Here is a 115,343-nt window from a genome sequence, read left to right as displayed (position 1 = left end):
CGCGGTGGTGGGGCTGGTCGAACCCGGCGACGACCGGGCGGCCGACCGGCTGCGGGCGCTCGGTGTCGCGCACGTGCTCCCCGCCGACACCGAGCCCGACGAGATCGCCCGCGCGCTGCGCGAGGCGGTGAGCGGCGGGCTCCCGGCCGGCCGCGACATCGCCGATCCGCGTGCCGCGCTGCCGGCGACGAGCCCGCCGGAGGAGCCGACGGGTAGGGCGGCCGGCCGGGGACGCGTCGTCGCGGTGTGGGGGCCCACGGGCGCTCCGGGCCGGACGACGGTCGCGGTGGGTCTCGCCGACGAGGCGGCCCGCCTCGACGTCCAGACCCTCCTCGCCGACGCCGACGTGTACGGCGGCGTGGTCGCCCAGGTGCTCGGGCTGCTCGACGAGTCGCCCGGCCTCGCCGGCGCGGCGCGCCACGCGGTCGCCGGCACGCTCGACGAGGCCGCCCTGGCCCGGTTGGCCTGGGCGGTGCGCCCGCACCTGCGCGTCCTGACCGGCCTGGCCCGCGCCGACCGCTGGCCCGAGCTGCGTCCCCACGGCGTCGCGGCCGTGCTCGAGGAGGCCCGCGGGCGGCCGACCTGGTCGTCGTGGACTGCGCGTTCAGCCTGGAGGAGGACGAGGAGCTCTCCTTCGACACCGCCGCGCCGCGCCGCAACGGCGTGACGCTGACCGTGCTCGAGGCCGCGGACACCGTGCTGTGCGTCAGCGGGGCCGATCCGGTGGCCCTGCAGCGCAGCATCCGGGCGCTGGGCGACCTGCGCGACGTCCTGCCCGACGTCGACCCGGTGGTCGTGGTCAACCAGGTCCGCCGGGGACCGGTGCCGGGGGACCCGCGTCGCGAGATCGCCGAGGCTCTCGAGCGCTTCGCCGGGCACGAGGTGGCGTTCTTCCTTCCGGCCGACCGGAGGGCGACCGACGCGGCGCTGGCGGCCGGTCGCACGCTGGCCGAGGTGGCCACCGCCTCGCCGCTGCGCAGCGAGCTCCGCGCCCTCGCCGCGGCGGTCGCCGGCGTGCCCGCGCCGCTCGACGCCCGCCGGCCCCGGCTCCGCCGCCGGGCCGGCTGACGTGGCCGGGACCGCGAGGCGGGCGTTGCGGGGGCGGGCCCGGGCCCCTTCGGGAGTGCCCGCAGCGCCGGTGGCCGGTGGCCACAGGCACGTCGTAGCGTGAGCTCCCGACCAGGAGGAGATCGATCGTGGAGCGCCTGACCACCCTGGACGCCTCGTTCCTCTACCTGGAGAGACCGGACAGCCCCATGCACGTCGCCGGCGTGCTGGTGCTCGAGCCTCCGCAGGGCGGGCTGGAGGCCCTCGCTTCCCTGGTCGAGGCACGCCTGCCGCTGGTGCCGCGGTACCGGCAGCGGGTCCTGGAGGTCCCCGGGCACCTGGCCAACCCGGTCTGGGCCGACGACCCCGACTTCGACGTCGAGTACCACGTGCGCCGGTCGGCGGTGCCGCGCCCGGGCACGGAGGCGCAGCTGCTGGACCTGGTCTCCCGGGTCACCGCACGGCCGCTGGACCGCGGCCGCCCCCTGTGGGAGGTCTACCTCGTGGAGGGGCTGGCCGGCGGCCGTGTCGCGGTCATCACCAAGACCCATCCGGCGCTGGTCGACGGGCTGGGCACGGTCGACATCGGCCAGGTGCTCCTGGACACCTCCCCGGACGCCGAGCTGCCGGTGCCCGGACCGTGGCGGCCGCGGCGCCTGCCGAGCGGGGTGCGGCTGGTCCGCGAGGCGGTCGGCGAGTACGTGCAGCGGCCGACCGCGGTCGTCGACACCGCCCGGCAGGCGGTCGGCGACGTGCGCGCCACGGGCGTGCGCCTCGGCAGCGCGGCACGGGGCGTGGCCCGCACCGCCCGCTCCGCCCTCCTCCCGGCGCCGCACAGCCCGCTGAACGCCACCAGCGGCAGCCAGCGCCGGGTCGCGGTCGCGCGCGCGGCGCTCGACGACGTGAAGCGGGTCCGCAAGGCCCACGGCGGCACCGTCAACGACGTCCTGCTGGCGGTGGTCGCCGGCGCGCTGCGGGACTGGCTCCTCTCGCGCGGGCAGGCCGTGGTCGGCTCGACCTCGGTGCGCGCGCTGGTCCCGGTGTCCGTGCAGGGCGAGGGGGAGGAGGAGCCGGGCAGCAGGGTCTCCAGCTACCTCGTCGACCTCCCCGTCGGCGAACCCAACCCGCGGGTCCGGCTCGCCCGGCTCAGCTACGCCATGCGCGGGGTGAGCCAACAGGGCCGCTCCGTGGGCGCGGAGACGTTGATCGCCCTCACCGGCTTCGCCCCGCCGACCCTGCACGCGCTGGGTGCCCGTGCCGCGCGGGGCCTGACCCGGCGGATGTCCAACCTGGTGATCACCAACGTGCCCGGCCCCCAGCTGCCGCTGTACGCGGCCGGCGGCCGGATGCGCGAGGTCTTCCCCGTCGTCCCGCTCGCTCCCGGGCAGGGGTTGTCGGTGGGCATCACCAGCTACGACGGCCGCCTCTTCTTCGGGCTGAACGCCGATCGCGACAGCGTCGGCGACGTCGACGTCCTCGCCGACCTCATCGAGCAGGAGATCGGCGTGCTGGTGGAGACCGCCGGCTGACCCTGGGGGCGAGGGTCGACCTCCCCGCCGGGATACGGTCGCGCTGTCCACCAGCGAGGAGGAGCCAGCCCGGTGCGCGTGTACCTGCCTGCGACGACGAGCGTCCTGAGGACCCTGGTGGACGACGGTCGCCTGGCCGGCCCGCACACCGCCTTCGCCGTCTCCCCGCGGCTGCGCGAGTTCTACGCGGTCAGCGACGCGGAGGCCGACCTGGAGGAGCTGGAGTACGCCGCGCTCCTCGGCGCTGCCCGCGCGAGCCTGCGACTGATCGACGTCGACCCCACTGCGGCCCGGCGCCGCGTCGTGGTCGCCGCGGACGTCCCCGACGGCGCGGTCTCCGAGGTCGATGACCCGGACGCCGACCCCGGAGCGGTCCGGGTGACCGGCGACATCGCCCTCCGCGACGTCGCGAGCGTCCACATCGACGGCGCCGACGCCGAGGACGACGTGCGCGCGGCCGTCAACGTCGTCCTCGAGGCGGACCTGGGCAGCGAGGACGCGCAGTTCGTCGTGGACCAGGCGGAGGGCCACGAGCTGGCCTGGTACGCCAGCCAGGAGATCGGGATGGTGCTGGAGCTGCTCTGACGCGGCTCCAGGGCGCCGGCTCACGCCGCCGCTCCGACCACCGCGCGGTCCGGTGACGCGGTTGGGGCCGCGGGGCGGTGCCGGGCCACCTGGACCCGCTGTGGCACCCCGGCGGTGACCAGCCACCCCGAGCCCGGCCGCTGAGGGACCGGCGTCCGGGGGAGTCGGATGCCCAGCAGGTCGGCGTCCCCCGGGGCGGGGCAGAGCAGCAGGCCGCTGCGGCGGCGGCGCAGCGCCGGGAGCGGCCCCCGGTAGACGGCCGACAGCTCCGCGGCCGTCCCCCCGACGAGCGGCACGACCTGGTCGGCCCCGGTGTCGGCGATCGCGGCCAGCACGGGGGACTCGGCCACCGCGCCGTGGTCGTCGACGACGACCGCTCCCCGCGCTCCGTCGAGCGCGGCGAGCCAGGACCGCCACCCCGCGACGTCCGAGCTCCCGAGGCGGGTGTCCCCGTCCGCCTCGGCGTGCGGGAGGTCGGCTGCGCCACGGGCCACCCGGAGCACCGGGACGCCGGTGGCGGCCAGGTGGCGGGCGAACGCATCGAGCGCGCTGCTGCGGCCGCTGCCGGGCGGGCCGGCCACGAGCAGCCCGCCGGCGCGGGCGAGGTCGACCTCGAGGACGGCGCCCTCGTCCCCGCCCGGTCCCACCGGCAGCCGCAGGCCCACCCCGCCGTCCGCGCGCAGGGCTGCCGGGAGCACCGGGTCGGCCGGCAGTGCGGGCACCGACAGCGGTCGGCGGGCGCCCGCGGGGGCCTGGTACAGCGCCGGAGCCGGCAGGTCGCGGGGCAGCGCGAGCTGGCACTCCACGGCGTCCTCGCCCAGCAGTGCCCGACCGGGCGGGCGACAGCTGGGCACGGCGCGGGCCGGGATGCCGGCGACGGCGTAGTCGGCGCGGTCGGGCAGGGGGAGGACCAGCCGGGTGCCGACCGCGCCGGCCAGCCGGCCGCCCGGCACGGCCCGGTCGGCGGTGAGCAGGCAGGTCAGTCCCACGGCGGCGCCGTCGCGCAGCAACCGGAGCAGGGGCGTGGCGCCGCGCCCGGGCTCGGCCTCGTCCAGTTGGGCGCTGAGCGCCTCGATGCCGTCGACGAGCAGCAGCAGGCGCGGTCGCGGCGCCGGCGACGTCCCGGCGCGCCGAGCGGCGACCTCCAGACCGAGCCGGTCGAGCAGGCGGACGGTCCGCAGCGCGTCCTCGCCGCCGACCGTCGTCCCGGTGTGCGGCAGGCCCGCGGCGGCGGCCGCGAGGGCTCCGCCCTCGTGGTCGAGGACGTGGACGTGCAGCTCGTCGGGTGGCAGGGCCGTGACCGCCTCCGCGAGGGCGGTGCGGAGGAACGTCGTCCGGCCGCTGCGCGCGCCGCCCACCGCCAACCAGCTCCCGCCGCGGCCGAGGTCGAGGACGAGCGCGTCCTGCACCTGGCGCTCCGGGCGGTCGAGCAGGCCGATCCGCAGCCGGGACCGCTCGGCCGCCTCGTCGGGCCCGGTGTCGGCGCAGCCCGACGGCAGGTCCTCGGCCCGGACGATCTCGGGCAGCGCGGGGCACCACGGCCGGTACGGGAGGGGGATCCCCGCCTCCTGCGCGTGCCGGGACAGCGCCGTGGCGAGCCGGGCCAGACCCGACGGGCCGCTCGGCGGGACCTCCTCGGCCGGTGCCGCTCCCGGGGACGGCCAGCGCCAGGGCCGCACGCGGGGACCGTGCGGCCGCGCGTCCGTCGTCGGACCCGAGGTGCGCGCGGCCTGGAAGAGCACCGGTGCGCCCCCACCGGTGCGCAACAGCCCTCGCCCGGGGACGTCGACCGGCAGTCCGGCCGCCGCGGGCGTCCCGAGCACGTCCCTGGAGTCGGCCTCGTCCGTCGTCCGCAGGCAGATGCGCAGGGTGCAGTTGGCCCTGATCTCCGGGGACACGACGCCGCCGGGCCGCTGGGTGGCCAGCACCAGGTGGACGCCGAGAGAGCGACCGCGCTGGGCGATGCCGACGAGACCGGAGACGAACGACGGCAGCTCCTCGGCGAGCCCGGCGAACTCGTCGATCACGATCAGCAGCCGCGCCAGGTCCACGGAGTTCGGCAGGGCGGCGAGGTCCGCCGCGCCGTGCGTGGCCAGGAGGATCTCGCGGCGGGTCAGCTCGGCGCTCAGCGACCGCAGCGCCCGGGCGGTCGACGCGCCGTCGAGGTCGGTCAGCAGCCCGACGGTGTGCGGCAGGGAGCCGGCGTCGGCGAACGCCGCGCCGCCCTTGTAGTCAATCAGGAGGAACGAGCAGCGGTCCGGCGGGTGGGCGAGCGCCAGACTGCTGATCAGGGTCTGCAGCAGCTCGGACTTCCCCGCTCCGGTGGTACCGGCGACCAACGCGTGCGGACCGGCCCGGCAGAGGTCGACCGAGGCGGCTCCGGTGGCCGTGCGGCCCAGCGTGGCGATCAGTGAGTCGCGGGACCGTGACCACTCGCCGCGCAGGACGCCGCCATCGACGTCGAGGCCCGGGCGAGGCAGGTCGAGCAGGGACACCTGGCGGGGGAGGGCAGCCTCGGCGGGCGCCGGGGTGAGGCCGGCGAGGTCACGCGCCAGGGCGGCGGCGACCGGTGCGGGCAGGTGGTCGACGGTCACCGCGGCCGGGCGGGCGCTCCCGGCCCGGTGCAGGAGCGCGCTCGTGCCCGTCTCCCCGGCGAGCTCCAGGACGGCGTCGACGGCGACCGGCAGTCGCTGCCGGGACGGCCCGGCCGCCAGGACGACGACTCCGGCCGATCGGGCGGCGCGCAGGGCCGCGGCCAGCCGGGGACCGACCGGTCGGTCGACCACGACCACCGTCCATCGGGGCGGCGCGGGGTGCGCCTCGGGAGCAGTGGCGCGCACGGCCGGCCGGCCGGGCGCCACCGCCGCGGCCAGCCACCGCAACGGCGGGCCCTCGTCGTCCCCGCCCGCCGCGGGCCTGCAGACCTGCACATCCTCGTCAGCGAGGTGGGGCAGCCAGCGCGTCCACTTCCAGGCGGGGAGCCGGTCCTCGGAGGTGAGCAGGGCCAGGCCCAGGTCGCTCGGGGAGTGCAGGGCCGCCAGTTGCGCGGCCACGCCGGCGAGCACACCGAGGACGCGAGACCGCGGTCCGCTGACACCCAGCCCGCCGGTCGCCGCGAGCTCGACGACGACGGGGAGGTGCTCCGCGGTCACGGGTTCCCGGGTGCCGTCGGCGTGCACGCGGGTCACGGCGGTCGGGCCCTCGCCCGTGCCGACGCGGACGGTCAGCGCGTCGGCGTCGTCCCGAGCCCGCGGCCAGAGCGCGGTGGTGCGGCGCCGCGCCGCGGTGGCGAGGGTGGCGAGGTCCGGATGGGCCGCGCCGACCGCGAGCACGTCGGCGCGCACGGCCTCGGCGACCCGTTGCTCGGCCGCCCGCAGTTCCACGGCGTGCGCGGCCGTCACGCGGCCTCCGCTGCGCCGTCCCGTCCACCGGTCGGAGATCCAGGTGCCGACCGCGACGACGGGGCCCAACGCGGTGAACACCAGGAGGTGGGGAGTGGAGAGCGCCCAGGCGAGCACGATCCCGGCCACGACGGGTAGGGCGACGGCCGCCCAGGCCAGCGGTCGCCGCGGCGCGCGGACCGGCGGTGCGGGGAGGCGGACCTCGACCTGTTGCCGCGGCGTCGCGAGGCGCGGCGAGGAGCGCAGCCGGAGCCGTCCGCCGGGTGCCGGCTGGAGGGCGGCGGGCGTGTCCGTGGGGACCGCCGGGACCAGCGCGCTCGCACCGATCCGCAGGACGGCGCCGCCGGTCCAGGGCTGCGGCCGGACGCCCAGTGCCTCGTCGCCGAGCCTGCTGCCGTTGGTGGACCCCAGGTCGGCGACCGTGAGACCGCCGGTCCCGACGTCGACCAGGGCGTGCCGCCGGGAGACGTCCGGGTCGTCCAGCCCGACCGTGGCCTCCCCGCCGCGGCCCACGACGTGCCGACCGCGGGCCAGGGGAACGGTCGTCCCCGCCTCGGGGCCGCCCACGACGTGCAGCTCGAGAGCGCTGGACCGCTCCGCGGACCCCCCACGGGGACCGGGACGGCCCAGGCCGAGCAGCGCGCCGTGCGCCAGCGCGGGGGAGGTCAGCGGGACGTCGTGCCCGAGTCTCACCGAGCCGGCCCACAGCTGCGCGGCGGGCAACCGCAGGACCTCGGCGAGCTCGGGCAGCACGGCACCCAGGCGCTCGTCGTCCGCCGCGGTGACCTCGACGTCCACGGTGGCGTCGGCGGTCAGGAGCGACCAACGACGGGACGCGGGCGGGGAGGGCTCGGAGCGGAGACGCACGCGTCGACCCTCGCCCCGGGCGCGCCGGGAGCGAGCCGAGGCTGGCCATCTGTGGACCGGCACCGCGCCTGTGGACGACCGAGGCCGGGCCGCCCGGCCGGCGCCCTACCGTTCGCCGCGACCGGGACGGGCCCGGGTCGAGGAGGAACAGTGAAGGTCGACATCGCCACCCTGCAGTCGATGGCCGCGCAGTGCCGGTCCGAGGCCGCGGAGAGCGCAGCGCGTTCCGCCACCTTGTCGAGCAGCGTCAACGCGTCGGTCCTCGACGGCTGGACCGACAGCCAGGCCGCGGTGCGTTTCAGCGAGCTCTACGAGCAGTGGCGGCTGAGCGCGCAGGGGGTCAGCGATGCGCTCACCGGGATGGGTGGGCTGCTCGACAGCGTGGCGGCCTCGTACCAGCAGCACGAGGCGGAGGTGGCCGCGCGGATCAGCGCACTGCTGTGACAGGCACAGGGGCGTCTGCGCTCAGCCTGCGGGAGCGGCGTCCGCGGAGGCCGTGGCCGGTCGGCCGCGGGCGATCCGTGCGCGCAGCCGCCGTGCCGCGTCGGGCAGCCGCTCCCACGGGAGGATCGACAGGATCGCCACGCAGTGCGGCAGGAAGATGATCTTCACGCTGGCGAAGACGGCGACGTGGAAGCCGAGCAGGAAGACGACCAGCGCCACCCGTGCGCGGTCGGACCGGACCAGCAGCATGAGCGGGGCGAGGAACTCGAGGACGAGCATCGCCCACTGCGCGGCCACCAGCAGGCCGGGGACCTGGAGCGTCCAGTCCGACAGGCCCGTGCCGCGGCGCACGATCGCCCGGGCCAGCGTCGAGCCGGTGGCCCAGTCCCACCCGCCGAAGCGCATCTTCGCCCAGGCCGCCAGGAAGTAGGTGAGCATGACCGTGACGAAGACCGCGGCCATCGCGAAGCCGGCCGCCTCCGAGGAGCGGCGGTCGCGCCAGCGCACCCGCCCGATGGTCGGCAGCACCGCGAGCGCGACGAGGTAGGCGATCCGGTCGTGGTCCACCTTCCCGTAGCTCATCGCGATGACCATCCACTCGAAGTAGAGGAGGAACACCGTGGTGCCCAGGAGGCGGGGCGCCCGCCCGGTGGCCGCCGCCAGCGCCGCGGCCACCAGGGCCCACTGGACGACGTGCACCACCGTGGCGGTGGGGACCGGCAGCGGCAGCAGCTGCCCGATCGTGAGGGGCTGGTAGTACTCGGTCGGGACGGCGGCGTGCGCGCGCACCCAGGCCGTCGTGAGGAAGACGTCGACCGGGACGAACAGGTAGGCGATGGTCCGGAAGACCGCGATCCGGGCCAGCGGCACGGGCCGGAACCACCAGCCGTACCGGCGGCGGGCCGCCGCCACGCCGCCGTCCGCCGCCACGACGCCGGCCGGCTCGGGGCGGGGTGCCGAGGTCGCGCTCACGGGGTGCCCTCCAGGTCCTGGGCGACGAGGACGCTGTCGGTGACCTCGCCGGTCTGCCGGCCGTCCTCGAGCTGGTAGCGCCGCTGCACCACCCGCACCTCGACCAGCGGTTCGGCATCCGGGTGGTGTTCGACGTAGGTGTCGGCCAGCAGGGTCAACAGCCCCGGTTCGTCCACCAGCCGCGGCAGCTGCCCCTCGAACTCGGCCCGGCGCAGTCCCACCTCGCCACCGGAGAGGCGGACCTCCGTACCGTCGGCGGTCAGCCCGACCACGCGGGTGGAGACGACGGGACGGTCGGGGTCGGCGCGGGTCGAGTACATCTTGAACGGGCCGAAGGGGAACGAGGCGTCACTGCCCCAGACGGAACCGGCCAGCAGCACGAGCAGGACGGCGACGGTGGCCGAGAGCCGGACCAGCCGGCCGGCGGGGGACAGCGTCACGACCCCCGCCTCCTCGGGGTCGCGAACGGGAGGAGCCGGTGGCACCGGGGCATCGTAGGATCGGCGCCCGTCCAGATGGGTCACCGACGCGGCGTCGTGGGCAACTGGCCCCTGCTCGCGGAGGGCCTCCCGTCGTCGTCCGTGCCCCGCCGTCAGCGTCGACACCGGAGGACGTCCATGCAGTTCGGTCGGTACTACGAGGAGTTCGAGGTCGGGGCTGTCTACAAGCACTGGCCCGGCAAGACCGTCACCGAGTACGACGACCACCTGTTCTGCCTGATCACGATGAACCACCACCCGCTGCACCTGGACAGCCACTACGCGGCGGAGACCACCGACTTCGGCAGGAACGTCGTGGTGGGGAACTACGTCTACTCGCTGCTGCTGGGGATGAGCGTCCCCGACGTCTCGGGCAAGGCCATCGCCAACCTGGAGATCGAGTCGCTGCGGCACGTGGCCCCGACCTTCCACGGCGACACGATCTACGGCGAGACGCGCGTGCTGGACAAGACGGAGTCGCGGTCGAAGGACGACCGCGGCGTCGTGCACGTCGAGACCATCGGCTACAAGCAGGACAGCACCGTCGTCTGCACCTTCCGGCGCAAGGTCATGGTGCCCAAGCGCTCCTACGGCGAGGCCCGCGGCGGCGAGCAGCCCGGGCGCCCGGAGCCGACGCCCCGCGACTGAGGCGCGCGGTCAGGTGGGCAGCACGCCCCAGCCGCGCAGGGTCTCGACCAGCCGCGGGGTGCACCGCATCGCCTCCAGGTCGGCGGCGCCGGCGAAGGTGACCGCGTCCGCGTCGTCCCCGGCCACCGGCGCGGCGTCGGGGTCGACCAGGGTGCAGGAGAAGTCGACGACGTCGTAGACGACGTCCGCGCCCGCGATCCGCACGCGGCCGACCGGCGCTCCCACGTGCACCCGCAGTCCGGTCTCCTCGAGCACCTCGCGCTGCACGGCGGCCTCCGGCGTCTCCCCGGGCTCGACCCGCCCGCCGGGGACCGACCACAGTCCCCGGCTGGGCTCGTGCCCGCGGCGGATGAGCAGCAGCCGGCCCGTGGCGTCGTGCACCACGGCCCCGACACACGCCACCACCGGCGGTGCGGGATCGTTCCGGCGGGACACGCCCCGCACGGTACGCAGCGCCGTCGCTGTCAGCGCTTGACGAACCTCTCCGGCCACAGGACGGTGATGCCCGATGACTGCCACCACGGTCTGTCCCCGGTGCGGCGAACGACTGGTCGTCCGCCCGGGGAACTCCGGCCAGGCCTGGTGCCACGTGCACGGCGCGGTGACGCCCCTGCACCACACGCTGCTGGTCGCGCACGACGCCATCGCCGCGGTCACCGCCGATGCCCGGGTGCCGGCCTGGGTGCCCGACCCCATGCCGACGGGCTGGTCGGTCACGGGGCTGGCGTGGGGCGGGGAGCCGGGGGCCCGCGCGATCGTCGTGGACTGCGCCGGACCGGCGCCGCTGGGTGGTTCGGCCGAGCTGGTGCTCATCGCCGAGGAGCCGGGTACCGGGGTGGGCTGCGGCTATGCCGGACTGCCCGGTCCCGACCCCGGCGACGTCATCGCCGGCCCTTCCTCGGCCGACGTCAAGGCCGCCGGCCAGCACGCCCCGCTCTGGGCCGTGCCCACCTCCGACGACCGGGCGGCCTTCGTCGGGGAGGCGTTCGGGGTCTGGTTGTGGCTGGTCATGTGGCCGATGTCGGCCGCCTGGCTGCTGGCCGAGCAGCTGGAACTGCTGGACCTGCGCGAGCGGCTCTATCCCGACCTGCCCCTCGGCCCGCCGAGCGAGCACCTGCTGCCGGGGCAGTGACGGACCGGACCGCATCGGCCCACGTGCCGGGCGGCGTGTCCCAGGAGGGAGCCGTGAGGCGTGTGTTACCCATGGTGGTCGCCGCCGGGGCGCACCCGTCCCGGCCATCCCACAGCACACCCGCGGAGGTGACGGTGAGCCTCAAGAAGGTCCTCACCTGGCTGGTCGTCGCCTTCATCCTCTTCTACGTCATCCAGGCCCCCGAGAGCTCCGCCGAGTTCGTGCGCACCGTCGGTCAGTTCCTCGGCGAAGCGGCGTCCTCCCTGGCCGACTTCGTCGGGTCGCTGACCTAGCCGGCCCATGACCGGCCCGGCACCGCAGCCCGCGAACGGCCGCCGGCCCCGCTGGAGCAAGGACGCCGAGAAGTTCACGCTCCCGCGCGAACGCCCGCCGGTGGTGGCCACGCGGCGGCACTGGGCGGTGCTCGTCGAGCCGAGCGTCAAGGCGCTGCCGGCACTGGTCGTGGGCGGCTGGCTCCTGCTGTGGGGCGCCGGCCACGTCGGCACCGCGAACGTCGAGCAGGACAACGAGGTCGCCACCACGATCGGCTTCCTCGTGCTCCTCGGCGCGCTGGTCTTCCTCGGCCTGCGGGTGGGCGAGTGGTGGATGCGGCACTTCATCGTCACCAACCGGCGGGTGCTGCTGACCAGCGGGATCGTCGTCCGCACGGTCGCCCTGCTGCCGCTGCGGCGGATCACCGACCTCACGTACAAGGAGACCCTCGTCGGCCAGGTGCTGGGCTACGGCACGTTCCGTTTCGAGTCGGCCGGCCAGCAGCAGGCGCTGGAGGAGATCACCTACCTGCCGCACGCCGACCAGCTGTACCGCAAGGTCAGCGACCTGCTCTTCGGCGGCGGCGGCGCGGCGTCCCTCGGCAACGACGAGGGCGACCCCGAGCCGCCGTCGTCCCCGCCCCCGCCCGAGCCGAGGGGCCCCCGCGTCGCCCCCGAGGCCGGACGGCGCGACACCGAGCCGATCCCGCGGGTCCGCCCCTCGCGCCGCCGGGTGGCCGGACGCCGGGTGCGGCAGGCTGACCGGTGATGCGGATCGACCTCCACACCCACTCGTCGGTCTCCGACGGCACCGAGAGCCCCGCCGAACTCCTCGCCACCGCGCACGCCGCGGGCCTGGACGTCGTCGCGCTCACCGACCACGACACGACCGGCGGCTGGGCCGAGGCCGAGGCCGCGCGTCCCGCCGGGATGACGGTCGTCCCGGGCATGGAGCTGTCCTGCCGGTGGTTCCCCGCCGGGGCGCCGCCGATCAGCGTCCACCTGCTGGCCTACCTGTTCGACCCGCAGCACCCCGGGCTGGCCCAGGAGCGGGCGCGGCTGCGCACCGAGCGGCTCGGCCGCGGCGAGCGCATCGTCACCGCCCTCGCCGACGCCGGCTTCCCGGTGGTCTGGACCGAGATCGTCGAGCGCTCCGGGGGAGGGGTCGTCGGCCGTCCGCACGTGGCGCGGGCGCTGGTCGACGCCGGCGTCGTCGAGTCGGTCGACCACGCCTTCGCCACGCTGCTGCACCACCGCAGCCCCTACTACGTGGCCAAGGCCGACACCGACGTCCTCGACGGCATCACCCTGGTGCGGGCCGCCGGCGGGGTGCCGGTCTTCGCGCACGGCCTGGCCACCAAGCGGGGGCGGGTGGTCGGCGACGAGGCGATCGCGACGATGGTGGCGGCCGGGTTGATGGGCCTGGAGGTCGACCACCCCGACCACGACCCCGACGAGCGCGCGCACCTGCGCGGCCTGGCCGGCGAGCTCGGCCTGGTGGTCACCGGCTCCAGCGACTACCACGGGACCAACAAGACGACGCCGATCGCCGCGTGCACCACCGCGCCGGAGCAGCTGGAGGCGATCCTGGCCGCCGGCACCGGCGTCACGCCGTACCGGGACTGACGCCGCCGTCCGCACCGGGCCGACGCGGCCCGTTCGTCCCCGGGGCCGACGCGGCGGTCCCCGGGACGGACGCCGTGGATCCGTCGGGGCGCCCGGCTAGCGTGGAGGGCATGCAGGGGGCGCAGCTGGAGATGCCCGGCATGCCGCGGCGGCTGTTCCCGGCCACGCCGAGCAAGCTGGCGACCTTCGCCGACTGCCCGCGCCGCTACCGGTACGCCTACGTCGACCGGCCGACCCCGCAGAAGGGTCCGGCGTGGGCGCACAACTCGGTGGGGTCCGCGGTGCACGCGGCGCTGCGCTCGTGGTGGGACCTGCCGCTGTCCAAGCGCACGGCGGTCTCGATCCGGCAGCTGCTGTACTCGGTCTGGTCGCCGGCCGGCTTCCGCGACGGCGAGCAGGCCGACCGCTGGCGGGCGCGGGCGGCCACCTGGCTGACCGACTACGTCGGTGGGCTGGACCCGGGCGACGAGCCGGTCGGCCTGGAGCGCCAGGTGGCCACCACCACCGAGCGGCTCGCCCTCTCCGGGCGCGTCGACCGGATCGACCAGCGGGGCGACGAGCTGGTGGTCGTCGACTACAAGACCGGGCGGGTGCCCAGCACCGACGACGACGCCCGCGGGTCACCCGCGCTGGCCGCCTACGTGCTCGGGGTGCGCCGCACCCTGCGCCGGCCGTGCCGCCGCGTGGAGCTGCACCACCTCCCCAGCGGGACGGTCGCCACCTTCGAGCACACCGACCGGTCGCTGGCCAACCACGTCCGCCGCGCGGAGGACGTCGCCGCCGACATCGGTACGGCCACCGCGGCGCTGGAGGCCGGCGAGGACCCTGACGCCGCCTTCCCGCCTGCGCCCGGCCGGCAGTGCGGCTGGTGCGACTTCCGGCCCAGCTGCCCGGTCGGCCAGGCCGCCACCCCCGCACGGGAGACGTGGAGCTTCCTCGCCGAGGAGAGCGGCTGAGGCGAACCCCGGCGGGTCCCTCAGCCGCCCTGGGCGCCGCGCACGGCCAGGGAGACCGCCAGCGCGACCATGACGAGGGCGATGCCCGCGTCCAGCACCCGCCAGGCGGCCGGCCGGGCGAACACCGGCCGCAGCAGCCGGGCCCCGAAGCCGAGGCCGGTGAACCAGACGGCGCTGCCCGCCGCGGCCCCGCCGGCGAACCACCACCGCAGGTCGTCCCAGGTGCCGGCCAGTGCCCCGAGCAGCACGACGGTGTCGAGGTAGACGTGCGGGTTCAGCCAGGTCAGCGCCAGGCAGGTGGTCACGGTGACCGCCAGCCCGGCCCGGCGGCCGGCGGCGTCGGTGACCAGGGCGGCGGGGCGCGCCACCCGGCGGGCGGCCATCAGCCCGTAGGCGAGCAGGAAGGCCGCCCCGGCGAAGCAGACGACCGTCAGCACCTGCGGTGCCCGGGTGACCAGCGCACCGGCGCCCGCGGTGCCGGCGACGATCAGTACGACGTCGGAGACCAGGCAGACGGCGACGACGGCGGCCACGTGCTCGGCCCGCAGCCCCTGGCGGAGCACGAAGGCGTTCTGCGCGCCGATCGCGACGATGAGCGACAGGCCGAGGCCGAGGCCGGACACGGCGGCGAGCAGGGCGGTGGGCACGGCCAGGACGCTAGGCCGTGCGCCGGCGACAGCGCAGCGCGACTTCCTGCAGGACCTGAAGCGCTTCTAATGGCAGCGTGGACCTCGACCTCGGCCAGCTGAGAGCCCTCGACGCGACCGTCACCGCGGGCACCCTCGACGGCGCCGCCCGGACCCTGCACGTCACGCCGAGCGCGGTCAGCCAACGGCTCAAGGCGCTGGAGGCGGCGACCGGGCGGGTGCTGCTCGTGCGCAGCAAGCCGGTGCGGGTCACCGAGTCCGGGCAGGCGGTGCTGCGGCTGGCGCGGCAGGTCGCGCTGCTCACCGCCGACGCGACCCGGGAACTGGCCGACGACGGGACGAGCCGGCCCGTGTCCCTGCCCGTCGCGGTCAACGCCGACTCGCTGGCCACCTGGGTGCTGCCGGCCCTCGCCCCGCTCGCCGGCGAGCTCGCCTTCGACCTGCACCGGGAGGACCAGGAGCACACCGCCGCCCTGCTGCGGGAGGGCCGGGTGATGGCCGCGGTCACCGCCGACCCCGACCCCGTGCCGGGGTGCACCGTGACCCGCCTGGGCGGCATGCGCTACCGCCCGATGGCCACCGCGGCGTTCGCCCAGCGGTGGTTCCCCGACGGGGTCACCGAGCAGTCGCTGTGCCGGGCGCCGGTGGTGGTCTTCGACCGCGACGACGACCTGCAGTACCGCTACCTGCGCGGCCGGGGCGTCGACGCGGCCGCGCCCCCGGTGCACCTCGTGCCCGCGTCGGCGGACTACGTCACCGCGGTCCGGCTGGGGTTCGGGTGGGGGATGGTGCCGGTGCAGCAGGAGCCGGCCGGGGAGCTGGTCGGGCTCGATCCGGACGGCGCGGTCGACGTCGTCCTCCACTGGCAGCAGTGGAAGCTGCGCTCGCCGTCCCTGGACCGCGTCGCCGCCGCGGTCCTCGCCGCGGCGCGGCGCGCGCTCGACCACGAGCCGGCCTGACCGTGCCCCTCGACATGGCCCCGTCCAGAGGCTCGCCGCCAGCTTGCGAGCGGTGAGGAGACGGGGTCCTCTGTCAGGCGCTGACCGGCACCGCCTGCGCGACCCGCTCGAACCCGGCCCAGACGATCGGGGAGCGCCGCACGCGCTGCGGCAGCCGCAGCATCCCCAGCCGGAACGCCCGCAGGGCGGCCGTCGCGGCGGGGTCGGTCACCCCCAGCCCGGGCAGCGAGTACATCCGGCGCGCCCACTGGGGCAGGGTGGCCACCGCGAGCGAGGCCAGCGAGCCCCACGCCGGGCGGGCGGGGGTCAGGAACCGCACCCACGGCGGCATCGGCGGGGCGAGCACCAGCCGCATCGCGTCGCGGGCCGCCGGGGTCAGCGCCAGCACCGGGCGGACGTCGGCGAAGTAGCCGGCCAGCCCGGCGGCCGTCCGCGGCACGTCGTCCTCGGTGCACCCGACCAGGACGGCGGCGGTCACCTGCTCGGCGACGTAGCGGTCGGCGTCGACGTCCCCGGTCACCACCCCGGCCCGGCGGGCGACGTCGAGCAGCGAGTCGACCTCGCAGCAGTGCACCCACAGCAGCAGGTCGGGGTCATCGACCCGGTAGGCGCGGCCGTCGACGTCCCCGCCGAGCCGGCGGTGGATGCCCCGGACCCGCCGCACCGCCCGCATCGCCTCCTGCCGGGTGCCGAAGGTGAGCGTGTCGACGTAGGCGGCGGTGCGGACCAGCCGCGGCCACGGGTCGTCGCGGAAGACCGAGTTGCTGGCCACGCCGGCCATCGCCACGGGGTGCAGCGCCTGCAGCACGAGCGCGCGGAGCCCACCGACGGAGAACACCGGGTCGGCGTGGACCCGCCAGGTCACGCTGTCGGGACCGAAGAACCCGAGCAGGTCCTCCTCCGGCGTCCAGTCGCGGGCCGAGACCGTCACGACGGCGCGCCCGACCGGGCGGCCACCGAGGCCCAGAACTTGAGGAAGACCTCCAGCGTCCGGGCGGGGTTCTCGATGGCGGGGGAGTGGATGGCGCCGGAGACCACCGCGTAGCGGGCGCCCAGCCGCCGGGCCATGTCCTCCTGCGCGGCCGGCGACCAGGCGTCGTCCGCGGCGCCGTGTGCCACCAGCAGCGGCACGCCGGTGGCGGCCAGCTCGGCGACCCGGTCGGGCTCGGTGGTCATCGCGTCGGCCATGCCGCGCAGCCCGGCGGCGCTGTTGGCGAGGAACCGGCGGGCCAGGAACGCCCGGGTGGGCGCCGGCACCGCCTGGGCCCGGGGATCGGTCATGGCCAGCTGCTCGAGCGTCTCGTGCACCAGCGGGACGCCGCCGGCGTCCAGCAGCGGGGAGAGGTGGTCGAGCAGGTCGGCCCGCGGCCCGACCAGCCGCGCGGGCCCCGAGCCGAGCAGGGTCAGCGAGGCGAACAGCGACGGGTCGGCCAGGACGGCGGCCCGGCCGACCAGCCCGCCGAAGCTGTGCCCGACCAGGTGCAGCCCGGCGCCGGCCCCGTCCGCCAGTGCCCGGCCCACGGCGAGGACGTCGCCGGCCAGCTCCGCCACGGTGTACCGCGCCGGGTCGTCGGGACCGGGCGACTCGAACTGCCCGCGCTGGTCCAGGGCGACGACCCGGTAGCCCTCGGCGCACAGCGGCCGCAGGAGTGGCGCGAAGTCCTCCTTGCTCCCGGTGTACCCGGCCACCATCAGCACGGTGCCCCGCTCGCCGTCGCCGCCGGTGTCGAGGGCGGTCAGCGGACCGGCGCCGCCCGGGAAGGTGCGGTGGTCCGCGTCGTGGTCGGCCAGCTGGCGGAGGTCGTCCGGGGCGATGGAGAGGGGAGCGCTGTCGTCGGGGCCGGCGGGCATCACCATGGACCAGTCATACCCCGGTGGGAGCCGGTGCGGGGTCCAGGGTCAGCGGGAGCCGACCACGGAGTCGGTCAGCTGGAGGACGACGACGGGGCCCGCGACCGTGGCGACCCCGCCCGCGGGCAGGTCGTCCAGAGTGGCCCGGCTCACCTCGGCGCCGGTGGCCGGGTCGCGCAGGACGACGGCGCCGTCCTCGGGGACCGGCAGCGGGGCGGCGACACCCAGCTGCTTGCCGTCGGCGGGACCGCTCGGCAGCCCGGTCGCGGGGGCGGACCAGCGCACCGCCCCGGTGTCCTGCTCGACCGCGGAGAGCGTGCCGCCGGCGAGGACGAGCAGCGCGTCGCCGACGCCGCGGACCAGCACCGGGCCGCCGCCGGGGACGGGCGAGCCCAGCGGGACGCCGTCCGCAGCGGCGAACAGCTGCACGCCCTCGGCCCCGGCCACGGCCACGGTCCGGTCGACGCCGGCCAGCGTGGCGGTGGTGTCGGGGACGTCGCGGGTCCACACCGCGGTGCCGTCGTAGCCGTCGAAGAGCCGCAGCTGCAGCGCGGCGGTCTCGGCGCACCGCTGCAGGACGACGACCCCGGCCTCCCCGACGTCGGCCCCCAGCAGGCGGCAGCCCGGGGTGGCCGCCTCGCGCCAGCGGATGTTGTCGCCGACCGGGTCCAGGGTGACCACCCCGGTCGGCGAGGCGGCCAGCACGATGCCGTCGGTGCTGCGCAGCACCATGTCGGTGCGCAGGTTGGCGTTGCGGGTCCACGTCCGCGCGCCGGTGTCGGCCGACAGCGCGACCGCCTCGTCGCAGCGGTCCTCGGTGCGGAACACCGCGACCACCACGCTGCCGACGGCCGTCCAGTCGCACAGCTGGGCGTTGGCCCGCGTGTAGTGCCACCCCTCGGTGCCGGTGGCGACGTCGAGCGCCCGGACGCCGTGCGCGTCGGCGACGAGCACCCGGCCGCCGTGCACCGTCGCGTGCGGCACGGTACCGCTCGTCCGGGTCGGTGCGGTCCAGGCGGTGGAGACGGCGCCGGCCGGCGTCCCGTCGGGGACGCCGGCCGGTGCGGCCGTGGTGCTGTCGGTGGCCGCCGCGTCCGAGCCGCGCCACAGCAGCGCGGCGACGACGACGAGGGCCAGCGTGGCCGCGGTCCAGCCCCACACCCGCAGCGGCGGGCGGCGCAGTGGGGGCACGGCCGAAGAGACTAGGCCGCCGGCTCGGCGGAGCCGCGGTTGGCGGCCCCGCGGCGGCGACGGCGACGGCGCGGCGTGGGCGCAGCGCCCTCAATGGCAGCGCCCTCGGCCGTGGGCTCGGTCGCCGGGGCCTCCTCGGAGCCCGCGGCCGGCGCAGCGGCCCCCGCGGCGGCGCCGCCACCGCGGGTGCGCCGGCGGGAACGGCTCTTGCGGGCACCGGCCGGCTTCTCGCCGTCCCCACGGGCGGGACCGCGCGCGCCGGACCGGGTGAGCTTGCCGGTCTCGCCGAGGTCCTCGACGGCCTCGGCGTCCAGGCCCTCCCGGGTGCGCTGGGCCTTCGGCAGCCGGCCGGTCGAGCCCTCGGGCACGTCCAGGTCGGTGTAGACCCACGGCGAGGTGGAGTAGGTCTCGGCCGGCTCGTCGAAGTCCAGGTCGAGCGCCTTGTTGATCAGCTGCCAGCGAGGGATGTCGTCCCAGTCGACCAGCGTCACCGCGACACCGGTCTGCCCGGCGCGGCCGGTGCGGCCGATCCGGTGCACGTAGGTCTTCTCGTCCTCTGGGCACTGGTAGTTCACGACGTGGCTGACGCCGGAGACGTCGATGCCGCGGGCGGCGACGTCGGTGGCGACCAGCACGTCGACCTTGCCGCTGCGGAACGCGCGCAGCGCCTGCTCGCGGGCGCCCTGGCCGAGGTCGCCGTGCACCGCGGCGGCGGCGAACCCGCGCTCGACGAGCTCGTCGGCGACCTTCTGCGCCGTGCGCTTGGTGCGGCAGAAGACCATCACCAGGCCGCGGCCGCGGGCCTGCAGCACGCGGGCGAGCAGCTCGGGCTTGTCGAGGTTGTGGGCGCGGTAGACGAACTGCGTCGTCTGCGGGACGGTCGAGCCCTCGTCGTTGCCGTGCGCGCGGATGTGCGTCGGCTGGGTCATGAACGCCCGCGCCAGGTTCACGATCGGGCCGGGCATCGTCGCCGAGAACAGCATCGTCTGCCGCTTGGCCGGGACCATGCCGAGGATCCGCTCGATGTCGGGCAGGAAGCCCAGGTCCAGCATCTCGTCGGCCTCGTCGAGGACCAGCACGCGGACCTTGCCCAGGATCAGGTGGCCCTGCTCGGCCAGGTCCAGCAGCCGCCCCGGCGTGCCGACGACGACGTCGACGCCGGCCTGCAGCGCCTGCACCTGCGGCTCGTAGGCGCGCCCGCCGTAGATGGCCTGCACGCGGATGCCACGCCGGGAGCCGGCGGTGGAGAGGTCGCGGGCGACCTGCACGCACAGCTCACGGGTGGGGACGACGACCAGCGCCTGCGGGACGCCGTCCCCGCCCTCGGCCGCCGGGACGACCCGCTGCAGCAGCGGGACGCCGAAGCCGAGGGTCTTGCCGGTGCCGGTGCGCGCCTGCCCGATGAGGTCGTTGCCGGCGAGCGCCAGCGGGAGGGTCAGCTCCTGGATGGCGAAGGTGCGGGTGATGCCCACCTCGGCCAGCGCGGCGACCACGTCGGGGTGGACGTCGAAGTCGCTGAACAGCGGCGCGTCCTCGGCGACGGGGGCGCCGCCGAGCTCCTCGGCGGCCTGCTCGAGCTGCTCGGGCGCGGGCGCGCCGGTCTCGGCGTGCTCGAGGTCGGCGGGGATGGTGTTGTCGATGGAGGTCAGTGCTCTCGCCTCTGGTCTGCTGGGGGACCGGCTCCAGCGGCGGGGAGGCCGCGTCACACCTGTCCCGTCGGTTGTCGCGGGATCAGTTCCAGCGCCGACGCGGCCAGCAGACCGGGCGACGGATCGGCCCGGGAGACATCCCCGGGGGGCGTCGTCCAGCGGTCGTCAGCGCACAGATACACAAGCGAGCCACGCGGCTCGCCGATTCCCATCGTAGCGCGCGCAACGGTTAGCCTCTCCGCGCCGCGCTGCCCGGGAGCCCCGGGTCTCACCCGACCGGGGCACGCGCGGGCCGAGCCACCGAGCACAGGAGCCGCCCGTGACCGCGGTCGACCAGCGCGCCGTCGTCGACCTGCTGGGAGTGCTGGCCTACGCCGAGCTCACCGCCTTCGACCGGCTCGCCGAGGACGCCCGTCTGGCGCCCACCCTCGCCGGCCGGGCCGCCCTCGCCCGGATGGCGGCCGCGGAGATCGGCCACCACGGCCGGCTCACCGCCCGGCTCACCGAGCTCGGCGCGGACCCGACGGCGGCGATGACGCCCTTCGTCGCCGCGCTGGACGCCTTCCACGAGTCCACCCGGCCGCGCACCTGGCTGGAGGGCCTGGTCAAGGCCTACGTGGGCGACGGGCTCGCGGCCGACTTCTACCGGGAGATCGCCACCTTCCTGCCCGACCCCGACCGGGCGCTGATCCTCGAGGTGCTCGCCGACACCGGCCACGCCGACTTCGCCGTCCGCGAGGTGCGGGCGGCCATCGCGGCGCACCGGACCGTCGCCGGCCGGCTCGCGCTGTGGGGACGGCGGCTGGTGGGCGAGGCGATCACCCAGTCGCAGGCGGTGATCGCCGAGCGCGACCAGCTGGCCCGGCTGATCATGGCGGGCACCGGTGACCTGACCGGGCTCGGGCGGCTCGTCGAGCGGATCACCGCCGCGCACACCGAGCGGATGCGCACCCTCGGGCTGAACCCCTGACGCTGCGGTCTCCGGACCGCACCGTGGCCAGGTGCCGTTCCCGACCGCCGTCGAGCCGCTGCCCGTGTCCCGATCGGGGGGCCTCCGACCCGCGATCGGTCCACCCCGGCGGAGTGCCGTACCCGAGTGGGTGCCTCCGTTCCGACGAGGTGTTCCCCGAACAGCCGACGGGGCGCCCCCGCGATGCGGAGGCGCCCCGTCGGACGAGGTCTCAGCTGCCGGCGATGAAGCCGACCCGGCGCTGGTCGGCCTGGGCGATCTCCACGTAGGCGATCCGGTCGACCGGCACCAGGACCCGCCGGCCCCGGTCGTCGACCAGCGTCAGCAGCCCGTCCTTCGTGGCGCCGGACATGGCCTTGGCCACCTCGGCAGCGATCTCGTCGGGGGTGTTGGGGCTGTCGATGACCAGCTCCCGGGGGGAGTGTTGGACACCGATCTTGACTTCCACGAGTGATGCCTCCTCGAGTTGCGCGGCTGTTCTCCACGCTAGTGCAGGCGGCAGGGCCCGACCTGCGGCGCAGCTGCGCCGTCAGCGAACGGACGCGCTCAGTGCTCGCCCTCGACGAGGGGCCACCCGGAGATGCCGCGCCACGACAGCGCGGTCATCAGCGACACCGCCTCGTCACGGGACACCGTGCCCTTGCGAGGGAGCCACCAGCGGGCGCTGGTCTCGGCCAGCCCGGTCATCCCGGAGGCCAGCAGCAGCGAGCGCTCCCGGTCCAGACCGGTGTCGGCCGCGATCACCTCGGCGATCGCCTCCACGCACGCCAGGTGCCCGCGGTCGGCCAGCGCCCGGACGTCGTCGTCGTTGCGCAGGTCGGACTCGAACACGAGCCGGAAGGCGGCGCCCTCGGCGTTGACGAAGTCGAAGTAGGCCCCGACGGCGCCGTTCACGCGGGTGCGGTTGTCGTCGGTGCCCTCCATCGCCTCGCGCACCCGGTCGGTGAGCGACGTGACCTGCTGCTCCAGCAGCGCCAGGTACAGCTCCCGCTTGCCCGGGAAGTGCTGGTAGAGGACGGGCTTGCTGACTCCGGCCCGGTCGGCGATGTCGTCCATCGCCGCGGCGTGGTAGCCCTGCGCGACGAACACCTCCTGCGCCGCCTGCAACAGCTGCAGCCGCCGGGCCCCGCGCGGCAGGCGGGACGAACGGCGGACGGACTCGGGTGCAGGTCGGGGGAGTGACATGACGTCGGGATGTTACCGGCGGGTCACCGGAGAGCGCGCTGCGCGGAACGCTGACCTACCTTCGGGAGGTGACCCCGTCGTCCCGTCCCGCTCCCGACCCCGCCCAGCAGGCCCGCCTGTCCACCGCCCGGCTGCCGCGTACCGACGAGCTGCCTGCGTCGTGGCCGGGCGAGCCGGTGGCGGTGCGCGGCGGAGAGGTCTTCGTCCGGCGGACGCCGTGGTCGGGGCCGGTCGACGGTCCGCGGGACGGCGCCCCGCGGGAGCGCGCGCTGTACGTGCACGGCCTCGGTGGGGCGTCGACGAACTGGACCGACCTCGCGGCGCTGCTCGCCGTCCGCTTCGACGGCTGGGCGGTGGACCTGCCCGGCTTCGGTCGCTCGCACCCGCCGGCCCGCAGCTCGTACTCGATCCGCGGGCACGTGCGAGCCGTCGTCGACGTGCTGGAGCGGATCGTCGCCGAACCGGGGGAGGCGCAGGGCCGGCCGGTGCACCTGCTGGGCAACTCCCTCGGCGGCCTCGTGTCGGTGATCGTGGCCGCCCGCCGGCCGGACCTCGTCGCCACCCTCACGCTGGTGTCCCCGGCGATGCCGGTCTACCGGGTGCCGCCGGCGTTCAGCCGCACGCTCCTGCTGCTCCTGGTGCCCGGTGTCCCGTCGGTGGCCGAGCGTCGGCTCGCGGGGGTGACCCCCGAGCAGCAGGTCCGCGGGATGGTGCAGATGTGCTTCGGCGACCCCTCCCGGGTGCCGCGGGCTCGGCTGCAGCAGGCGCTGGCGGAGATGCGTGAGCGCGCCGAGCAGCCCTGGGCGGTGCAGGCGCTGACCCGCAGCATGCGGGGGCTGCTCACCTCCTACCTGAGGGTGGGGGCGGCCAACGCCTGGCGCATGGCCCGGTCGCTGCGCCCGCCGACGCTCGTGGTGTGGGGCGACCGCGACCGGCTGGTGGACCCCGGGCTGGCGCCGCGGCTGGCCACCGCCGTCCCCGACGGGCGGCTGCTCCTGCTCGAGGGCGTGGGGCACGTGGCGATGATGGAGTCGGCCGAGCCGACCGCCCGCGCCGTCCTGGCCCTCGCCGAGGACGTCGCCGGCCGGGCAGCCGACGCCGTCCCCGAGGCGTACGCCTCCTGAGGTCGTCACCGAGACGACTCCGTCCGGTACACACCGTGACGAGAATGTCTCCACAAGGCCTGCCCGTCGTGAGAGCCTGGCCGGGTGAGCCCCGCGGACGCCTCTCCCGGCCGCGGGCCGGGACGGCGTCCCGGACCTCCGTTCCCGCCTCCGTCGGGTCCTGGCCGGGATCCTGCGCGCGAGTCGCAGCGCGGCCTGCCCCGGGTGCCCGCGCCGGCCGGCCGCGGGAGCGGACCCCGCGTCGCGGCCCCCGACCCCCGGCCCCGACCGCGCCCCGCTCCCGGCGCCCCGCCCGCGGTGCGCCGGACACCGCCCGACGACCGCCCGTCCGCGCCCGCCCGGCAGGACCGCGGTCGCTCCGCTCGCGGCCGCCACGGCGGCCGGCTGCGCCGCTTCGTGACCCGGTGGGGCTGGCGGGCCTACGCCGTCCCGCTGCTCGCGATCGCCACCGTGCTGACCCTCGTGGACCTGGTCGTGGCCGGCGCCGGGACGACGTCTGAGACGGCCGGTCCGGCGGCGTCGTCCGCCGCGGCCGTCTCCAGCCCCGCGGCGGACGAGCCGGCCGCCGAGGCGAGCGAGGACGCCGAGCGGACGGAGGAGGCCGAGGCGGCGGCCGGGCCGACGGCCGAGGCGGAGGGCGACGTCGGCCCGACGGAGGCGGCGGCACCGGCCACCGGCTTCGTGCAGAAGGGGGCGGGCACGGTCACCGTGGTGCCCGGCACCTCGCGGGTCTACGGCACCGGGCCGCTGGAGCGGTTCGTGGTCGAGGTCGAGGACGGGATCGGCGTGGACGGCGCCGCCTTCGCCGCCGCGGTCGAGGCCACCCTCGGCGACCCCCGCTCGTGGGGCGCCGGCGGCCGGATGTCGTTCCAGCGGGTCGGGCCCGAGGAGGCCGCGGCCGACGCCTACGACTTCAAGGTCACGCTGATCAGTCCCGGCAACATGGAGACCTACTGCCCGGGGGTGGGCACCGGCGGCTACACCTCCTGCCGGTACGGCGACCGGGCGGTGATCAACCTGGCCCGGTGGGAGACCGCCGTCCCGGACTACGAGGGCGACGTCGCGACCTACCGCCAGTACGTCGTCAACCACGAGGTCGGCCACGCGCTCGGCAACGGTCACCAGCAGTGCCCCGGCCCGGGCCGGCCCGCGCCGGTCATGCAGCAGCAGACCCTCGGGCTGCAGGGCTGCGCCAGGAACGCCTGGCCGTATCCCTGACCGGGTGCCCGGTCACAGGGGCGCGGTGAGCTCCACCGCGATGCCGTCGGGGTCGAACGCGGCCAGGAAGGCCAGCCCCATCCCGGGCAGTTCCCGGACGGGGCCGTGCGCCACGCCGCGCTCGTCGAACCGCGCCGCGGCCGCATCGAGGTCGGCGCGGCCGGGGACCGCGAAGCTCACGTGGTCCAGCCCCACGCGGAACGGGTCGAACCGGTCACCGGCCCGCCCGGGGTCCGCCGGTCGCAGGCCCAGGAGCGTCCCCGCGGCGCTGGCCAGGATGACCCCGCCCTGCAGGGCGTCGGCGACCGCAGCTCCGGGGTCCTCGGGGGGCGGCCCGTCGAGAACGACCTGGAAGCCGAGCACCTCGGTGTAGAACGCCCGCGACCGGGCGACGTCGGTGACGGTCAGTCGGAGGTGGTGCACGGGCCCCACCGGGAGGGGTGCGCTCATGGGGGACGACGCTAGGGGCGACAGGGCCGCCGGTGACAGTGGGAACAGCCCTCCGTGTCACGCTGTTGTCCCGACGAACGCCGGCCCCCGCAGGCCGCTGTCGAGTGACTGAGGAGCAACCCGTGTCCCTGCCACCCCTGGTGGAGCCCGCCGAGGACCTGTCGATCGACGAGGTCCGCCGGTACAGCCGGCACCTGATCATCCCCGACGTCGGCATGGACGGTCAGAAGCGGCTGAAGAACGCCAAGGTGCTCGCCGTGGGCGCCGGAGGTCTCGGCTCGCCGGTGCTCATGTACCTCGCCGCGGCTGGTGTCGGCACGCTCGGCATCGTGGAGTTCGACGTCGTCGACGAGTCGAACCTGCAGCGGCAGATCATCCACGGCAAGTCCGACGTCGGCCGGTCCAAGGCCGAGAGCGCGCGGGACACGATCGAGGAGATCAACCCGTACGTCGACGTCCGCCTGCACGAGACGCGGCTGGACAGCGACAACGTGATGGAGATCTTCAGCCAGTACGACCTCATCGTCGACGGCACGGACAACTTCGCCACGCGCTACCTCGTCAACGACGCCTGCGTGCTGCTGGGCAAGCCGTACGTGTGGGGCTCGATTTACCGCTTCGACGGCCAGGTGTCGGTGTTCTGGAACGAGCACGGCCCGAACTACCGCGACCTCTACCCGGTGCCTCCGCCGCCCGGCATGGTGCCCTCCTGCGCCGAGGGCGGCGTGCTCGGCGTCCTGTGCGCGACCATCGGCGCCATCCAGGCGACTGAGGCGGTCAAGCTGATCACCGGCATCGGCGAGACGCTGCTCGGCCGGCTCATGGTGTACGACGCCCTGGAGATGACCTTCCGCACGATCAAGGTGCGCAAGGACCCCGAGGCCGAGCCGATCACCGGCCTGATCGACTACGAGAGCTTCTGCGGCGTCGTCTCGACCGAGGCCCAGGAGGCCGCGGCCGGCGCGACGATCACCGTCGACGAGCTCAAGGACATGATGGACGCCGGCAAGGACTTCGAGCTGATCGACGTCCGTGAGCCCAACGAGTACGAGATCGTCTCGATCCCGGGCGCGAAGCTGATCCCCAAGGACGAGATCCTCTCCGGCCGGGCGCTGTCCCAGCTGCCGCAGGACAGGCCGATCGTGCTGCACTGCAAGACCGGAGTCCGCTCGGCCGAGGTGCTCGCCGCGGTGAAGAACGCCGGCTTCTCCGATGCCGTGCACGTCCAGGGCGGCGTGACCGCCTGGGCGACGCGGATCGACAAGACGCTGCCCACCTACTGAGAGGACCCCTGTCCTCCCCACCCTTCGCAGGCTCAGGGCGGGCCCCTGGGCAGGGGCCGACCCTTCCCTCACGCCTCGCACGCTCGGCGTGGGCCCCTGAGGGGTGGCCGCCCCGGCATCGGCACGGGGCCGTTCCAGAACGTCACGAGGGCCCGGATCGCCCCCCGCGGGGGCGGCCCGGGCCCTCGAGGCGTCTACTGACGACGTGTCCGAGATCTCTCCCGCCGAACTGCTCGAGCTCTTCCAGCGGGCGCAGGCATCGTTCACCGATCGGGTCGACGCGGTGGAGCCCGACCAGTGGGAGGACCCGGCGCTGCCGGGGTGGACCGTCGCCGACCTCGTGGCCCACCTGGTCACCGAGGCGCTGTGCGCGCCGCCGCTGCTCGCCGGGGAGCCGTACGACCTCCTCGACGGCCGGTTCCCCGACGCGACGCCGGACCTCCTGGGCGACGACCCGCTGACCGGCTGGGAGACCGCGGCCGACGCCGCCCTGTCCGCCTTCGCCGACGACCACGCGCTGCTGCGCACGGTGCACCTGGTCCGCGGCCCCCTGCTCGCGGCGCACTACATCGAGGAGATGACCGCCGACCTGACGGTGCACTCCTGGGACCTCGCCCGTGCCACCGGCGGGGACGTCGAGCTGGACCCGGTGCTGGTCACCGCCGGTCTCGTGGTCGCCGACCGGCTGCCGGAGGACGGCGTCCCCGGGCTGATCGACCCGCCGCTCGACGTGCCGCCCACCGCCCCGCCGCAGGCCCGGCTGCTGGCACGGTTCGGCCGGCGGGGGTGACGCGCACAGGGGGCCGATGAGCGTCTCCGCCGATCGGGTGGCCTCTAAGCTGCGGGCGCTCTCGATCCACCAGGAGGTCACCCCATGAGTACGCCGCCGCCGGGTCAGGGTCCCTACGGCCCGCCCGGTCCTCAGCAGCCCGGCCAGGGAGGCTGGGGGCAACCCCAGGGCGGTCCCGGTGGTCAGGGCGGTGCGCCACAGGGCCCGCAGCCGGGCCAGCCGGGGCCCTACGGCCAGCCCGGCCAGTACGGCCAACCCGGGCAGCCCGGCCCCTACGGACAGCCGGGGCAGCCGGGGCAGTACGGGCAGCCTGGTCAGCCGGGGCCCTACGGGCAGCCGGGTCAGTACGGCCAACCCGGACAGCCCGGCCCCTACGGGCAGCCGGGGCAGTACGGCCAGCCGGGTCCCTACGGTCAGCCCGGTCAGCCGGGACAGGGGAAGGGCCGGCGCGGCCTGGTGATCGGCCTGGTCGCCGGGATCGTGGCCCTCGTCGCCCTCGCCGCGATCCTGTTCTTCACGCTGCGCGACGGCGAAGAGCCGGCCCCGGCCGCCGAGAGCACCAGCGCCGCGACCACCTCGTCGTCGAGCAGCTCGTCGAGCTCGAGCCCCCGCTCGACGAGCAGCAGCTCCTCCAGCGCGCCGGCGCCGGGCGGCGGCGGGGACCTCCTCGCGATCCTCCCGGTCGACTTCACCGACTGCACCGAGGCCGAGCCGGCCGGCGACGGCGACGTCGCCCACGCGGCCTGCGGCGCCAGCACCACCCAGCCGGGTCCGCAGCAGGCGGAGTTCTTCCTCTACCCGGACCAGGAGACCCTCGACTCGGTCTTCGAGAACGACTCGTCGTCCCAGGGCCTCGCGCAGATCCCCGAGGGACAGACCTGCGCCGAGACCACCGGCGTGGGGCAGTGGACGTCGGCGGACAACGCCGGATCCGTGGGGTGCTACATCGACGCGGACAACGGCGCCGTGATCATCGTGTGGACCGACGACAACGCGCTCGTCGAGGGCGTCGTCGCCGCTCCCGGCAGCACCCAGGCCGACCTGGCCGCGCTCTACCAGTGGTGGACGACCAACAGCGGCTACCAGCTGTGACCCCGCCGGAGGCGCCCGGAGGACACCCGTCCCCGGGCGCCTCCGCGCACCCGGAGGACGTCGACGAGGCGGTGTACGACGCCGTCGAGCAGATCCCGCCCGGCCGGGTGAGCACCTACGGCGCCATCGGCCGGCTGGTCGGGGTCGGACCGCGCCGGGTGGCCCGTGCGCTGTCGCAGGGCGGGGGAGCGGTCCCCTGGTACCGCGTGGTGCGCGCCGACGGGTCGGCCGCCGAACCGGTATGGGTGCGGCAGCTGGAACTGCTGGCCGCCGAGGGCGTGCCGGTGCGTGCCGGGCGGGTCGACCTCGCCGCCGTCGGCTGGCCCTGACCGGACGGGGTCAGGGAGCCCGGGATGCACGCCACATGGTGTGCTCGCGGGAGATGGCGCCCTCGGCGGAGTCGACGAACGCCGCCCACTCGTCCTCGGTGGCCGCGTACGGGATGAGCACGCGTATGGCGGCCAGCTCCTCGTTGGCGATGGCGTAGGCCGATGCCAGAGCGGCGTACTGCTTGGTCTGGACCCATGCCGCGGCGGCAGCCCCCACGGTGGCGACGAGCCCCAGCAGACCGCCCGCGCCGCTCTGTCCCTGCACCAGGCTGAACGCCTTCACCACCCCGACGACGACACCGAGCAGCTCAAGGATCAGGACGACGCCGTTCCAGCGATGCGCCCGGTGGCGGTTGGACTGGGCCCGCCCGGCGTACCAGCGCTGCTGGTCCTCGATGCGCTGCCGCTCGTACACCTGCCGGCGTTCGGCGAGTGGTGCCACCCGCAGGCGGCGCATCCACGGTGTGACCTCCTCGTACTGGTGCTCCTCGGGCTGAACGGCCTGGAGGTCGCGGATGGAGTCGAGTATCTCGCGCAAGCGTTCGACGAAGAGCCGGTCGGCCGCGGCACTGTCGAGCTCCACCGGGAACAGCCGGCTGCCGACGGCGTAGCGCCAGCACAGCGTCTTGATCGACTCTGCGGCGGCCCGGGCGTCCTGCCAGACCGTCGTGGGACGGATGCTCATCCGATAGGCACGCAGGACGAGGGTGGTGGCGAACAGGACCACCGCGGCCACGCCGGCCAGGTCGATGTCCCGCTGCCCGACCGTCACCTGCACGGCGCCCGAGGCCGCCGCGAGGACGAGCAACCCGAGCTCGGCGCGGGTGAGCCGGAGGTGTGTCCGCTGCGCCCAGGCGGCCGTGCGGTCGGCGATCCCGAAGGCTCGGGAGTAGGTGGGGGTGTTCGGGCTGCCCACGCGCGGATCGTAGGGGTGTCGCGCGGCCGGCGTCGGCGGCGCCAGGGCTCCCGGGGTGCGAAACCGACGGGTCCGGTTCTGGGTCTCGTGTGTTCCCGCGCGGCCCTCGGGTCGGCATCATGGGCCTCGTTGTGGGCTCGACCGAGCGGAACGGACCGAGACATGACGATCAAGGTCTTCATCAGCTACTCGCGCAAGGACGAGGCGGCCGTCAGCCGGCTCGTCGAGGACCTGGAGCGATCACACGTGTCCGTCTGGCATGACGCGGCCCTGCACGGCGGGCACAACTGGTGGCAGGCGGTCCTCCAGCACATCCGCAGCTGCGACGTCTTCGTCCTCGCCGTCTCCCAGTACGCGCTGGCGTCGAAGCCGTGCCGCGCGGAGTTGAGATACGCCCGTGACCTCGGATTGCCGGTGCTGCCGGTGCAGATCGGGCCGGTGGAGAGCTTGCGCACCGCGCCGGTCGCGGACCTCCACGTCCTCGACTACCGGCAGCCGACGGCCGCCAACGGCTTGGCCCTGTTCGCCGCGCTGAGCGAGGCTGCGGGGTCGCGGCGGGAGCTGCCCGACCCGCTCCCGCCGTCCCCGCCCGTGCCCTTCGCCTACCTGCTGCGGCTGCGTTCGGCGATCGATGCTGAGGAGCTCACCGCCGCGGAGCAGGCGGAGCTCATCCGCCAGCTGCGGGACTGTCTAGAGACCGAGGACGACGACAGTGTCAAGGACGACGCGCGTGAGCTGTTGATAGCGCTGCGCCGGCGGCCCGACGTGACCTACCGCAACGGGCAGGCCATCGACCAGTTGCTCACCGACTTCGGGCTGGGCACACCGCCTCCACCGCCCCCGCCCGACCGGCGGCACGTCGGGAGCGGGTCCACCCCGGAGCGGTCGCGCAGGGGGAGCCGGATCCCGCTCCTCGCCGCCGCGGCGGTGCTCGCGGTGGCTCTCCTGGTGACCGGCGGGATCGTCCTGTTCCGAGGGGACGGCGAGACCCAGGGAGGGGACACCGCCTCGTCGCGGACGGCGCAGCTCTCGACCACGGACCCCACGACGACCGATTCCGCGACCACGGAGCCGCTCAGCACCCAGCCTCCGACCACGGAGGCGGTGACGACACAGCCGCCACGCACGCTGGTGCCCACGCCCCCGCCGCCGTCCCCGGTCGAGCAGCTACTCGCCATCGTGCCGGGGGACTTCGACCCCGCGGTGTGCACCCCTGGGCCGCTGGCCGGCGACGGGGACGTCGCGAGGGTCGACTGCGGCGCTTCCGCGACGCAGCCGGGCCCCACCGGCTCGACGTTCAACCTCTACCCGGACAACACGGTGGACGGTGTGTTCCTCCAGGACACGGTCGAGTTCGGCTTGGCCCAGTTCGGCCCAGGGCAGTTCTGCCCCACCGTCCACGGGTACGGTGACTACTCGAACAACGGCCGCTATCCCGGCCGGGTCGCCTGCTGGGTCGGCAACGACAACACCGCCTACCTGCTGTGGACCCAGACGGAGTTCGGCGCGGAGGGCTTCGTGTCCTTCTACAACGGTGGGCAACCCGGCCTGCAGGCCCTCTGGGACTGGTGGGTGGACCCGAGCCGCAGCGACTTCGGCTGAGTCCAGGAGGGTCGCTCGACGACGGCTCAACCCGCGGGTCGCGCCACACGCGCCCCACCTGTACCGGACGTGTCGGACGGCCGTGGTGTCATCGAAGGGTGGTGGCGCTGCGGGGGGCAGAGGGTGCGCCGGTCTACCGGCTCGTGCAGTCGGAACCGGCGCCGGTGGCGCCACCCCGGCTGGACCCCACGCAGCAGGCCGTCGTCGACCACGCCGGCGGGCCGCTGCTGGTGCTCGCCGGCCCCGGCACCGGCAAGACGACGACGATCGTCGAGGCCGTCGCCGACCGGATCGACCGGGGCGTGGACCCGCAGCAGGTCCTCGTCCTGACCTTCAGCCGCAAGGCCGCCGCCGAGCTGCGCACCCGCATCACCGCACGGGTGGCGCGCACCATCCGCGAGCCGCTGGCCCGCACCTTCCACTCCTACGCGTACGGGGTGCTGCGCCGCGCGGCGCTGCTGCGGGGCGACCTCCCCCCGCGGCTGCTCACCGCGGCCGAGCAGGACGCCGTCGTCGCGCAGCTGCTGCGCGGCGACGTCGAGGAGGAGGGCGCGGTCCGCTGGCCGGCCTCGCTCGCCCCGGCCCTGTCCACCGCCGGGTTCCGCACCGAGCTGCGGGAGCTGCTGCTGCGGGCCACCGAGCGGGGTGTCGCCGCCGACCGGCTCGCCGCCTGGGGGCGCGAGCTCGGTCACGAGGTGTGGGTGCACGCCGCCGCGTTCGCCGAGCAGTACGAGGCCGTGACGGCGTTCGCCACCGCCGGCCGCGGTGACGCCGCGGGCTTCGACCCGGCCGAGCTGGTGCGCGAGGCGATCGCCGAGCTCGCCGGCGACCCGGAGCTGCTGCGCCAGGAGCGCGCCCGGGCCCGGTGGCTGTTCGTCGACGAGTACCAGGACACCGACCCCGCCCAGGTCGAGCTGCTGCAGCTGCTCGCCGGCCGCGGGGGCAACCTGGTCGCCGTCGGCGACCCCGACCAGGCCATCTATGCGTTCCGCGGTGCCGAACCGCGCGGCATCGGAGAGTTCCCCGAGCGCTTCCGGCACGCCGACGGGCGGCCCGCCGAGCGGGTGTCGCTGGGGGTCTGCCGCCGCTCCGGCGCGGAGCTGCTGAGGATCAGCCGGCGGGTCGCCGAGGGCCTGCCCGGCCCCTGGGAGCACCGGCGCCTGCAGCCGGCCGAGGGCACCCCCGACGGCGCGGCCGAGGTGCACGTCTTCGGGTCGGCCGCCGTCGAGGCCGCCTACGTCGCCGACGTGTTGCGCCGCGCGCACCTGCTCGACGGCGTCCCGTGGTCGCAGATGGCCGTCGTCGTCCGCACCGCGGTGGCGCTGGGCCCGCTGCGCCGGGCGCTGACGTCGGCCGGCGTCCCGTCGGCGATCTCCGCCGACGACCTGCCGCTGGCCGCACAGCCGGCGGTCGCCCCGTTCCTCGGCGCCCTCGACGCGCTGCTGCCCGGTTCCGACGGCACGCCCCCCGGCCTCGACGAGCCCGCGGCCGAGGCGCTGCTGGCCTCGCCGCTGGGCGGGGCGACGGTGCTCGACCTGCGCCGGCTGCGCCGGGTGGTCCGCATCGCGCTGGCCCGGCAGGGCGTCGACGCCGACGAGCGCGGCGCGCCGCTGGCCACCGCGCTCGGGGACGAGTTGCTGATCGAGTCGCTGCCCGAGCACGTGGCCCGCCCGGCGCACCGGGTCGCCGGCGTCCTCGCGGCCGGGCGGGCCTCCCTGGCCGCCGGCGGCAGCGCCGAGGACGTGCTGTGGGCGATGTGGCAGCGCAGCGGGCTGGCCGGTCGCTGGGCGCGGACCAGCGCCGCCGGCGGGGCCGCCGGCGCGGTGGCCGACCGCGACCTCGACGCGGTGGTGGCCCTGTTCGACGCCGCCGCCGGCTTCGTCGACCGGCTGCCCTCGGCCGACGTCCGCGCCTTCGTGGACCACCTCGCCGCCCAGGAGCTGCCCGGCGACACCGGCGCGGCCCGGGCGGCGAACGACGAGACGGTGCGGTTGCTCACCGCGCACGCGTCCAAGGGCCTGGAGTGGGACCTCGTCTGCGTCGCCGGCGTGCAGGAGGGCGTCTGGCCCGACCTGCGGGAGCGCTCCTCGCTGCTCGGTACCGAGGAGATGGTGGAGCGGGCCGCGGGCGTCGACGGCGCCCGGGTCGACCGCCGGTCGCTGGCGTTGGCCGAGGAGCGGCGGCTGTTCTACGTCGCCTGCACGCGCGCCCGCCGCCGGCTGGTGGTCTCCGCGGTACAGGGCGCCCTCGACGGCGCCGAGGCCGGCGCGACCGCCTCCCGCTTCCTCGAACTCGTCGCGCCCTCGCCCGAGGACGGCCGCCCGCTCACCGAGCTGCCCCGCTCGCTGACCCTGCCGGCGCTCGTCGCCGACCTGCGCCGCGCGGTCACCGACCCGCACACCCCCGCCCCCCGCCGGTCGGTCGCCGCGGCGGTGCTCCGCCGGCTGGCCGAGGAGGGCGTCCCCGGCGCGGCCCCCTCCCAGTGGTGGGGGCTGCCGCCGCTGTCGGACGACGCACCGCTGGTGCCGGCCGAGGCGACCGTCCGCGTGCGGCCCTCGGCGATCGAGACCTTCCAGCGCTGCCCGCTGCGCTGGGTGCTCGGCGCGGTGGGCGCGGAGGCCTCGCCCGACGCCACCCGCACCGTCGGCTCGGCCGTGCACGCCGTCGCCCAGCGGGTCGCCGAGGGGCTGCCGCCGGCCGAGGCGCCGGACGCGCTGGCGGCGGAGCTGGACACGCTCGACCTCGGCCCCGGCTGGTCCGACCAGCGCCAGCGCGCCACGGCGCAGCAGATGCTCGACCGGTTCCTGCGCTGGCACGCGGCCAACCGGCGCGAGCTGGTCGCCGCCGAGGAGGACTTCGACGTCGTCGTCGGCCGGGCCCGCCTGCGCGGGCAGGTAGACCGGCTGGAGCGCGACGCCGAGGGCCGGCTGGTCGTCGTCGACCTGAAGACAGGCAAGACCGCCGCGCGGAACGTCGAGGAGCACGGGCAGCTGGCCGCCTACCAGGTGGCCGTCGCCGCCGGGGCCTTCGCCGCCCACGGCACCGTCCCCGGCGGGGCCGCGCTGCTCCAGGTCGGCACCGGCGCCAAGGCCAAGGAGCAGCACCAGGAGCCGCTGCCCGCCGACGTCCCGGTGGAGCAGACCCCGGCCGGTGAGCTGATCGCCACCGTGGGCGAGGGCATGGGCGCGGGCGCCTTCGAGGTGCGCTCGGGTGCGCACTGCTCGCGCTGCCCCGCCCGCCGCAGCTGCCCGCTGCACGAGCGCGGCCGGCAGGTGACCGCGTGACCACCGAACAGCTCTCCTTCGACGACCTGTTCGCGGACGGTCCCGACCCGGAGCCGGAGCCGCAGGGGCAGCTCACCCCGGCCGAGGTGGCCGCGCGGTGCGGGCTGTCCTACGCGCCGTCGGACGAGCAGGCCCGCGTGGTGGCCGCGCCCGCGGATCGGCCGTTGGTGGTGGTGGCCGGCGCGGGGTCGGGGAAGACCGAGACGATGGCCGCCCGCGTCTCCTGGCTGGTGGCCAACAGGGTCGTCGAGCCCGACGCCATCCTCGGCCTGACCTTCACCCGCAAGGCCGCCAGCGAGCTCAACGAGCGCATCCACCTGCGCCTCGGTGCCCTGGCCCGCCACCCCGACACCGAGCCGGAGCTCAAGGCGCGGCTGGAGCTCGCCCAGCCGACGGTCGCCACCTACCACGGCTACGCCGCGTCCCTGGTGGCCGAGCACGGCCTGCGGATCGGCGTCGAGCCCGGCGCCGGGGTGCTCGGCCCGGCCATGTGCTGGGGACAGGCCGCCCAGGTTGTCGCCGCCTACACCGGGGACATGGACGACGTCCCGCTGTCGCTGCTCACCACGGTCGAGGACGTGCTGGCCCTCGCCGCGGAGATGGGTGAGCACGACGTGACCGCGGCGGCCCTGCGCGCCTGGACCGCCCGGCTGGAGGCGCAGGTCGCCGGCTACGTGGACGCCCCGCGCAAGAAGGGGCCCTACGCCCCGGTGCTGGAGGTGCTGGCCCGCCAGCGGGCACGGGTGGCACTGCTGCCGCTGGTGGAGGCGTTCGAGGCGCGCAAGCGGGCCATGGGCTCGATCGACTACGCCGACCAGGTCGCCTCCGCCGCCCGCATCGCCGTCTCCGCACCGGAGGTGGGCCGCCGCGAGCGGGCCCGCTGGCGGGTCGTGCTGCTCGACGAGTACCAGGACACCAGCGTCGGCCAGCTGCGCATGCTGGAGGCGCTGTTCGGGCGCGAGACCGGCCACCCGGTGCTCGCCGTCGGCGACCCGCGGCAGTCGATCTACGGCTGGCGCGGCGCCTCGGCGGGCACCATCGAACGCTTCGCGCGCACCTTCCCCGGGGTCGGCGGCCGGCGCGCCGAGCGGCTCACGCTGGCCACCAGCTGGCGCAACGACGAGGCGGTGCTCGCCGTGGCCAACGCGGTGTCGGCGATGCTGCCACCGCCGGAGGTGCCGCTGCCGGACCTCTCGCCGGCTCCCACCGCCGGCCGCGGCGCGGTCACCGTGGGGCTCTACGAGACCGTCGCGGACGAGACCGCGGCCCTGGCCGAGCGGCTGGCCGCGTGCTGGCACGGCACCGACCCGGTGGTGGGCCGCCGCCCGGACGGCCGCCCCCCGACCGTCGCCGTCCTGGCCCGGACCCGCAAGCAGCTGCCGGGGATCGCCGCCGCCCTGCGCGGGCGGGGGCTGCCGGTCGAGGTGGTGGGGCTGGGCGGCCTGCTGGAGGTCCCCGAGGTCACCGACGTGGTGGCCACCCTCACCGTGCTGGTCGACCCCACCGCCGGGGACGCGCTCGGGCGGCTGCTCACCGGCGCCCGCTGGCGGATCGGCCCGCGCGACCTCGCCGCGCTGGAGGCCCGGGCCCGCGCCCTGGTGCACAGCCGCCGGCCGGAGCGCGCCGAGCAGCCGCCCGGTACGCCTGAGCCGCCGCCGGAGCGGGGCAGCATCGTCGAGGCGCTCGACGACCTCGGCGATCCGGAGGACTACTCCGCCGAGGGACACCGCCGGCTGCGCCGGCTGGGCGCCGAGCTCGCGCAGCTGCGCACCCGGCTCGGGGAGTCGCTGCCCGACCTGGTCGACGAGGTCGCCCGCACCCTCGGCCTGGAGACCGAGCTGGCCAGCGCCCCGGAGGTCAGCCCGGCCGGCGCCCGCGCCCACCTCGACGCGCTGCACACCGTCGCCGCGGAGTTCACCGAGCTGGCCGAGCTGCCCTCGCTGCCGGCCTTCCTGGGTTACCTGCGCGACGCCGAGGAGCGCGAGCGCGGTCTCGAGCCGGGCGAGGTGGCGGTCAACCCGGAGGCGGTGCAGCTGCTCACCGGGCACTCCGCCAAGGGCCTGGAGTGGGACGTCGTCGCCGTGCCCGGCCTGACCGCCGACCAGTTCCCGGCCAAGCCCGGCGCCAGCGACTCCTGGATCAAGGACCCGGGCGCGGTGCCGGTCGACCTGCGCACCGTCGACCGCGCGGAGCTGCCCCAGCTGCGCCTGCCGGTGCCGGGCTCGGGCGACCAGGCGGCGGTCAAGGAGGCCCTCGAGCAGTACGTCGAGGACTGGAAGGCGTTCGGCACCGGCGAGGAGATCCGGCTCGGCTACGTCGCCGTCACCCGCGCCCGGCACCTGCTGGTCTGCTCGGGCAGCTGGTGGCGCGACGGCGTGCGGCCCAACGGCCCGTCGTCCCTGCTCGAGACGGTGCGCGAGGCCTGCGAGGCCGGCGCCGGCACGGTCGTGCACTGGGCGCCGGCGCCGGAGGAGGGCGCGGAGAACCCGGCACTGGCCGAGTGGCCGGTCGGGGTCTGGCCGGCCGACCCGCTCTCGCCGGGACGCCGCCGCGCGCTGGCCGCCGCCGCCGAGCTGGTGGCCGGCACCGCGCCGCACCCGCTCGACCCCGACCGCCGGCTCGGCGACCCCGATCCGCTCGTCGACCAGTGGGTGCGCGACGCCGACCTGCTGCTGCGCGAGCGCGCCGCGGCGGCCAGCCCGACCGTCGACGTCCCGCTGCCCTCGCACCTGTCGGTGTCGGCGCTGGTGACCCTGCGCCGCGACCCCGCGGAGCTGGCCCGCCGGCTGCGCCGGCCGATGCCGGCCGCGCCCGCCCCGCTGGCCCGGCGCGGGACGGCGTTCCACGCCTGGCTGGAGGAGCGCTTCGGCGCCGCCCGGCTGGTGGACCTCGACGAGCTGCCCGGCTCCGGCGACGAGTTCGCCGCTCCCGACAGCGCGCTGGCCGATCTGCAGGCCGCCTTCCTCGCCAGCGAGTGGGCCGACCGGCAGCCGGTGGAGGTCGAGGTGCCGTTCGAGACGCCGCTGGGCTCCCTGACGCTGCGCGGGCGGATCGACGCGGTCTTCGCCGACGGCGACGGCTACGAGGTCATCGACTGGAAGACCGGCCCGCCGCCCTCGGGTGCCGAGCTGGCCGCGGCCGGGGTCCAGCTGGCGGCCTACCGGCTGGGGTGGTCGCGGCTGACCGGCGTCCCGGTGGAGCGCGTCAGCGCGGGGTTCCACCACGTCGCGGCCGGGGTGACCGTCCGCCCGGTCGACCTGCTCGACGAGGCCGGCCTGCTCGCGCTGGTCTCCGGCACAGCGCGCTGACGTCAGCGGCCCCGTCCCCAGGCTCACCCCGAGCCTGCGAGGGGTCGGGCGGCCCCGTCCAGGGCACCGCCGCGAGCCGGCGAGCGGCGGGGAGGGCGGGGTCCTTCCCGGTGTCCTCGTTCAGCTGGACGCGATCCGCTCCAGGATCGCGGTGGCCAGCGCCTCGGGGGCCTGCTCGGGGATCCAGTGGCTGACCCCCGGGAGCTCCACGAACCGGTAGTCGCCGGTGACGTGCTCGGAGCAGCCCTCGGCGGCGGTCCGGCCGACCGCCACGTCGCCGTCGCTCCACACGTAGCTGGTCGGCACCGCCACCGGGTCGACCGGCGTGCTCGAGCTCATCGCCCGGTACCAGTTGAGCGCGGCGGTGAGCGCGCCCGGCGCCGACAGCACCGTCACGTACTCGTCGACGGCCTCGCCCGGGACCGCGTCGCCGAACATCCGCCGCAGCCGCCGGGCGCCGTCGGCCAGCAGCACGTCCTCGGCCTTGCCCTGCTGCCAGAACAGCCGGATGTAGGCCGAGCGCTCCTGCTGCTCGGGGTCCGCTCGCCAGGCGGCGGTGAACGCGGCCGGGTGCGGCACCGAGACGGCGGTCAGCGAGCGCACCCGGTCGGGGTGCCAGGCGGCCAGCGCCCAGGCCACGTTGGCGCCCCAGTCGTGGCCCACGACGTCGGCCCGCGGGACGTCCATGGCGGTCATCAGATCGACGGTGACCTGCGCCAGGTTCGGCAGCGCGTAGGCGTCCACCTCCGCCGGCCGGGCACCGGGGGAGTAGCCGAGCTGGTCGACGGCGTAGGTGCGCAGCCCCGCCTCGGTGAGCAGCGGCGTGACCGCCGCCCACGACGCCGACGTCTCGGGGAAGCCGTGCAGCAGCACCACCGGGCGGCCGTCGTCCGGCCCGTCGGCCCGGACGTCGAAGGTGAGGTCGCCGACGTCCACCTGCAGCAGCGCTCCGGCCATGGCGCCGACGCTAGCCGGGGACGGCGGCAGGCGCGCCCGCCACTACGGTCGGACGCCGTGGCCAGCCCCGAACGCGACTACGTGACCGCGCACCTCGACGACCTGCACGCCGACCTCGACGCGTGGCTGCGGATCCCGTCGATCTCCGCCGACCCGGCCTCCGCCCCCTACGTCGCCGAGAGCGCGGCCTGGCTGGCCGACGTGCTGCGCCGCACCGGCTTCCCGACCGTGGAGATCTGGCCCACCGCGGGTGCCCCCGCGGTCTTCGCCGAGTGGCCGTCGGCCGACCCCGGCGCGCCGGTGGCCCTGGTCTACGGCCACCACGACGTGCAGCCGGTCGACCCGCCGGAGCTGTGGGTGCACCCGCCGTTCGAGCCGACCCGCGTCGAGGGCCCGGACGGCCCGGAGCTGCACGCCCGCGGCGCCATCGACGACAAGGGCAACGTCGCGTTCCACCTGCTCGGCATCCGCGCGCACCTGGCCGCCACCGGCCGCGACACCCCCGCGGTCACCGTCAAGCTGATCGTCGAGGGCGAGGAGGAGTCGGGCTCCCCGCACTTCGCCGACCTGCTGCGCGCGAAGGCCGACCGGCTGGCCTGCGACGTCGTGGTGGTCAGCGACACCGGCATGGCCGCCCCCGACGTCCCCAGCGCCGTCGTGGCGATGCGCGGGCTGGCCGACGCCGAGATCACCCTGCGCGGACCGGCGGTCGACCTCCACTCCGGCTCGTTCGGCGGCGGCGTCCCCAACCCGTTGCACGCCATGGCAACGCTGCTCGCGAGCCTGCACGACGACCAGGGCCGGGTCACCCTGCCAGGCTTCTACGAGGCGGTGCGGCCGCTGACCGACCGCGAGCGGGAGCTCATGGCGCGGGTGCCGTTCGACGAGGCCGCGTGGCTGGCCGGCCCGGCGGCCTCGCGCGTGGCCACCGGCGAGGCCGGGTTCACCACCCTCGAGCGGATCGGTGCCCGGCCCACCGCCGAGGTCAACGGGATGTGGGGCGGCTACACCGGCCCGGGCCACAAGACGATCATCCCGGCCGAGGCACACGCCAAGATCACCTTCCGGCTGGTCGCCGACCAGCGCCCGGCCGACCTCGCCGAGCAGGTCCGCACCTGGGTCGCGGCGAACACCCCCGAGGGCATCGAGGCCCACGTGCACGTCCCGGCCGGCGGCGTCTCGCCGTGCGCCAGCGACCTGGACTCCCCGGCGATGGCCGCCCTGCTGACCGCGATCGGGCAGGCCTTCGACACCGACCCCGCCGACGTCCTGTTCACCCGCGAGGGCGGCAGCGGACCCGAGGCCGACCTGGTCGAGGTCCTCGGCGCGCCGCTGCTGTTCCTCGGCGCCGGCCTGCCCACCGACCGCATCCACTCGCCGAACGAGCGGGTGCTGCTGCCGATGCTGTACCGCGGCGCGGAGGCGGCGGCGCACCTGTGGCGCGAGCTGGCGGCCGTGGAGTTCCGCGCCCGGTGACGACCCCGCCGGAGGGTGAGAGCTTCGGCCCCTACCGGGTGCTCGGGGTGCTCGGGAGGGGCGGCATGGGCCGCGTGCTGCGCGCCCACGACGCCGAGCACGGGCGGGACGTCGCGCTCAAGGTGCTGCACCCGCAGTGGGCCCAGGACGAGGACTACCGCAGCCGGTTCCGACGCGAGGCCCGCATCGCCGCCCGCCTCAACGAGCCGCACGTCATCCCCATCCACCGGTACGGGGAGATCGACGGGCAGCTGTTCCTCGACATGCGGCTGGTGGAGGGTGAGGACCTCGACTCGCTGCTGCGCCGCACCGGCCCGTTGGACCCCGCGCGCGCCGTCGACCTGGTCGGTCAGGTCGCCCGCGCGCTGGACGCCGCCCACGCCGGCGGGCTCGTGCACCGCGACGTCAAGCCGTCGAACGTGCTGCTCGTCGCCCGCGCCGACGGCCGGGACCTCGCCGGCTCGGTCGCGGGCGAGGACTTCGCCTACCTCGCCGACTTCGGCATCGCCCGCGGTGCGGACGACGAGCCCGGTGCCGCGCTGACCGCGACCGGCGCCGCGGTGGGCAGCACGGAGTACATGGCCCCCGAGCGGTTCGCCTCCGTGCCGCCGGACGCTCGGGCGGACGTCTACTCGCTGGCCTGCGTCCTGTTCGAGCTGCTCACCGGCCGGCGTCCGTTCGCCGCGGGCGACCCGGTGGGCCTGATGGCCGCCCACCTGCACGCACCGCCACCGGTGCCGTCGTCGCGGCGTCCGGGTCTGCCGGCGGCGCTCGACGAGGTGGTCCTGCGCGGACTGGCCAAGGACCCCGCCCTGCGGTGGCAGTCCGCCGGCGCGCTGGCGGCCGCGGCGCGGGGCGCGCTGGCCGCCAGTGGCGTCCCGGTGCCCCGCGCGGAGGACGCCCCCACCTTCGTCGGGGTGGGGGACGGGAGCCGGGCGGTCACCCGCCTCGAACCGGCCGCGGCACCGCTGACCACGTGGCCCCCGGCTGCTCCGCCGACCGTCGGCCAGGCCCCGGCGCGGCGGTCCGGGCGCTGGGCGGTGCTCCTGCCGTGGCTGCTGGCGGCGGTCGCGCTCGTCGCCGTGCTCGTCCTCGCCGGCCTGCTCGTGGCGACCGACCGCCGCGCCGACGGAGCCGCCGACGACGCGGCGGCTGTCGCCGACCGGCTGCTCAGGTTCTCCCTGCCGCGGGGGGTGGCCGCCGCGGAGTGCACCGTCCAGGAGCCCGTCGAGGGCCCGCTGCGGCGGCTCCGCTGCCCCGCCGGGGACGTCGACGACGACGGCGCGCCCGCCGGGACCTACACCGTGTTCCGGGGGGACGGCGCGGACGCGGCCCTCGCCGCGCACGTGCGGGACACCGGACTGCGCGAGCTGGACGACGAGTTCGACTGCGGCAGCGGCGACGACGCGCAGGGGTGGGTGCAGCTGCGCGACGACGACGACCGACCCGTCGGCCGGCTGACCTGCTCGGTGGACGCCGACGGGGACGCCGAGCTTCGGTGGACCTGGGACGACCTGGGCACCCTCGGCCTGGTCGAGCTGCGCGGTGGCGGCGAGGACGGGCTCTCCACCCTGCGCTCCTGGTGGCTCGACGCGGCGGACCGCCGGTGACCGAGCCCCACAGCCGGCGGTCCTAGGGTGCAGACGTGACCGGAGGAGGGCAGACCGGGAGCGCGCCGCCGGGCTGGTACCCGGACCCGGACGGCGCCCCCGGCATGGTGCGCTGGTGGAGCGGGACGACCTGGTCGGACGTGACCACCCCCGCCGGGCCCGGGGTCGCCGTCCAGGCGCCGCCGGTACAGGTGCCGCCGCAGCCGGCCGTCCCGCCGGCCCCGCCGTCGTCCCCGCGCCGGGGTCGCACGGGGTGGGTGGTCGGGCTGTCCGTCCTGGGCGTGGTGCTGGTGGTGCTGATCGGCTTCCTCGTCGGCCGGCCGTCGACGGGTGGGGACGACGACACCGACGCCGCCGGGCCCTCCGTCGCCGCCGGGCCGACCTTCCCGCCGGGCACCGTGCGGATCATCGACGAGGCGGCCGGCATCTCCTACCCGTTCCTCGGCGACGGCTGGTACGAGTACGACCTCGGCGTGGTCGTCGAGACGGAGTCGGTCGCGGGACAGTTCTTCACGACCCAGGACCTCACGCCCGACGGGGGCACGTTCATCGCGCAGTGCACCTCCGGCCCCCTGGTCCAGCAGTTCGGCTACGCCGGGCCGGGGACCCTGCAGGCGACCCTCGCCCAGGTCGCCGACAGCGTGCGGGCCAACTACTACCCGGCACCCAACGAGCGGCGGGTGCTGCGCGAGGAGGGGCGCACCGTCGACGGCGCCCCGGCGCACCTGTTCGAGTTCGACCTCTCGTGGGACGTCGAGGGCTACGACGCCACCGGTGAGCGGGCGGCGCTGCTGCTGGTCGACGTCGGCCGGCCGGCGCCGGCGCTGCTGTACATCTCGATCCCGAACACGCACGCCGAGCTCTACGGCGTGATCGACCGGGTGGTCGACGCCGTCGAGGTGCTGTGACCTCCGCTTGGCCTGTCCTTAGCGTGACCTTGACCACGCCGGCGACAGGGTCGGCCCATGACACGAACCCGCGCCTCCCGCGCCATCTGGACCGCGTCGGCGGCCGCAGCCGTCGGCCTCGGCATCCTCGCCGCCTCGGTCGGGGGCGCTGACGCGTCGCCCCCCACGCAGCCCGCCTCGGCCACCGGGGCCCCGCAGTCCACGTCGTCCCCGGGGTCCGGGAACCCCGCGCCTGCGGACCCGTCGACCGGCGAGCAGGTGACCGTCGCCGGCACCGTCTCCGCCACGTGCGACGGCGACGTGGTGTCGCTCAGCGCCACACCGGAGCCCGGGTGGACGCCGGACGACTCCCCGCGCCCCGGCCAGGTCGAGTGGCGCAACGGCACGCAGGAGGTCGAGGTGACGGTCACCTGCGTCGACGGCAGCCCCCGCTTCGCCGTCGAGGGGCCGCGCGACGACCGCCGCGGACGCGGCGGGGACGACTCCCCGGCGACCGCGCCGTCCTCCGACGACACGGCCGGGCGGTCCGGCGGCGGGCACGGCTCCGACGACGCGCCGGGTGACGACTCGGCCGGGCGGTCCGGCGGCGGGCACGGCTCCGATGACCCGCCCGGTGACGACTCGGCCGGGCGGTCCGGCGGCGGGCACGGGTCGGACGACGCGCCGGGTGACGACTCCGCTGGCCGCGTGGACGACCGCTCGGGTTCGGACGACGGGACCGGGGACGACTCGGGCCGCGGCCGCGGTCGGGGCCGCGGCGGCGACGACTCCGGCGGCGACGACTGACCTGCTCCTCCCGCCCCTGAGGACCACGCCGGGTCCGGCCGGACCACGCCGGGCCCGGCGGCGGGTCTGCCCAGCTGCTCCCGCCCGGGGTCACCGCCCGGCGACCGGTCCCCGTGCCCGGCTACTGTCGGGACGTGACAGCAGCTGGGGCCGACCTCACCCTCCGGCACCCGGTGGAGCGCTTCCGACTGGAGAACGGCCTTCGGGTCGTGCTCGCGCCCGACCGCAGCGTGCCGGTGGTCGCCGTGACCGTCTCCTACGACGTCGGCATGCGCAACGAGCCGCAAGGCCGCACCGGGTTCGCCCACCTCTTCGAGCACCTGATGTTCCAGGGTTCGGCCAACGTGCCGAAGATGGAGCACGCCCGCCTGGTCCAGGCCGCGGGCGGCACCTTCAACGGCTCGACCCATCAGGACTTCACCAACTACTACGAGGCGCTGCCCGCCGAGGCGCTGGAGCGGGCGATCTTCCTCGAGGCCGACCGGATGGGGGCGCCGGCCATCACCGAGGAGAACCTCCGCAACCAGATCGACGTGGTCAAGGAGGAGATCCGGGTCAACGTCCTCAACCGGCCCTACGGCGCCTTTCCCTGGTTGCAGCTGCCGCAGATCGCCTTCGAGAGCTTCGCCAACACCCACGACGGCTATGGGTCGTTCGTCGACCTGGAGTCCTCCACGGTCGAGGACGCCGCGGACTTCTTCCACCGCTACTACGCGCCGGGCAACGCCGTCCTGTGCATCGGCGGCGACCTCGACGTCCCGGAGACCGAGCGGCTGGTGCGCCGCTGGTTCGGCCCCATCGAGGCCCGTGAGGTGCCGCCGACGGTCCCCACCGGCGAGCCGTCCCCGACTACGGTCCGCTCCGGTGTGGTCGAGGACCGCCTGGCGCCGACCCCCGCCGTGGCGATCGGCTGGCGGGTCCCCGACCCGGTGGGCGACCTCGACACCTACCTGGGCACGGTGCTCCTCGCCGAGCTGCTCAGCGAGAGCGACGCGTCCCGGCTGGAGCGCCGGCTGGTGCACGACGACCAGCTGGCCGTGGCCCAGAGCAGCTACGTCGGCCTGTTCGGCGACCCCTTCGAGGTCCGGGACGCGACGCTGCTGACCACCCAGGTCCACCACCCGGGCTCGGTGAACGTGGAGAAGGTCCTCGCCGCGGTGCACGAGGAGATCGGCCGCATCGCCGACGAGGGCGTGGGCGCCGAGGAGCTGGCGCGGGTGCAGGCCCGCGCCGAGGCGCAGCTGCTCCGCCAGGCCGACTCGGTGCTGGGCCGCACGCTGGCCTTCGGCACGGCGGAGCTGGTCCACGGCCGCGCCGAGCTCGCCGGCGAGCTCGCCGCCCGGCTCGCCGCGGTCACCCCTGACCAGCTGCAGGCCGCCGCCCGCGGGCTGGACCCCGGCACCGCGGCCATCCTCGAACTGCGCGCGACGGGAGGTCGCCCGTGAGCGAGCTCGCGAGCTCACGCATGGACACAGCAGTGCCGCGAACGCGGCCGACGAGCGCCGGCGAGGAGGACTCGTGAGTGCCCCGGACCTGGTCCCGCCGCTGGGCGAGCCCCGCCCGCAGCCGGAGCTCGCCGTCACCGAGGCCACCCTGCCCAGCGGACTCCGGCTGGTCGTCGTACCGCGCCCCGGCGTCCCACTGGTGGAGCTGCGGCTCCGGGTGCCCTTCGCCGCCGCGACCGCGCGGACCGCGGCCGCGCACACCGCCCGGACGTCGGTGCTCTCCGGCGCTGTCCTGCTCGGCACCGAGGCGCACGACGCGACCGGCATCGCGCAGCTGTTCCAGGCCCACGGCGGGGAGCTGTCGGTCTCGGCCGACCCGGACCGGCTGCTGTTCTCCACCACGCTGCTGTCCGAGGGCCTGGCCCCGGTGCTCTCCGTGCTGGCCGAGGTCCTCACCAGCGCGACCTACCCGACCGACCAAGTCGAGGCCGAGCGCGCCCGCGTCGCCGAGCGGATCTCCATCGCCCGGTCGCAGCCCGGCGTGATCGCGCGCACCGCACTGGCCGCCCGCCGCTACGGGCCCCACCCCTACGCCGAGCAGTTGCCCGCCCCGGAGGCGGTCGCCGCCGTCCGGGGCCCGGCGCTGCGCAAGCTGCACCGCGAGCGCGTGCTGCCCGCCGGGAGCACGCTGGTGCTCGTCGGCGACCTCGACCCGGCCGCCGCGGTCGACGCGGCGGGGGAGGCCCTGGCCGGCTGGACCGGCGAGGGGACGGCGGTGACCGCGCCGCCGGTCCCGCAGCTGGACCGGGGACACCTCGAGGTGGTCGACCGGACCGGCGCGGTCCAGTCCAACCTCCGGCTCGGCGGCCCCGCCCCGAGCCGCACCGAGCCCGACCTGCCCGCCGTCCGGCTGGCCAACATGGTCTACGGCGGCTACTTCTCCTCGCGGCTGGTCGAGAACATCCGGGAGCGGCGCGGCTACAGCTACAGCCCGCGCAGCTCGGTCGACCACCTCGTCGGTGCGTCGTCCTTCCTCGTCGAGGCCGACGTCGCCACCGAGGTCACCGCGCCGGCGATGCTGGAGGTCCTCTACGAGCTCGGCCGGATGGCGCTCACCCCGGTCACGCCCGAGGAGCTGGACGGCGCCCGGCGCTACGTCCTGGGCAGCATGGCGCTGTCGATCGCCACGCACGCCGGCCTGGCCAGCACGCTGTCGGCCCTGGTCGGCGCCGGGCTGCCGCCGAGCTGGCTGACCGAGCACCAGCGGGCGCTCGCCGCGGTGACCGTCGAGGAGGTGCAGGCCGCGGCCCGCCGCTACCTGCACCCGGCCGCGCTGACCGCGGTGGTGGTCGGCGACGCCGAGCGGGTCGCCGACGGGTTGCGGGCGCTCGGACCGGTCGACGTCCGCACCCCCGCCGAGGCGTCGGCGTGACCGTCCCCGAGGGCGGCAGCACGCCGGCCGACAACCCGCCCACCGACGACCCCGCGCGCGGCTCCTGGCCGGAGAGCCGGCCGTCCCCGCCCGGGGAGGTGCCGGTGCTCTCCCGCTCCGCGCACGACCGCAGCCACCTGGCCCGGACCCTGCCCGACCCCACCGGCGGCCGGCCGGTGCGGGTGCTCACCGTCGACGAGCGTCGGCAGGTGCCGGTCGAGGAGGACGGCAGCCGCCCCCGGCTGCTCTGGGAGGAGCGGCCGCAGCTGCCGGAGGGGGCGGTGTACCTCGGCGAGTCGGACGGCGTGCCCTATGCCGCCGTCCGCGGCGACCGGCGGCTGACCGTCGGGGACCGGCCGGTGGACGCCTGGAGCGGGCTGCGCGAGCTCGGCGCCGACCTCGACGACCTCGACGCGGGCCTGCTCGCCCAGGCCATCGGCATCCTCGAGTGGCACGAGCGGCACCGGTTCAGCCCGCTGTCCGGAGCCGAGACGACCGTGGAGCGGGCCGGCTGGGTGCGTCGCGACCCGGTGACCGGCGCCGAGCTGTTCCCGCGCACCGACCCGGCGGTGATCATGCTGGTGCACGACGGCGGGGACCGCTGCGTCCTCGGCCGTCAGGCGGTCTGGCCGCCGGGGCGGTACTCGATCCTCGCCGGGTTCGTCGAGCCGGGGGAGTCCGCCGAGGGCGCCGTGGCGCGGGAGGTCGCCGAGGAGGTCGGCGTGCGGGTCACCGACATCCGGTACGTCGGCAGCCAGCCGTGGCCGTTCCCGCAGTCGCTGATGCTCGGCTACACCGCCCGCGTCGAGGGTGACCCCACGCTCCGGCTGGACCCGACCGAGATCGAGGAGGCCCGCTGGTTCACCCGTGACGAGCTGCGCTCCGGCGCCGGCCCGCGGGCGTTGCCGCCGCCGGTCTCCATCGCCCGGCACATCATCGACCGCTGGGTGGCCGGCGAGCTCGGCTGAAGGAGGACCCTCGCAGGTTCGGGGCGGTGCCCGGGAGGGGGCCGCTCACTCGAACCTCCCTCGGAGGCTGAGCGCGGGGTGGTCGGGGGAGTCGGCCAGGACGACGGCGTCGGCCAGGGCCACCGGGTCGACCTCGGCGTCGTAGCGGTCGAAGGCGGGCAGCTCCCACGCCTGCTCCGCCGGCGTGCGCCGGCGGCGCGCCGCCGGGGCGACCCGCAGGTGGACGACGACGTCGAACGCCAGCCCGAGCCCCTGCAGCAGCGGGCCCGGGACCAGCAGCACCCCGCCCGGTGGCATCGGCTCGGGGCGGACGCGGGCCGCCCGGTCGCGGACGACGTCCCACAGCACCGGCAGGTACCGCCCGGAGCCGCCGGGGCCGACCGGGTCGAGGACCTCGCGAGCCAGGGCGCCGGCGTCGAGCCAGTCGGTGTAGCGGCCGTCCGGGTCGGTCCGGCCGTGCTCGAAGCGCAGCGAGGCAGGGCGCAGGAACCCGCCGGCGGGGACGACGGCGACCGGCCGGCCCAGCGCCGGCAGCCGCTCGGCCACCGCCCGCGCCAGGGTCTCCGGTGCGGCGACGTCCGGCCCGTCGACGGCCACCCGCAGCGCGGTCGCCCCGGGTTCCGGCGACAGGTCGCCCAGCAGCCGGGCCAGCCGGTCGGCGAGCGCCGCCGGGGTCAGCGGCTCCGGACGGGTCAGGGCCGGCCCTCCAGGGCCTCCCGGCTCGCGCCCTCGGACCGCGCACGGGTCTCGAGCTCCTCGAGCACCTCGCGCGCGAGTTCGGCGACCGGCCGACCCTGGGACCGCGCGTTGCCGCGGAGCAGCTCGAACGCGCACCGCGGGGACGTCCCGTGCCGCTCGGCGAGGACGCCGATCGCCCGCTCCGTGGACACTCGCGCCGCCAGCGCGTGCTCCAGCTGGGCGACCGTGCGCTCCAGCGCGGCCAGGCGCGCCTCGCGCGGGTCGGCGTCCGGATCGGCCGGTCCGACCGGACCGCGGGCGGCGCGCCGCGCGGTCCGGTCCGGCTCGACGAGCGCGCCCAGTTCCTCGGCGACGAGGTCGGCGAGGGACATGCCCTCGACCAGGTCGCCCACGTCCTCCGCGCGGCCGGGGGCGAGCACCGACCAGCCGCGGCCGGTGCGGGCCACCACGACCGCGGGTCCCTCCGACCCGAGCGCGTCGTCCGGGCAGGCGGCCGCGGTGGCTGCGTGCTCGACGCTCGAACTCACGACGGCGGCCTCCGGTGTGCGCGGGCCCGGCGGGGTGCCGGGGCGTCAGCGGGCCGTGGTCGTCACAGCCCTCGGCCGAGGATCATGCCTGGTCGTGCATCGAGGCTGCGGGATCACTCGCCGTCACGCCCTCGGCGGTGCTCGCCGTCACGCCTCGGCGGTGGGTGCGAGCTGGCTCTTGACCTCGTCGATGCTGGGGTTGGTCAGGGCGGTGCCGTTGGGGAAGACGAGGGTCGGCACGGTGCGGTTGCCACCGTTGGCCTGCATGACGATGTCCGCCGCGGCCGGGTCGCGCTCGATGTCGACCTCGGCGTAGTCGATCCCCTCGCGCTGCATCAGCTTCTTGAGCCGCACGCAGTAGCCGCACCAGGTGGTGGTGTACATGGTCACGGCGGCGGTCGCTGCACTCATCGAGGGGGTCCTCCCTGGGGATCGGTGGGGCGGCGCGGCGGAGTCCGGCCACCGCAGGGAGTCAACGCCGCGCCCCTGGGGATGCTTCCCCGCGTGCGTCGGTGGCGGCTGGGAGGATGGGGGCGGCCATCGAGGAGAGACGGGGGGCCGGATGTCGCAGATCGCCGGAGCGCCCGGCGTCGTGCGGGGTGCCGAGGCGGTGCTCGCGCAGTTGGACGACGAGCAGCGCGCGGCCGCCCAGGCCGTCTCCGGGCCGGTCTGCATCCTCGCCGGCGCGGGCACGGGCAAGACCCGCACGATCACCCACCGGATCGCCTACGGCGTGCACACCGGTGCCTTCGTGCCCGAGCAGGTGCTCGCGGTGACCTTCACCGCCCGCGCCGCCGGCGAGCTGCGGGGCCGCCTGGCCGGCCTCGGGGTCGGCGGCGTGCAGGCGCGCACCTTCCACGCCGCGGCCATGCGCCAGTTGCGCTACTTCGCCCCGCGGGTGCTCGGCGGGCCGATGCCGGGCCTGGTCGAGAACAAGCTGCGGTTGGTGGCCACCGCGGCCTCCCGCGCCCGGCTGTCGACCGACCGCACCAGCCTCCGCGACCTCGCCAGCGAGATCGAGTGGGCCAAGACCACACTGGCCACGCCGGAGGACTACCCGGTCCGCGCGCAGGCCGCCGGCCGCGAGCCGCCGTTCGAGCCGGCCGCCGTCGCCCAGGTCTACGTCAGTTACGAGTCGGCCAAGCAGCGGGACGGCGTCCTCGACTTCGAGGACCTCCTGCTCGTCACCGCCTACGCGCTCGAGGAGCACCCGGACGTCGCCCGCGAGGTGCGCGCCCAGTACCGGCACTTCGTCGTCGACGAGTACCAGGACGTCAACCCGCTGCAGCAGCGGCTGCTCGACGCCTGGCTCGGTGGCCGGGCCGACGTGTGCGTGGTCGGCGACCCCAACCAGACCATCTACTCGTTCACCGGCGCCGACCCCGACTACCTGCTCGGCTTCGCCGACCGCTATCCCGACGCGGAGGTGGTCAAGCTCGAGCGCGACTACCGCTCCACCCCGCAGGTCGTCGCCCTGGCCAACAAGCTCATCGGGCAGGCCCCACCCCGCAAGGGGCTGCCCGGGCTGCGGCTGCTGGGCCAGCGCGCGGAGGGGCCGGCGCCGCGCTTCTTCGAGCACCCCGACGAGCCGACCGAGGCGGCCGCGGTCGCGCAGGCCTGCCGTGCCCTGGTCGAAGCCGGGATGCCGGCCGCCGAGATCGCGGTCCTGTTCCGCATCAACGCCCAGTCCGAGGTCTACGAGAACGCGCTCAGCGCCGCGGGCGTGCCGTACGTGCTCAAGGGCGGCGAGCGGTTCTTCGAGCGGCCGGAGGTGCGTGAGGCGGTCGTCCTGCTGCGCGGCGCGGCCGCCGGCGGGACCGAACCGGGCGCGCTGGTGCCCACCGTGCGGGACGTGCTGGCCTCCACCGGCTGGGTCGAGCACCGCCCGCCGCCGGGTGGGGCTGCGCGGGACCGCTGGCAGTCCTTGGCCGCCCTGGTCGACCTCGCCGTCGATCTGGTGGCCGAGGACCCCACGATGGACCTCGCCGGTTTCGTCGCCCACCTGGCTGCGCGTGCCGACGCCCAGCACGCGCCCACGGTGCAGGGCGTCACCCTCGCCTCGATGCACGCGGCCAAGGGCCTGGAGTGGGACGCGGTGTTCGTCGTCGGCCTGGTCGACGGCGTCGTCCCCATCGCGCAGTCGCTGTCCCGGCCGGAGGCCGTGGAGGAGGAGCGGCGGCTGCTGTACGTGGCCGTGACCCGGGCCCGGGAGCAGCTGACCCTGTCGTGGTCGCTGTCCCGCAATCCCGGTGGCCGCCGGTCGCGGCCGCGCAGCCGGTTCCTCACCGGGCTGGTGCCGGAGTCCACCCCGACGGCCGCCCCGCCCGCGCGGCGGCAGAAGCGCCCCAAGGTCGTCCTCGAGGGCGAGGCGGGGGAGCTGTTCGAACGGCTCCGGGCCTGGCGCAGCGAGGCCGCGGCGTCGGCGTCGGTCCCCGCCTACGTCGTCTTCACCGACGCGACCCTGCAGGCCATCGCCGAGTCCCGCCCGGCCACGCTGCGCGAGCTCGCCGCGCTGCCGGGGATCGGGGCGCGCAAGCTGGAGCTCTACGGCGAGGACGTGCTGGCGACCGTCGGTTCGTGACGCGTCGCGGTCCGTGACGCCGAACGGGTGACCGGGGTCACTCCGACCCGGCGGTGTCAATTGCGTTGACCCCCCGCGCGGCGGCCCCCTACTGTCCTGTTCGCGCTCGGGGCACCGCCCCGAGCCGCACCAAGCCCGAGACCGGCCGACAGGCCGGGATCCGACCCCGGAGAGGAGGGGGACCGATGATCACCACGATGTGGATCGCCACCCCCGCCGGGGTCTCCGGCCCGGGGAGCCTCGCCGTGCGTCCGGCCGCCTTCGTCGCGCCGCCCGCCGCCCAGCGCCTCCGTGCCCTGCCCCTGACCGCCGTCGTCGCCGGCGCGCGCACCTGCGTGCCCGCCGTCGCCACCCCGGTCATCGGCACCGACGTCCCCGGCGCCGGGCAGTTCGACCTCGTGCCCACCGGCCGTGGCCGAGTCGCCCTCCCCGCCACCGATGAGATCGGCACCGGCACCGACGTCACCCAGGACGAGCAGAACGACGGCACCACCCTCGGGATCCACTCCTCGAGGAGACCGCTGAGCTAGCGCTCGACCGGTCCTCCTCGAGGCCGCGGAACCCGAACACCGGGCTCCGCGGCCTCTCTCTTTCGTCACCGCGGCACCCGGCTCCGACTTCCGGTCGGCGGGCCCCCGCCGGCCGTAGACGACGAGTACGAGGAGGAGCGGCAGTGCAGCAGGCGATCGACCGCCCGACGATCCACCGCCGACCGGGGCTCCCCCGGACCGGCGGTTCCCTGCCCCGACGGCCGGTGACCCCGGTGTCCCCGGCTCCCGTGCGGCTCCCGCTGCCGTGCCGGACCGACCCGGACCTGTGGTTCGCCGAGAGCCCGGCCCAGCTCGAGCAGGCCAAGACGCTGTGCGCGAGTTGCCCGGTCCGGGACGCCTGCCTGGCCGGCGCGCTCGACCGCGGCGAGCCCTGGGGCGTCTGGGGCGGCGAGATCTTCGAGCGCGGCGTGGTCATCCCGCGGAAGCGGCCGCGCGGACGTCCCCGCAAGGTCGCGGTGGCTTGAGCCGGCCGCACGGATCCACCACCCACCACCCATCCCGGCCCGCCACCCGGCGGGCTCCCCGGACCCACGAGGACTGAAGGTGCACACCATCGAGTACGACCTCGCCGTCGACCGCCTGCGCGAACTGCGCGCCGAGGCCGACACCGCCGCGCGCGCCCGCCGGGTCCGCGCCGCCCGTCGCTGGGCCCGTCGCGCCGAAGAGGCGACGCGGCGCGCCGCGCGGGCCAGCGCCGCCGTCCGCTGACGGCGGCCCGTCCCGCGGGGGCCTGCCCGCCCCCGCCCGATCCGCGGCCGGGCCCCGGGTGCTCCCGGTGCACCCGGGCCCGGCCGCCCTATGTGCTCTGACCCCTCCGGCGCGCCAGGCTGGGGGAGTGGACGAGCTGACCTGCGCCCGGTGCGGCCTGACCGGTTCTGCGGGGGACGTCGCGACCGGCTGGTCGCTGAGCACACCACCCCGGCCGACCGGCTCTGCCGGTCCACGCGAGCCCGGGCCGCTGACCGTGCTGTGCCCGGCGTGCGCGCGGGAGCACCTCCGAGACCTGGAGGCGCGCCTGGACCCGTGACGCGCTCAGGCGGTGAAGCCGGGCAGCCACTCCTCGATGACGCTGCGGAAGTCGCCGGCGGCGTCGAGCTGGCAGAGCACCCCGATCGAGCCGATCGTCACCCGGTGGATGAGCAGGTACGACGGTGGCAGGTTGAGCATCCGGCCCAGCCGGCTGGCCTCGCTGCGCGGGTCGGCGATGCGCGTGGCCTGCTCCTGCATCCACGCCCGCGTGAAGTGGAAGTGGTGGCTCTCGATGGGGGCGAGCAGCGGGCGCAGGTAGTCGAGCACGCCCTGCGCGTCGACCTCCACGCCGGGCCGCACGAAGCCCTCGGTGCGCAGGTCCGCCAGGACGTCGTCGGCGCGGCCCTCGAGCGCCCAGCGCACCAGCCGGCCGATCGGCTCGGGGTGCCCGTCGGGCAGCCGGGCGGTGGCGCCGAAGTCGATGACCCCGAGCCGGCCGTCGGAGAGCAGCCGGAAGTTGCCCGGGTGCGGGTCCGCGTGCAGCAGCCCGGCGCGCTGGGGTCCGGAGAAGTGCAGCACCGACATGAGGTGTCCGGCGCGGTCCCGCTGGTCCCGCGTGCCCGAGGCGATGATCCGCGACAGCGGCGTCCCCTCCAGCCACTCGGACACGATCACCTTGGGGGCGCTGGCCACGACCCGCGGGACGACGATCTGCGGGTCGTCGACGTAGGCGGCGGCGAAGGCGCGCTGGGCGTCGGCCTCCAGCCCGTAGTCGAGCTCCTCGACCACGCGGGCCTTGAGCTCGGCGATGAGCGGCTTGACGTCCATCCCCGGGAACAGCGCGGCGAACAGCCGCGCGAACCGCGAGAGCTGGTTCAGGTCGGCCATCAGCGCGGTGGCCGCGCCCGGGTACTGGATCTTCACCGCGACGTCCCGCCCGTCCCGCCAGGTGGCGCGGTGCACCTGCCCGATGCTGGCCGCGGCGGCCGGGGCGTCGTCGAAGTGCCGGAAGCGCTCGCGCCACCTGCCGCCGAGCTGCTGGGCGAGGACCGCGTGGACGGTGCGCGCCGCCATGGGCGGCGCCTCCTCCTGCAGCTTCACCAGCGCCTCGCGGTAGGGCGCGGCGACCTCCTCGGGGACGGCGGCCTCGAACACCGACAGCGTCTGGCCGAGCTTCATCGCCCCGCCCTTGAGCTGGCCGAGGACGGCGAACAGCTGCTCGGCGGTGCGCTGCTGCAGCTCGGCGGTGACCGCGTCGGCGGGCCGGCCGGACAGGCGCTTGCCGATGCCCAGGGTCGCCCGTCCCGCGGCACCCAGGGGGAGGGAGGCCAGCCGTGCGGTCCGGGAGACCGAACCCCGTGGGAGCTCCCGTCCGGTCTCGGTCACGCGTTCTCCTCGCTGCTGGCTCTCCAGTACCGCGGTCGCGGCAACACGCGGCCCCGAGGGGCCGGCGACGCACTCTCCCCGACATTGTCCCCGAGCGGCGGGTGCGGCGCCGGGAGAGGTCGCTCATGTCCCCCCAACGAGGCTCGCCGCGTCCGCCCGGCACCCGCAGTCGGGGTGGGCCGGCCAGCGCCGCAGCCGGGGCACGAGGTCCGGCAGGCGGAGTTCGACGGCCGCCCCCAGGGTCGCCGGCGCACCGCTGCCGTCCAGGTAGGCCAGCACCTGGACCGCCGCGGTCACCGCCGTCATCAGGCAGGTGACGGTCGCGCCGCCCGGCGGTGCCGGCGCCGCGGTCAGCTGGGCGGCGAGCGCCGGCCACCGCGGGTCGGCGTCCCGACGGTGGAGGTCGGCGCAGTGCAGGCAGCTCGTGGCCCCGGGGACGACGAGCGGACCGACCACGCCGGTCTGCCCGCGGACCGTGGCCACCAGGTGCGGCACACCGCGGCCCTGGAGGTCCGCGGCCGATGGATGGGAGGCGGCCCACGGGTCGGTGAGCACCACCAGGTCAGCCGGCGTGCCGTCCGGGAGCGGGCGCAGGTCGGCCAGCGGGCTGGCGCGGCGGACGGCGTCGGCGGCGGCCAGGGCACGGGGGCGGCCCTCGTCCGCGGCGTCGAGCCCTCCCACGACGACGTCCCCGGCGGTGACCGGGCCGGTGTCCCGGATGCTGACCCGGCCCACGCCGCTCGCGGCCAGGACGGCGGCCAGCGGCACCCCGACCCGCGTCGCCCCCTCGACGACGACCGAGGCTCCGCGGCGCACCCGCCACGGGGACACCTGCCGGGGTCCCCGCGCCACGGCCGCGGAGAGCTCGGACCGCGTCCGCGCCGCCGCGGCGGGACCGGCGTACGAGGCGAGCAGGTCGGCGGCGTCGAGGTCGACCAGCAGGCCGGCCGCCCGCAGCCCGTCGAGCAGCGCGGTCACCGCGGCCGGGTCGTGGCCCCTCCGGGCGGCGTCGGCGAGGACCCCGCGCTGGGTGCGCCGCCCGTCCAGCCCGCGCAGCAGGGTGCGGAGGTCGTCCGCGCCGGGGCTGACGAGCAGGCCGTCGGTCGAGTCGGCCCCGCCCACCTGGAGCGTGTCGCGGACGCCGGGACCGGCCAGCCGCAGGAGGGGAACGGTCGGGGGCAGGAGCGGGTGTGCGGTGTCGTCCACCCCGGCAGGCTCGCAGCCGCGCGGCCGCGGACGCCGTCGTCGTCCACAGGGCGGGGCGGCGTCCACAGTTCCCGGAGACGACGACGGCGGCACCCACCGAGCGGGTGCCGCCGTCCGTGGCCGGAGGGTCTCAGGCCTTGCCGAGGATCCGGTTCATCTTGGTGCCGCACACGGGGCAGGTGCCCTGCGCCATGCGGCGGCCGGACTCGCTGACCTTGACCTCGCCGTCGAAGTCGCGCTTCTCCTTGCACTTCACGCAGTAGCCGTTGTAGCTCTCCGCCACGGTGCCTTCCCTTCTCCAGGCATGTTCGGAGCCCGTCCCGGGCGCCGTCCCCCGGAACGCTACCCGCGCGCAGCCTCCCCACTCGGGCCGATGCCGGACGCTCCACCCACACCCTGTGGACAGACCTGTGGAACCCGTGGGGACGCGTCGGCGTGTCCCTGTGCGCGAGCGGGGGACGCGGCGGTGCACCTGTCCTCCGAGGCGTCCGCGACTCGCCGTCCGACCTGCGCGAACGCCCCGCGTGGGGCTGTGGACGGGGGCACGTCAGGGTGCCCGTCCCCGGGACGGGGGCCGTCGTGTCCACCGTCCGTGCGACATGCCCCCGTCGTGGGCGCGGTGGTGCGACATCGCCGCCCGGCGGTGGCTACGGTTCCTGCGTGCCCGGAACGTCTCCCGACACCCCGAACCGCTCCGTCCCCGTCCCGTCTCCGGAGCAGGGCCGCGTCTCCCGCGCCGTCCCCGCGAACCGGAGTGCGTCGGCGACGGTGGTGCCGGGGGACGTGGAGGTCCGCCGCAGTGCGCGTCGTCGCCGCACGGTGACCGCCTACCGGGAGTCCGGGCGGACGGTCGTGCTCATCCCGGCGGCGTTCAGCCCGGCCGAGGAGCGACGCTGGGTGGCCCAGATGGTGGCCAAGCTGCAGACCCGTGAGGAGCGGCGTCGCAAGTCCCTCGGTGGGGACGACGAGCTGATGGCCCGCGCCCGGGCGCTGTCCGCGGCCCACCTCGACGGCGTGCCGCAGCCGGCCAGCGTCCGCTGGGTGGACAACCAGCAGCGCCGCTGGGGGTCGTGCACGCCGGCCGACGGGACCATCCGGCTGTCCAGCCGGCTGCAGGCGATGCCCGAGTACGTCGTCGACTACGTGCTGGTGCACGAGTTGGCGCACCTCATCGAGCCCAGCCACGACGCGCGGTTCTGGGCGCTGGTGGCCCGCTATCCGAGGGCCGAGCGGGCCCGCGGGTTCCTGGAGGGCGTCGAGCTCTCCCACGCCGACGGACCGGCTCCCGCCGACGGCGACGACCTGGTCGACTGAGTCATCGCGGTCCTCCGGACCGCACCGCGGCCAGGTACCGTCCCCGGCCGCCGCTGAGCCCTACCCGGCCCTCGTCGCGGAGGCCTCCGGCCGTGAGCCGCACCCGGCCCTCGGCGGTGGGGTCAGTCCTCGGTGTCGTCCTCGCCCGCCGGCTTCTCGGGGCCCTCGGCGTCCTCGGTGAGGGCGCGCAGCTCGTCGTCCGCACCCTGCCGGGCCACGAAGTCCAGCGGCTCGTCGAGGTCCTCGGAGGTCGGCAGCAGGTCGGGGTGGGACCACAGCCGGTCCCGCTCGGCGTTGCCGTACCGCTGCGCCATGGCGCCCCAGACGGTGGCCGCGTCCCGCAGCCGCCGCGGCCGCAGCTCGAGGCCGACGAGGGTGGCGAAGGTCTGCTCGGCCGGACCCCCGGAGGCGCGCCGACGGCGCATCGTCTCGGCGAGCGCGCCGTGCCCGGGGAGCCGTTCACCGGCGGCGGCCGCGACGACGGCGTCCACCCACCCCTCGACCAGGGCCAGGAGGGTCTCCAGGCGGCGCAGCGCCATCTGCTGCTCCGGGGTCTCCTCCGGCTCGAGCAGCCCGCTGCCCAGCAACTGCTGGATGCTCTCGGGGTTGCTCGGGTCGATCCCGCCCATCGAGCCCATGGCCTCGTTGATGCCGCGCTCGATGGCCTCGCGGTCGACCTTGATGCCGCGGGCGTAGGCGTGCACCGCGTCGTGCAGTTGCTGACGCAGCCACGGCACGTGCACGAACAGCCGCTGCGACGCCGCCTCGCGCAGCGCCAGGAACAGGCGCACCTCCTCGGCCGGGCGGTCCAGCCCGGCGGCGAACTCGGCCACGTTCTGCGGCAGGAGGACGCCGGCGCCCGCGGGGGCCAAGGGGATGCCGACCTCGGTGCTGGTGAGGACCTCGCCGGACAACCGGCCCAGCGCCTGGCCGACCTGGGCGCCGAACATCAGCCCGCCCATCCGGCCCATGATCCCGGCCAGCGGGCCGGCCATCGCCGCGGCCTCGGCGGGCAGCGCACTGGTCATGGCGCCGACCACCCGCTCGGCCAGCGGGTCGATGAGCTCGCTCCACGCGGGCAGGGTCTGCTCGACCCACTCCACGCGGGACCACGCCAGCGCGCGGTCCACCCCGGACGGCAGCTCGGTCACCTGGTCCAGCCAGAGGTCGGCCAGGCGCAGCGCGTCCGCGACGGCGGCGCGCTCGGCCTCGGACGTCGGCTGCGAGCCGGCGGCCAGCGTGCTGATCGCCCCCTGGCGGGCGAGGTCCCAGTTGACCGGGCCGCCGGACCAGTTCATGAGCTTCTGCAGCTCGGCGAACAGCGGCATCTTGCCCAGGAGGTCCTCGGGCGTCCCCGCGCCGGCACCGCCGCCGAAGAGGGCCCCGAACCCGAACGGGTCGTTGCCGCCGGATCCGGGCTGGTCGCGGCGCTCGGGGTCGCGATCGGGGAGGCCGAAGCCGAACGGGAGATCGCTCATGCCCCCACGGTAGACGCGTGATCTTCGGGCAGGGGGTCGGACCGTTTCGCCCGGAGCGCACGGCTCCGCCGCGGGCCTGCGCGCGGCGGGGGTGGCGGGTCCGTCTCATAAGCTGGCCGGTCGTGACCCGTCGGATCGCCATCCTCAGCGTCGGTGTCGTGCTGCTCGTGGTCTTCGGGGTCCTCGGCGCGGCCGTCCCCGTGCCCTACGTGGCGCAGGTGCCGGGGCCCACCTTCAACACCCTCGGCGAGATCGACGGCGAGCCGGTCATCAGCGTCGAGGGCCGCGAGCGCAACGAGGTCGACGGCGAGCTGACGCTCACCACGGTCGGCGTGAGCCGCGCGGGGCTGAGCCTGGTCGAGGCGGTCCAGGGCTGGTTCGACGACGAGGTGAGCGTCGTCCCGGAGGAGTCGGTCTACCCGTCCGACCGCACCGAGGAGGAGACCCGCGAGGCCAACCGCCAGGCGTTCCTCACCTCCGAGGAGGCCGCCGAGACCGCGGCGCTGTCCCAGCTCGGGTACCCCGTGAAGGTGGTCGTGCGGGGCCTGACCGAGGACTCGCCGTCCGACGGGCGCCTGGAGGAGGGCGACGCCCTCGAGCGCGTCGACGGCCGACCCACGCCCGACGTGCACACGCTGGACGAGGTCCTGGCCTCCATCCCCGGCGGCTCGACGATCACCGTCGACTACACCCGCCTGGGCGAGCCCGGAACGGCGACGGTCACCACGCGGGCGGCGGACGACGATGAGGGCTCGCTGCTGGGTGTGCTCGTCCGCGAGCAGCCGTCCGCGCCGTTCGACGTCGACATCCGGGTCGAGGACGTCGGCGGCCCGTCGGCCGGGCTGATGCTCGCCCTCGGGATCCTCGACCTGGTCGGGGACACCGACCTGACCGGCGGGGCCCTGGTGGCCGGCAGCGGGACGATCGACGCCGACGGCGACGTCGGCCCGATCGGGGGCATCCAGCTGAAGATGGTCGCCGCCTCCGACATCGGCGCCGAGCTGTTCCTCGTGCCCGCCGACAACTGCGCCGACGCGCTGGCCGCGCCCCAGGAGGGGCTGGTGACGGCCCGGGTGGCCACCCTCGACGACGCCCTCGAGGCGCTGGCCGACTTCCGCGCCGGGCGGACGCCGGAACCCTGTTGAACGCGCCCCGGCGACACGGCGGGCGCGCGGTGGGGGAAGCTGTCCGCGACAGCGGGGAACCGGGAACCCGGCGCGGTCCCGCGCGTTGATCTGGGTTGACCGGATCGGTGCCGGGAGGCCCGTGCCGGCTCCTCCCGGCGACCCGCCGTCGGGACGTCCGTGGCTGCCCGCCACGACCGCAGACTGAAGGAGACCGCTCGTGGCCATGCGGCCCCCCGTGTCCGTGCCGACGCTGTCGCGGCGCGCGAAGGTGGTCATCGGGGCCATCGCCGTGCTGCTGGTGCTGTTCACGGCCATCGGGACCTTGACCAACGTCTACGTCGACTACCTGTGGTTCGACGAGACCGGCTACACCGAGGTCTTCTGGACCGAGTTGCAGACCCGTGCGCTGCTGTTCGCCGTGGCCGGCGTGGCCACCGGTGGCCTGACCGCCCTGGCGATCTACCTCGCCTACCGGTTCCGCCCCACGTTCCGGCCGATGTCGCTGGAGCAGCAGAACCTGGAGCGCTACCGGCAGTCGCTGGAGCCGCGCCGCGCCCTGGTGCTGACCGCGGTCGCCGTCGTGCTGGGGCTGTTCGCCGGGTTCACCGCCCAGGGCAACTGGGAGACCTGGCTGACCTTCCGCAACGCGACGGACTTCGGCCGGACCGACCCGCAGTTCGGGCTGGACCTGTCCTTCTTCGTCTTCGACTACCCCTTCTACCGGCTGCTGCTCGGCTTCGGCTTCGCCATCGTGCTGCTCGCGCTGATCGGCTCGCTGCTCACCCACTACGTGTTCGGCGGCCTGCGGCTGCAGACGCCGGGGCAGAAGCTGACGTCGGCGGCGATGATCCAGCTGTCGGTGCTGCTCGGGCTGTTCGTGGCGCTCAAGGCGGTGGCCTACTGGCTGGACCGCTACGGGCTGGTCTACTCCGACCGCGGCGAGCTGTTCAACGGTGCCAGCTACACCGACGTCAACGCGCTGCTCCCGGCGAAGACCATCTTGGTGTTCGCGGCTGCGGTGTGCGCCATCGCGTTCTTCGCCAACGTCGTCGTCCGCAACTTCCGGCTGCCGGCCGCGGCACTGGTACTGCTGCTGCTGTCCAGCCTGGTGATCGGCGTGGCCTACCCGGCGATCGTGCAGCAGTTCGTCGTCCGGCCCAGCGCCGACCAGCGGGAGTCGGCCTACATCGAGCGGGCGATCGCCTCGACGCGGGACGCCTACGGGCTCTCCGACGTGGAGTACGTCGACTACGCGCAGGACAGCACCGGCGAGTCGGTCGACACCGCCGCGGCGCAGGCGGAGCTGCGCAACGACACCCAGACCATCCCCAACGCGCGGCTGCTGGACCCCAACGTCCTGGCCGACACGTTCACCGCGCGCCAGCAGATCCGCAACGTGTACGGCTTCCCCGAGAAGCTCGACATCGACCGGTACACGATCGACGGCGAGACCCGGGACTACGTGGTCGCCGCCCGCGAGCTCAACAGCGACGCGCTCTCGGAGAACCAGGACACCTGGATCAACCGGCACACCGTCTACACCCACGGCAACGGGTTCGTGGCGGCGCCGGCCAACCAGGTGGTCGCCGGCCAGGAGGGCGGCGAGCCCAACTTCACCACCCGCGACCTCCCGACGACCGGCAACATCGACGTCGAGCAGCCGCGCATCTACTACGGCGAGCTGATCGGCAACGACAACTACTCGGTGGTCGGCGCGCCGGAGGGCGCCACGCCGCGGGAGTTCGACCAGCCCGAGGACGGGTCGGACGAGGGCCAGATCAACAACACCTACACCGGCGAGGGCGGCGTCGCGATCGGCAGCTTCTTCCGGCAGCTGACCTTCGCGATCTACTACCGGGAGCGCAACTTCCTGCTCTCCAGCGCGGTCAACGACGCCTCGAAGGTGCTCTACGTCCGCGACCCGCGGGACCGCGTCGAGAAGGCTGCGCCGTTCCTCGAGGTCGACGGCGACCCGTACCCGGCCGTGATCGACGGCCGCATCCAGTGGATCCTGGACGGCTACACGACGTCGGACTCCTACCCGTACGCCGAGTCGATGGAGCTGGGCGAGGCCGCCTCCGACGCGCTCACCGGCACCGGGACGACGGCCCTGCCCAACGAGCAGTTCAACTACATCCGCAACTCGGTCAAGGCGACCGTGGACGCCTACGACGGCACGGTGACGCTGTACCAGTGGGACGTCGACGACCCGGTGCTGCAGACGTACATGAAGGCGTTCCCCGGCGTCGTCGAGCCGCGTGACCAGATGTCCGACGAGCTGGTCAGCCACGTGCGCTACCCGGAGGACCTGTTCAAGCTGCAGCGGGACATCTTGACCCGCTACCACGTCAGCGACCCGGTCGACTTCTACAACCAGAACGACCGCTGGCAGGTGCCGGCCGACCCGACGCAGGACACCCAGGAGGCGCAGCCGCCGTACTACATCCTGGCCCAGCGGCCTGGCGACGAGCAGGCGAGCTTCCAGCTCACCAGCGCGCTCAACGCCTTCCGCCGGGAGAACCTCTCCTCGTTCATCTCCGCGTCCAGCGACCCGGAGACCTACGGGGAGATCCAGGTGCTGCGGCTGCCGGGCAACACGCCGTTCCGCGGTCCGCAGCAGGTGCAGCAGTCGTTCAACACCAACGACCAGGTCCGGCCGGACGTGACCCTGTTCAACAGCCAGGAGTCGCGGGCGGTCTTCGGCAACCTGCTGACCCTGCCCATCGGCGGCGACGGGCTGCTCTACGTGCAGCCGCTCTACGTCGAGGGCACCGGGGACAACTCCTTCCCGCTGCTGCGGAAGGTGCTGGTCAACTACGGCGGCCGGGTGGGGTACGCCAACACCCTCGCCGAGGCCCTCGACCAGGTCTTCGGCGCCGGGGCGGGGGAGTCGGCGACCGACAGCGACGAGACGCCGGAGGAGCCCGCCACGCCCACCCCGGCGCCGACGACCACGCCCGCGCCGACGACCACCCCGGCACCCCCGGCGGACGGCGGGACGGCGAGCACGCCCGAGCTCCAGTCGGCCGTGGACGCGATCAACTCCGCGCTGCAGGCGCTGGAGAACGCGCAGCGCTCGGGCGACTTCGCGGCGCAGGGGCAGGCGCTCGAGGACCTGCAGGCCGCCGTCGACTCCTACGAGGCGGCGCAGGCGGCGTCCGGCGGCGGGTGACGCTCAGGTCGGGACGGGGCGTGGGCCTCGTCCCGGCCTGTGGTGGGGCCCACCCCGGAGCCGCGTGCACGCCGCCGCGGAGTAGGGGTATGGTGGTCTCACCGACGCGGGGTGGAGCAGCTCGGTAGCTCGCTGGGCTCATAACCCAGAGGTCGCAGGTTCGAATCCTGCCCCCGCTACCAGGTACAGGGGCCCTCACAGTGACTGTGAGGGCCCCTGTCGTCTGTGCACGGATCTCCGGGCAGCCTCATGGCGACGGCGAGTGACGTGCTGCTGCAGGGTGTCGCGCCCTTTCCGTTGCTGTGGGGGACCACTGGCAGCGCGACCCGGGAGCGGCAGTGTGGTGGTGACCGCGGCGGCGCCGCTACGGGCGGCCCGCCCCGCGCTGCTTCCGACTCCTGGTTGCCCGGGGGCCGCGGTGGTACCTCGAGGTCGTCGACGGACTGACGCGGGCCGACTGTGGCTCCGCTGTCCGGCGCGGCCTGGTCGCCGGGCGCCGTCCGGCCGGTAGGCGTGCGACGGCGGGGCCGTCTGCGGATCGCTCGCTCGGCGACCGCCAGGTTCAGGTACACGCCGCTGATCCCGGCCAGCGCCAGTGCGGCCATCAAGACCTTGAAGGTGTTGCGGACCGCCACCTCGGTGGTGGTGATCGAGTCCAGGTCCAGCGGGGGATGGGCGATCTGGACCCCGACGAAGAGCACGCCCGCGGCGACCGCCGCCGCCCCGGCTGCCCGGATGAGAAGGGCCGGGCTGACCGCCGACTCGCGCTCCCGGTGATGGCGCTGGCGTGGTGAGTACATCTGAGGCTCCTGTGCTCGAGAGGCGAGTGGGCGACGACCGGGCGCCTGCGTGGCGCCCGCCGCATTCACGGCGCGCCCGGGCCGGTCGCGTACCGAATGCCGGCGCGCCACTCGCCGGTCGGCCATCGGGCCTACTCGAACCGAGCACCGCAGTATCGGCGGACGTCGTCGTGCAGCGCCCCCGCACGGTGCGCGGCGAGTCGAAGCTCCGACGGCCAGGGTTCTCATCCAGCACGTCCGGTCGACGGCCGGTGCGTTCCCGACCGTGCGCACCGCACCACGGCAGGTATCGGCTGAGTGGGACCACGCCCTGGCGACGGCTGCCGGTGCCCGCTCGACGTCGAGCGTCCCCTCTGCGACCCGCTGGGTCGGGCCCGCAAGTAGGTGAGCACGGCGAGCACCCGCCGGGTGGCGCTCGCCCGTACTCGTAGTGCCCTCTTCGCCCGCGATGGCGGCGAGGATCCGGGTGACCCGGGTGGCCTACAACCCCGACGCCTGGGAGACCGCCCCGCGCCGACTGGCAGCCGACGGCCGGATCATCCGCCTGGGGTGGTCCCGGAGCATCGACCCGCAGATCCTGGGCCTGACCGGAGACACCACCCGCAGCCGGCTCGACCTGCTCGTCGTTCCCGCGGACGCGCCGGCGGCAGCGGCGGGCCAAGCCTTCACCGCCGCGTCCGACCGCGCCAACCGGCGCACACCCACCGCCGAGCTCGCCCCTCAACACCAGGCCGCGGAGCCGGTGCCACCTTCACGGCAGGCCGTCGACCGGGTGCCCGCGAGGAATGCCGCCCCGGCTGGGACGGCGGCGACGGCAGTGTGGGACTCCGAAAGGGGGCCACCCGCTCAGCTGAAGGTGACCGTCGACTGCCGCGTCGACGCGTCGAACATGCACACGACCACCGCGGCCCCCGGCTCCCAGCCCCGACACGGTGCCGTCGACTCTCGCGGACAGCATCGGGACGCCGCCGCGGGAGCCTGGCACCAACGCAGAACGGGGACCGCGGCGCGAGCTGCACCGCGGTCCCCGTCCCGGTCGATCAGAGCGCGCGGACGTTCTCCGCCTGCGGGCCCTTCTGACCCTGCGTGACGTCGAACTCGACGCGCTGCGCCTCGTCCAGCGATCGGTAGCCGGTACCGGTGATCGCCGAGAAGTGGCAGAAGACGTCGGGGCCACCGCCGTCCTGCTCGAGGAATCCGAAGCCCTTCTCCGCGTTGAACCACTTCACAGTGCCCTGAGCCATGTCGTTCTCATCTCGTGCTGGGTGTCAGGGCCGACGGGCGCCGGCCCTGGGTCGCCGCACCGACCGGCAGGACCGAGAGGAACGTCAGGCAGAGACGACTGCGGACGTCCGTGAACGAAGCAGAGGCACAACAGCGACCAGGCGCAACGGTACGCGATCTTCACCGATGCCGGCCGTAGCCGGATGGGGGAGGTGGACCTCGTCGAGGACGGGTCCGGTTGCTGTCCGGGCCCGAGGTGGGTGCCTGCGGAGACCCGTCGGCTGGCTCACCGTGATGGCGGATGTGACCCCGGACGCAGAGATCGAGCTCTACCCCGCCGGCCGTGTGCTGGCGGTCACCGATCTGCGTGAGGTCGGCATGCCCGGCCATCGGTCCAGTGGCGACGGCTGAGCGCGACCTGGCGAGCCGAGCGGTGCCCGCACCTGTCACCAGCGGAGGGGGTGGGTCAGCCGGGACTGTGCCGTGCGGCAGGCCCGGCAGTAGCCCCATGTGAGGATGGCCAGCGGCGTCGTGGCAGCGCCGCACTCGGGGCAGTCGACGGGCTCACCGGAGCGGGCGCGAGCCTCGGTGATCTGGCGGGACCTCTCCTCGTGGATCGTCTCGTCGCCCCGGCAAGGGCACCCCAGGTGAGCTTCTGCGCAGCGTCCACTGTGTGCGGCGATGGTGCCCCCTCGTGTCGGCGTCGACGTTAGTCGCTGGGTGCTGTCCCGACGTGGAGGCGGCCGTGCTCAGTCCTGACCGGCGGGCACCGGTGGGTGAGCTCGTCGATGTCGGAGATCCGAGCGGGACGACGGCACGCCGCTGTCCCCCGGCCTCGAGCGGATTCCTGCGGCTGGGCGCCTACCCCGGTTCCGAGGGGGGGCGATCGCTCCGGCGGGTCAGGAGGCCTCGTGCCGCCCCGGGCCGGTCCTCGGTGGGACGTGTTGCGGGTCGTCCCACGGGTTGCGGTAGGGGGCCAGGCTGGGGCAGCCGAGCTCCCACAGGGTCTCGTTGAGGGTATGGGCGAGGATGTTGTGCGCTGTGACCGGCCAGGTGGCGGTGCCGCGCAGGTAGTCGGCGAGTGCCGTGCGGGAACTCATCCCGCCCAGCGCGACGGGGTCCAGCCACAGGTCTTCGAGGGTCAGGCCGCCCAGCCGCCACGCGATGACGGTCAGCGGGCAGGCAGGGGCGGTAGGCACCGGCGTCCTTACCGCGCAGGGGACCGCGCACCGTCGGCGCAGGACCGAGCTGCGCCGGTCGACAGTGAGGCGGATGCGCGGCCGGTTGCTGAGCCGGGCTGGTCCTCGCAGCTCGTCGAGCCGCGACCGCCGGACCAGTGTGCTCCCTTCGGGCTCCGGCGAGTCGATCGGGGCCCGGGGCGGACCTTGCCGTCGGGCCGGCCGGCGCGCACCGGCCGGGCGCTCACCTGGGAACGAACCGACGTCGGTGCGACCGCGGTCAGGGCGGCTGCGCGGGTGGGGTCGGGTGGTCAGCCGGTTTCCTGCTCGCGGCGAGGTGGCGCCGCCGTCGAGGACCGGCTCCACCTGCTGTTCGACAACGCCGGCGTCGGGATGGGCGGGCCGGTCGAGGAGCTGGCACTGGCGCACTGGGACCGGGCCATCGACGTCAACCTGCGCGGGGTGGTGCACGGGGTGCACGCCGCCTACCCGGTGATGGTGCGCCAGAGGTACGGGCACATCGTCGACACGGCGTCCCTGGCCGGCCGCTGCCCACCCCGGGGTCCGCGCCGTACGGCACGACGAAGTGGGCCGTGGTCGGGCTCTCGCTGAGCCTGCGGGGGGAGGGCACACCCCGTGGCCTCCGGGTCAGCGTGGTCTGCCCGGGTGGTGTGGACACCCCGATCCTGGACAAGGGCATGCCGCCGGACCTGCCCCGGGTCCCGGGTGCCGAGGGCGTGGACGCCCGCGCGCTCATCACCAGGATGGTGGAGGGCGGCTCTACAGCGCCGACGCCCTGGCGCTCGACGTGCTCCGGGGTGTCGACCGGAAGCGCGCGGTCGTCGTCGCGCCGCGCCAGGCGCGGGTGCAGTGGCGGCTGATGCGCCTGCCCCGTCGCTGCTGATGCGACTCGGTGCGGCGATGGCGGCGCGCGACCCCGACCTCGCTCGGATCCGTCGCGGCCCGGTCTCCGCGCCGAGGACCGAGGTGGCCGCCGACGTGGCCGCGCACCCGCGCTGACGGTGCCCGGACAGGTGGTCACCCAGGACCGCGGTCACGGCGCCCGGAACAGCTGCGCCGACGCGGCCGGACCGGCGTTGGCGGTGACGACCTCGGCGAGACCGACCTCGTGGCTGATCCCGTACTCGCCGGCGATGCGGTCGAGCTCGGGGTCGTTGCCGTAGAAGTACCGGTCCCCGTCGCGCAGCGCTGTGAACTGGCGCACCCACAGCGCCGTCTGGAGCGCGCCGAGCTCGGAGCCCGGCAGGTGTGGCTCGGACACCATCCCGGTGAAGGCGTCCACGGCGTCCACCTGTCCGTAGACGGCCTGCAGGCGCGCCGCCGTGGTGGTGCGGCGGGTCCCGGACACCGCGCTGTCGTCGGCCTCCGGGGTGCCGGGCGTCAGCGTCGTCCCCTCGGCGTCGGCCAGGTGGGTGAACTCCAGGATCCGCGGGTCGTCGATCGACGTGTCGGCAGGCAGCTGCGCCGAGGACTCACCGGTGATCTCCTCGAACCGCTCGACCGCCGGGAGGCCGAGCGCCCGGCGCAGGTCGGTGTAGCCCGGGATGCCGTGGTCCCGTCCTCGCAGCACGTCGATGGCCCCGAGGTCGGTGAGCGTCGAGAAGCAGTCCGGGACCTCGGCGGGTTCGGCGCAGCCGGCGGGGTCCGTGCCCGGGCGCGGGACCTGGAACAGCACGCTGCGCAGCGCGTCGTCGATCTGCTCGTCGTTGCGGTACTGCACCTCCGAGAGGCTGCTGAACAGGGTGTCGAGGCCGACCGACCGGATGAGCTTTGGGTTGCCGAAGGCGACGGCGAGCGGGATGGCGATGGCCAGGCCGTCGTCCTCCTCCGTCACCACCACCCCGGCAGCGGTCAGCTCGTCGAGCACGTCGTCGGGCAGGGCGCCGGCGGGCAGGTCGACCTCGAACTCGCCGTGCACCATGCTGTGGCCGCGGAAGCCGGTGGTGGCGAACTCGTTGGTCAGCGTCGGGTCCACCGTCGGGTCGTAGCCCCGGTAGGGCGGCAGCGAGACGCCCATGGCCGGCAGGAACTCGGTGTAGGTGATGTGGGCGATCTCCGCGCCGACCACCCGCCGGGCGATCTCGAACCGCTCGTCGTCCGGCAACCCGGCCGGCAGGCGGTCGACGATCCGGTTGTGCTCGCGCGCGAAGAGCGTGTGCAGGGCGGTGAGGGCGACGTTCTCGTTGGCTCGCACGTCGCCGGTGACGACCGCCGAGGCGGGGTCGCCGTGCTGCGTCGCGAAGAGGTCCATCGGCGGGGCGTTGCTCGTGTCGCCCCGTGCGTCGGCGTGGGGCAGGAACCCGTCGGGCAGCAGCAGGTGCGCCCCGTCGCGGAGCCAGGCCAGCCGGTCCGCCGTGGTCCCGTAGACCTGGGAGCCGTCCAGGAAGCTGCTCGCGGTGTTGACCTGCTCGCGCGGCACGGCCCCCGTCCCGGTGCCCGGTGCGGCGGGGGTGCGGGCGAAGCCCAGGTCCGGGCGGTCGGAGGCGAAGCCCTCCAGCGGGTCCGCGCCGTCGTGGGGGAGGGCCATGGGTTCGGCGTGCCGCGTGTCCCGCAGCCCCATGTCGTGGTCGACGAACTGCGCCCAGACCCAGCCCCACTGCGTCACGGCGTTCTCGGAGAACAGGTTCTGCCCGGTGTCGTTGAAGACGCGGTTGCTGATCCAGCGCGCCGGTGGTCCGGCGACGGGTGCACCGGTGCCGTCGGTGTACGCCGGCGCGGTGATCCGCAGGTAGCCCTCGCCGGCGCGGCCCCAGCCCGCGTTCACCTCGTTGTTGCCGCTGCCGTCGAGGCTGCGCGGCATTGCCGGGGCCTCCCGCCGCAGCGCGTCCCCGGCGGCGGAGGACCCGACGGGCGTCACGACGGTGATCCCCGCAACGAGCGCAGCACAGCAGAGCCCGAACTTGTTCAGCATGTCTGTTCCAGAGGTGTGGCCGGGAGCGGGCGCCACTGGGCGCGCTTCTCCCTCGAGTCGGCGAGTGCCTTCGCCCGGATCAGGCGGTGCTCACCGCCGATGCTGGGTGTTGACGGTCGTCCTCGCACCGCATCGCCGTCAAGGCGGACGGCGAAGTCTGGGAAGATCCTGTGAGGACTCCGCCCGCCCGGGCCGTCGTCTCCGCCGCCCGTTCAGCGATGCTGCCACGCGGCTGCGCTGCGCGCCGCCCAGGTCAGGCGGGTGGCGGCGGCGCCGGCGAGCCGTCGGACCGTCGGACCGACCGGGCCGCCGCCGACGTGGACGGGGACGGCGTGGACACCGCGTACCCCGTTCGGGTACGGCGTGGCGTGGTCTTCCTCCTGCCACTGACCGGCCGCGGTCCGGCAGCGGACCCGCAGGTCGTGCCGGCCGGGCGCAGCCGACCACTCGGCCGACCAGGGCCGCCAGGCGTCCGGGCCGAGGTCGGCGCCGAGGGTGGCGTCGGTCCACGCGCCGTCGTCGACCTGCAGCTGGACCCGGTCGACGCCGACGGGGGGTGCCCAGGCGTAGCCGCGGACGGCGACCCGGCCGGGCGCCATCCGGGCGTGCGTGCCGGGGACGTCGATGCGGGCGGCCGGGTGCACCGGGTAGGTGCCGTCGGCCCAGCCGCGCCGGCCCCAGTACGACGGCGGCGGAGCGGCGGTGACGGTGAGCCGCCGCAACCACTTGAGGCTGCCGTCCTGCCCGTGCCGGCCCGGGACGAGCAGCCGGGCGGGGCTGCCGTGCTCGCGTGGCAGCGGCTCCCCGGCCATGCCGACAGCGAGGAAGCCGTGGGCGCGGGCGACCGGGAGCGGCAGCACGTTGGTGTAGCCGTCGACGGCCTCGGCGACCAGCCAGCCGCCGTCGCCGGGGACGCCGGCCCGCTCCAGCAGGTCGGCCAGGCCGATGCCGGTCCAGCGGGCGCAGCCCATCCGGGTGCCGCCGACGGGGTTGTGCACGCAGACCACGAGCAGGTCGCGCTCCTCCAGCGGCACCGCCAGCAGCTGGTCCAGGCTCAGCGACAGCGGGTGGGCGACGTCGCCGTCCACGTCGAGCCGCCAGGTGCCCGGGTCGATCCGCGGCTCGGGCACGGTGACGTCGATGACGACCAGCTCGCCGGGCTGGGCGAGCAGCGGGGCGACGCCCGGCTGCCGTGCGGCGGCGGCCGCCGGCACCGGTGGGAGCGGCCGGGCGGGCGCCGGCAGCGTCACCTGCTCGCGCAGCGCGGCGGCAGCCCGGCGGCGGGCTCGCCGGTCCGCGACGAGGACCGCGGTGGTGGCGGCCGCGGTGGTGGCGAGCACCGTCCGCGGCCGGACCCGCAGCGGGGCGACCGCGGTCGTGGAGACCAGCAGGCCGGCGGCGGTCGCGGCGGCGGTGTCCCGGAGCGAGCCGTCCCCGCGGCGCAGCGCGAGGGAGCCGCCGAGGGTGTGCGGCAGGGCTGCGACGATGGCGCCGAGCACCGGCCGTCGGCCGCCCAGGCTGCCGCCGACGGCCCCGGCGAGCCCGCCGGCCCCGGCGGCGAGCACGGCCAGCCCGGGTTTGTCGGCCCGGCCGACGAGGGCGACGCCGCCATCGACCAGCACCGCCGGTGCGACGTCGACCAGGCCGCGGGCCAGCCCGGAGGACGGCGACCGGCCGCGCCGGGACGCGGACGCGGTCAGCTCGCCGGCGGCGACGGCCAGCAACCCGGCGAGCAGGCCGGCCCGGCCCGGTCGCGGGCGGGGGGTGCGGGAGGCGGGCATCGAGTTCTCCTCGGGGTGTGGACGGCTCGGCGAGTGCCGGCGGTCGGGCGGTCAGGGGCGGGCGGACGGCCCGGCGAGTGCCGGCGGTCGGGTGACCATCGCCAGCGCGACGGCCAGCACGGTGCCCACGGGTCCCCACAGCGCGAGCCCGGCCGGCGACAGCCCGTCGACCGCGGCCGAGCCGGCCGGCACGCCGAGCGGGAGCCCGACGACCGCGAGCACGGTGCCGGCGCGCCAGCCGCGACGGTGCAGCCAGGCGGCGACGGCCGGCACCCAGCCGGTGACCAGCGCGAGGGCGGCCGCCCAGGAGTCGCCGGCGAGCCGGTGCCATCCGAGCTCGAGCGCGACGACGGCGACCAGCAGTGGCAGCAGCGTGGCGCTGTAGCGGATGACGAACAGGTGAGCGGCCGTGGGGGCGCCGCCCGCGGGCAGCGGCGACGGCACCGGCCGGGCGATGACGGACGGGGTGGTTCCGGTGGGCACCGGTTGCTCCTTCGGCCGAGGGCGGGCGCTGGGGACGGGGGTGTCAGGCCGGCGAGGCCGCCGGGCGCGCCGCCCGGGAGGACGTGGGAGCCTGCTGCCCCGGGCGTCGGGCGTCGGCGGCCATGCGGGCGGACAGGGCCGCGGCGTCGGCGCCGACGAAGCCGAGCAGCGCCGAGCCGCGGCAGGTCTGCCAGGGCAGCCCGAGGAAGTACAGGCCGGGCACGTCGGTGACCCCGGCCCGGTGGCGGACCTGCCCGTCGACGACGACGCCGGGCACGTGCAGCCACGAGTGGTCCGGCCGGAAGCCGGTGGCCCACACGACGGCGTCCAGGTCGCCGGTGCGGCCGTCGGCGAAGGTGGCGGTGCGGCCGGTGATCCCGATCAGCCGGGCCCGGAACTCGACGCCGCGCCTGCGCAGCTCGCTGCTGCGGGTGCCGATGACGATGTCGCCGCGGGCGCGCAGCCGACGGGCGATGCGGGTGTGCGCGGGCACGGTGAAGAACCGGGCCGCGGTCAGCCAGGTGAACAGGTCGCGGCCGGCGATGCGCTGGGGCAACTCGGTCGGCCGGGTGCCGACCGCGACGGTGACCGAGCACCGCCCGGCGAGCTCGGCGGCGATCTGCAGGCCGGAGTTGGCTGCCCCGACGACGAGCACCCGGGTGCCGGCGGGCAGCTGGCCGGGGTTGCGGTACTCGGCGCTGTGCAGCTGCGGGACCAGCGGGTCGAGCTGCTGGGCCAGGGCAGGGACGTGCGGGCTCTGGAACGGCCCGGTGGCGACGACGACCTGCCTCGCGGTCAGGGTCCCCGTGGGGGTGGTGGCGGCGAAGGAGCCGTTCCCGTCGCGGCGCAGGCTCACCACCGGCGAGTCCAGCCGCACCGGCAGGGCGAAGTGGGCGGCGTAGGCGGCGAGGTAGTCGGCGACGTCGTCCTTGCTGGGGTGGGTGTCGAACGGTGCGGGGAAGGGCAGGCCGGGCAGCGAGTCGTACTGGGCGGGGCTGAACAGCCGCAGCGAGTCCCAGCGGGCGCGCCAGGAGGAACCGATCTCCGGGCCGGCGTCGAGCAGCAGGAAGTCCGCGTCGCGGCGGGCAAGGTGGGCGCCGAGGGCGAGGCCGGCCTGACCGGCGCCGATGACCAGGACGTCGAGGGGCGTGGGCACGGGGGTCTCCTGACGAGGCGAGGGAGGGCGCGAGTGGCTACACGAGGCCGACGGTGAGCAGCGCGGTGGCGAGCAGGAGGTCGGCGACCAGGCAGGTCTCGGCGTACCAGCGCGGCACGACCCGGCCGATGCGGTGGTGGACCACGTCCCACGCGGCGTGGGCCAGCCAGCCGGCGGCGAGCACGTGGCGGGCCGCGGCCGGCTCGGCGACGACCGCGGCGATCGCGACGGCGCCGAAGCCGAGCACGGCGGCGGTCTGCCCGGTCAGCAGGATCCGGGAGCCGAGCTCACCGCGGGCGGTGCCCCAGGTCAGGTAGACGACCGCGGCGAGCAGGACGCACCAGGCGCTGACCCAGGTCTGCACCCGGTCGGGCAGCGGCGAGAGCAGGGTCAGGCTGGCGGCGGTCGCGACGACGGCGACCCCGGTGGGCCAGCGTCGCGCCAGGGCGCCGGACGGGCCGGTGCGCCGGCGAGCGGTGGTCGGCGTGGAAACGGTGCTGCTCATGGGGCTCCTTCGTCGCTGGTGCGTGGTCTGCACCGGACGCTAGGAACGGGTCGCCGGCCTCACGCCGGGGAAACCGCCAGGTTCGGCGTCCGACCCGCGACGGGGAGCCCGCGTCAGAGGCCGAGCGGCAGGGCGGTGAGCTCGGCGCGCGAACTGATCCCGAGCTTGCTGAACACGTTGCGCAGGTGGAAGTCGACCGTGCGGGGGCTGACGAACAGCCGTGCGGCGGCGTCCCGGTTCGACAGGCCCTGCCGGACCAGCGCGGCGACCTGGCGCTCCTGCGCGGTGAGGTCGGTGGCGGTGGAGACGTCGCGGCGGCGGGCGGTCTCCCCGGAGGCGCGCAGCTCCTGCGCCGCGCGGGCGGCCCAGCGGGCGGCGCCCAGGTCCTCGAAGACCTCCAGCGCGTCCCGCAGGTGAGCGCGGGCGTCGACCCGGCGGCGGGCGCGCCGCAGGTACTCGCCGTAGCCGAGGCGGATGCGGGCCCCGTCGAACCGGTGCCCGGCGGCGTCGGCGTGCTTGACCGCCTGGGCGAACTCCGCCTCGGCGTCGGCGCCCTCGGCCAGCAGCGCGCGGCCGTACGCGGCGGCGGCCCGCGCCCAGTCGGCGCCGACCGCGGTGCCGAAGTCCTCGAGCTCGTCGGCCCAGGCGCGGGCCAGCTCCGGGCGGTCGGCCCGGACCGCGGCCTCGAGCCGGTCGATGCCGGCCAGCCGCCGGACGATTCCGGTCCTGCCCTGCTCCAGATGGTGCAGCGCGGCGGCCGGGGTGTCCGCGGTGAGGGCGCGCGCCCAGCGGGCCAGGTCGTCGACCAGCGGCCCGGTCACGCCGGTACCGGGTCGGCGGTCCAGCACCTCCAGGTGGGTGGCCAGGTCCTCGCGGTCGTCACGGAGGGCGGCGAGCAGCGCCAGCCAGCCGTGCGGGAACCGGGTCAGCGCCGGCTGGCCGCTGCCGGTGGCCAGGTCGAGGGCCTCGGCGGCGCCGGCGGCGGCAGCACGCCAGTCGCCGATGGCGAGCTCGCCGAACGCGCGCCGGGTGAGCGCGTAGACGACGAGGACCAGCGCGCCGGAAGAGCGGGCATCGGCGAGCAGCCGAGCGTGGTGCGTGAGCACCATGTCGGTGTCGCCGAACTGGAAGGCGGCGACGCCGAGGTTGGACCGCAGGTCGGTGTCGTCCCCCGGATCGCAGTCGAGCGCGGGGGAGAACTGCGCGGCGGCCTCGGCCAACCGCCCGTGCCGCAGGTGCACGAACCCGGACAGCAGCCGGGCGTAGCAGCGGGCGCGGTCGTCCGCCGCGCCGGCCGGGTCGCCGAGGCCGGCGACGTGCTCGCTCATGTCCTCGGCGCCTTCGTCGGCGACCGAGCTGACCGCGGCGGCCAGCATGGTCATCGCCCGCGCCCGGTCGACGTCGACGGCGGCGACCTCGGCGGCGGCCTGGAGCAGGATCCGGTGCCCGACCAGCGGCGAGCCGACGTTCCACTCCACCCGGGCGCGCAGCCGGTCGAGGTCGGCGCGCAGCAGCGGGTCGGTCGCCAGCGGGCGCGCCGTGTCGGCCAGCGAGCGAGCGCGGCCGGGCTGCGCCGCCAGCCAGGCCGCGGAGGCCGCAGACGCCAGCCGGCGGGCTCGTGCCGCCGGGTCCACGGTGAGCTCCGCGGCGCGCGCCCACGCGGACGACGCCGCCTCGTGCCCGCCCCGGCCCGTGGCCCGCTCGGCCACGCCGTCCAGTGCGGTGACGACCCGCTCGTCGGGCCGGTCGGCGGCGGCGCTCAGGTGCCAGGCCCGCCGGTCGGGGTCGGTGCCGAGCGCGTCGGCCAGCGCGCGGTGCGCGGCGCGGCGCTGCGTGCTGGTGGCCGCCCGGTAGACCGCGGAGCGCACCAGCGGGTGGTACAGGTCGACAGCGTCGCCGTCCACGTGCAGCAGCCCGGCGCGTTCCACGGCGTCGAGCGCCTCGTCGCCGGTGCCGAGGCGTTCGGCGGCGTCCCGCACCACGGGGAGCCGGCCGGTGTCGTCGGCCGCGGCGACGAGCAGGTAGCGCTGCGCGGGCTCGTCCAGCCGCCGGAAGCGGTCCAGGAAGGCCCGCTCGACGCCGCCGGTCAGCGGCAGCGGCGCGGGCAGCGGCGCCCGGCCGGCCAGCTGGTCGCCGGTCAGCGCCCCGGCGAGCTCGCCCAGCGCGAGCGGGTTGCCGCCGGTCGCCCGCACCAGCCGGTCGCGCACGGCAGGGTCGACCGCCCCGCCGGCGCGGGCCGACAGCAGCGCGTCGGCGTCCTGCCCGGTCACGCCCCCGAGGACGACGGTCGGCAGGTCGGGGGCGTCGAAGCGGCGGGCGTCGCCGTCCCGGGCCGCGAACAGCAACGCCACCCGTTCGGCCTGCAGCCGGCGGGCGACGAACAGCAGCGCGGCCGCGGAGGCGTCGTCGAGCCAGTGGGCGTCGTCGACGACGGCGAGGACCGGGGACTCCTCGGCGGCGTCGGCGAGCAGGCTCAGCGTCCCGAGGAAGGCCAGGAACCGGTCGCCCTCGCCCTCGGCCTCACCCAGCGCGGCGCGCAGCGCGGCCCGCTGCGGTCCGGGCAGGACGTCGAGGCGGGCGCGCAGCGGCCACAGCAGCCGCTGCAGCGCGGCGAACGCCAGCGGGGACTCGGACTCCACGCCCGACGTGCGCAGCACCGTCGTGCCCGCGCGGGCGACGGCGTCGGTCAGCAGCGTCGACTTGCCCGCCCCCGCCACGCCGCGGACCACCAGGGCGCCGCCGCTGCCGGTGCGCGCGGCGTCGAGCAGGGCGGCGATCGCCGCGCGTTCGGGGTTCCGTCCGGCCAGCACGGCCAGACCGTACCGAGCGGAACGGACAGGTCCGGGCGGCGCGACCCCGGCGAAACCACCGGCGTGAGCGATCGCGCCGGGCCGCGACCGTGACTGCCGACCCGAACCCCCCGCTCCCGAGGAGGACAGATGTCGGCCCATCCCGCCGTCCACCCACACCCCGACCACCCGGCGCCGGCCACCGGCGAGCTCCGCCGGCCGTGGACGGTCTTCGCGCTGATGATCGCCGCCCAGTTCATGGTCGTCCTGGACGTGTCGGTGGTGAACGTCGCGCTGCCCTCCATCAGCGACGGCCTGCGGCTGTCCGCGACCGACTACCAGTGGGCGATCAGCGCCTACGTGCTGCTGTCCGGCGGGCTGCTGCTGCTCGGTGGGCGGATCGCCGACCTGCTCGACCGCCGCCGCGCCTTCCTCGCCGGCGTCGGCCTGTTCACCGCCGCCTCGCTGGCCAGCGGCCTGGCGCAGACCCCGCTCACGCTGATCCTGTCCCGGGCCGCGCAGGGCGCCGGCGCGGCGCTGCTCACCCCGGCCGCGCTGTCGATCGTCATGACCGCCTACGCCGGCCGGCAGCGACAGACCGCGCTGGCCGTCTGGGGCACCGTCGGCAGCCTCGGCATCGCCGCGGGGGTCCTCTTCGGCGGGGCGCTGACCAGCGCACTGGGCTGGCGCGCCGTCTTCGCGATCAACGTGCCGATCGGCGCGGCCGTCGTCCTCGGCACCCTGCGGACCGTGGCGCGGGGCCGGACCCGGCCGGGTGCGCTGCGCCGGCTCGACGTGCCCGGCGCGCTGACGCTGGTGACCGGGCTGCTGGCGCTGGTGTCCGGCATCGAGGCCACCCGCTCGGCCGGCTGGACCGCCCCCCGCACCTGGCTGGCGCTGGCCGCCGCCGCCGTGCTGCTGACCACGTTCGCGCGGCTGGAGCGGCGCGCCGCCGACCCGCTGGTGCCCCCGGCCACCTGGCGGATGCGCTCGCTGGTCTCCGCCTCGGCGGTGATGGCCGGCGTCACCGGCGTCGTGGTGGGAGCGATCTTCCTGGCGTCGCTGTACCTGCAGGCCGTCGTGGGCGCCTCCCCGGTCGTCGCCGGGCTGCAGTTCCTGCCGTTGGCCGCCGCGATCACGCTCGCCGCAGCCGGAGCGTCGAAGGCCATCGGCCGGGTCGGCGCCCGCACGCTGGTCCTCGGGGGGCTCGTGGTCCTGGCCGCCGGCGTGCTGCTGCTGGCCGCGAACGCCGGCGGCACCTCCTACGCGGCCGACGTCCTGCCTGGGTTCCTGCTCGTCGGCGCCGGCGTCGAGCCGATGTTCGTCGCGATCTCGGTCGCCGCGATGGGCGACGTGCCGGGGGAGCAGTCCGGCCTGGCGAGCGGGCTGATGATGACCGGCCACGAGATCGGCGCCGCCCTCGGCGTCGCCGCCCTCACCGCCGTCGCCGGGGACCTGGCCACCTCCGCCGGCCTGGCCGACGGTTACGGCCGCGCCTTCGTCGCCACGGCGGGCGTCCTCGCCGCCCTGTTCGTGCTCACCCTGCTCGCCGTCCCCGGCGGTGGGCCCGCGGCCGGCACCGCCGGCCACGGGCACCGCCGGCCACGGCGGCTCCGGCCACTGATCCGGCACCCGGCCGATCCCGGCGGGGAACCCGGCGGTTTCCCCGGTGAGAACCCCCGCCCGCCACGGCGACGCTGTGCCTCGACCGACGCACTCCCGAACCGACCAGGAGCTCCCCATGCTGTCCGGCACGCCCCGCACATTCATCGGCTCGACCACCTTCCAGGTCACCGGCATGACCTGCGCGCACTGCCAGCGCGCCGTCACCGACGAGATCGTCGCCGTCGCCGGCGTCGAGTCGGTCGCGGTCGACCTGGCCAGCGGCACCGTCACCGTCACCGCCGACCGTCCCATCGACCGCGCCGACATCGCCGCCGCCGTCGACGAGGCCGGCTGCGCCCTCGTCCCCTGATCCCCGCCGACCTCGACCCCTGGAGACCCGCCGTGCACAGCACGACCCCCACCCCCGCGCACACCGACGACCAGTCCGAGCCCGCCCACCGGCTGAGCACCAAGAGGTTCGTCCTGCACTTCCTCGAGATGGTCGTGGCGATGGCCGTCGGCATGGTGGCCCTGCACCCCGTCTGGACGCTCGTGCTCGACGCCCTCGGCGCTCCCGGCGTGATGCACAACCCCTACTCGGGCGCGCTGATCATGGCGACGAACATGACGGTCGCCATGTCCGCGTGGATGCGCTTCCGCGGCCACCGCTGGCTGCCCGTCGTCGAGATGGCCGCGGCCATGTACCTGCCCTTCCTGGTGCTGTTCGTCCCGCTCGCACTCGGGCTCATCGGCGAGGGCGCCCTGATGCTCTGGGGCCACGTGCTCATGCTCCCGGCGATGGCCGCGGCGATGCTGCTGCGCCCGCACGAGTACGCCCACTGCTGATCCCCGTCAGTCCCCGTCCCCCGTGGCGCGGCGGGAGCGGTCCGCCCGCTCCCGCCGCGCCCCTCCCACGACCTCTCCCGGAGCCCGCCATGACCGAGTCCGTCACCATCCGTCGCGCGACCCCCGCGGACGCCGCGCCCGTCGCCGCGATGGTCCGCGAGATCGCCGCCCACCAGGACCAGACCGCGCACGTGCACGTCAGGGACCAGCACTGGCGAGCGCTGCTCGAGCGGCCCGAGGTGGTCGTGCTGCTGGCCGAGCGCGACGGGAGCGCGGTCGGCTACGTCTCCGCCGTCCGCCAGCTGCACCTGTGGACCGGCGGCGACGTCCTCGCTCTCGACGACCTGTACGTGCGGCCCGGGCACCGCGACGGCGGCGTCGGCCGCCGGCTCATGGCCGCCCTCGCCCGGCTCGCGGCACCCGAGCAGCTGGTCGTCCGCTGGGGGATGGAGGTCGACAACGTCGACGCCCAGCGCTTCTACCGCCGCCTCGGCGCCACGCTGCGCCCCAAGGTCCTCGTCGCCTGGACGCCGGTGGCCTACGCGGCCGTCCAGGGCTGACTGCGGACGAACCCGGCGGTTCCCCCGGTCCGACCCCCCGCCCGCGCACCGAGGCTCGACCCCGACCCCACCAGCCCGACGACCAGGAGATCGACGATGACGACCACCGCGCCGCCACCCACCGTGTGCACGCTCGAGATCGGCGGGATGACCTGCGCCTCCTGCGTGGGCCGGGTGGAGCGGGCCCTCAGCCGCGTCGACGGCGTGACCGAGGCCCAGGTCAACCTGGCCACCGAGGTGGCCACCGTCCGCTTCGACCCGGAGCTGACCGGTCCCGGCGAGCTGACCGCCGCCGTGGCCCGCGCCGGCTACACCGCCACCCCCCGCCGTGAGGCGCAGCCGGCCCCGGAGACGGTCCCGGCCGAGGACGACGACGGCGACGACGCCGCCCTGGCCGCGCTGAGGCGGAAGTGGCAGGCCACCCTCGCCGTCGGCCTCGGGCTGATGGGCCTGATGTACGTGCCGCTGTACCTGGACACGATGGACTGGCTGATGCCGGCGATCCTCGTGGTCGCCACCGTCGTGCAGTCCTGGGCCGGCAAGGACGTCTACCGCGCCGCCTGGGCCGCTGCCCGGCACGGGTCGACGAACATGAACACGCTCGTGGCGCTCGGCACCGGGGTCGCCTACGGCTACAGCGCCTTCGTCACCCTCTGGCCGGCCGCGGCCGAGCGCTGGGGCCTGCCGCTGCACGTCTACTTCGAGACCTCGCTGGTCATCCTCGCCCTGGTCCTGGCCGGCCGGTGGATGGAGGGGCGGGCGAGGAAGCGCACCGCCTCGGCGATCACGGCGCTGGTCGGGCTGGCCCCGAGGACCGCGCGGGTGCTGCGCGACGGCACCGAGGTCGACGTCCCCGTCGAGCGGGTCGTCGTCGGTGACCTCGTGCGGGTGCGGCCGGGGGAGAAGGTGCCGGTCGACGGCGTCGTCACCGACGGCGCGACCGCGGTGGACGAGAGCATGCTGACCGGCGAGAGCCTGCCGGTGGAGAAGGTCGCCGGCGATCCCGTCATCGGCGCCACGCTCAACCGCACCGGCACCGTGGTGTTGCGGGCCACCGCGGTCGGCGAGGACACCGCGCTGGCGCAGATCGTCCGCCTGGTCGAGGACGCGCAGGGCGCCAAGGTGCCGATGCAGCGGCTCGCCGACCGGGTCTCGGCCTGGTTCGTGCCGGTCGTGCTGCTGTTGGCCGCGGCGACGTTCGCGGCGTGGGCGCTGGCCGGCCCGGACACCGGCCGGCTGACGATGGCGATCACGACGACGATCGCCGTGCTGATCATCGCCTGCCCGTGCGCGCTGGGTCTGGCCACCCCGACGGCGGTCATGGTCGGCACCGGCCGCGCGGCCGAGCTGGGGATCCTCATCGGCAACGGCGACGCGCTGGAGACCGCCCGACGGGTGACCACCGTCGTGCTGGACAAGACCGGCACGATCACCCGGGGCACGCCCGCCGTGGCCTCGGTGACCCCCGTCGGCGGCTGGCGCGAGGACGCCGTGCTGGCGCTGGTCGCCGCCGCCGAGACCGGCAGCGAGCACCCCGTCGGCGGGGCGATCGTCACCGCCGCCGCCGAGCGTGGGCTGCGCCTGCCGGCGGTGCGGTCCTTCGACGCCGTTCCCGGGCACGGCATCGACGCCGTGGTCGAGGGCCGCACGGTGGCCGTGGGCAACCGGGCGATGATGGCCGCGCGGGGAGTCGACGTCTCCGCGCTCGCCGGTGCCGCCGCGCGGGCCGCCGCGGCCGGGCAGACCGGGGTGTTCGTCGCGGTCGACGGCGAGCCGGCGGCGACGATCGCCGTCGCCGACACGGTCAAGCCGGGGTCCGCCGAGGCGGTGGCCCAGCTCCGGGCGCTCGGCGTCGAGGTCTGGATGCTCACCGGCGACGACGCCGCCACCGCGCGGGCCATCGGCGCCGAGGTCGGCATCGAGCACGTGCTCGCCGAGGTGCTGCCCGCCGAGAAGGCGGCGCAGGTCCGCGCGCTGCAGGAGCGGGGCTCCGTCGTCGCGATGGCCGGCGACGGCGTCAACGACGCCGCCGCCCTGGCGGCCGCCGACGTCGGCATCGCGATCGGCACCGGCGCCGACGTGGCGATCGCCGCCTCCGACGTCACCCTCGTCGGCGGCGACCTGCGCGGCGTCGTCTCGGCGATCGCGCTGTCCCGGCGCACCGTCACGACGATGAAGCAGGGCCTGGGCTGGGCGTTCGGCTACAACCTGCTGCTCGTGCCGGTGGCCGCCGGTGCCCTGTACTGGTGGAACGGCCTGCTGCTCGACCCGGTGCTCGCCTCGGCCGCGATGGCGATGAGCTCGGTCAGCGTGCTCACCAACGCGCTGCGGCTGCGCCGGTTCCGCCGCCCGGCCACCGTCGACGAGATCCTGTCCCCGCCGCTGCGGACGCGTGCGGGCCAGTACGCCTACCTGACCGGCGTCGCGGTCGTCGCGCTCGCCCTGGGCGCGGGCCTCACCGCGCTCAGCCGCACGGACGTCGCCGAACGCGGCATGAACGGCCAGCTGGCCTGGGCGCAGGGCACCGGCATGCCGATGCGCCCCGCGATGAGCGAGATGATGACCGCCGAGGTGCCGGCGACCGAGGCCGCCGACGCCGGGCTCGAGGTGCGGCTCGACGTCCCGCCGACGGCGCGGCCGGCCCGGCCGACGCGGGTGGTCGCCACCGTCGTCGACGCCGCGACGGGGGAGCCGGTCGAGGACCTCACCCGCAGCCACGAGGCGTGGATGCACCTGATCGCCACCCGCGCGGACCTCGGCACGTTCGCCCACGTCCACCCGCAGCCGACCGGCGAGCCCGGGCAGCTCGCCGTGGACGTCACGTTCCCCACCGCCGGCCGGTACGTCGTCAACACCGAGTTCCGGCGGCAGGGCGAGATGGGCGACGTCCACTCCCGGCAGGTGGTCACCGTCGCCGGCACCGCGCCGGAGCCTGCGACCCTGGCGGCCGGGCCGCGCGCCGTGGTCGTGGACGGGGTGCGCGTCGAGCTCGGGGGCGACGCGGAGGCCGGCGGGGTCAGCGACCTGGACCTCTCGCTCACCGACGCGGACTCCGGTCGGCCGGTCGACGACCTGCAGCCCTACCTGGCCGCCGCCGGCCACGTGGTGGTCGTGCGGGCGGACGGCGCGACGTTCGCCCACGAGCACGCCGAGGTGACCGACGCCGACGGCCGACCGGTGTTCGCCCTCCCCGGGCAGACGTTCGGCCCGGAACTCGACCTGCACGCGGAGTTCCCGACCGCCGGCACCTACCGGCTGTGGGCGCAGTTCCGGCTCGCCGACGGCCGGGTGATCACCGCGCCGTTCACCGTCCGGGCGGCCTGAGCGCCGCGAGGAGCGTCCCCGCACGCCGGACGGCCGGCGTCCGGGGACGCTCCTCGCCCTCCGGACACCCCGGGCCGGGGGAAGCCCGTGGCGGACCGTTCGAGTAGCGGACGACCGGCGACGGTGGCCGGGCGGTGTGCCCGTCGGTCCTCTCGGTCGCCGGGACCGACGGGCCGTCGCACGGTCACCCGGATGCGGCCACCAGCTCGTAGTCAGCGACGTCGAGCTCCGCGGTGCGCTTGCGGTAGTCCTCGACGCTGCCGGACCAGTTGTTGGTGATGCGCCCGTCGGGCGTCTTGTACCAGCTGTTGCAGTTGCCGGCGAAGGAGCTGTCCCGGAGCTCGTCCTGCAGCTGTGCGTTGTAGTGCTCGAGGACCTCGGGTCGCAGGTCCAGCGCGGCGCCCTTCTGCTTCGCGGTCTGCAGGGCCTGGAGCACGTAGTCGAACTGGCACTCGAGCATGGCGATGATCGAGTTGTGGCCGAGGTTGGTGTTCGGCCCGTAGAGGATGAACAGGTTCGGGAAGCCGGACACGGTCATCCCGAGGTAGGCCTCCGGGCCCTCCCGCCATGCGTCCCTCAGGGACACGCCCTCGCCGTGGCGCGGGGGCCAGCTCTTCGGCGAGCGGCCGATGATCTCGACGTGTCCGATGAAGGACAGCGTCTCGAAGCCGGTGGCGTAGATGATCACGTCCATCTCGTGCAGCCGGCCGTCGGCCGTGCGGACGCCCCGGGGCTCGATCCGGTCGATCCGCTCGGTGACCAGCTCGACGTCGTCCCGCATGAAGGTCGGGTAGAAGGTGTCGGCGATGATGATGCGCTTGCAGCCGATGGGGTAGTCCGGCCAGAGCTTCTCGCGCAGCTCGGGGTCGGGGATCTGGCTCTCGAGGTGCTCCCGGGCGACGCGGGTGAACTCCTGGGCGACCGGGTTGTCCTCGAGCTTCATGGCGCCGATCCAGCCCTCGTGCTCCCAGTAGAAGCCGTCCCGGCTCTCCTGGAGCTTCGCCGGGTCCGCCAGGAACACCCGCCGCTCTTCCTCGGTGTACGGCCGGTCCAACCGGGGGACGACGTAGTTCGGGGTGCGCTGGAACACCGTCAGGTGGCCCGCGAGCTCGGCCACCTCGGGTATGAACTGCACGGCGCTGGCGCCGTTGCCGATGCTCGCGACCCGCTTGCCGGACAGGTCGACGTCGTGCCGCCACCGCGCCGAGTGCCAGGAGTCGCCGTCGAAGTGCTCCCGGCCCTCGATGCCCTTGAAGCTGGGCCGGTTGAGCTGGCCCCACGCGGCGACGAAGGCGCGGGCCCGGACCTGCTCACCGGACAGCGTGGTGATCAGCCAGTGCCCGACCTCCTCCAGCCACACGGCCTCGGTGACCTCGGCGCCCAGCCGGATGTGGTGGTTGAGCCCGCGCCGGGCGACCAGCCGCTCGATGTTGGCCTGGATCTCCGGCTGCATGGCGTAGACCCGGCTCCAGTCGGGTTGCTCGTCGAACGAGAACCAGTACAGGTGCGACTGCACGTCGCAGCTGGCGCCGGGATAGCTGTTGTCCCGCCAGGTGCCGCCGACGCGGTCGGCCTTCTCCAGTATGACGAACGAGTCCTCACCCGCCATCTTCAGCTTCATCCCCATCCCCAGGCCGGCCAGGCCGGCGCCGAGGATGGCGACCTCGTAGACCTCGGTGTCCATGGTCTCCCCTTCTGTGGCGTGCTCTGTGGAGTGGTCCACTGCCGGCCGGGCGCCGGTGTCCTCGGCCGTGGCGTCTGTGGCGCCGGAGGGCGGCCGGTCAGTCCTGGACGGGGTTCTCGGCGAGGAAGTCGGTGACGACGCGCACCAGGTCCTCGGGCCGCTCGAGGTGCAGGCAGTGGCTCGAGCCGGGTCCGGTGATGAGCTCGTACCGGGCGCCGGGGATCCGGTCGGCCACCGCCTTGGACTGCCACGGTGGGGTGAGCAGGTCCTGCTCACCCACGACCACGAGGGTCGGCGCAGTGATCCCGCCGAGCCGGTCGAGCGTGTCGTGCGCCAGGTCGGCGTCCCACTGCTCCGTGGTGACCGCCATCTGCTCCTCGTTCTGCGGGAAGAAGGGCGCCATCGGTTCCAGGAGCTGCAGGAAGTCGGGGTGGTCGAGGAGCTGCGGTGAGAAGGCGAGTCCGGCGACCGCCAGCGCGGCTTCCATGTCACGCGTGGCGTACGGATGCCGGAGCGCGGTGAAGATGCTGCGCTGGAAGCCGTCGCAGCGGCCCCACGTGGCGTACAGCACGGCCGAGGCCACCTGCTCCGGGTGGGCCAGCGCCATCTCCTGGGCCACGGCCGAGCCGAGCGACCAACCGACGACGTGCGCTCTCGGGACCTCCAGGGCCTCCAGCAACGCGCAGGCGTCCTCCGCCATGGACGCGGCCGTGATGGCTCCCTCCCCGCGCTCGCTGCCCCCCAGGCCGCGGTTGTCGAAGGCGATCACCCGGTGTCGCTCGGCGAGCCGGGGGACCTTCTCCGCCCAGAGGCCGAGCGACCCCGACGTCCCCATCACCAGGAGGACCGGCTCTCCCTCCCCGCTGATGTCGTAGTGCAGGCCGACACCGGTACGGACACGCGCCAGCGGCATGCCGTGACCATGCCCGGCGGTGGCCGGTGAGCGCTTGAACCTCAGGTCAGCCCGATTTGAAGAAACGTGCTGGCGCCGGGCGTGCGGTCGGCGACGGTGTCGGAACGAGCGGCTGCGTGACCCACGTCACCGGACCTACGCTCTGAGAGCTCGTCGGCGTTGCCGTGCGCTGCGGACCCCGGAGGCCACCATGGCGCAGCAGTTGATCGCCCCCGACCAGCTGCCGGCCTGGGTCCCTGGACGGCTGACCGTCCACAACCCCGACGCGGGCTGGGAAGGGGTGTCGGTCCGCGGGTACCGCTATGGACCCTCCGACGTCCTCGTCCCGCCCCTGCGGGACCACGCCGTCGTCGCCTACCGGCGGGGGACCACTCCGATGCGCCGGCGCGTCTCCGCGACCTGGACGAGCGGGGACCTGCGTCCGGGCGACGTCTCACTGCTCACACGCGCCGTCGAGTCCCACTGGGTGTGGCCGCGCGACATCGAGGTCGTGCACGTCTACCTGACGCAGGACGAGCTCGCCAGGACGTGTCGCCAGATGTACGAGCGCGACGTGGAGGACGTCGAGCTGCACGACACCGTCAAGGCCGAGGACCCGGCGATCCACCGCACGGTCATGCAGATCGCCCAGGAAGCCGTCCAGGGTGCCTCCGGCAGCAAGCTGATGGTCGACTCACTGTCCTGCCAACTCGCCGTGCAGATCCTGAGGAAGCACGCGCACGTCCTCTTCCGGGAGTCCGGCGGGTCCGACGGGCTCACCTTCGAGCAGGACCGCGCGGTCCGCGACCACGTCCACGAACACCTCGGCGAGACCCTCTCCCTGGACGATCTCGCCGCCGTCGCCGGGCTGAGCCGCTTCCACTTCGCCCGCAAGTTCCGGACGACGTTCGGTACGACGCCCCACGCGTTCGTCCTCCAGCAGCGCGTCGAGCGCGCCCGCACGCTCCTGGAGCGCACCGGCGACCTGCTCCCCGACATCGCTGCGAGCTGCGGCTTCGCCGACCAGCCGCATCTGACCCGCGAGTTCAAGAAGCGGATCGGCGTCACGCCGGGCCGGTACCGGAGCCGGCAGCGCTAGCCCGCTGCGCGGACACGCCGGACGCCGGCGGCTCCGTCCGGCTGCGGCAGTCCCTCCGGTAGCAGCCCGGGCCACGGTCCCGAGGACGGGCGGTCGGGTGCGGCTCAGCCAGCGCGTCGTCCGGTCCGGGTGATGCCGGACGGCGCGGTCCGGGCGAGCGTGCCGGGATGGCCGTTGCGACTCCGCCCGAGACGGGCACCGCGCCCCGGCGGGCCGGGCTGGTCCTCGCCTCCCTGATCCTGGTCGCCGCGGTGGCGAACCTGAACCTCTCGGTGGCGAACGTGGCGCTGCCGTCGATCGGTCGCCAGTTCGACTCCAGCCAGACGGCGCTGGACCTGATCGCGGTGGGCTACTCGCTGGGCCTCGCGTGCTCGGTGCTGTGGCTGGGCGCGCTGGGCGACCGGTACGGGCGCAAGCTCATGCTCCTCTCGGGCACCGGCCTCGCCGTCCCGATGTCGCTGCTGGCGGCCTACGCCCCCAGCGACGGGGTGCTGTTCCTGGCCCGTCTGGGCGGTGGCATCGCGGCCGGGATGGCCTTCCCGACGACGCTGGCGCTGGTCACCGCGCTGTGGAGCGGTCCCGGCCGGACGAAGGCGATCGCGCTGTGGTCCGGCGTCGGGGGCGCGATCGCCGCGCTGGGCCCGGTCTGCTCGGGACTGCTGCTGGACTCGTTCTGGTGGGGGTCGGTCTTCCTGCTCACCCTGCCCCTGGCCGTGCTCGCCGTCGTCATGGCGTGGGCGCTGGTGCCGGCGCACGTCAACGAGGCGACCGGCTCGGTCGACAACTGGGGCGGGCTGCTGTCGCTGGTGCTCGTCGGCTCGCTGATCCTGTCGATCAACTTCGCGCCGGTGCCGAGTGCGAGCACGCTGACCCTCGCGCTCGCCGCCCTCGCGCTGGTCGCGCTGGTGGTGTTCGTCCTCCGGCAGCGCCGCGCGCGCGAACCGCTGTACGACCTGGCGGTGGCCGCCCGACCGACCTTCTGGGTCGCCGCCTGCGCCGGGGTGATCGTCTTCGGCTCGCTGATGGGCGCCATGTTCATCGGCCAGCAGTACCTGCAGAACGTGCTCGGCTACTCCACGTTCGAGGCCGGGCTGGCCATCCTGCCCGCCGCGGCGCTGATGGTGCTGGTGGCACCGCGCTCGGCGGCGCTCGTCGAGTCGCACGGTGCCCGGTTCACGCTGCTGTGCGGCTACGCGTTCGTGCTGCTCGGCTTCCTCGTGATGCTGCTGCTGTGGGGGGAGGACGCCGGCTACTGGCGGGTGGGGCTCGGCTACGCCGTGATCGGGATCGGCGTCGGGCTGGCCGGCACCCCGGCCTCGCACTCGCTGACGGGGTCGGTGCCGGTGCACCGGGTCGGCATGGCGTCCGGTACCGCGGACCTGCAGCGGGATCTCGGCGGGGCGGTCATGCAGTCGGTCTTCGGTGCGCTGCTCACCGCCGGCTACGCCGCGGCCGCCACCGCCGAGCTCACCGCGTCCGGCGGGGACGTTTCCAGCAGCGTGCAGAACGAGCTGACCAAGTCCTTCGCCAGTGCGGCGGACACCGCGCAGCGGTACCCCGCGCAGGCCGACGAGATCGTGGCCGCGGCCCGGACCGCGTTCCTGCAGGGCGACCAGTGGGCCTATCTCGCGGGGATCATCGCCGTGCTGCTCGGCGCGGCGCTGGTGTTCCTCCGGTTCCCGAAGCGGGACGCGGAGCGCCGGCTGCTGGCGAGCTACCGGGACGACGACCCACCGCCCGTCGGCGCGGCTCCGGAGGCGAGCCCGGCGGAGCGCGCAGCCGCGGGCCCGGACGTCCCGGCACCGCGCCCGCCCGCCGAGCCCCCCGCCGGTGGTGGCCGGCACCGCGCGGAGGAGCGCCTCCCCGACGGAGCTCCGGCTGCGGAACCCCAGCGGCCGGACCGGGACCGGTAGCGGTCCTGCTCCGGTTCCGCGTGACCGCGGGTAGCTCACGCTCGAGGTCCCCTGCGGGACGGATGCCACCGCTCCCGGGCACGGCCCGGACAGGTGCTCGCCCTGCTGCCGCCTGGCCGGTGGAGTCCTCATCCGGGCCCGCACCGGCCCACCTCCTGGCACCTGCCTCACCCGCGGGGGGCGATGCCTCGCCGCCGCGGACCGCCCAGATTCACGGCCATGACCACAGCGATCCCGGCAGCCTCGCGGCCGTGACGCGCGGCAGCGGCGCCGTCGTGCCGTGCGCGGCCGGTGCTCATCACCCGAGGGGGTGGGCCGAGTGATCTCGGTGCTCGAGACGGGTGCACTCGAGACGTATGCAGCGGCGTCGTCCGTCGACCCCGTCCCCTGGGCACGGGCCCAGATGGCCTTCACCCTGATGTGCCACATCATCCTGGTGCCGTTGGGCGTCTCGTGGGCGTTCATGACCCTGGTGGCGAACTACCGGGCGGTCAGGCACAACGACCGCGACGCCCTGGTGATCGCGCAGCGCTGGTCGAAGTACATGGCGGTGACCTTCGCGGTCGGAGCGGTGACCGGAACGGTCCTCAGCTTCGAGTTCGGCCTGCTCTGGCCCCGGTTCATGGGTCAGTGGGGCGCGGCGTTCGGGGTGCCCTTCGCCTTCGAGGGGATCTTCTTCTTCACCGAGGCCGTCTTCATCTCGATCTACATCTTCGGTTGGCGGCGGCTGAGACCCTGGGTGCACTTCTGGACCGGCGTCCCGATCGTGCTGGCCGGGATCTTCGGCAGCATGTCGGTGGTCGCGGCCAACGCGTGGATGAACTCGCCGTCCGGCTTCACGCTCGACGCGGCCGGCAACGTGACCGCGGTGGACCCGATCGGCGTGGTCTTCAACGAGTCCATGCCGCTGCAGGCGGCGCACATGCTCGTCGCCACCTACCTCGTGGGCGGCTTCCTGGTCGCCTCGGTCTACGCCGCGGGCATGCTGCGCGGACGCACCGACCGCTACCACCGGCTGGCCTTCACCATCGCCTTCACGGTGGCCGCGATCGCCACCCCGATCCAGATGGCGGTCGGGGACTCGCTCGCGCGCTGGGTCTACAACAACCAGCCGGTGAAGTTCGCCGCGATCGAGCTGGTCCCGAAGACGAGCAGCGACGTCCCGGAGACGCTGCTGGGTCACCTGAACGAGGACGGGACCGTCAGCGGCGGCATCCCGATCCCCGGGCTCGCCTCGTGGCTGTCGGACCCCAGCACCGGCAGGGCGACCGTCGTGCAGGGGCTCGACACCGTCCCCGCGGACCAGGCCCCGACCCTCCAGGAGGTCAACATCGTCCACCTGGCCTGGGACGTGATGGTCGGCCTCGGCACACTCCTGTTCCTCCTGACCCTCTGGTACGGCGCCAGCTGGCTGTTCCGCCGGCGGATGCCCGCGTCCCGGTGGTTCCTGCGCGCAGCGGCCTGTTCCGGCGTGCTGGGCGTGCTGGCCATGGAGGCCGGGTGGATCGTCACCGAGGTCGGCCGCCAGCCGTGGATCGTCTACGAGTACACGAGGGTCGAGGACGCCGCGACGGGCAACACCGGGGTCTGGATCACGTTCGTCGCTGTGGTCCTGCTCTACCTCGCCGTGGCCCTGACGACGATCCTCGTGCTGCGCCGCATGAGCCGGCGGTTCCGCGAGTCCGGCGGCTTCACCGACAGCGACACCCCGTACGGCGCCGACGACGTGCCGCCTCCGGCCGTCGTCCGCCAGGAGGAGACCGTGTCATGAGCACCACGGTCGCCGTCGTCCTGCTCGCGGCCGTGCTGGCCTATGCGCTGTTCGGCGGCGCCGACTTCGGGGCCGGCTTCTGGGAGCTCACCGCCGGCGAGGGCGCGGCCGGTGAACGGCCGCGCCGGGTGATCGAGAGATCGATCGGGCCGGTGTGGGAGGCCAACCACGTCTGGCTCGTCTTCGTCTTCGTCCTCCTGTGGACCTCGTTCCCCGAGGCCTACGCCTCGATCATGCTGACGCTGTTCGTCCCGCTCACCCTCGCCGCCCTGGGCGTCGTGTTCCGCGGTGCCAGCTTCGCCTTCCGCAAGACCGTCGACGTCTCCCGGAACAGGCGTGTGCTGGGCCGGGCGTTCGCCCTGTCGTCGCTCCTGGTGCCCTACTTCCTCGGAGCGGTCGCCGGTGGCATCGCGTCCGGCCGCGTGCCCGCGGGCGGCAGGGCGGGCGACCCGGTGGACAGCTGGGTCAACCCCACCTCGGTGCTCGGTGGGACGCTCGCCGTCGCCGCGGTGGCGTACCTGGCCGCCGTCTACCTCGTGTGGGACGCCCGGCGGTTCGGTGACGTGGACATGGCGCGCTACTTCCGGCGCCGGGCCATCGGGGCCGCGGTCGCGGTCGCGGTGGTCGGTGTCGTCGGTGTCGCCGTGCTGCGCTCCGACGCCCGGTACCTGTTCGACGGGCTCGCCTCGAACGCCCTCCCGCTGGTCGTCTTGAGCGTGCTCTCCGGCGTGGGCGCCCTCGGGCTGTTGCTCCGCGATGCGACCCGAGGTGCGCGCCTGCTCGCCGTCCTCGCGGTGGCGAGCGTCGTGGGCGCCTGGGCAGTGGCGCAGTGGCCCTACCTGCTCCCCGAGAGCCTCACCTTCGCGGCTGCCGCCGCGCCGACCGGCACGCTGACCGCGGTGCTCGTCGCGTTCGGGGTCGCCGTGGTGCTCGTCGTGCCCGGTTTCGTCCTGCTCTACGTCCTGGACCAGAAGGGCCTCCTGCCCGAGGAGGGCGTCGCGGACGTCGGGGACCCGAGGGTGGGCCCGTCGGCGGCCGGAGAACGGCCTCCTGTGGACTCGAGCCGCCCCGGGGTCGGTGGAGTCTCGGTGGTGCCCCCACCCAGGACGGCCGGGCCGGCGCCCACAGGTCAGGACCGGAGGACGACCGTCGAGGAGCCGTGATCACCCACGCCGCCCGCGGCCGCGCCACGCGCCTCACGCACGCGGTCCGCGTGCTCGCCCGCGCTCAGCCCGCCGGGACCGTCGTCGGGGCGGGCGCGCGCGGGGCCGGGACGTCGGCGGCCTCGCTCCAGTCGATGGTGGCGGCCGAGGGGTGGTCGATCAGGCCGGGTGACCGGTTGCCGCTGAAGTAGTCCCAGCCCCAGGAGACGAACGCGTCGACCCGGCTGCGGACGCCGCTCATCAGCCACGCGTGCACGCCGAGCCAGGACGCGAAGGCGATCGAGCCGTGCAGCTCGTGGCGCTTGTGCCCCATCTCGGCCACGGCGGCCCCGCGGCCGATCATGGCCATGATCCCCTTGTCGTGGTAGTGGAAGGCCCGGCGCGGCTGGCCGGCCAGGTCGCGCCGGATGTTCTTGGCCGTCCACTGCCCCTGCTGCAGGGCGACCGACCCGAGCTGCGGGTAGGGGGACCCGTCCGGACTCTCCACCGCGGCGACGTCACCGAGGACGAACACGCGCGGGTGCCCCTCCACGGACAGGTCGTGGCCGACCCGGAGGCGGCCGCCTCGCCCGCGGGGGAGCCCGCAGCGTGCCGCCACGTCGGCGGCCTGGACGCCCCCGGCCCAGATCACGCACCGGGTGGGCAGCGTCGTCCCGCCCTCCAGCCGGACGGCGGCGGGCGTCACCTCCTCGACGCCCGTGCCCAGGTGCAGCCGCACCCCGTCGCGCTGCAGCACCTTCGCCGCGTACTCGTGGGCCTGCTGGGAGAAGGGGCCCAGCAGCGTGTTGCCGTGGTCGACCAGGTGGATCCGCGCCTGGTGCACCGCGAGGTCGTGGTACTCCTCCGGGACCACGGTGTTGACGAAGTCCGCCAGCGCCCCGGCGATCTCGACCCCGGTGGCGCCGCCGCCGACCACGACGAAGGTCAGCGCCCCCCTGTCGATCAGGCGCGGGTCCCGGTCGGCGGCGTCGAACGCCTCCAGGATGCGGGAGCGCAGCCGCTCGGCGTCCGGCAGGGAGTACAGCGGCAGGCTGTGCTCGGCCGCGCCGGGGGTGCGGTAGAAGTTCGGCTGGGCGCCCGTGGCCAGGACCAGGTGGTCGCCGGTCCAACGGAGCCCGTCGGCCGTGCTGACGGTCCGGCTGTCGACGTCGACCTCGCTGACCTCGGCCTGCTTGACGTCGATGTTCCCCTGCTTGCGGAACATGGTCCGCAGCGGCGTGCCGACGTCGACGGGAGCCAGCTGGGCGGTGGCCACCTGGTAGAGCAGCGGCTGGAACTGGTGGTAGTTGTTCCGGTCGATCAGGGTCACGTCGACGTCCGCGTCGGCCAGCTCGCGGGCGCAGCCCACGCCCGCGAACCCGCCGCCGACGATCACCACCCGCGGGCGCGCGCCGGTGGGAGCCGGGTCATCAGCGGGGGTCATGCCAGGTCTCTCCCTCGGGGAGCAGACGGTCGGCCTCGCTCGGGCCCCACGTCCCGCGCGCGTAGGGCCGCACCGGCACCGCGTCGCCCAGGATCGGGTCGACGACCCGCCAGGCGGCCTCCACGGCGTCCTGCCGGGCGAACGGCAGCCGCCGGCCGTCCAGTGCGGCGCCGATGAGCCGGTCGTAGGGACGCATGTTCGAGCCGGGGTCCTCGGCGAAGGTCAGTTCCTGCAACTGGGGGACCAGGCCCGGGCCGGGCTTCTTGCCGGCCAGGGTCAGCGTGACCTGCACCCCGGGCCAGATCCGGAACCGGATCGCGTTGGGCACCGTCGGGGTCTCGACGCCGAAGAACTGCCCGAGGATGTCGTGCGGCGGACGCCGGAAGCGGATCTCGACCTCGGTTGCGGTGACCGGCATGGTCTTGCCGGCCCGGATCAGGACGGGCACGCCGGCCCAACGCCACGAGTCCATCTCCAGCCGGACCGCGGCGTAGGTCTCGGTCGTGGACCCCGGGGCGACACCGGCCACGTCGGAGTAGCCCTCGTACTGCCCGAAGACGGTCGTGGCGGGGGTCAGCGGTCGCAGCGACTCGATCACCCGGGTCTTGGCGTCGAGCCACGCGTCGACGGTGCGCCCGGTCGGGGGGTCGGCCACGACGCTGGCCAGGACCTGCAGCATGTGGTTCTGCACCACGTCGCGGATGGCGCCGGTGCGGTCGTAGAACCGGCCGCGGTCGGCGACGTCGAACGCCTCGGCCATCGTGATCTGGATGCTGCCGACGTGGGTGCGGTTCAGCAGCGGCTCGAGGATGGAGTTGGCGAACCGGACGGTCAGCACGTTGTCGAGCGGGTCGAGCCCGAGCCAGTGGTCGACGCGGTAGATCGCGTCCTCCGGGAAGACGGCGTGCATGGTCGCGTTGAGCGCCTGGGCGCTGGCGAGGTCCGTGCCGAACGGCTTCTCCACCATCACCCGGGAACCGGTCGCCAGTCCCGCCCGGGCCAGGCCCTGCGCGATCGTGCCGAACAGCGGCGGCGGGACCTCCAGGTAGAACAGGGCAGGCCCGGGCGGCACGAGCGCGGCCAGCGCGGAGTAGGTGGCGTCGTCGGTGAGGTCGCCGTCGACGTACTGCAGGAGGTCGAGCATCCGCTTGGCCGGATCGGCGTCCGGGTCGATACCGTTGAGCCGCAGCGAGTCGGTCGCGTAGGCGCGGAACTGCTCCAGCCCCCAGCCGCTCTTGGCCACCCCGACGATGGGCACGTCCAGCACGTCGCGGTCGACCAGACCCACCAGCGCCGGGAAGGTCTCGAGCTTTGCGAGGTCCCCGGTCGCGCCGAACACGACGAGCGCGCTCAACTGCGTGGTTGCCATCCTGCTGTCCTCTCGTTCGGCCGGGTGCTCGCGGTCTCCGGGCGGAGCGCGAGGCGGCCCACGTCCCGAGGTCCACGGTGGCGCCGCGTGGTGGGGTGTCATCGTCCGTAGCGGGTGACCCCGCCGAGGTCCCGGCGGCTCCCGGCCCGTTCCGGCGGAGGGTGACGACGTCGGGCCGTCGTGCCGCGGGTCACCCGGGGCGGGGGATGGCGCCGGAGGCGTGAGCGGGGAGCGTGCGGCTGCGTGACCCCGGCTCCGCGGCCGCCACCGCGCACGCGGAGCCGCGCCGGCGATCGACCGGCGGCTCCTCCGGGAGTCCCGCCCGGCGCGGCGTCAGCTCGACCTGCCCGCCGACGACTGCGGAGTCCCCGTGCCGGTGGACCGATGCGACGTCAGCCGGCGGTCAGCCAGTCCACGAGGCCCGAGCGCCGGGGCCGGGGGAGGGGCGCGGCCTGCTGGTGCCGCTCCCACGCGGGCAGCAGCGGGTGCCGCCCGGTGTCGTCGTCCGCGGTGGGCCGGGGGGCCGGGACGGCGGCGGGGGGAGCGGGCGCGTCGTCTTCCGGGGCCGGGACGTCGGCCGTCGGCAGGCGCAGGTGGGCCAGGTCAGTCCAGGCGGTGTGCCGGAGGCCGCCCACCACGCAGCGGACCCGCACGCGGCAGTTGCCGTCCTCCTCGAATCGCCAGCCCAGGAGCTCGCCGGGGAACCAGACGCCGGCGTGGAGGACCTCCACCGGCTGCGGGTCGCCGACGAAGCTGCTCGTCGCCACCTCCGCCACGGCGGCGACTGTAGGTCGCGAGAGCTGGACACAGGGTGAGGCGCGCGAGTGAGGGGGTCCGGCGGCACCGCTCTCGACGGCGTGTATGGTGGAGGTGCGACGCGGGGTGGAGCAGCTCGGTAGCTCGCTGGGCTCATAACCCAGAGGTCACAGGTTCGAATCCTGTCCCCGCTACTCCTCCGGAGGGCCCGGCCACCACGGTGGCCGGGCCCTCCGTCGTCCCGGGACCGTGTTGTGCGTTCCGTCTCCTCCTCTCTAGCGTGACCGGTCACCGCTGACCGTTCGCAGGAGGAGCCGTGACCGTCGACGCCACCGCACCGGACACCGTCGACCTGGACGCGCTGGACCTCTCCGACCGGGAGTGGTGGCTGCGCCCGCCGGCCGAGCGGTACGCCGCCTTCGCCGCGCTGCGCCGGGAGCGGCCGTTCGCCTTCTTCGCCGAGCCCGAGATCCCGATGCTGCCGACCGGCCCGGGTTACTGGGCGGTGACCCGCTACGCCGACGTCGAGGCGATCAGCTCGCAGCCGGCCGTCTTCTGCTCGAGGCGGGGCGCGGTGTCCATCCAGGACATCCCGGCCGACCTCAACGAGTTCTACGGCTCGCTGATCAGCATGGACGACCCCCGGCACGCCAAGATCCGCCGCATCGTGTCCAAGACGTTCACCCCGCGCATGCTCGAGCGGACCGTGGACTCGGTGCGCACGGTGGTCGACGACGTCCTCGCGCGGGCCCGGCGGACGGCGGCTGCACAGGACGGGCGGATCGACGTCGTGGCCGACGTCGCCGCGCCGATCCCGCTGCAGGTCATCTGCGACATGATGGGGATCCCCGAGGCCGACCGGCCGATGGTCCTGGCCCACTCGAACGTCATCCTCTCCGGCGGCGACCCGGAGCTCGTCGAGGACCAGGACGACCCGATGACCGCCGTCCTGCAGGCCGGCATCGACCTGGCCGCGCTCATGGAGCGACTGGCCGCCGAGCGGCTGACCGACCCCCGCGACGACCTCACCACCGCCCTGGTCACGACCGAGGTGGACGGCGAGCGGCTGTCGCACCAGGAGATCGCGTCGTTCTTCATCCTGCTGCTGGTCGCCGGCAACGAGACCACCCGCAACGCCATCTCCCAGGGCGTCCTGGCCCTCGCCGAGCACCCGCAGCAGCGCGCCCGCTGGATGGCCGACCCCGGGCTGGACCGCACCGCCGTCGAGGAGGTGGTGCGCTGGGCGAGCCCGGTCACCTGGATGCGGCGCACGGCCACCCGGGACGGCGAGGTGAACGGCCACCGGTTCTCCGCCGGCGACAAGTTCCTGCTGTTCTACGCCGCCGCCAACCGGGACCCCGCCGCCTTCCGCGACCCGGAGGTCTTCGACCTCGCCCGCGACCCCAACCCGCACGTGGGCTTCGGGTCGCGCGGCCCGCACTACTGCCTGGGTGCCCACCTGGCCCGCCGGGAGCTCGCGGTGACCTTCCGGGCGCTGTTCGACCAGCTGCCCGACCTCGAGGTGGCCGGCCCCCCGGACCGGCTGCGCTCCTCCTTCGTCAACGGGGTCAAGCGGCTGCCCGCCCGGCTGACCGGGGCCGCGTGATGCGGGTCGTCGCGGACCTCGACCGCTGCGTCGGCTCCGGCCAGTGCGAGCTCCTGGTCCCGGAGGTCTTCGAGGTCGGGGACGACGGCGTGGTCACCGTGCTCCAGCCGGAGCCGGGCGCGGACCAGGAGGCCGCGGTCCGGGACGCCGTCGCCCGGTGCCCCACCGAGGCGCTGTCCCTCACCGACTGAGGAACAACGTCGCCGGGCCGGGTGGTTGCCGCCCGCATGGAGCTCACCGTCACCGACGTCCCGGAGGCCGACCGCTACGAGGTCCGCGACGGCGACCGGGTGCTGGGCCTGGCCGCCTACCGGCGGCACGGGGACCGCGTCGTGTTCACCCACACCGAGGTCGACCCCGACCAGGAGGGCAGCGGAGTCGGCAGCACGTTGGCCCGCGGTGCGCTGGACGACGTCCGGGCGCGGGGGCTGCGGGCGGTGCCCCGGTGCCCGTTCATCCGCGGCTGGATCGCCCGGCACCCGGACTACGCCGACCTGGTCGACGCGCCCCAGCACTGACGGGGCGCCAGCGGAGTGCAGCAGTGCAGGAAGGCTGCGTTCCCGCACCCCGTTTCAGGCGAGGGCCTGGTCGAGGTCGGCCAGCAGGTCCTCGACGTCCTCGATGCCGACCGACAGGCGCACCAGGTCGCCGGGCACCTCCAGCGGTGAACCGGCCGCGCTGGCGTGGGTCATCCGGGCCGGGTGCTCGATCAGCGACTCCACGCCGCCGAGGGACTCCGCGAGGGTGAACACCCGCGCCCGCTCGCACACCCGCAGCGCGGCGTCCTCACCGCCGGCCAGCCGGAACGACAGCATCCCGCCGAAGCCGGACATCTGCTCGACCGCGACGTCGTGGCCGGGGTGGTCGGGCAGCCCCGGGTAGAGCACCGAGGTCACAGCGGGGGAGCCGAGCAGGAACTCGGCGACGCGGGCGGCGTTGGCCTGGTGCCGGTCCATCCGGACGCCGAGGGTCTTGATGCCGCGCAGCACCAGCCAGGAGTCGAACGGCCCGGCCACGGCGCCCATCGCGTTGTGGGAGAAGGCCAGCCGCTCGGCGAGGTCGGCGTCGTCCCCGACCACCAGGGCGCCGCCGACGACGTCGGAGTGCCCGCCGAGGTACTTGGTCGTCGAGTGGACGACGACGTCCGCCCCGAGGGTCAGCGGCTGCTGCAGGTAGGGCGAGGCGAAGGTGTTGTCGACGACGAGCAGCGCCCCCGCCTCGTGCGCGACCTCGGCCAGCAGCGCGACGTCGGCGATGTTGAGCAGCGGGTTGGTCGGCGTCTCGCACCAGACCACCCGCGTCGTCGGCCGGATCGCCGCCCGCAGCGCGTCGACGTCGTTCAGGTCCGCCGGGGTGTGCTCGACGCCCCAGCGCGAGGCCACCTTCGAGATCAGCCGGAACGTGCCGCCGTAGGCGTCCCCGCCCAGGACGACGTGGCTGCCCGGCTCGCAGACCGTCCGCAGCAGGGTGTCCTCCGCGGCCAGCCCGGAGGCGAAGGCCAGCCCGTGCCGGCCCTGCTCGAGCGCGGCGAGCGCCTCCTGCAGTGCCGTCCGGGTGGGGTTGCCGCTGCGGCTGTACTCGTAGCCGCCGCGCAGCCCGCCGACGCCGTCCTGCTTGTACGTCGTCGTCAGGTGCACCGGGACGATCACCGCGCCGGTCGCGGGGTCCGGGTCCTGCCCGGCGTGGATGGCGCGGGTGTTGAAGCCGGGCAGCCGCGGGGAGGAGGTCATGCGCCGACCGTAGGCGCGAGGCCGGCCAGGTGACCGAGCACGTCCTGGCGGGTGACCACGCCGGCCGGCTTGCCGTCCTCGTGCACGAGCAGCGCGTCGGCCTCGCCCAGGGCGGCGACCGCGGCGCTCACCGGCTCGCCGGACCCGATGATCGGCAGCGGCTCGGACATGTGCCGCTCGACCCGGTCGGACAGGCTGGCCCGCCCGCCGAACAGCGCGTCCAGCAGCGCCTTCTCCGACACCGACCCGACCACCTCGCCGGCGGTCACCGGCGGCTCGGCCCGGACGACGGGCAGCTGGCTCACGCCGTACTCGCGGAGGATGTCGATCGCCTCGCGCACCGTCTCGTTGGGGTGGGTGTGCACCAGCTGCGGGGTGGCTCCGGACTTCGTGGCGAGCAGCTCGCCGACGCTCTCCCCGCCGGTCTCCTCGAGGAAGCCGTAGTCGGCCATCCACTCGTCGTTGAAGATCTTGTTCAGGTAGCCGCGGCCGCCGTCGGGCAGCAGGACGACGACGACGTCGTCCGCGGTCAGCCGCGCGGCGGCGTGCAGCGCGGCCACCACCGCCATCCCGCACGAGCCGCCGACGAGCAGCCCCTCCTCGCGGGCCAGCCGGCGGGTCATCGCGAAGGAGTCCGCGTCGCTGACGGCGATGATCTCGTCGGCCACGGTGCGGTCGTAGGCCGACGGCCAGAAGTCCTCACCGACCCCCTCGACCAGGTAGGGCCGGCCGGTGCCGCCCGAGTAGACCGAGCCCTCGGGGTCGGCGCCGACGACCCGCACCCGCCCTCCGGAGGCCTCCTTGAGGTAGCGGCCGGTGCCGCTGATCGTCCCGCCGGTGCCGACGCCGGTGACGAAGCAGGTGACCCGGCCCCCGGTCTGCGCCCAGATCTCCGGGCCGGTGGTCTCGTAGTGCGACTGCGGGTTGGCCGGGTTGGAGTACTGGTCGGGTTTCCACCCGCCGGGCAGCTCGCGCGCCAGCCGGTCGGACACCGAGTAGTAGGAGCGCGGGTCCGCCGGGTCGACGGCGGTGGGGCACACGTGCACCTCGGCCCCGTAGGCCTTCAGCACGTTGATCTTCTCCTGGCCGACCTTGTCCGGGCAGACGAAGACGCAGCGGTAGCCGCGCTGCTGGGCGACCAGGGCCAGGCCGATGCCGGTGTTGCCGCTGGTCGGCTCCACGATCGTGCCGCCCGGCTGCAGCGCGCCGCTGGCCTCCGCGGCGTCGACCATGCGCACGGCGATCCGGTCCTTCACCGACCCACCGGGGTTGAGGTACTCGACCTTGGCCAGCACCAGCGGCGCGTCCGGCCCCAGGTCGCGGGAGACCGAGCTCAGCCGCACCAGCGGGGTGTCGCCGACCAGGTCGACGACGGACTCGGCGTACTGCACGGGAGGCCCTCCTCGGCGGCCGGCCGGTCGCCGGCCCGTCGCGGTCCATCCCACCAGACGGGACGCGCCCGCGCGGGGTGTCACTCGGCGCGGTGGCGGGCACCGGCCGGGCATGACCGAGACCGTCCCCGCGGTGCCGCTCTCCGGCGGCGGCGCCATGCCGCTGCTCGGCTTCGGCACCTGGCAGCTGACCGGCCCCGGCTGCTACGACGCCGTCCGCACCGCCCTGGACGCTGGCTACCGGCACCTGGACACCGCGACGATGTACCGCAACGAGGCCGAGGTCGGGCGGGCGCTGCGCGACTCCGGCGTCGACCGGGACGAGGTCTTCGTGACCACCAAGCTGCCGCCCCGCGAGGCCGGCCGGGCCGACCGGACCCTGGCGGCGTCGCTGGCCGCGCTCGGGATCGACGTCGTCGACCTGTGGCTGGTCCACTGGCCGCCCGGCGGCGGGAGCGAGGCGGCGTGGGAGCGCTTCGTCGCCGCCCGCGAGGCCGGCCGGGCCCGGGCGATCGGCGTCAGCAACCACTCGCTCGCGCAGGTCGACCGGCTGACGCAGGCGACCGGCGTGACTCCGCAGGTCAACCAGGTCAGCTGGGCGCCGGCGAAGTACGACGCGGCGGTCGAGGCGGGGCACCGGGAGCGGGGCGTCGTCCTGGAGGGCTACAGCCCGTTCAAGAACACCGACCTCGGGGACCCGGTGCTGCGGGAGGTCGCCGACGCGCACGGCGTCACCCCCGCGCAGGTGGTGCTGCGCTGGCACGTGGAGCACGGCGTCGTCGTCATCCCGAAGTCGGCCACGCCCGAGCGGATCCGCACCAACCTGGCGATCGGGGACTTCTCCCTGACCGACGACGAGGTGCGCCGGATCGACCGCCTGTCCCGGGCGTGAGCGGAGCCGGACGACGACACCCCCGTTGCGCCTTGCCGCCCGGGCCCCCGGACCCGACGCTGGGCCGATGAGCAGGCTGAGGCAGCGGTGCCCGAGGTGACGACGGTCGACGACTCGGTCTTCGAGGGCTCCTTCTGGCGGGACCCCTACCCCGCCTACGAGCGGCTGCGCGCGCAGACCCCGGTGCGCGAGGTGGCGCTGCCCCGGGGCGGCAGCACGTGGATGATCACCCGTTACGACGACGTGCGCGCGGCCTTCACCGACCCGCGGCTGGTCAAGGACCACCGGGCGCTCCTGCCGCCGGAGGCCCGCGCGCAGGCCCCGCGCCTGCCGGGCCCCTTCGGGTCGATGATGATCCTGCTCGACCCGCCGGACCACACGCGGCTGCGCCGGCTGGTCGCCCGCGCCTTCACCCCGCGGCGCACCGCCGAGCTGCGTCCGCGCATCGAGGCCCTGGCCGCCGCCCTCCTCGACGCCCTGCCCCGCGACGAGCCGGTCGACCTGCTGGCCGGCTACGCGGTGCCGCTGCCCATGGCCGTCATCTGCGAGCTGCTCGGGGTGCCCGACACCGACCGCGACGCCTTCGGCACCTGGTCGCGCGCCCTGGTCGACGACCACGACGACGTCGACGAGCAGCAGGCCACCGCGGGCCTGGCCGACCACCTGTCCGCCCTCGTCGAGGACAAGCGGCGCAACCCGGACGGCGCCCTGGTCTCGGCCCTGGTCGAGGTGTCGGAGGCCGGTGACCAGCTCAGCACCGAGGAGGTCGTCGCGATGGGCGTGCTGCTGCTCATCGCCGGCCACGAGACCACGGCCAACCTCATCGGCAACGCGGTGCTGGGCGTGGCGACCGACGACGCGCTCCGCGAGCGCCTGCTCGCCGACCCGCAGCGGGTCCCCGCGGCGGTCGAGGAGTTCCTGCGCTGGGACGGCCCCGTGCACAACGCCCCGCTGCGCTTCGCCGCCGAGGACGTCGAGTACTCGGGCACCACCATCCCCGCGGGGTCGGTGGTGACGCTCTCGGTGGGCGCGGCCAACCGCGACCCGGAACGCTTCGACCGTCCCGCACTGCTCGACCCCGACCGCGATCACGCGGGGCACCTGGCCTTCGGGCACGGGCTGCACTACTGCCTGGGTGCCCCGCTGGCGCGGCTCGAGGGTGAGGTCGCCCTGCGGTCGCTGCTCGACCGGTTCCCGGGCCTGCGCCTGGCCGTGCCCCCGGAGGACCTGCGCCACCGGCGCAGCGTCATCGTCCACGGCCTGGAGCGGCTGCCGGTGCTCCTCCCTCCGGCCGCCGGCTGAGCGAGGATGCGGCGGTGACCTCCTCTGCCTACGGCGACCGCCCGGAGCGTGCCCGATGACCGACCCGAACTGCGGGGTGGCCCACGGGGCGCCGTCCTCCGAGGCAACCGGCCGGACCCTCGTCGCCGTCTTCGCCTCCCCGGTGGCCGAGGTGCTGGGGAGGTGGGCGCCCGAGCTGGGCTTCCGCACCGTGCTGCTCGACCCCGACCCGGCCCGCGGCGCCGACGTCCCCGCCCTCGCCGAGCTGGACGGCGACCTGGCCGACGCCGACGTCGTCGTCACCGACCACCACCGTCCCGAGCTCGGGGAGGTGCTTCGGGACGCGCTGGCCCGGCCGGTCCGCTGGGTGGGCGTCATGGGCAACCCGCGGCACGAGGGCCCGCACGTGGCGGCGCTGGCCGCGCTCGGCGTGCCGCCGGAGGAGGTCGCGCGGGTGCACCGGCCCATCGGGCTGGACATCGGCTCCCGGACCCCGGCGGAGATCGCGCTGAGCACGCTCGCCGGGCTGCTGGCCGACCGCAACGGCCGCACCGGCGGGTTCGCGCACCGGCCCCGGTGAGCGGCGTCCTGCTCGGCGCCGACCTCGGCACGAGCGGGCTCAAGCTGGTCGTCCTCGACCCCGACGGCACCGTGCTCGCTGAAGGCGAGGCCGGCTACCCGCTCGACCGGCCGCGGCCCGGGTGGGCGCAGACCGACCCGGCCGCCTGGCGCCGCGCCCTCGACGACGCCCTGGCGCAGGTGGCCCCGGCGCTGGCCGGCCGGCGGATCGGCGGCCTGGGCCTGTCCGGGCAGATGCACGGCACCGTCCTGGCCGACGCCGCGGGGCGGCCGCTGGCGCCGGCGGTGCTGTGGCCGGACGCCCGCGCCACCGACGAGGTGGCCCGCTGGCGCGCCCTGCCGGATGCCGACCGGGCCGCGCTGGCCAACCCGCTGGTCCCCGGCATGACCGGGCCGGTGCTGGCCTGGCTGGCCGCGCACGACCCCGCCCTGGTCCGGCGGGCGGCCACGGTCCTCCTCCCCAAGGACGCGCTGCGCAGCGAGCTGGTGCCCGACGCCGACCCGCGGATCACCGACCGCAGCGACGCCTCCGGGACGCTGCTCTGGGACGTCGTCGCCGACGCCTGGTCGGCGCCGGCGGCGCGGGCCGCCGGGATCGAAGCGGAGCTGCTGCCCGCCGTGCGGCCGTCGGCCGAGGTCGTGGGCGACGCCCGTCTCCCGGTCGGGGGGGTACCCGTGGTCGTGGGCGGTGCCGACACCCCGCTGGCCCTGCTCGCTGCCGGGACGGGAACCGCCCGCCAGGTCAACCTGGGCACCGGCGCGCAGGTGCTGCGGCCCGGGGCGGTGCCGGCGCCGGCCGACGACCCGCCGGTGCACTGCTATGCCGACGTCGAGGGCGGCTGGTACGCGATGGCCGCGCTGCAGAACGGCGGGCTGGCCTGGTCGTGGGTGTGCGACGTCCTGGGGCTGACCAGCGCGGAGCTGTTCGCCGCCGCGGCCGGCGTCCCCGCCGGCGCCGGGGGAGTGGGGTTCCGGCCGTTCCTCACCGGCGAGCGCGGCGGTGTGGCCGACCCGGCCGACCGGGGCAGCTGGACCGGGCTGTCCGCGGGCACGACCCGCGCCGACCTGGCCCGCGCCGCCGTCGAGGGGGTCGTGTTCGCGGTCGGGGCGGCGGCCGACCTGCTCGGCGGCCGCGGTCCGGTGCTCCTCACCGGGGGCGGGGGCCGCGCGCCGGTCGTCCAGCAACTGGTCGCCGACGTCCTCGGGGAGCCGGTGCGCCCCGTCGCGATCCGCAGCGCGTCGGCGGTGGGGGCCGCGCTGCTCGCCGGACGGGGGACCGGTGCGGACGTCGCCGCCCCACCGGCGACCGGCCCGGTCGTCGAGCCGCGTCCGTCCCCGGAGCTGCGGGCGGCGCTGGAGCGCTGGCGCGAGGAGTGACCGGAACGGCTGCGGGATACGACCCGTTGACCGGACGAGTCCCGTCCCCGAGTGCCGAGGAGGCGATCGCGACATGGCGTCGCTGTTCACCAAGTTCACCCAGTTCGCCAACACGCCCAAGGGCCGGCAGGTCATCCAGCAGGCGACCGAGAAGGCCCAGCAGCTGGCCCGGGACCCGCGGACCCGCGCGAAGATCGACGAGGCCCGCCGTCGGTTCCAGGGCGGCCGCGGTGCCGGGAACACCGACCGCGGCTGGGGCGTCGGCCACTGACGAAGGACCACCCTCCTCCCCACGCCTCGCACGCGCAGGCGGAGGGCCCCTGGAGGGTGGCCGTTCCAGTACGTCACCTCGGCCGGGCCCGTCGGGGCCCGGCCGGGGTCGTCAGGCGCGCGGGCGGAGCAGCTCCAGCGCCGCGTCGTGCAGCGTGCCGTTGGTGGCCAGGGCGCTGCCACCCGCCGGCCCCGGCGCGCCGGTGAGGTCGGTGAACCGGCCACCGGCCTCCCGCACGATGACGTCGAGCGCGGCCAGGTCCCACAGCGAGACCTCCGGCTCGCAGGCGACGTCGACCGCGCCCTCCGCGAGCAGCACGTAGCTCCAGAAGTCGCCGTAGGCGCGGGTCCGCCACACGCCACGGGTCAGGTCGAGGAAGCCGTCGAGCAGCCCGCGCTCCTCCCAGCCCGCCAGGCTCGAGTAGCTCAGGCTCGCGTCCTCCAGCGAGCCGACCTTCGACACGGTGCAGCGGGTCGCGGACTCCAGCCGTCGGCCGGTCCAGGCACCGACGCCCTTGGCCGCCCACCAGCGCCGGTTGAGCGCCGGCGCCGAGACCAGCCCCACCACCGGCTCGTCGCCGTCGAACAGCGCGATGAGCGTCGCCCACACCGGCACCCCGCGGACGAAGTTCTTCGTCCCGTCGATCGGGTCGAGCACCCAGCGCCGCGGCCCGTGGCCGGTCACGCCCATCTCCTCGCCGAGCACCGCGTCGCGGGTGCGCGCCCGCGCCAGGGTGATCCGCAGCTGCTCCTCGACCGCCCGGTCGGCGTCGGTGACCGGCGTGAGGTCCGGCTTGGTGTCGACCTGGAGGTCGAGCGCGCGGAAGCGGTCCATGCTGATCGCGTCTGCCTGATCGGCGAGCACGTGCGCGAGGTGCATGTCCCCCGTGTAGTCCCGGCCCGGTGTCATGGGCACCGAACCTAGCGGGCGCCCGGCCGAACCCCGCGGAGCCGACCCCGCTCGGGCCCCCCGGGTGGTCGGTCCCGGGCGGCGCCTCCTGGACGCCGAGGGGGGTCACCACGTGCCGGGTCCGCCCCCGGCCGGGCCGCGGCATACCGTCGCGGTGTGGACGCCGCGACGATCGCCGGGCTGCTGGCCGATCCGGCCCGCCTCAAGGTGGTCGCCGCGCTGGCCCTCGGTGCCGGCACGATCGAGGAGGTCGCGCAGGCCTCCGGGCTCCCGCTCAAGGACGTCGCCCTGGCCGCCCGCCGGCTGGCCCGCGCCGGCCTGGTGCGCCGTGACCGGCACGACCTCACGCTGCTCACCGACCGGTTCGGCGCCGCGGCCCGCGCCGCCGCGGAGGCCGCGCCGCCGCCCACGCCGCTCTCCGACGACCCGGCCGAGGACGCCGTCCTGTCCGCGTTCGTCCGCGGCGGGCGGCTGGTCTCCATCCCGGCGCAGCAGAGCAAGCGGCGCGTGGTCCTGGAGCACCTGGTGCGGGTGTTCGACGTCGGCGTCCGGTACCCCGAGCGGGAGGTGAACGCGCTGCTGGCCGTCTGGCACCCCGACACCGCCGCGCTGCGCCGCTACCTGGTCGACGAGGGGCTGCTCTCCCGCGAGGCAGGGCAGTACTGGCGCACCGGCGGGTGGGTCGACGTCTGAGCCGGTGCCGATCGGCGCGGTCGGCGCACGCTGCTCCGCCCGGCTCGAGCGGGTCCGCGCCCGCGCCGACCGGTCCGGTCGGCGCCGGCGCGGACGTCAGGTCAGGCGACCGTGGTCAACGCGGTGGTGTCGACCCGTCCGAAGACGTCCACGACGACGTCCGCCACGTCGGCCGAGTACACCGACTGCGTCACCTGGAAGAACAGCGGGATGACCGGCATGTCCTCGAGCAGCACGTCCTCGGCCCGGTTGTAGGCGGCGACCGCCTGCGCGTCGCTGGGAGCGGCGTTGCCCTCGGCGACGAGCGCGTCGACGTCCGGGTTGCTGTAGAAGCTCACGTTCGACCCCGCCGGCGGCTGGGCGTGCGTCGTGTAGAGCGGCTCCAGGTAGCTCTGCGGGCTCGGGTAGTCCATCGCCCAGCCCATGCGGAACGGGCCGGACATGCCCTGCTCGTCCATGAGCGGGCCGTACTCGGCTGGCGCGAGGTCGCCGCGCAGGACGTACTCGATCCCCAGGTTGCTGCGCAGCTGGTTGCCGAGGGCCTCCGTCCAGGCGTCGTTGCCGGCGCCGGCGTTGAACCACAGCTCGATCGGCTCACCGCGGTCGAACCCGGCCTCGTCGAGCAGGGCGTCGGCGCGGGCGACGTCCAGGACGCAGTACCCGCAGGCCCCGTCGCGGTGCCCCGGGACGACCGGCGCCACCAGCGAGTCCGCGGGACGGCGGGTGCCGGAGAAGAGGGCCTCGGTGATCGCCTCCCGGTCGATGGCCATCGAGAGCGCCTGGCGGACGCGACGGTCGGCGTAGCGGTCGTCGTAGAGGGGCAGCGCGAGGAAGGTGAAGGCGGAGGCCTCGGTCTCGAGGTAGCGGCCGGCGAAGTCCTCCTCCGCCGTGCCGGCGGCCTCGGCCGGGACGTTGGGGACGACGTCGAGCCCGCCGGCCAGGGCGTCGGTGTAGGCCGTCGCGAGGTCGGTGTAGACGCGGTACTCCACGGCGTCGACCGTGGCCGCACGCGGGCCGGCGTAGTCCTCGTAGCGCGCCAGCGTGATGCCCTCTCCCGGCACGTAGCCCCCCTCGGCCCGGAACGGCCCGTTGCCGATCGGTCGGAGACCGAAGCCCTCGGGGTCCTCGAAGTAGGCCCGGGGCAGCGGGAGGAACGGGCTGTAGCCGACGGTCACCGGGAACTGCGCGAACGGCGCGCTGAGCGTCACGGTGAAGGTCCGGTCGTCGACGACGCGCAGCCCGCTCATCTCGGTCGCGAGCGGTTCGCCGGTCGGCTCGCCGTCCTCGCCGACGGGCGCCTGCAGGTCGTCGTAGCCCATGACGTTGGCGAAGAAGTAGGACCCGGCCATCGCGTGGGGGCTGTAGGCGGTGGCGTTCCACGCGTCCACGAACGACGACGAGGTGACCGGGGAGCCGTCGTGGAAGGTCCAGCCGTCGTGCAGCCGGACCGTCCAGGTCGTGTTGTCGGCCGACTCGATGGACTCGGCCACCCCCGTGTACTCGACCGAACCGTCGGACGCGTACTCGACCAGCCCGGTCCACAGCGACTCGAGGACCTGGGTGCCGTACTCCTCGACGGTGTTCCCCGGCACCAGCGGGCTCTCCGGCTCGCCGATGGCGATGCTCACCGCCTCGGGAGCGGGGTCCGCCGCTGACGGCGACCCGCAGGCGGTCAGCAGGAGGCCGGCGGTGGCGAGCGCCACCAGTCCGGCGGAACGACGTCCGGTGTGCATGGGTGTCCTTCTCACGGCGATCGGGCTCGGAGGCTCGCGGCAGGGTGGGCGGTCGCCCGGTCGGAGGGAGCCGCTCGCGGTCGAGACGGCGGTCCCCGTAGACGACGGCGGGTTGTGGTGCCCCCCGGAGGCCGCGTCCCGTACCGGTCACCCGAAGGAGGGAGCCGCCGGTCCCACCGGCCGACCCCGAGCCGCGCCCGCCGCTGCGCGACGTCGGGAGCCGGGGCGACGGGTGGCGAGTCCGCGTGAAACCGGTGGTCCGCGCGGCGACCGGGCCCCACACTTCCCGCGTGCCCGACGCCGCCGCGTTCCGCGCCCTCGCCCGGTCCTCGCCGTGGCGCTGGTCGACGCTGCGGTTCACCGTGCGCCGGCCGGGCCACCCGTGGCGGCCGGACAGCCTGCGGGCCTGGCTGCGCCGCCCCGCCGACCTCCGGGTCGAGTCGCTGGACGGCGTCCTGCTGCAGGTCGTCCACGAGCCGCCGCAGCAGGTCGGCGTCCTGACCTCGGACGGCGGACGCACGGTGACGCTGCCGTGGCCGGCCGAGGGCCCGCCCCCGGTGTACCGGCCCGACGGGCTGGTCGCGCACCGCCCCGACAGCCTCGCCTACGACGCGCCGATGTACCAGAGCTACGACTGGGTGGCGATGCTCGATCCGGTCGAGCTCGCCGACGGCCGCGACCCCGGCACCGGGGCGCCGGGGCCGGCCGGGACCGCGATCGACTCGGTGACCGAGGTCGAGCACGGCGGCCGGCCGGCGTGGGAGGCGCTGGTCCGGACGACGCCGGCCTACGACCCGCGCTGCACCTGCTGCACCCTGCTCCGCTCGCGGCACGTCGACGAGGCGGAGGCCACCGCGGGTGGCGGCGACGCGGTGCTCGCCGAGTACCCCGAGCGGTACCGGGTGCGGCTCGACGCGGGCACGGGCGTCTGCGTGTGGATCGACGACCCCGAGAGCCTGGCCCCCGGGCTGGACCTGCGCATCGAGGCCGTCGACGAGCCGATGGACGACGCGCTGTTCCGCTGACGGCCTCCCTGCAGGGTCCCGCCGCGAGCGCGCGAGCGGTGGGGGGCAGGGAGGTCCTCTCAGTAGCCGGGGCCGAGCTGTCCGACGGCGTCGAGCAGCCGGCGCAGGCTCTCCAGCCGCTCCTTGCGGGCCGGGGGGCCGGCGCCGGCCCAGGCGTCCAGTGCGCAGTCGGGGTCGTCGGCGGTGTGCCCGCACCCGGGCGGGCAGTCGACGGCGGCCTCGGCGACGTCGTCGAACGCGGCGACCACGTCCTCCGCGGTGACGTGCGCCAGGCCGAACGAGCGGATGCCCGGGGTGTCGATGACGGTGCCGCCACCGGGCAGGTCCAGCAGCACCGCCGACGACGAGGTGTGCCGGCCCTTGCCGACCTTGGTCACCTCTCCGGTCGCCCGGTCGGCGTCGGGCACGAGGCGGTTGACCAGGGTCGACTTGCCGACACCGGACTGGCCCACCAGCACGCTCATCCGGCCCTCGAGGCGGCTGAGCAGCCCGTCCAGCGGGGTCTCCCGCGACATCGGGACGGCGTCCACCTCGAGCCCGGCGTAGCGGTCCAGCAGCGGCTGGGGGCTGGCCAGGTCGGTCTTGGTGAGGCAGAGCAGCGGCTCCAGGCCACCGGCGTAGGCGGCCACCAGGCAGCGGTCGAGGAAGCCCAGCGCCGGGTCGGGGTCGGTGACGGAGGTGACGACCACCAGCTGGTCGGCGTTGGCCACCACCACCCGCTCGGTCGGGTCGGTGTCGTCGGCGGTGCGCCGCAGCGACGTCGCGCGGTCCTCGATGACGACGATGCGCGCGAGGGTGTCCGGCCGGCCGGTCGTGTCGCCCACGATCCGGACCCGGTCACCGACGACCACCCCGTGCCGGCCCAGCTCGCGGGCGCGCATCGCGGTGACGTCGACCGGCGCGCCGTCGGGCCCCTGGATCCGCACCGTCATCCGGCCGCGGTCGACCGCGACCACCAGCCCCGGGACGGCGTCGTCGTGCGCGGGCCGGGTGCGCGTGCGCGGCCGGGACCCGCGGCGGTTGGGCCGGACCCGGACGTCGTCCTCGTCCATCCGGCGGTCGTTGCGGCGGGGACTCAGGGCCGGGCTCCCGCCACCGTCGTGCTCAGCATCGCGTTCCACCGCTCGACGAAGTCGGGCAGCGTCTTGGTCACCGCGCCCGGGTCGGCCACCTCGACCCCGTCGATCGCCAGCCCGAGGACGGCGGCCGCGTGCACCATGCGGTGGTCGGCGTAGGAGTCCAGGCGGGCCGGACGGCGGGGGCCCGGCGAGATGACCAGCCCGTCGGGCAGCTGCTCCACCGTCGCCCCCACGGCGGTGAGCACCTCGTCGAGGGCCTGCAGCCGGTCGGTCTCGTGGCCGCGCAGGTGGCCGATGCCGGTCAGCCGCGACGGCTCGTCGGCCAGCGCGCACAGGGCGGCCAGCACCGGGGTCAGCTCGCCGACCTCGCCCAGGTCGGCGACGAGCGGCCCGATGCGGCCGGGCCCGGTGACCCGCAGGCCGTCGTCCGCCCGGACCACCGACGCGCCCATCGAGGTCAGCAGGCGGTCCAGCTGCCCACCGGGCTGGGTGGTCCGCGCCGGCCAGTCGCGGACGGTGACCCGGCCGCCGGTGACCAGCGCCGCCGCGAGGAAGGGCGCGGCGTTGGACAGGTCCGGCTCCAGCACCTCGTCGCGGGCGGCGATCGGGCCGGGGGACACCCGCCAGCCGCGCTCGGTGGTGGCCACCTCGACGCCGTGCTCCCGCAGCGACTCGACGGTCATCTCCACGTGCGGCATCGAGGGCAGCCCGCCGGCGAGGGTGAGGTCGACGCCCTCGTCGAAGCGGGTGGCGGCCAGCAGCAGGCCGGAGACGATCTGCGAGGACTCGCTCGCGTCCACCGTCACCGCGCCGCCGCGCACCCGCCCGGTGCCGTGCACGGTGAACGGCGCCCGGCCGCGGCCGCCGTCGTCCACCTCGACGCCCAGGTCGCGCAGCGCCGCGAGCAGGCCGGCGTTGGGGCGCTCGCGCAGCCGGGGGTCGCCGTCGAGCCGCACCGGTCCGGTGGCCAGCGCGGCGACCGGCGGCAGGAAGCGGAGGACCGTGCCGGCCAGCCCGGCGTCCACCTCGGCCGGGCCGCGCAGCTCCCCGGGGGTGACCAGCCAGTCCTCGGCGTCGTCCTCGACCCGGACGCCGAGCGCGCGCAGCCCGGCGGCCATGAGCTCGGTGTCGCGGGCCCGCAGCGGGCGCACCAGGCGGCTGGACCCGCCGGCCAGCGCCGCGAGCACGAGCGCGCGGGCGGTCAGCGACTTGGAGCCGGGCAGGGCCACGACGGCGTCCACCGGCGTGCGCCGGTGCGGCGTCGTCCAGACCTCGCTCATGAGGGCCATCCTGCCCTGTCGCGCCGACGGGCCGGCCGGCGCGACAGGGCAGGGAGGGCTCAGCCCGCGGCCGCGGCATCCGCGGGCTTGGCCGTCTTGGCCCCGGCCACGCGCACCAGGCGGCGGTTGGCGAACTCGAACATGCCGAGCTCGGAGAGCTCCCGGCCGTAGCCGGAGTTCTTCACCCCGCCGAAGGGCAGCTCCGGCGAGGTCCCGGACGGCGAGTTGATCCAGACCATGCCGGAGTCGACCTGGTCGGCGACCTTGCGGGCGCGCTCGACGTCGCTGCTGAAGACGGTGGCGGACAGCCCGTACGGGGTGTCGTTGGCCAGCCGGACCGCCTCCTCCTCGCTGGAGACGCGGTAGACGACGCCGACCGGGCCGAACAGCTCCTCGCGGTAGGCCCGCATCTCCGGCGTGACGTCGGCCAGCAGGGTGGCGTGGACGTAGGCGCCCTCGCGGTCGGGGCGGCCGCCCCCGGCGAGCACCGTCGCGCCCTTGTCGACCGCGTCCTGCACCTGGGCGGTGAGGTCGGCCGCGGCCCGCTCGGAGGACAGCGGGCCGAGCCGGGTGGACGGGTCGCGGGGGTCGCCCGGCTGCAGGCCCTGGAAGACCTCGGTCAGGCCGCTGACGAACTCGTCGTAGACGTCGTCCATCACGATGAACCGCTTGGCGGCGATGCACGCCTGCCCGGCGTTCATCGTCCGGGACATCGCGGCGGCCTTGACCGTCCTCTGCACCTCGGGGGCGTCCAGGACGATGAACGGGTCGCTGCCGCCGAGCTCGAGCACCGACTTCTTCAGGTACTTGCCCGCCAGCGAGGCCACGGCGCTGCCCGCCCGGTCGCTGCCGGTCAGCGTCACGCCGGCCACGTGCCGGTGCGCGATCACCTTCTCGACGTCGGAGATGCGCAGGAACAGGTTGGTGTAGACGCCCTCGGGGACGCCGGCGTCGGAGAACAGCCGCTCCAGGGCGAGCGCGGTCTGCGGGTTGTTCTCGGCGTGCTTGAGCAGGATCGTGTTGCCCAGGACCAGGTTGGGGGCCGCCACGCGGGCGACCTGGTAGAGCGGGAAGTTCCACGGCTCGATGGCCAGCAGGACGCCGGTCGGCTCGTTGACGACGACCGCCTCGCCGTCCATGACGTCGATCGGCCGGGGCTCCAGGAAGCGCGGGCCGTTCTTCGCGTAGTAGTCGAAGATGCCGGCGACCAGCATGGCCTCGCCGGCGGCCTCGCGGACCGGCTTGCCCATCTCGCGGGTGATGAGCGCGGCCAGCTCGTCGCGGCGCTCGGTCATCAGCTCGCCGATCCGGCCGACGATCGCGGCGCGCTCCTCGACCGGCCGGCGGCGCCACTCCTGGAAGGCCGCGTGCGCCCTCTCGACGACGCCCTCGACCTCGTTGCTGTCGAGGAAGGGGAACTCCTTCTCGGTCTGCCCGGTGGCCGGGTTGACGGTCGCGTAGGGCCGGTCGCCGGTGGTGCCGGCCGTCTTGCCGGCCGGGACGGTCTTGGTGGTGGTCACTGCGGTGTGCCTCCGTCGCGGTGCTCGGGTGTGTCCGGTCCGTCCTACCCCTCGCCCCTGGGGGCACGCGCCGGGGACGCCGGATGTCGGGAGGGCGATCTAGGCTCGCGACCACGGTCCGCCGGGCCGCCGCCCGCAGTCGCCCGCCGTCCGCCCGCAGGGAGGAGTGCCGCCGTGTGTGGCCGCTACGCCGCCAGCCGCCGTCCCGAGGACCTCGTCCTCGAGTTCGAGGCGGTCCGCGCCGAGGGGCAGACCGCGCTCCCGGCCGACTACAACGTCGCCCCGACCAAGGACGTCTACGTCGTGCGGCACAAGAAGGAGCGGGACGCCGGGGGGAGCCCCACCGGCGCCGGGCACCGCGAGCTGCGCAGCGTGCGCTGGGGCCTGGTGCCCTCCTGGGCCAAGGACGCCTCGGTGGGCAACCGGATGCTCAACGCCCGCGTGGAGTCGCTGACCGAGAAGCCGGCGTTCCGCTCCGCGGCCCGCTCCCGCCGCTGCCTGGTGCCCGCCGACGGCTGGTACGAGTGGGCCAAGCGGCTGGACGAGCCCGGCAAGCAGCCGTACTACATCACCCCGCAGGACGGCTCGGTGCTCGCCTTCGCCGGGCTGTGGGAGGTGTGGGGGAAGGGCGACGACCGCCTCTACACCTGCACGATCGTCACCGAGCCGGCCGTCGGGGCGCTCACCGAGATCCACGAGCGGATGCCGCTGGTCCTGCCCCGGGACCGCTGGGCGGCCTGGCTCGACCCCGCCCGCGACGACGTCGACGCGCTCACCGCGCCGACCCCGCCGGAGGTGGTCGAGGGCCTGGAGCTGCGGCCGGTGGGCAACGCGGTGAACAACGTGCACAACAACGGCCCGGAGCTCGAGGCCCGCGTCGACACGGTGAGCCCGCCGGCCGACCAGCCCGCCCTCTTCTGAGGTGGCCGGCATCGAGGAGGCCCTGCCGCCGGTCGCGCGGGAGAGCCGGCCGGGCGCGCTGCCCGGCTGGGTGGCCGCGGTCGTCACGTTCCTGTCCTCCGGAGCGGTGCTCGTGCTGGAGATCGCCGGGCTGCGGCTGATCGCCCCCTACGTCGGGATCACGCTGCAGACCAACACCGCGGTCATCGGGTTCGCGCTGGCCGCGATCGCCGTCGGCGCGTGGGCTGGCGGTGCGGCCGCCGACCGCACCGACCCGCGGCGGATGATCGCGCCGCTCATGGTCGCCGGGGGCGCGCTCGTCGTCGCCGTCCTCCCGCTGGTGCGCTTCGCCGGGTCGTGGCTGACCGGGCCCGAGGCGGGCAGCGTGCTGCTGCTGGCCGCGGTCGCCGTCGTCGTCCCGGCCGCGCTGCTGTCCGCGGTGCCGCCCATGGTGGTGAAGCTGCAGCTGGCCAGCCTGGAGGAGACCGGCTCGGTGGTCGGCCGGCTGTCGGGCATCGGCACCCTCGGCGGCATCGCGGCCACCTTCGTCACCGGCTTCCTGCTCATCGCGGTCTTCCCGACCAGCGGCATCCTCGTCGGCACCGGCGTCGTGACCGCGGCCGTCGGGCTGGTCGTCGGGGTCCTGCTGCGCCGGCGGTCCGCGGGCGGGGCCGGCCGGGTGCCGGTCGCGCTGCTGCTGCTCGGCGTCGTCGGGGCGCTGCTGGCGGCGGTCGCGCCCACGCCCTGCCAGTCCGAGACCGCCTACCACTGCGCCCGCGTGCTGGCCGACCCGGAGCGGGACACCGGCCGGGTGCTGATGCTGGACACGCTGCGGCACTCCTACGTCGACCTCGCCGACCCGACGTACTTGCAGTTCGAGTACGTCCGGGCGATCGCCGCGGTGGTCGAGGGGACGCGACCGGAGGGGCAGCCGCTGTCCGCGCTGCACCTCGGCGGGGGTGGGCTGACCCTGCCGCGGTACCTGGCCGCGACCCGGCCCGGCACCGAGAGCCTGGTGCTGGAGGTCGACCCGGGCGTGGTCGACATGGACCGCGAGCAGCTGAACCTGGCCGAGTCCGAGCAGCTGCGGGTGCGCGTCGCCGACGCCCGCGTCGGCCTGGCCGACGAGGCCCCCGGGGAGCGCGACGTCGTCGTCGGGGACGCCTTCGGCGGCCTGTCCGTCCCGTGGCAGCTGACCACCGTCGAGGCCCTGCAGCTGGTCGACGAGGCCCTCGCCGAGGACGGCGTGTACGTCGCCAACCTCATCGACCGCCCCCCGCTGGGCTTCCTCAGGGCCGAGCTGGCCACGCTGCGGGAGGTGTTCCCGCACGTGCTGCTGCTGGCCCGCGCGCCGGTGCTGGCGGGGGAGGACGGCGGTAACGTCGTCGCGGTGGCCTCCCAGCAGCCGCTGCCCGCCGACGCCATCGAGGCCGCCCTGCGCGCGCAGGACCTCGCCTGGCAGGTGGCTCAGGGCGAGGAGCTGACGGCCTTCGTCGGGGACGCCGACGTGCTCACCGACGACCACGCGCCGGTCGACCAGATGCTCACCACCTACTCGCGCCCGACCGGCTGAGCGGCATCAACGGCCGATCGGGGCCGTGCGCGCCCGCGTGAGCCGGACCAGGTCGGCCGGGGCCAGCTCCACCTGCAGCCCGCGCTTGCCGGCGCTCACCATGACCGTGTCGAAGCCCAGCGCCGTCTCGTCCACGACCGTCGGCAGCGCCTTCTTCTGGCCCAGCGGGCTGATCCCGCCCCGCACGTAGCCCGTCGTCCGCTCGGCGTCGGCCGGGTCGGCCATGGCCGCCTTGCGGCCACCCGTGGCAGCGGCCAGGGCCTTGAGGTCCAGGGTGCCGCTGACGGGGACGACGGCGATCGTGAGGACGCCGTCGACGCGAGCCACCAGGGTCTTGAACACCTGGCGCGGGTCGGCGCCGAGCGCGGCCACCGCCGCCTCGCCGTGCCCCTGGTCCGACGGGTGCTCGGGGTTGTAGGGGTGCAGGGTGTGCGCCACGCGGGCCTTCTCCAGAGCCCGCACCGCGGGGGTCGCCGCCACGGCGCCGCAGCGTAGCCAGGGGTCGCCGTGATCTGCCTCTGTGTGGGAATGGAGCCCGGCTGCGACGCGGTTGGACAGGCCGTGAGCAGCACCCTCTCCACCAGCACCCGCCCGCGGGTCGCGCACCGGCGTCCCCCGGGCCGTCCGGATGCGGCGCGGCTAGGATCGGCCGAGGCGGTGTCCCGCGTCCGGGGCCCGCAGAGAGGACGGTCGGTGCCCGAGGAGTCCGCGGACCAGACGCCCCAGGTGGAGTCGGCCGACCCGGCCGCCGCCGCGCCCGTGGAGGTACCCGAGGCGCGCGAGGGCGGCAGCCGGACCGAGGTGGCCGAGACCCGCGCCGAGCGCGACGCCCGCTTCGAGCGGGATGCGTTGCCCTACCTCGACCAGCTCTACCCCGCGGCCCTGCGCATGACCCGCAACCCGGCCGACGCCGAGGACCTCGTCCAGGAGACGTTCGTCAAGGCCTACTCGGCGTTCCACCAGTTCGCCGAGGGCACCAACCTCAAGGCCTGGCTGTACCGGATCCTGACCAACACCTACATCAACAGCTACCGCAAGAAGCAGCGCCAGCCGCAGCAGTACCCCACCGACCAGGTGCAGGACTGGCAGCTCTACGCCGCCGAGGAGCACACCTCCAGCGGCCTGCGGTCGGCGGAGATCGAGGCGCTGGACCACCTGCCGGACTCCGACATCAAGGAGGCTCTGCAGCAGCTGCCCGAGGACTTCCGCCTGGCGGTCTACCTCGCCGACGTCGAGGGCTTCGCCTACAAGGAGATCGCCGAGATCATGGGCACGCCCATTGGCACGGTGATGTCCCGCCTGCACCGCGGCCGCCGGGGACTGCAGAAGCTGCTGGCCGACTACGCACGTGAGCGCGGGTTCGTCCGCGCCGGGGCCGGGGAGGAGGCGAGCCACTCGTGACCGACGACGTTCGCGGGGGCGGCGAGCCCATCGAGATCCACTCGTGTGACGACGTCCTGTCCCACGTCTTCGAGTTCCTCGACCACGAGACCGACGACGCGCGGCGCGACGTCATCGCCGAGCACCTCGAGGAGTGCTCGCCGTGCCTGCGCCAGTTCGGCATCGAGCAGGAGTTCAAGGCGCTGGTCCGCCGCCGCTGCGGGGGTGACACCCCGCCGCCGGGTCTGCGCGACCGGATCAAGCTGCAGCTGACGAGCGTCTCGTTCGAGGAGGACGGCACACAGGTCAGCGTCGAGAAGCTCACCGTCGAGCGGACGCAGGAGAGCCCCACCGCCTGAGAACGCAGCAGCGGGCCCCCCCCCCCGCCCGCGGGGGGGGGGGGGGGTGGGCCGCCCCCCGGCGCGCCCCCTGCGCCGCCGCAGGCCGGGGGGCGCCCGGGGTCCCTACCGCGT

General features: G+C 75.5%; 100 protein-coding genes, 2 tRNA genes and 1 pseudogene (1 of these 103 running past the window's edge). 61 read left to right on the top strand and 42 right to left on the bottom strand.

The window, feature by feature from the left end:
* The 4 genes from ACI782_RS09335 to ACI782_RS09320 form a co-directional block, all read left to right on the top strand.
* Nucleotides 1-667 carry the 3' portion of an AAA family ATPase gene (locus tag ACI782_RS09335; RefSeq protein WP_456908376.1) on the top strand. The gene continues 224 nt to the left of window position 1, outside the view, so the window shows 667 of its 891 coding nt (coding positions 225-891); the start codon falls outside the window, past its left edge; the stop codon is at nt 665-667.
* The gene (locus tag ACI782_RS09330) at nt 592-1,068 is read left to right on the top strand and encodes a MinD/ParA family ATP-binding protein (RefSeq protein WP_456908374.1); all 477 of its coding nucleotides are present in this window, start codon (nt 592-594) and stop codon (nt 1,066-1,068) included. The genes ACI782_RS09335 and ACI782_RS09330 overlap by 76 nt, the downstream gene beginning before the upstream one ends.
* A 128-nt stretch (nt 1,069-1,196) precedes the next feature.
* The gene (locus ACI782_RS09325) at nt 1,197-2,576 is read left to right on the top strand and encodes a WS/DGAT/MGAT family O-acyltransferase (RefSeq protein WP_456908372.1); all 1,380 of its coding nucleotides are present in this window, start codon (nt 1,197-1,199) and stop codon (nt 2,574-2,576) included.
* A gap of 72 nt (nt 2,577-2,648) precedes the next feature.
* Entirely contained in the window at nt 2,649-3,161 is a 513-nt protein-coding gene (locus tag ACI782_RS09320; RefSeq protein WP_456908370.1) for a DUF6912 family protein, read from the top strand.
* A 20-nt stretch (nt 3,162-3,181) separates the two neighbouring features.
* On the opposite strand, the gene ACI782_RS09315 is transcribed toward ACI782_RS09320, so the two are convergent.
* Nucleotides 3,182-7,429: an FtsK/SpoIIIE domain-containing protein gene (locus ACI782_RS09315; RefSeq protein ID WP_456908368.1), complete on the bottom strand. Its 4,248-nt coding sequence runs from the start codon at nt 7,427-7,429 to the stop codon at nt 3,182-3,184.
* Nucleotides 7,430-7,579: 150 nt separating this feature from the next.
* Here ACI782_RS09315 and ACI782_RS09310 point away from each other — a divergent pair, with 150 nt between their 5' ends.
* Nucleotides 7,580-7,873 (top strand): WXG100 family type VII secretion target, encoded by a 294-nt coding sequence (locus ACI782_RS09310; protein ID WP_456908366.1) that lies wholly within the window; start codon nt 7,580-7,582, stop codon nt 7,871-7,873.
* 21 nt (nt 7,874-7,894) lie between these two features.
* On the opposite strand, the gene ACI782_RS09305 is transcribed toward ACI782_RS09310, so the two are convergent.
* Nucleotides 7,895-8,845 (bottom strand): MFS transporter permease, encoded by a 951-nt coding sequence (locus tag ACI782_RS09305; RefSeq protein ID WP_456908364.1) that lies wholly within the window; start codon nt 8,843-8,845, stop codon nt 7,895-7,897.
* On the bottom strand, nt 8,842-9,285 hold the full coding sequence (locus ACI782_RS09300; RefSeq protein ID WP_456908362.1) for a hypothetical protein: 444 nt from the start codon (nt 9,283-9,285) through the stop codon (nt 8,842-8,844). Before ACI782_RS09300 ends, ACI782_RS09305 begins: the two co-directional genes overlap by 4 nt.
* A gap of 177 nt (nt 9,286-9,462) precedes the next feature.
* On the opposite strand from ACI782_RS09300, the gene ACI782_RS09295 reads away from it, so the two are divergent.
* Entirely contained in the window at nt 9,463-9,972 is a 510-nt protein-coding gene (locus ACI782_RS09295) for a MaoC family dehydratase (protein ID WP_456908360.1), read from the top strand.
* Nucleotides 9,973-9,981: 9 nt separating this feature from the next.
* Here the strand turns inward: ACI782_RS09295 and ACI782_RS09290 are convergent, their stop codons facing one another.
* Entirely contained in the window at nt 9,982-10,407 is a 426-nt protein-coding gene (locus tag ACI782_RS09290; protein ID WP_456908358.1) for an NUDIX domain-containing protein, read from the bottom strand.
* Nucleotides 10,408-10,480: 73 nt separating this feature from the next.
* Between ACI782_RS09290 and ACI782_RS09285 the strand changes: the two genes are divergently transcribed.
* From ACI782_RS09285 to ACI782_RS09265, 5 genes are all read left to right on the top strand, one after another.
* The gene (locus ACI782_RS09285) at nt 10,481-11,104 is read left to right on the top strand and encodes a DUF6758 family protein (RefSeq protein WP_456908356.1); all 624 of its coding nucleotides are present in this window, start codon (nt 10,481-10,483) and stop codon (nt 11,102-11,104) included.
* 134 nt (nt 11,105-11,238) lie between these two features.
* On the top strand, nt 11,239-11,397 hold the full coding sequence (locus ACI782_RS09280; protein WP_456908354.1) for a hypothetical protein: 159 nt from the start codon (nt 11,239-11,241) through the stop codon (nt 11,395-11,397).
* A gap of 7 nt (nt 11,398-11,404) precedes the next feature.
* The gene (locus ACI782_RS09275) at nt 11,405-12,145 is read left to right on the top strand and encodes a PH domain-containing protein (protein WP_456908352.1); all 741 of its coding nucleotides are present in this window, start codon (nt 11,405-11,407) and stop codon (nt 12,143-12,145) included.
* Nucleotides 12,145-13,002 carry a PHP domain-containing protein gene (locus ACI782_RS09270; RefSeq protein WP_456908350.1) on the top strand — a complete coding sequence of 286 codons (858 nt, stop codon included), beginning with the start codon at nt 12,145-12,147 and terminating at the stop codon, nt 13,000-13,002. The genes ACI782_RS09275 and ACI782_RS09270 overlap by 1 nt, the downstream gene beginning before the upstream one ends.
* Nucleotides 13,003-13,112: 110 nt before the next feature.
* Nucleotides 13,113-13,958 carry a RecB family exonuclease gene (locus ACI782_RS09265; protein ID WP_456908348.1) on the top strand — a complete coding sequence of 282 codons (846 nt, stop codon included), beginning with the start codon at nt 13,113-13,115 and terminating at the stop codon, nt 13,956-13,958.
* Nucleotides 13,959-13,978: 20 nt separating this feature from the next.
* Here ACI782_RS09265 and ACI782_RS09260 read toward each other — a convergent pair whose 3' ends face one another.
* Nucleotides 13,979-14,605: a LysE/ArgO family amino acid transporter gene (locus ACI782_RS09260; RefSeq protein WP_456908346.1), complete on the bottom strand. Its 627-nt coding sequence runs from the start codon at nt 14,603-14,605 to the stop codon at nt 13,979-13,981.
* Between the two features lie 77 nt (nt 14,606-14,682).
* On the opposite strand from ACI782_RS09260, the gene ACI782_RS09255 reads away from it, so the two are divergent.
* Complete coding sequence (locus tag ACI782_RS09255) at nt 14,683-15,564, top strand: LysR family transcriptional regulator ArgP (RefSeq protein ID WP_456908344.1); 882 nt, start codon at nt 14,683-14,685, stop codon at nt 15,562-15,564.
* Nucleotides 15,565-15,637: 73 nt separating this feature from the next.
* Here ACI782_RS09255 and ACI782_RS09250 read toward each other — a convergent pair whose 3' ends face one another.
* Genes ACI782_RS09250 through ACI782_RS09235 form a run of 4 tightly spaced genes read right to left on the bottom strand, consistent with a single transcriptional unit; the run spans nt 15,638 to nt 20,312 of the window.
* Complete coding sequence (locus ACI782_RS09250) at nt 15,638-16,495, bottom strand: oxygenase MpaB family protein (protein ID WP_456908342.1); 858 nt, start codon at nt 16,493-16,495, stop codon at nt 15,638-15,640.
* Nucleotides 16,492-17,421: an alpha/beta fold hydrolase gene (locus ACI782_RS09245; protein WP_456908340.1), complete on the bottom strand. Its 930-nt coding sequence runs from the start codon at nt 17,419-17,421 to the stop codon at nt 16,492-16,494. The genes ACI782_RS09250 and ACI782_RS09245 overlap by 4 nt, the downstream gene beginning before the upstream one ends.
* A 42-nt stretch (nt 17,422-17,463) precedes the next feature.
* Nucleotides 17,464-18,606, bottom strand: a complete 1,143-nt coding sequence (locus tag ACI782_RS09240) for an outer membrane protein assembly factor BamB family protein (RefSeq protein ID WP_456908338.1) — start codon at nt 18,604-18,606, stop codon at nt 17,464-17,466.
* An 11-nt stretch (nt 18,607-18,617) separates the two neighbouring features.
* A complete protein-coding gene (locus ACI782_RS09235; RefSeq protein WP_456908336.1) occupies nt 18,618-20,312 on the bottom strand; it encodes a DEAD/DEAH box helicase in 1,695 nt (564 codons plus the stop codon).
* Between the two features lie 262 nt (nt 20,313-20,574).
* Here ACI782_RS09235 and ACI782_RS09230 point away from each other — a divergent pair, with 262 nt between their 5' ends.
* The gene (locus tag ACI782_RS09230; protein WP_456908334.1) at nt 20,575-21,225 is read left to right on the top strand and encodes a ferritin-like fold-containing protein; all 651 of its coding nucleotides are present in this window, start codon (nt 20,575-20,577) and stop codon (nt 21,223-21,225) included.
* 211 nt (nt 21,226-21,436) lie between these two features.
* Here the strand turns inward: ACI782_RS09230 and ACI782_RS09225 are convergent, their stop codons facing one another.
* Complete coding sequence (locus ACI782_RS09225) at nt 21,437-21,673, bottom strand: DUF3107 domain-containing protein (RefSeq protein WP_456908332.1); 237 nt, start codon at nt 21,671-21,673, stop codon at nt 21,437-21,439.
* A 98-nt stretch (nt 21,674-21,771) separates the two neighbouring features.
* Nucleotides 21,772-22,410 carry a TetR/AcrR family transcriptional regulator gene (locus ACI782_RS09220; RefSeq protein WP_456908330.1) on the bottom strand — a complete coding sequence of 213 codons (639 nt, stop codon included), beginning with the start codon at nt 22,408-22,410 and terminating at the stop codon, nt 21,772-21,774.
* Nucleotides 22,411-22,478: 68 nt separating this feature from the next.
* Between ACI782_RS09220 and ACI782_RS09215 the strand changes: the two genes are divergently transcribed.
* Together ACI782_RS09215 and ACI782_RS09210 are read left to right on the top strand one after the other, a co-directional pair.
* Entirely contained in the window at nt 22,479-23,534 is a 1,056-nt protein-coding gene (locus tag ACI782_RS09215) for an alpha/beta fold hydrolase (protein WP_456908328.1), read from the top strand.
* Between the two features lie 297 nt (nt 23,535-23,831).
* Complete coding sequence (locus tag ACI782_RS09210) at nt 23,832-24,752, top strand: DUF3152 domain-containing protein (protein ID WP_456908326.1); 921 nt, start codon at nt 23,832-23,834, stop codon at nt 24,750-24,752.
* Nucleotides 24,753-24,764: 12 nt separating this feature from the next.
* Here ACI782_RS09210 and ACI782_RS09205 read toward each other — a convergent pair whose 3' ends face one another.
* On the bottom strand, nt 24,765-25,202 hold the full coding sequence (locus ACI782_RS09205) for a VOC family protein (RefSeq protein WP_456908324.1): 438 nt from the start codon (nt 25,200-25,202) through the stop codon (nt 24,765-24,767).
* Between the two features lie 122 nt (nt 25,203-25,324).
* Between ACI782_RS09205 and moeZ the strand changes: the two genes are divergently transcribed.
* The 4 genes from moeZ to ACI782_RS09185 all read left to right on the top strand — a co-directional run bounded on the left by moeZ (nt 25,325) and on the right by ACI782_RS09185 (nt 28,696).
* Nucleotides 25,325-26,485, top strand: a complete 1,161-nt coding sequence (gene moeZ, locus ACI782_RS09200) for an adenylyltransferase/sulfurtransferase MoeZ (protein WP_456908322.1) — start codon at nt 25,325-25,327, stop codon at nt 26,483-26,485.
* Nucleotides 26,486-26,690: 205 nt separating this feature from the next.
* The gene (locus ACI782_RS09195; RefSeq protein ID WP_456908320.1) at nt 26,691-27,275 is read left to right on the top strand and encodes a TIGR03086 family metal-binding protein; all 585 of its coding nucleotides are present in this window, start codon (nt 26,691-26,693) and stop codon (nt 27,273-27,275) included.
* A gap of 84 nt (nt 27,276-27,359) precedes the next feature.
* A complete protein-coding gene (locus tag ACI782_RS09190) occupies nt 27,360-28,367 on the top strand; it encodes a hypothetical protein (RefSeq protein WP_456908319.1) in 1,008 nt (335 codons plus the stop codon).
* Nucleotides 28,364-28,696, top strand: a complete 333-nt coding sequence (locus tag ACI782_RS09185) for an MGMT family protein (RefSeq protein WP_456908317.1) — start codon at nt 28,364-28,366, stop codon at nt 28,694-28,696. The genes ACI782_RS09190 and ACI782_RS09185 overlap by 4 nt, the downstream gene beginning before the upstream one ends.
* Nucleotides 28,697-28,706: 10 nt before the next feature.
* On the opposite strand, the gene ACI782_RS09180 is transcribed toward ACI782_RS09185, so the two are convergent.
* Nucleotides 28,707-29,612: a DUF4231 domain-containing protein gene (locus tag ACI782_RS09180; protein ID WP_456908315.1), complete on the bottom strand. Its 906-nt coding sequence runs from the start codon at nt 29,610-29,612 to the stop codon at nt 28,707-28,709.
* A 162-nt stretch (nt 29,613-29,774) separates the two neighbouring features.
* Between ACI782_RS09180 and ACI782_RS09175 the strand changes: the two genes are divergently transcribed.
* The 3 genes from ACI782_RS09175 (at nt 29,775) to ACI782_RS09165 (ending at nt 37,806) form a co-directional block, all read left to right on the top strand.
* Nucleotides 29,775-31,214 carry a toll/interleukin-1 receptor domain-containing protein gene (locus ACI782_RS09175; RefSeq protein WP_456908312.1) on the top strand — a complete coding sequence of 480 codons (1,440 nt, stop codon included), beginning with the start codon at nt 29,775-29,777 and terminating at the stop codon, nt 31,212-31,214.
* Nucleotides 31,215-31,312: 98 nt separating this feature from the next.
* The gene (locus ACI782_RS09170; RefSeq protein ID WP_456908310.1) at nt 31,313-34,498 is read left to right on the top strand and encodes an ATP-dependent helicase; all 3,186 of its coding nucleotides are present in this window, start codon (nt 31,313-31,315) and stop codon (nt 34,496-34,498) included.
* Entirely contained in the window at nt 34,495-37,806 is a 3,312-nt protein-coding gene (locus tag ACI782_RS09165; RefSeq protein WP_456908308.1) for an ATP-dependent helicase, read from the top strand. The genes ACI782_RS09170 and ACI782_RS09165 overlap by 4 nt, the downstream gene beginning before the upstream one ends.
* Before the next feature lie 120 nt (nt 37,807-37,926).
* Here ACI782_RS09165 and ACI782_RS09160 read toward each other — a convergent pair whose 3' ends face one another.
* Nucleotides 37,927-38,763 carry an alpha/beta fold hydrolase gene (locus ACI782_RS09160; RefSeq protein ID WP_456908306.1) on the bottom strand — a complete coding sequence of 279 codons (837 nt, stop codon included), beginning with the start codon at nt 38,761-38,763 and terminating at the stop codon, nt 37,927-37,929.
* A 57-nt stretch (nt 38,764-38,820) separates the two neighbouring features.
* Between ACI782_RS09160 and ACI782_RS09155 the strand changes: the two genes are divergently transcribed.
* The 7 genes from ACI782_RS09155 to nudC all read left to right on the top strand — a co-directional run bounded on the left by ACI782_RS09155 (nt 38,821) and on the right by nudC (nt 47,388).
* A complete protein-coding gene (locus tag ACI782_RS09155; RefSeq protein WP_456908304.1) occupies nt 38,821-40,239 on the top strand; it encodes a M20/M25/M40 family metallo-hydrolase in 1,419 nt (472 codons plus the stop codon).
* The gene (locus tag ACI782_RS09150) at nt 40,236-41,849 is read left to right on the top strand and encodes a serine/threonine-protein kinase (protein ID WP_456908302.1); all 1,614 of its coding nucleotides are present in this window, start codon (nt 40,236-40,238) and stop codon (nt 41,847-41,849) included. Before ACI782_RS09155 ends, ACI782_RS09150 begins: the two co-directional genes overlap by 4 nt.
* A 35-nt stretch (nt 41,850-41,884) precedes the next feature.
* Nucleotides 41,885-42,757 (top strand): DUF2510 domain-containing protein, encoded by an 873-nt coding sequence (locus tag ACI782_RS09145; protein ID WP_456908300.1) that lies wholly within the window; start codon nt 41,885-41,887, stop codon nt 42,755-42,757.
* A gap of 57 nt (nt 42,758-42,814) precedes the next feature.
* Nucleotides 42,815-43,543, top strand: a complete 729-nt coding sequence (locus ACI782_RS09140; protein WP_456908298.1) for a hypothetical protein — start codon at nt 42,815-42,817, stop codon at nt 43,541-43,543.
* Between the two features lie 134 nt (nt 43,544-43,677).
* Nucleotides 43,678-44,988, top strand: coding sequence for a M16 family metallopeptidase (locus tag ACI782_RS09135; RefSeq protein ID WP_456908296.1), 1,311 nt, complete (start codon nt 43,678-43,680; stop codon nt 44,986-44,988).
* Between the two features lie 73 nt (nt 44,989-45,061).
* Nucleotides 45,062-46,420, top strand: coding sequence for a M16 family metallopeptidase (locus ACI782_RS09130; protein ID WP_456908294.1), 1,359 nt, complete (start codon nt 45,062-45,064; stop codon nt 46,418-46,420).
* A complete protein-coding gene (gene nudC, locus ACI782_RS09125) occupies nt 46,417-47,388 on the top strand; it encodes an NAD(+) diphosphatase (RefSeq protein ID WP_456908292.1) in 972 nt (323 codons plus the stop codon). Before ACI782_RS09130 ends, nudC begins: the two co-directional genes overlap by 4 nt.
* 45 nt (nt 47,389-47,433) lie before the next feature.
* Here the strand turns inward: nudC and ACI782_RS09120 are convergent, their stop codons facing one another.
* From ACI782_RS09120 to ACI782_RS09110, 3 genes are all read right to left on the bottom strand, one after another.
* Nucleotides 47,434-47,985 carry a uridine kinase gene (locus ACI782_RS09120; RefSeq protein WP_456908290.1) on the bottom strand — a complete coding sequence of 184 codons (552 nt, stop codon included), beginning with the start codon at nt 47,983-47,985 and terminating at the stop codon, nt 47,434-47,436.
* A gap of 95 nt (nt 47,986-48,080) precedes the next feature.
* On the bottom strand, nt 48,081-48,614 hold the full coding sequence (locus ACI782_RS09115; protein WP_456908288.1) for an ANTAR domain-containing protein: 534 nt from the start codon (nt 48,612-48,614) through the stop codon (nt 48,081-48,083).
* A gap of 147 nt (nt 48,615-48,761) precedes the next feature.
* Entirely contained in the window at nt 48,762-49,025 is a 264-nt protein-coding gene (locus tag ACI782_RS09110; RefSeq protein ID WP_456908286.1) for a mycoredoxin, read from the bottom strand.
* 151 nt (nt 49,026-49,176) lie between these two features.
* On the opposite strand from ACI782_RS09110, the gene ACI782_RS09105 reads away from it, so the two are divergent.
* The 4 genes from ACI782_RS09105 (at nt 49,177) to ACI782_RS09090 (ending at nt 52,454) form a co-directional block, all read left to right on the top strand.
* Complete coding sequence (locus ACI782_RS09105; protein ID WP_456908284.1) at nt 49,177-51,195, top strand: ATP-dependent helicase; 2,019 nt, start codon at nt 49,177-49,179, stop codon at nt 51,193-51,195.
* Between the two features lie 185 nt (nt 51,196-51,380).
* On the top strand, nt 51,381-51,725 hold the full coding sequence (locus ACI782_RS09100) for a hypothetical protein (RefSeq protein ID WP_456908282.1): 345 nt from the start codon (nt 51,381-51,383) through the stop codon (nt 51,723-51,725).
* A 143-nt stretch (nt 51,726-51,868) separates the two neighbouring features.
* Nucleotides 51,869-52,210, top strand: coding sequence for a WhiB family transcriptional regulator (locus ACI782_RS09095; protein WP_456908279.1), 342 nt, complete (start codon nt 51,869-51,871; stop codon nt 52,208-52,210).
* A 79-nt stretch (nt 52,211-52,289) separates the two neighbouring features.
* A complete protein-coding gene (locus ACI782_RS09090) occupies nt 52,290-52,454 on the top strand; it encodes a hypothetical protein (protein WP_456908277.1) in 165 nt (54 codons plus the stop codon).
* Between the two features lie 324 nt (nt 52,455-52,778).
* Here ACI782_RS09090 and ACI782_RS09085 read toward each other — a convergent pair whose 3' ends face one another.
* From ACI782_RS09085 to ACI782_RS09075, 3 genes are all read right to left on the bottom strand, one after another.
* Nucleotides 52,779-54,101, bottom strand: a complete 1,323-nt coding sequence (locus ACI782_RS09085; RefSeq protein WP_456908276.1) for an ABC1 kinase family protein — start codon at nt 54,099-54,101, stop codon at nt 52,779-52,781.
* A gap of 123 nt (nt 54,102-54,224) precedes the next feature.
* Complete coding sequence (locus ACI782_RS09080; protein WP_456908274.1) at nt 54,225-55,307, bottom strand: ThiF family adenylyltransferase; 1,083 nt, start codon at nt 55,305-55,307, stop codon at nt 54,225-54,227.
* Nucleotides 55,308-55,437: 130 nt separating this feature from the next.
* On the bottom strand, nt 55,438-55,590 hold the full coding sequence (locus ACI782_RS09075; protein WP_012950213.1) for a DUF5679 domain-containing protein: 153 nt from the start codon (nt 55,588-55,590) through the stop codon (nt 55,438-55,440).
* 377 nt (nt 55,591-55,967) lie between these two features.
* On the opposite strand from ACI782_RS09075, the gene ACI782_RS09070 reads away from it, so the two are divergent.
* The gene (locus ACI782_RS09070) at nt 55,968-56,621 is read left to right on the top strand and encodes a M48 metallopeptidase family protein (RefSeq protein WP_456908272.1); all 654 of its coding nucleotides are present in this window, start codon (nt 55,968-55,970) and stop codon (nt 56,619-56,621) included.
* A gap of 122 nt (nt 56,622-56,743) precedes the next feature.
* Here the strand turns inward: ACI782_RS09070 and ACI782_RS09065 are convergent, their stop codons facing one another.
* A complete protein-coding gene (locus ACI782_RS09065; protein ID WP_456908270.1) occupies nt 56,744-58,099 on the bottom strand; it encodes a zinc-dependent metalloprotease in 1,356 nt (451 codons plus the stop codon).
* A gap of 122 nt (nt 58,100-58,221) precedes the next feature.
* Here ACI782_RS09065 and ACI782_RS09060 point away from each other — a divergent pair, with 122 nt between their 5' ends.
* From ACI782_RS09060 to ACI782_RS09045, 4 genes are all read left to right on the top strand, one after another.
* Nucleotides 58,222-59,244, top strand: a complete 1,023-nt coding sequence (locus ACI782_RS09060; RefSeq protein ID WP_456908268.1) for a YlbL family protein — start codon at nt 58,222-58,224, stop codon at nt 59,242-59,244.
* A 205-nt stretch (nt 59,245-59,449) separates the two neighbouring features.
* Nucleotides 59,450-62,398, top strand: coding sequence for a UPF0182 family membrane protein (locus ACI782_RS09055; protein ID WP_456908485.1), 2,949 nt, complete (start codon nt 59,450-59,452; stop codon nt 62,396-62,398).
* Between the two features lie 105 nt (nt 62,399-62,503).
* A tRNA-Met gene (locus ACI782_RS09050) sits at nt 62,504-62,580 on the top strand.
* A gap of 1,066 nt (nt 62,581-63,646) precedes the next feature.
* The gene (locus tag ACI782_RS09045) at nt 63,647-64,288 is read left to right on the top strand and encodes a DUF5994 family protein (protein ID WP_456908266.1); all 642 of its coding nucleotides are present in this window, start codon (nt 63,647-63,649) and stop codon (nt 64,286-64,288) included.
* Here the strand turns inward: ACI782_RS09045 and ACI782_RS09040 are convergent.
* A complete protein-coding gene (locus ACI782_RS09040) occupies nt 64,239-64,442 on the bottom strand; it encodes a cold-shock protein (protein WP_456908264.1) in 204 nt (67 codons plus the stop codon). The two genes, ACI782_RS09045 and ACI782_RS09040, sit on opposite strands and share 50 nt — an antisense overlap.
* 879 nt (nt 64,443-65,321) lie before the next feature.
* Nucleotides 65,322-65,621, bottom strand: a complete 300-nt coding sequence (locus tag ACI782_RS09035; protein ID WP_456908262.1) for a hypothetical protein — start codon at nt 65,619-65,621, stop codon at nt 65,322-65,324.
* Nucleotides 65,622-65,897: 276 nt separating this feature from the next.
* Between ACI782_RS09035 and ACI782_RS09030 the strand changes: the two are divergent.
* Nucleotides 65,898-66,481, top strand: a pseudogene (locus ACI782_RS09030) (SDR family oxidoreductase).
* A gap of 173 nt (nt 66,482-66,654) precedes the next feature.
* Here the strand turns inward: ACI782_RS09030 and ACI782_RS09025 are convergent.
* From ACI782_RS09025 to ACI782_RS09000, 6 genes are all read right to left on the bottom strand, one after another.
* Nucleotides 66,655-68,478: a peroxidase family protein gene (locus tag ACI782_RS09025; protein ID WP_456908260.1), complete on the bottom strand. Its 1,824-nt coding sequence runs from the start codon at nt 68,476-68,478 to the stop codon at nt 66,655-66,657.
* Nucleotides 68,479-68,744: 266 nt separating this feature from the next.
* On the bottom strand, nt 68,745-70,313 hold the full coding sequence (locus tag ACI782_RS09020) for a molybdopterin-dependent oxidoreductase (RefSeq protein WP_456908258.1): 1,569 nt from the start codon (nt 70,311-70,313) through the stop codon (nt 68,745-68,747).
* Nucleotides 70,314-70,364: 51 nt separating this feature from the next.
* On the bottom strand, nt 70,365-70,796 hold the full coding sequence (locus ACI782_RS09015; RefSeq protein ID WP_456908256.1) for a hypothetical protein: 432 nt from the start codon (nt 70,794-70,796) through the stop codon (nt 70,365-70,367).
* Between the two features lie 43 nt (nt 70,797-70,839).
* On the bottom strand, nt 70,840-71,952 hold the full coding sequence (locus tag ACI782_RS09010) for a flavin-containing monooxygenase (protein WP_456908254.1): 1,113 nt from the start codon (nt 71,950-71,952) through the stop codon (nt 70,840-70,842).
* A gap of 37 nt (nt 71,953-71,989) precedes the next feature.
* The gene (locus tag ACI782_RS09005; protein WP_456908252.1) at nt 71,990-72,457 is read right to left on the bottom strand and encodes a hypothetical protein; all 468 of its coding nucleotides are present in this window, start codon (nt 72,455-72,457) and stop codon (nt 71,990-71,992) included.
* 113 nt (nt 72,458-72,570) lie between these two features.
* A complete protein-coding gene (locus ACI782_RS09000; RefSeq protein ID WP_456908250.1) occupies nt 72,571-75,267 on the bottom strand; it encodes a helix-turn-helix transcriptional regulator in 2,697 nt (898 codons plus the stop codon).
* A 129-nt stretch (nt 75,268-75,396) separates the two neighbouring features.
* On the opposite strand from ACI782_RS09000, the gene ACI782_RS08995 reads away from it, so the two are divergent.
* From ACI782_RS08995 to ACI782_RS08985, 3 genes are all read left to right on the top strand, one after another.
* Entirely contained in the window at nt 75,397-77,697 is a 2,301-nt protein-coding gene (locus ACI782_RS08995; protein WP_456908248.1) for an MFS transporter, read from the top strand.
* An 89-nt stretch (nt 77,698-77,786) separates the two neighbouring features.
* Entirely contained in the window at nt 77,787-78,257 is a 471-nt protein-coding gene (locus tag ACI782_RS08990; RefSeq protein ID WP_456908246.1) for an N-acetyltransferase family protein, read from the top strand.
* A gap of 96 nt (nt 78,258-78,353) precedes the next feature.
* Complete coding sequence (locus ACI782_RS08985; RefSeq protein ID WP_456908244.1) at nt 78,354-81,581, top strand: heavy metal translocating P-type ATPase; 3,228 nt, start codon at nt 78,354-78,356, stop codon at nt 81,579-81,581.
* Between the two features lie 184 nt (nt 81,582-81,765).
* On the opposite strand, the gene ACI782_RS08980 is transcribed toward ACI782_RS08985, so the two are convergent.
* Nucleotides 81,766-83,265: a flavin-containing monooxygenase gene (locus ACI782_RS08980; protein ID WP_456908242.1), complete on the bottom strand. Its 1,500-nt coding sequence runs from the start codon at nt 83,263-83,265 to the stop codon at nt 81,766-81,768.
* A 97-nt stretch (nt 83,266-83,362) separates the two neighbouring features.
* Nucleotides 83,363-84,178: an alpha/beta fold hydrolase gene (locus tag ACI782_RS08975; protein WP_456908240.1), complete on the bottom strand. Its 816-nt coding sequence runs from the start codon at nt 84,176-84,178 to the stop codon at nt 83,363-83,365.
* Between the two features lie 190 nt (nt 84,179-84,368).
* Here ACI782_RS08975 and ACI782_RS08970 point away from each other — a divergent pair, with 190 nt between their 5' ends.
* The 4 genes from ACI782_RS08970 to ACI782_RS08955 all read left to right on the top strand — a co-directional run bounded on the left by ACI782_RS08970 (nt 84,369) and on the right by ACI782_RS08955 (nt 90,103).
* Nucleotides 84,369-85,256, top strand: a complete 888-nt coding sequence (locus ACI782_RS08970; protein WP_456908238.1) for a helix-turn-helix domain-containing protein — start codon at nt 84,369-84,371, stop codon at nt 85,254-85,256.
* A 167-nt stretch (nt 85,257-85,423) separates the two neighbouring features.
* Nucleotides 85,424-87,169, top strand: a complete 1,746-nt coding sequence (locus ACI782_RS08965; protein WP_456908236.1) for an MFS transporter — start codon at nt 85,424-85,426, stop codon at nt 87,167-87,169.
* A gap of 319 nt (nt 87,170-87,488) precedes the next feature.
* The gene (locus ACI782_RS08960) at nt 87,489-88,940 is read left to right on the top strand and encodes a cytochrome ubiquinol oxidase subunit I (protein WP_456908234.1); all 1,452 of its coding nucleotides are present in this window, start codon (nt 87,489-87,491) and stop codon (nt 88,938-88,940) included.
* Complete coding sequence (locus ACI782_RS08955; protein ID WP_456908232.1) at nt 88,937-90,103, top strand: cytochrome d ubiquinol oxidase subunit II; 1,167 nt, start codon at nt 88,937-88,939, stop codon at nt 90,101-90,103. Before ACI782_RS08960 ends, ACI782_RS08955 begins: the two co-directional genes overlap by 4 nt.
* A 64-nt stretch (nt 90,104-90,167) precedes the next feature.
* Here the strand turns inward: ACI782_RS08955 and ACI782_RS08950 are convergent, their stop codons facing one another.
* The 3 genes from ACI782_RS08950 to ACI782_RS08940 form a co-directional block, all read right to left on the bottom strand.
* Nucleotides 90,168-91,526 (bottom strand): NAD(P)/FAD-dependent oxidoreductase, encoded by a 1,359-nt coding sequence (locus tag ACI782_RS08950; RefSeq protein ID WP_456908230.1) that lies wholly within the window; start codon nt 91,524-91,526, stop codon nt 90,168-90,170.
* A complete protein-coding gene (gene zwf, locus ACI782_RS08945) occupies nt 91,513-92,895 on the bottom strand; it encodes a glucose-6-phosphate dehydrogenase (protein WP_456908228.1) in 1,383 nt (460 codons plus the stop codon). Before zwf ends, ACI782_RS08950 begins: the two co-directional genes overlap by 14 nt.
* Nucleotides 92,896-93,287: 392 nt before the next feature.
* Nucleotides 93,288-93,671 carry a hypothetical protein gene (locus ACI782_RS08940; RefSeq protein WP_456908226.1) on the bottom strand — a complete coding sequence of 128 codons (384 nt, stop codon included), beginning with the start codon at nt 93,669-93,671 and terminating at the stop codon, nt 93,288-93,290.
* 100 nt (nt 93,672-93,771) lie between these two features.
* Here ACI782_RS08940 and ACI782_RS08935 point away from each other — a divergent pair.
* The 4 genes from ACI782_RS08935 to ACI782_RS08920 all read left to right on the top strand — a co-directional run bounded on the left by ACI782_RS08935 (nt 93,772) and on the right by ACI782_RS08920 (nt 95,775).
* Nucleotides 93,772-93,845, top strand: a tRNA-Met gene (locus ACI782_RS08935).
* A 122-nt stretch (nt 93,846-93,967) separates the two neighbouring features.
* Nucleotides 93,968-95,257, top strand: a complete 1,290-nt coding sequence (locus tag ACI782_RS08930) for a cytochrome P450 (RefSeq protein WP_456908224.1) — start codon at nt 93,968-93,970, stop codon at nt 95,255-95,257.
* Nucleotides 95,257-95,448, top strand: coding sequence for a ferredoxin (locus tag ACI782_RS08925; protein WP_456908222.1), 192 nt, complete (start codon nt 95,257-95,259; stop codon nt 95,446-95,448). The genes ACI782_RS08930 and ACI782_RS08925 overlap by 1 nt, the downstream gene beginning before the upstream one ends.
* A 36-nt stretch (nt 95,449-95,484) precedes the next feature.
* Nucleotides 95,485-95,775 (top strand): GNAT family N-acetyltransferase, encoded by a 291-nt coding sequence (locus tag ACI782_RS08920; protein WP_456908220.1) that lies wholly within the window; start codon nt 95,485-95,487, stop codon nt 95,773-95,775.
* Between the two features lie 54 nt (nt 95,776-95,829).
* Here ACI782_RS08920 and ACI782_RS08915 read toward each other — a convergent pair whose 3' ends face one another.
* Together ACI782_RS08915 and ACI782_RS08910 are read right to left on the bottom strand one after the other, a co-directional pair.
* Complete coding sequence (locus tag ACI782_RS08915; RefSeq protein WP_456908219.1) at nt 95,830-96,987, bottom strand: cystathionine gamma-synthase; 1,158 nt, start codon at nt 96,985-96,987, stop codon at nt 95,830-95,832.
* Complete coding sequence (locus tag ACI782_RS08910; protein ID WP_456908217.1) at nt 96,984-98,378, bottom strand: cystathionine beta-synthase; 1,395 nt, start codon at nt 98,376-98,378, stop codon at nt 96,984-96,986. Before ACI782_RS08910 ends, ACI782_RS08915 begins: the two co-directional genes overlap by 4 nt.
* A gap of 112 nt (nt 98,379-98,490) precedes the next feature.
* Here ACI782_RS08910 and ACI782_RS08905 point away from each other — a divergent pair, with 112 nt between their 5' ends.
* From ACI782_RS08905 to ACI782_RS08885, 5 genes are all read left to right on the top strand, one after another.
* Entirely contained in the window at nt 98,491-99,270 is a 780-nt protein-coding gene (locus ACI782_RS08905) for an aldo/keto reductase (RefSeq protein ID WP_456908215.1), read from the top strand.
* A gap of 87 nt (nt 99,271-99,357) precedes the next feature.
* Nucleotides 99,358-100,572, top strand: coding sequence for a cytochrome P450 family protein (locus tag ACI782_RS08900; protein WP_456908213.1), 1,215 nt, complete (start codon nt 99,358-99,360; stop codon nt 100,570-100,572).
* A gap of 55 nt (nt 100,573-100,627) precedes the next feature.
* Nucleotides 100,628-101,131 (top strand): XdhC family protein, encoded by a 504-nt coding sequence (locus ACI782_RS08895; protein ID WP_456908212.1) that lies wholly within the window; start codon nt 100,628-100,630, stop codon nt 101,129-101,131.
* A complete protein-coding gene (locus ACI782_RS08890) occupies nt 101,128-102,507 on the top strand; it encodes an FGGY family carbohydrate kinase (RefSeq protein WP_456908210.1) in 1,380 nt (459 codons plus the stop codon). Before ACI782_RS08895 ends, ACI782_RS08890 begins: the two co-directional genes overlap by 4 nt.
* Before the next feature lie 73 nt (nt 102,508-102,580).
* Nucleotides 102,581-102,778, top strand: a complete 198-nt coding sequence (locus ACI782_RS08885) for a hypothetical protein (RefSeq protein WP_456908208.1) — start codon at nt 102,581-102,583, stop codon at nt 102,776-102,778.
* Between the two features lie 111 nt (nt 102,779-102,889).
* Here the strand turns inward: ACI782_RS08885 and hisN are convergent, their stop codons facing one another.
* Nucleotides 102,890-103,687, bottom strand: coding sequence for a histidinol-phosphatase (hisN, locus tag ACI782_RS08880; RefSeq protein ID WP_456908207.1), 798 nt, complete (start codon nt 103,685-103,687; stop codon nt 102,890-102,892).
* A 156-nt stretch (nt 103,688-103,843) separates the two neighbouring features.
* Here hisN and ACI782_RS08875 point away from each other — a divergent pair, with 156 nt between their 5' ends.
* A complete protein-coding gene (locus tag ACI782_RS08875; protein ID WP_456908205.1) occupies nt 103,844-104,380 on the top strand; it encodes a DUF2087 domain-containing protein in 537 nt (178 codons plus the stop codon).
* 101 nt (nt 104,381-104,481) lie between these two features.
* Here the strand turns inward: ACI782_RS08875 and ACI782_RS08870 are convergent, their stop codons facing one another.
* Complete coding sequence (locus tag ACI782_RS08870) at nt 104,482-106,113, bottom strand: peptide ABC transporter substrate-binding protein (RefSeq protein ID WP_456908203.1); 1,632 nt, start codon at nt 106,111-106,113, stop codon at nt 104,482-104,484.
* Between the two features lie 290 nt (nt 106,114-106,403).
* Between ACI782_RS08870 and ACI782_RS08865 the strand changes: the two genes are divergently transcribed.
* Nucleotides 106,404-107,138 carry a hypothetical protein gene (locus tag ACI782_RS08865; RefSeq protein ID WP_456908201.1) on the top strand — a complete coding sequence of 245 codons (735 nt, stop codon included), beginning with the start codon at nt 106,404-106,406 and terminating at the stop codon, nt 107,136-107,138.
* A 59-nt stretch (nt 107,139-107,197) separates the two neighbouring features.
* Here ACI782_RS08865 and rsgA read toward each other — a convergent pair whose 3' ends face one another.
* Genes rsgA through ACI782_RS08850 form a run of 3 tightly spaced genes read right to left on the bottom strand, consistent with a single transcriptional unit; the run spans nt 107,198 to nt 111,017 of the window.
* On the bottom strand, nt 107,198-108,190 hold the full coding sequence (gene rsgA, locus ACI782_RS08860; RefSeq protein ID WP_456908199.1) for a ribosome small subunit-dependent GTPase A: 993 nt from the start codon (nt 108,188-108,190) through the stop codon (nt 107,198-107,200).
* Between the two features lie 23 nt (nt 108,191-108,213).
* A complete protein-coding gene (gene aroA, locus ACI782_RS08855; protein ID WP_456908197.1) occupies nt 108,214-109,497 on the bottom strand; it encodes a 3-phosphoshikimate 1-carboxyvinyltransferase in 1,284 nt (427 codons plus the stop codon).
* A gap of 59 nt (nt 109,498-109,556) precedes the next feature.
* On the bottom strand, nt 109,557-111,017 hold the full coding sequence (locus ACI782_RS08850) for an NAD-dependent succinate-semialdehyde dehydrogenase (protein ID WP_456908195.1): 1,461 nt from the start codon (nt 111,015-111,017) through the stop codon (nt 109,557-109,559).
* Nucleotides 111,018-111,191: 174 nt separating this feature from the next.
* Between ACI782_RS08850 and ACI782_RS08845 the strand changes: the two genes are divergently transcribed.
* Both ACI782_RS08845 and ACI782_RS08840 read left to right on the top strand, forming a co-directional pair.
* Nucleotides 111,192-111,938, top strand: coding sequence for an SOS response-associated peptidase (locus ACI782_RS08845; RefSeq protein ID WP_456908193.1), 747 nt, complete (start codon nt 111,192-111,194; stop codon nt 111,936-111,938).
* Nucleotide 111,939: 1 nt separating this feature from the next.
* Nucleotides 111,940-113,490, top strand: a complete 1,551-nt coding sequence (locus ACI782_RS08840; protein ID WP_456908191.1) for a fused MFS/spermidine synthase — start codon at nt 111,940-111,942, stop codon at nt 113,488-113,490.
* A 6-nt stretch (nt 113,491-113,496) separates the two neighbouring features.
* Here ACI782_RS08840 and ybaK read toward each other — a convergent pair whose 3' ends face one another.
* Nucleotides 113,497-113,970 (bottom strand): Cys-tRNA(Pro) deacylase, encoded by a 474-nt coding sequence (gene ybaK, locus ACI782_RS08835; protein ID WP_456908189.1) that lies wholly within the window; start codon nt 113,968-113,970, stop codon nt 113,497-113,499.
* A gap of 213 nt (nt 113,971-114,183) precedes the next feature.
* Here ybaK and ACI782_RS08830 point away from each other — a divergent pair, with 213 nt between their 5' ends.
* Together ACI782_RS08830 and rsrA are read left to right on the top strand one after the other, a co-directional pair.
* Nucleotides 114,184-114,891, top strand: a complete 708-nt coding sequence (locus tag ACI782_RS08830; protein ID WP_456908187.1) for a sigma-70 family RNA polymerase sigma factor — start codon at nt 114,184-114,186, stop codon at nt 114,889-114,891.
* Complete coding sequence (gene rsrA, locus ACI782_RS08825; RefSeq protein ID WP_456908185.1) at nt 114,888-115,229, top strand: mycothiol system anti-sigma-R factor; 342 nt, start codon at nt 114,888-114,890, stop codon at nt 115,227-115,229. The genes ACI782_RS08830 and rsrA overlap by 4 nt, the downstream gene beginning before the upstream one ends.
* The last annotated feature ends 114 nt before the right edge of the window (nt 115,230-115,343 follow it).

This window comes from Geodermatophilus sp. SYSU D00703 (assembly GCF_054050155.1).
Note: the sequence above shows the minus strand (reverse complement) of the source record. Positions and strands in the feature narration are given on the sequence as shown.

Excerpts from the sequence above, each read along its gene's own strand:
- ACI782_RS09295 (WP_456908360.1), top strand. The coding sequence starts at position 9,463 with ATGCAGTTCGGTCGGTACTACGAGGAGTTCGAGGTCGGGGCTGTCTAC.
- ACI782_RS09285 (WP_456908356.1), top strand. The coding sequence starts at position 10,481 with ATGACTGCCACCACGGTCTGTCCCCGGTGCGGCGAACGACTGGTCGTC.
- ACI782_RS09275 (WP_456908352.1), top strand. The coding sequence starts at position 11,405 with ATGACCGGCCCGGCACCGCAGCCCGCGAACGGCCGCCGGCCCCGCTGG.
- ACI782_RS09270 (WP_456908350.1), top strand. The coding sequence starts at position 12,145 with ATGCGGATCGACCTCCACACCCACTCGTCGGTCTCCGACGGCACCGAG.
- ACI782_RS09265 (WP_456908348.1), top strand. The coding sequence starts at position 13,113 with ATGCAGGGGGCGCAGCTGGAGATGCCCGGCATGCCGCGGCGGCTGTTC.
- ACI782_RS09245 (WP_456908340.1), bottom strand. The coding sequence starts at position 17,421 with ATGGTGATGCCCGCCGGCCCCGACGACAGCGCTCCCCTCTCCATCGCC.
- ACI782_RS09220 (WP_456908330.1), bottom strand. The coding sequence starts at position 22,410 with ATGTCACTCCCCCGACCTGCACCCGAGTCCGTCCGCCGTTCGTCCCGC.
- ACI782_RS09205 (WP_456908324.1), bottom strand. The coding sequence starts at position 25,202 with ATGAGCGCACCCCTCCCGGTGGGGCCCGTGCACCACCTCCGACTGACC.
- ACI782_RS09190 (WP_456908319.1), top strand. The coding sequence starts at position 27,360 with ATGAGTACGCCGCCGCCGGGTCAGGGTCCCTACGGCCCGCCCGGTCCT.
- ACI782_RS09175 (WP_456908312.1), top strand. The coding sequence starts at position 29,775 with ATGACGATCAAGGTCTTCATCAGCTACTCGCGCAAGGACGAGGCGGCC.
- ACI782_RS09160 (WP_456908306.1), bottom strand. The coding sequence starts at position 38,763 with ATGGCCGGAGCGCTGCTGCAGGTGGACGTCGGCGACCTCACCTTCGAC.
- ACI782_RS09140 (WP_456908298.1), top strand. The coding sequence starts at position 42,815 with ATGACACGAACCCGCGCCTCCCGCGCCATCTGGACCGCGTCGGCGGCC.
- ACI782_RS09110 (WP_456908286.1), bottom strand. The coding sequence starts at position 49,025 with ATGAGTGCAGCGACCGCCGCCGTGACCATGTACACCACCACCTGGTGC.
- ACI782_RS09105 (WP_456908284.1), top strand. The coding sequence starts at position 49,177 with ATGTCGCAGATCGCCGGAGCGCCCGGCGTCGTGCGGGGTGCCGAGGCG.
- ACI782_RS09100 (WP_456908282.1), top strand. The coding sequence starts at position 51,381 with ATGATCACCACGATGTGGATCGCCACCCCCGCCGGGGTCTCCGGCCCG.
- ACI782_RS09065 (WP_456908270.1), bottom strand. The coding sequence starts at position 58,099 with ATGAGCGATCTCCCGTTCGGCTTCGGCCTCCCCGATCGCGACCCCGAG.
- ACI782_RS09055 (WP_456908485.1), top strand. The coding sequence starts at position 59,450 with ATGCGGCCCCCCGTGTCCGTGCCGACGCTGTCGCGGCGCGCGAAGGTG.
- ACI782_RS09045 (WP_456908266.1), top strand. The coding sequence starts at position 63,647 with ATGGCGGCGAGGATCCGGGTGACCCGGGTGGCCTACAACCCCGACGCC.
- ACI782_RS09040 (WP_456908264.1), bottom strand. The coding sequence starts at position 64,442 with ATGGCTCAGGGCACTGTGAAGTGGTTCAACGCGGAGAAGGGCTTCGGA.
- ACI782_RS09020 (WP_456908258.1), bottom strand. The coding sequence starts at position 70,313 with ATGCCCGCCTCCCGCACCCCCCGCCCGCGACCGGGCCGGGCCGGCCTG.
- ACI782_RS09005 (WP_456908252.1), bottom strand. The coding sequence starts at position 72,457 with ATGAGCAGCACCGTTTCCACGCCGACCACCGCTCGCCGGCGCACCGGC.
- ACI782_RS08995 (WP_456908248.1), top strand. The coding sequence starts at position 75,397 with ATGTCGGCCCATCCCGCCGTCCACCCACACCCCGACCACCCGGCGCCG.
- ACI782_RS08990 (WP_456908246.1), top strand. The coding sequence starts at position 77,787 with ATGACCGAGTCCGTCACCATCCGTCGCGCGACCCCCGCGGACGCCGCG.
- ACI782_RS08985 (WP_456908244.1), top strand. The coding sequence starts at position 78,354 with ATGACGACCACCGCGCCGCCACCCACCGTGTGCACGCTCGAGATCGGC.
- ACI782_RS08980 (WP_456908242.1), bottom strand. The coding sequence starts at position 83,265 with ATGGACACCGAGGTCTACGAGGTCGCCATCCTCGGCGCCGGCCTGGCC.
- ACI782_RS08975 (WP_456908240.1), bottom strand. The coding sequence starts at position 84,178 with ATGCCGCTGGCGCGTGTCCGTACCGGTGTCGGCCTGCACTACGACATC.
- ACI782_RS08970 (WP_456908238.1), top strand. The coding sequence starts at position 84,369 with ATGGCGCAGCAGTTGATCGCCCCCGACCAGCTGCCGGCCTGGGTCCCT.
- ACI782_RS08965 (WP_456908236.1), top strand. The coding sequence starts at position 85,424 with ATGGCCGTTGCGACTCCGCCCGAGACGGGCACCGCGCCCCGGCGGGCC.
- ACI782_RS08955 (WP_456908232.1), top strand. The coding sequence starts at position 88,937 with ATGAGCACCACGGTCGCCGTCGTCCTGCTCGCGGCCGTGCTGGCCTAT.
- ACI782_RS08950 (WP_456908230.1), bottom strand. The coding sequence starts at position 91,526 with ATGACCCCCGCTGATGACCCGGCTCCCACCGGCGCGCGCCCGCGGGTG.
- zwf (WP_456908228.1), bottom strand. The coding sequence starts at position 92,895 with ATGGCAACCACGCAGTTGAGCGCGCTCGTCGTGTTCGGCGCGACCGGG.
- ACI782_RS08925 (WP_456908222.1), top strand. The coding sequence starts at position 95,257 with ATGCGGGTCGTCGCGGACCTCGACCGCTGCGTCGGCTCCGGCCAGTGC.
- ACI782_RS08920 (WP_456908220.1), top strand. The coding sequence starts at position 95,485 with ATGGAGCTCACCGTCACCGACGTCCCGGAGGCCGACCGCTACGAGGTC.
- ACI782_RS08915 (WP_456908219.1), bottom strand. The coding sequence starts at position 96,987 with ATGACCTCCTCCCCGCGGCTGCCCGGCTTCAACACCCGCGCCATCCAC.
- ACI782_RS08905 (WP_456908215.1), top strand. The coding sequence starts at position 98,491 with ATGACCGAGACCGTCCCCGCGGTGCCGCTCTCCGGCGGCGGCGCCATG.
- ACI782_RS08895 (WP_456908212.1), top strand. The coding sequence starts at position 100,628 with ATGACCGACCCGAACTGCGGGGTGGCCCACGGGGCGCCGTCCTCCGAG.
- ACI782_RS08885 (WP_456908208.1), top strand. The coding sequence starts at position 102,581 with ATGGCGTCGCTGTTCACCAAGTTCACCCAGTTCGCCAACACGCCCAAG.
- hisN (WP_456908207.1), bottom strand. The coding sequence starts at position 103,687 with ATGACACCGGGCCGGGACTACACGGGGGACATGCACCTCGCGCACGTG.
- ACI782_RS08870 (WP_456908203.1), bottom strand. The coding sequence starts at position 106,113 with ATGCACACCGGACGTCGTTCCGCCGGACTGGTGGCGCTCGCCACCGCC.
- rsgA (WP_456908199.1), bottom strand. The coding sequence starts at position 108,190 with ATGGACGAGGACGACGTCCGGGTCCGGCCCAACCGCCGCGGGTCCCGG.
- aroA (WP_456908197.1), bottom strand. The coding sequence starts at position 109,497 with ATGAGCGAGGTCTGGACGACGCCGCACCGGCGCACGCCGGTGGACGCC.